Genomic DNA, 114289 nt, shown 5'->3' on the forward strand with positions numbered 1-114289 from the left:
TCACGCTCATCGTGCTGTGCCTGTTCCGGTCGGTGCGCATGACGGTGGTCGTGCTCATCCCCAACCTGCTGCCCATCATCATCGTGGCCGGCGTGATGGGCCTGGCCGGCGTCAACATGAAGGTGAGCACGAGCATCATTTTCACCATCGCCTTCGGCATCGCCGTCGACGACACCATCCACTTCATCAGCAAGCTGCGCCTCACGCTGGGCAAGGAACCGGACATTTTCAAGGCGGTGCGGCGTACCTACCTGCTGGCTGGCAAAGCCGTCGTTACGACCTCCCTGATACTGGTGGGCGGCTTTTCGACGCTGCTCTTCTCCAAGTTCGACGGCACGTTCTACGTCGGCCTGCTCATTGGCCTCACGCTGCTGTTCGGCGTGGTGGCCGAGCTCACGCTGCTGCCGCTGCTGATACTGTATTTCTACAAGCGCCCCAAGCCCGCGCTATTCACCGCAGAGCCCGCAGTAAGGAATGGTGCAACGCCCGGCAGACCGTAGCCCATCAGAAACCGCAGGTTTTCCACAGCCAAGAGGAAAGATTACAGAGGCATTAATTCTTTTTGGGCGACTGCTTGGTCTTATTGCCCGTGCCCGAGTTGCTTTTATTAAGAAGCGGCGACGAACCTGTTTCCGACGCAGTGGGACGGCGTACCTGCTCAGGGCTTGGTCTGGGCGTTTCGGTGTCTGCCCGCAGTTTTTTTATTTCCTCAGCATAGGTATTCGCTCGCCTTTGCAAGGAATCTGCTCTATGATTTAAATACGTATTGTCCTTGCCGCTCATCTCAAGCGAAGCCTTGAAAATTTTTATCATTCTATCCTTTTCCATCACCTGATTTGTCAGGCCACTATTTTTAAGCTTTAGGTTGACGTTTCTCTTTTTGAGCAATGCAATGGTATCCTGCAACGTCCTTTGCAGGTTGGCGTCGCTTCTCCTAATAGCGTCAAACCGTTGATTTGCAGCGCCAATTTTCGCCTCAAACTCCTTGTTCAGTATCGTAACTTTTTGGCTTAACGTGCTGGCCGCTTCCTGCTGTTGCCTGAGCTCGTTCTGGGTATTATCCAGCTTGGTTTCCAGTGCAGAGTTGCTATCCCGAAGGGCAATCACGTTGTATTGGCCTCGTTGGTAAATCACGTAAATGCCAACGGCTATTAACGCAACCAGCGAAAACACCCCGGTCGAAACCAAGGCCCTTTTCCGGACTTTGGCCGCAAAACCAGCCGCCGCCTGCGCAGCATCCCGCTTTTTTTTACTCAGCAGCACATACTTCGCCACTTGGTCGTGGACAATTTCAATCTCTTTTTTATCGTTGTCGCCGTAGTCTTTCAGCAACGCCGACTCCTGAATCAAATTTTCGACCGCCGATTTAGCGATGCCGCTTTTCTCGCTGAATGTAGCAAGCGGCACCAGCAGTCGTTTTCCATCGTCGTTAATTAACTGCGCTTCAATGGCTTCTTTCAGCAGCTGTAAATGCGCCAGGTGCTTTTCATAATACTGTCCGATGGTATCCTCCACGTTGGCCGACGTGATGACTTCCCGGAATACCGCGTTATAATCCGGCCCCACGCTGGTTGCGTCCGGCGAAACGGCTTTTTGCAACACGGCCTGGACCTTATTAAATACCTCGTAGCAAAATAGGCTCAGCAGCGTGGGGTCGATGATGCTACTGCTGGCGTATGGCTTGGCGGCCGGGGCCCCTTCATCGCTGAGGCTTTCGCTGATTAAAGCGCTGGAAACCCCCATCTGCCGCACGATGAGCCCCACATTTTCTACCGACAGCTGAATGCCGGCGGGTTCACCACCGGCAACCTGCTGGTCCCGAAGCGGCCCGCGAATAGCCTCCCGGGCCTGGGCAATCGTGAATTTCTTTAAATGGTATTTTCCGTACAGCAGCGACGGAAGGTCGAATTTTAAATCGTCCAGGTAACCTACGTAATCCTGCCGCAAACTAATCACGGTTCTAAAGTTCAGCGCATTACGCGTCAGCTCATCCGTGGTCATGGCGCTTTTGCCGGTGGCCGCCACTTTGCCCGAGCGCACCTCCACCAGGTCGGATAGTTGCTCCACGAATTCGGTGAGTTCCTGGCGGCTCTGGTGTTTCGGGCCCAGGGTGAACAGCTCCTCAAACTGGTCAAAAAACAGCACCGGCTTCACCAGCCCCCCAAACAAGCACGTGTTGGACGCCGACTCCAGCAGCGTCGCGGTTTCTTCAAAATGCGGGGGCTGCGCCTCCTGCGAGAATTTCTTCAGTTCCGCATTCATTATTTCCCGAACCTGCTGCAACGGCGTTTTTTTGTCGGTAAAATTGATGCGGATGTAAACCGTGAAAAAATATTTTCTATTTAATTCAGGAAACAGCTTTGCGTGAATCAGCGAAGTTTTGCCCGTGCCCGACTCGCCGTAGAGGGTCACCAGCGGCTTCGCCTGCACCATTTCAATTACGTCCTTCACTTCCTGCTCGCGGCCGAAGAACCGGCTTTCGTCTTCTGCCGTGTAGCGAAAAAGGCCTTTGTACGGGTTGGGTGCACCGGCGTTCATTGCGCTAAAAATTTATCGATATCGACAATCAATTGGTCGCTATCGTGCGGGTAAATATTATTGGTCCGAATGAAATCAGGCAGTACGTCGAAGTAGCCGCTGAATTCGTCGACGGCCACTGGCAACACCTTGAACCGCTCAACTTGCCGGCCCATTGCCTCAAACATCCGGTTGGCCGTGAGCCGCTGCTCAACAATCGGCCACTCAATGTTTTTAACGTACGAATCTGCCTGGGGCTTTCCAGCCAGCTCTTTGGAAATCAGGCTCACGAGCAGGTAGGTGCCCACGGAATTGATTTTATTTCTAATCTCGGTTTCGTATTCGCCGATTTCCAAGGAACGTACATCGAACCACGTGTTGATGCCGTGCTGACGAAGGCGGGAATTGAGATTTTCGGCGATTATTTTATTGTCCCGGTCGTAGGAAATAAATACCTGCTTCCCTTCGTGCGAATCCTTGAACTCACTCTCTGCCAAAACTTTGCTCATTAAGTTTTCGATAAAGTCCTGCATTGGGTGTTTGTGCACCACCTCAATGCCGTATTTCCGGATGAAATATTCCTCGTATTGTATTGCCGCCGAAGAATCGTTGATGATGTAAACCAGCTTTTTGCGCAAGTCCTTAAATTTTCGGTTGCACAGCACCCGGATGGCCAAGCGCATAAACCAATCTTCAAAGTGGTTGCCAATAAAGAGCAGCGTTTTTCCCTTGAGGATGCCCAACAGGGAATCCATATCCGAGCTCAGCACCTGCGGCGCCGACGCGGCCAGGCTGAATAAGCTCTCCATTTTGTCGATGTCTATGTAGGACACCTCTTCGTCGGGCTCTCCGTCTTTCGCAATTTTACCAAAAAGATAAATCAGCTTTTTTTTGGGCGATTGTTTGTTAATAATCAGTGGTTCCGTTTTGACGTGGTTCCAGGTATAAACGTCTACGTCGTTGTCCAGCAGCTCTTCGAGCTGGCGGTCGTGCGAAGTGGTCAGATAATACTTAAAATTGTCACCCCTGGCCAGCAGCTGCAGCAATGAATTGTCGAAATAAGGCTGCCCGTCGACTTTACCGGAGCTTATTTCCGAATAAATACCCGGCACTTCGTTGTCCAATCCATCGCGGCTGATGGCTAGCTCGGTCAACGATTTGGCCGCTTTGCCCGGGGTTGCGTCGTTGGTTAAATACGTTAAATCCCTTAAAATTTCGCCGATGATGTATCTCTCAAATGGAATCTTCTTGCCGTCACTACTCACCACCTTAAGCAGGTCGCTGCCAATTACGGGTACCAGTTTCCCGGACCTGTACTGTAGCAGCAGAGAGTCATAGTCGGGCATGTCATCGGTAGTAGACATTGTGGGGCTATTTGTGAGGTTGTCAATCGTAACCGTGCCAATGCAGGCGGCATCACCAACCGCATTGCTGAGCCGCTAAACATAGGTGAGAATCCGGCAATTTGCAAATATTTCAATATCGTTGAATAATCAAGCTTTTGGTTCACCTGAACAGGACGGCGGCAGCGAAGCGCCGCTGTTCGCCGGCTAACTACCCCCGAAATATTCGTTCGCTTTTTCGCCGATGGCCCACCCCTCAGTGGTATGGCGAAACGTCCGCCGGCCCTCTTCGCACCGCAAAGGCGCCAGGCAAGCCCGCATCGGCATCTGGCAAACAGTGAGTAGCGGTGCGCCGTCCGCATCATACACTTGGTTTAGCCCGCTGCCAAACCCCCAATTCTGCTCAGCGCACTTGGCAACAAGAACGTCCGGAGCTGCGCTGAAAGGCTTGGGTCGAAAATCACGGCGTAAAAGAATTTTATATTAACTTTGTATTTCAAAGTTCTTTTTAACCATGCAGTATTTCGTTGCTCCCGATTCCATCGTGCGCCGCATCTGGGGTTCAGCCGATACCGTTCTGTTCATCTTCGCCGGGGCCGCGGCCGAGTTTGCGCTCAACAAAGCCGTCGACTGGCTCTACTTCACTGGCCGCCTGCCGGCCGACCCGCTCGGCCGGCTCTTTTCCACCGTCGACTACGCCCGCCGCATCGTGTTTGCCGATGCTGCCGGCGCCGAGCAGGCCATCGACACCATTGCGGCTATCCATGGCGCGGTGGAAGCCAAGCGCGGCCAGGCCATCCCGGACTGGGCCTACCGCGACGTGCTGTTCATGCTCATCGCCTACTCCGAGCGGGCGTTTGAGGTGCTGGAGCGTCCCCTCGCCGCGCCCGAGCAGGAAGAGCTGATGGACGTGTTTTGCCGCGTGGGGCGGCGCATGGGCATTCCCGGCCTGCCCACCACCTACGCCGAATGGCAAGCCGCCCGCGCGCAGCACCTGGCCCAGAACCTGGCCGCCGGCCCCTACACCTTCGATTTGTATCGCCAGTACCGCAAGCACCTGGGCGGGCCGCGCTACGGCCTGCTGCGGGCTGTGCAAGGGCTGGTGGTGCCGCCCTACGTGGGCCAGCTGCTGGGGCTGCCCGGCGGCGGCTGGGTGCGCCCCGCCCTGGCCCTGTATCGCCATACCAAGCACCTGGCCCTGAGCCAATGGGCCAAAAACGCCATGCTGCCGGCCGAGTACCAGGCCCGCATTCAGGCGCTCGACCGGGCGCCGACGGCCCCGACCATGCACCATTCCCGCGCTTGATGATGCCTCAAAAAACGGTCGAAGTACATTCCCCGACAGCCCCTGGCCGGCTGCTGCGCCTCGATTACCGATATCTGGGAGTTGCGCTGCTTTTGCTGCTGGTTGAGGTGTTTATCGCGCTTTTCGTGCACGACGACTGGGTGCGGCCGCACGGCGGCGACGTGCTGGCCGCAGCGCTTTTATATTGCCTTGTTCGCGGTATTTGGGCCCTGCCCACGGGGGTTGTGGCCGGCATTGCGCTGCTGGTTTCCTACCTCATTGAAGCCCTGCAGTACGTGCACCTGCTGCAGCGCCTGGGCTGGGAGCACTGGCGTGCGGCGCGGGTGCTGCTTGGCAGCCGGTTTGAGTGGGCTGACATGCTGGCCTACACCATTGGCGTGGCCCTGGTGCTGCTGGTGGAGCAGCTCCGGCGCGCGGGAAAGGTTGCGGACCAGCGGGTTCAGGAAAATGGCTGAGCCCGCGAAACGGGTGGCGCCGGTTTTTGGGCAGCTTCTGCCATTTCAGCCCGAACTGTTTGGCTGCTCCGAACGGTTACCAGGCGGAACGGCGCTGGGGCCGCTACCCGGTGCATGATTGCCGCGAAAGGCCTATTTTTACTCAAAAAACCGCTCGCATGAAATTTCCTTTTTCTTCCGGGGTCCTCCGGTTGTTATTCCCGGTGCTGATGGGCACGGCGGGCCTGCTGAATACCTCCTGCAAGAAAGACGAAGAACAAGTCGTCAAGGATTACAGCAAAATCGACGACGACATCATCAAGAAATACCTCGATGACCACCAGATAACCACCGCCCAACGGCAGACGTCGGGGCTGTACTACCTGCCGGTGCTTACGGATACACGCCTCGTGCAGGCCTCGGCCGGGAAAAAGGTATCCGTGCTCTATTCGGGTCACTACATGGACGGAACCGTGTTCGACGCCTCCATCCTGCACGGCAACACCCCCATTACTTTTACCCTGGGCACCGGGCAAGTAATTGCCGGCTGGGACGAAGGCATTGCCCTGATGCACAAGGGCGAAAAGGCTGAATTGTTCATTCCTTCGGCGCTGGCGTATGGGTCCCGGGGTTCGGGGCCGATTCCGCCCAACACCACGCTGCGCTTCGAAGTGGAGCTGGTCGACGTAAAATAAGCCGCTTGGCTAAGGCCTGACCGCCGCCACGCGGGCCAGCAGGGCCGCGTGGTGCGGCGCGCGCTGCAGCACCTCCGCGTTGCCGAGCAGCACCAGCTGCTGGCGGGCCCGCGTGAGGGCCACGTTCAGCTTGCGGTCGACCTGGCCGCTTTCGTCGGGCGAGACCATGAGCTCCAGCTGGTGCTCGTGGTGGCAGCAGAAACTCACGATGATGACCTCGCGCTGGCTGCCCTGGTAGCGCTCCACGGTGTCGACGCTGACCTGGGTGAGGGCGGGCAAGTCCAGTTCCCGCGCCAACTGGGCCAGCCGCGCCCGAATGCGCGCCGCCTGGTTGCGGTAGCTGGCGATGATGCCCAGCGTGGTTTCGGGGTTGAACCTGGCGCCGTAGCCCTGGGCCACGTAGGCGGCGGCCCGCCCGGCCAGGTCGGCTTCCTGGGCCGATTCTTTCATGGACAAATCCTCGGGCAGGCGCCGGGTGGGCACGAATACCACGCGCCGGGCCTGCAGCGCCGCCGCAAACGCATCGGCGGGCGCGGGCCAGTGGGCGCGGTCGAGCGGGGCGGCCTGCCAGGGCAGCGGGCAGCGCAGCTGGTTTTCGTAGAAGTCCTGGTTGACCAGCACGGCCAGCTCCTGATGCATGCGGTACTGGTCGGCCAGGGTGCCGTGGGCGTGCGGCCACTGGGCCTCGGCGCGCCGGAACAGGCGCTCGAAGTAGGAATTGCGCAGGTTGGTGAGGCCCAGCTCGTCGCGCAGCAGTTGGGCTACTTCGGGGGCCACGGCGCTGGCTTCGGGCTCCTGGGCCACCACGGCGGGCAATTGGCGGTGGTCGCCGATGAGGATGAACTTGGGCACTTTGGCCAGCAGCGCCAGCATGGGCGACTCCAGCACCTGGCTGGCCTCGTCCACCACGGCCAGGTCGAACTGCTTGAGCATGAACAGCTCGGGCTTGCCCAGCAGGCTGGCCACCGTGCCCACGTAGAACGGGCAGGTGGTGAGGCGCCCGCGCACCATTTGCCGACTGGTGCAGTCGCGCAGCATGTTGTCGAGCAGATACGGCCGGTACACCGGCGCCGTGCCCAGCCGCGAACCCACCCGAATGAACGGCAGGCCGGCCTGCACCAGCTGCTCGCAGATTTCGTCCACGGCGCGGTTGGTGTAGGCGGCTAGCAGCACCTGCTTGTCTTGTTTGTAGAGGCGCTCGGCCAGCTCGCGCAGCACGGCGCGGGTCTTGCCGGTGCCGGGCGGGCCGCAGAGCACAAACCAGTCGGGCGCGGCCAGGGCGCGGGCCACCACTTCCGGGGCCGTGGTCGCGGGCGGCGCGTCCGGGCTCCACTCCTCGGGCTCGCGCGGACCGATGCGCGCCAGTAGCCGCTTCCGCCGTTCGGGCGCCAGGCTTAAGAAGGAAGACAAGCCTGCCCACTCCCTCCGGAAGGTGTCGTAGGTATCGGGCTCCAGGGCCCAGTGCGAATGGCCTTGCAGGTAGCGAGGGGCCATGCGGCGGTTGCGCACGCTAAGCACCACGCGGCCGTCGGCGCTCAGGTCTTCGGCCAGCACCACTTTCACCACCTGCGCATCAAGCACTGTCAAGCTTTTAGCTGCTGGCTGAGAGCTGTTAGCGTCGCTCGATGAAGAGCTAACAGCTTTTCTTCTCGGGTACAGAATCAGCGTGTCGCCGGCCCGGAAGTTGACTTCGCGGCCTTCGGCGGGACGCTGGAATATGAGGTGCGGGCCGAGACCGTCGCGGGCATCATCGGGGGCGTTGCTGTTGTCTTCCAGCAGCATCAGGTCATCGAGCAGGCTGAAATTCTGGAATTTGCGGGCGGGTGGGAGGCGCCACAGGCCGGCCTGGCCGCCGGCATCGCCGGGCCGGGCCTCGTCGCCGAGCAGCGTGAGGCGCATTTCGCGGGCGGTGAAGCGGGCCAGTTCCAGGCAGTAGGCGCGCTCGGTGCGGTCGGCGGCGGCCCAGGCGTTGGCTACTTTTTCGGCTTTAGCCTTGCCGAAGGGCGGCAGCGCCTCCAGGTTGGGGCGCAGCACGGGGGCCAGCAGGCGCGCCGTCTGGACGGGGCCGGTGGCACGGGCCAGCTGCAGTTCGATGCCCACCAGCTGGTTGCGGGCCGACAGCAGCCGGTCAATCAGTTCCTGGTTTTGGTCGACGCGGCGCACGGCGGGCTGGCCGCTGGCCGCGTTGGAATACAGGATGCTGGTGCGGCCCCGGCCGGCCGTTTCGCCGTCGGCCCCAAACACCGACTCCAGGAGCAAGCGGTAGAGCTGGGCCTGGGCGGCGTGGTTGCTCCAGGGCTCGGCGTGGGGCACTTTGGTCGAACTTTTCAATTCAACTAAATCGTAGCCGGTGGCGCTTTCGTGCAGCAAGTCGAGCCGGCCTTGCAGGCCGTAGGTGGCCGAGAGGAAAGTGGGTTCGAGGAAGCAGTCGGCCAGGCGCAGGGGCTCCTGCTGATAGCCGGTGCGGCTCTGGGCCACGAAGCCTTGCACGCGGGTTTCGCGCAGGGTGCGGTGGTGGCGGCGCAGGTCGTTCAGCAGTTCGGGCACGCCGGTGCGCGTCTGGAACTCCGGCAGCGTGCTGATGGCCAGCGGTGCGGCCCGAAACAGCCGCTGCTTGAAGAATTTTTCCAGGTCAAACTCTCCGCGGAAGCCGGCTGGCGGCAGCATTTCCGGTCCGGGCCCGGCGGCCGTGGCGTTGATTTCCGCCAGGTTTTTCACTTCGGCTTGCTGGGCGGCGTGGCTCACTTCCTCATCCAGCAGCAGGTTCACCAGGTTTCCGACCACGAGGGGGCGGGAGGTGTCGTCGGGCAGAAAGGCGTTCAGCAGGGCCCATTCGGGGATGGTGGCCGTGGCCTGGGCGCACTCGGCGATGGTGGTCACACTCACCAGGTAATCGGGCTCCAACACCACGCGGCGCGGGCTCACCCGCCCGTCGGCCTGCTGCACCGGCCCGATGAGGTGCAGCGTGGGGTGCAGCGCGGCGGCCAGCGGCAACAGATTTTCATACGCCGCCGGCAGCAGCAAGCGGAACGGCGCGGCCGGGCAGCCATCGGCCGGCGTGACCATTTCGACCGTGATTTCACTTTTGGCCTCGTCGACGTGCAGCACGTGCACCCGCCAGGTGGCACTGGGCACTACCGGCTCAGAGGCTACAACTGGCGCCACCGCAAGAGTTGACTCAGCAGCCGATTCCTCCGGTTGCGGCATTTCGGGCAGGGCTGGGCCTTCGTAAAACTCGCCCGTGAGGTGCAGCACCAGCGCCGCCACGGCCGCAAAGCCGGCGGTGGCTTCGGCCGGCGTGCCGGCGTAGCTTTCGTGCAGCACCAGGTTGGCCGCCAGGCGCAGGGCCTGGAGTTGGTTGCGCAGCGCGGTGGGCAGGCCGCGCTGGTAAGCCACCTGCCCGACGGCCTGGCTAAGGTCGACAAACGGCGTTTCGGTGCGCTTGCATTCGTCGCGCAGCACTTTTTCCAGCAGCTTACGCAGTTGGGGCAACTGGTCGGCGGGGGCGGCGGCCGGGGCCGCAGCCAGCGCGGCGAGGCGGGCGTAGTAGTCGATGGGCATTGGGAGGTAGAGATTCAGCGGCCGGACCCATAAAAGTAACGCCCGGGCGGCATCTGCCCTAACTTGCTGCCCGCCGCTACTTCACGGCCCGAAATCCGACCGGTGCCGCCAGCGGGCCTTCTTCGTACATGTTCAGATACAGCGTTACCGGCTTTTTTTGCCCTTTCCACGTCACGGCGTAAATGTCGAGCTGGCCCTCGTTATCCACCCCACCGCTCGTGGTTTTGAACGCGCAGCAGCTGCCTTGCCGCTCGTATTCCAGCGGCTGGCCATTGGGCCCCAGCAGGGCGTTGAGGTAGCGCTGCTGGTTGCGGGCACCCGCTTCGCGGCCGCCGCCCACCCGCACGGGGTTGTTTGCCGTAAAGCCGTAGGTTTCATCCTGGCTGCTGGCCTGAATGAGAAAGGGCAGCACCCCGCTGCCGGCCTGCGCGTGCAGGCCCTCCGACACGGCCCCGCCGTAGGTGGGCGGCGTGCGCAGCCGGCCCGTTTCACAGCTCCACACGCCCACCGCAATGAGCATCCACATCCCCGCTTTTTTCATGACAACGCTTGATTTTAAGTTACCCCGGCCCGTTTCGCGGCCGGCCACACCCCTGCAAATAACTACCCGTCGTGCTTTGTTTGGCTTTTTGGTGTTGGCCGGCACGCTTTTTCGCCCCGTTGCGGCCCAGGCCCAGGACCCCGCCCGCCCACCGCTCGACGCCCGCTTGTCTGCCCTGCTGCGCGAGCGCGCTGTCCTGACCCGCCAATACGCCGAGGCCAACGCCCAGCGCCACAGCCTGTTCGGCAACAAACCATCTAAAAAGGACCTCCAGGAAGTGGTGGACGCCCTGCAGGGCATCGTAGACAAGGACCAGCAAATCGTGGACGTGCTCAACCGCACCGCGCAGCAGGCCCAAACCACGTCGGTGCGCCTGGCGGCCACCACCACCCAGCTCGAAAACACCAGCCGGGGCGACCGCAACGTGACGGCCCAGCGCCTGCTGGAACTGGAAAATGATGCCCAAAACCTGCGCCAGCGCGAAAAGCAACAGCTGCTCAAGCAGCGCGACCTCGAAGCCGAAGTGGCCGAGGCCAAGCAGGGCCATTTCGTGCGCGACGCGCTGATTGCGGTGCTGTCGGTGGCCTGCGTGGGACTGGCAGTGGCGTTGCGGCGGCGCAAGTAGCCGTATGTTGCGGCCATGGAATCTATTTTTCCTTTTCAGCTTGCCCCCGCCCCGCCGCCCATTTCGCCCGAATATGAGGTGGTGATTTTTGCCGACGTGGACGGGCTGGAAGAGTATTACCGCCTGTTTCAGCATTTCGGCTTTGGCGGCACGCCGGCTTCGTGGGCCGAGCATTTGGAAACCATCGTGGAAGAGCACGCCCCGGCGCTGCTCGACGAGCTGGAATTCACCGAAAGTGGTGCGGCCTTCGTGGCCTACGCCAGCAACGCCGCCATTGCCGACCAGTTTCTGGCCTGCGTGCTGCCTTATTTCGGCTCGTTGCCCAAGCTGCAGAAGTACCTAAGCCAGGCCGACCCCGGGGACTTTTTTGCCTGAGCAGATTCCAGGACGGCTGTCATCCTGAGCGCAGCGAAGGACCTTATTACGTCAGGATGCTTGATGCTCTAACGTGAGAAGGTTCTTCGTTGCGCTCAGGATGACAGGCTTTTTCAGCATTCCAAGCCAATAAATTCCCTGCTACATTTGGAGCCTACCCCGCCCCGCATGATTTCTTTCACCGAAGCCCAGGCCCTTGCCCTCATCACCGACCCCGGCACGCTGAAACGGGGGCAGGAGCTGCTGAACCCCACCAAATGGGCCAACCTGGGCCGCACCGACACGGCCGCCTGGGGCGAGTGCGCCGGCAGCGGCGCCAAGCCCTACCTCACCGGCATCGACCTGGCCGAGACGGCCTTTAAGTGTAGCTGCCCCAGCCGGGTATTTCCCTGCAAGCACGGCGCGGGCCTGCTCCTGCTGCTGGCCCGCCAGCCGGCGCTGCTCACAGGCACCACCCCGCCCGCCTGGCTGGAAGAGTGGCTGGAAAAGCGCCAGCAAACCCAGGAGAAGAAGGCCATCCCGGCCCCGGCCAAAAAGCCCCCGAAAGCAGCCAGAGCAACTCCCGAAGCCACAACCGACGACGGCAGCGAAGCGTTGGCAACTGCCCCCGACGCAGCCGCGTCCGAAAATGAGTCCGGCCTGGCCGTCGACCCCAAACGCCTCGCGCGGATGATTTCCGGGGCCGAAGACTTCGCGGCCTGGCTTGAAGACCTGATGCGGGCCGGCCTGGCCACCCTCGACCAGCAACCCGCCAATTTCTGGGAAAGTCAGGCCGCTCGCCTGGTCGACAACCAACTGCCTGGCTTGGCCGCCACGCTGCGCGAGCTGGGCACCCTGCGCCACGCCCACGCCGACTGGCCCGCGCGCCTGCTGGGCCGCCTGGGCGAGCTGTACCTGCTGGTGCGGGCCTTTCACAACCTGCCCAACCTCAGCCCCGAAGCCCGCCCGGAAATCCTCCAGCAAGTGGGCGTCAACCTCAAAAAGGAAGACCTTATAGCCACCACGACGCCCTTGGCCGACGCCTGGCGCGTGCTGGGCCAGTTCCGCTGGGACGAGGACCGCCTCACTGCCCGCCGCACTTGGCTGCGCGGGCGCGACACCGGCCGTACCGCGCTGGTGCTGGAGTTTTCCTTCGGCGGGCAGCCCTTCGGCACGCCCTTCATTCCGCACGGCGCTTATTTGGGCGAACTGGCTTTTTACCCCGGCCTGCTGCCGTTGCGCGCCGCGCCGGTTCAGGTCAAGTTTGATGGCACCGTGCCAGCGGGGGCCGTGCCAGCGGGCCAGTCCATCGGCCAGCTACTGCACGACTACGCCGACGCGCTGGCCCGCCAGCCCTGGCTGCGCGAGTGGCCCGCCACGCTGACGCAGGTGTTACCCACGCCGCTTCCGGACGGCAGCTGGCAGCTGCGCCACGCCACGGAGCCCGGCGCTTTGCCCTTGCGCCTGATTGACGAGGACTTTGGCTGGAAATTGCTGGCCGAAAGCGGCGGCCAGCCCATTACGCTGTTTGGCGAGTGGGACGGGCGAGCGTTTCGGCCGTTGAGCAGTTGGGCAATCTTATTCCCTGACTCCTTCTCCTCAGAAGAGGGCGCACCGGCTCGTGAGGGCGATTCTTCCCTTAAGTCCATCGGGAGCAAGTCCGGTGCCCCCTCCTTTGGCGAGAAGGAGTCAGGGGGTAAGGTCTCGGCCGCGCAGCTCCTGCGCATTGCCCTGCTGGGCACCCGCCAGAGCGGCGAGCCCATTCCCGCCTTCCCCGCGCCCGCCGATTCGCCCGAGCAGCAGCTTCTGCTGGCCGCCGGCACCCTGGCCCTGATGCGCAAGGCCGGCCACCGCCCCACTCCGGCCGCCGCCTCGCCCCTCGCGGCCGCCCCGCCCGAGTTGCTGCCCGTCATTGGCCCCAAAGGCGCCGATTACCTGCACCAGATGCTCGTCAACAACCTGCACCTGGACTTGCTGCCCGACTACCTGGCCCGCCTGGCCGGCCGCGACCGCCTGGTGCCGCCCCAGTTGCTGGTGCCGCTGCTGCACTACGCCGCCCGCTCGGCCGAAACGCGGGCCGTGCTGGCGCCCGTCATCGGCAGCCGCGGCCACTGGCTGGCGGCCCTGAACCCCGATTGGGCCCGGCTGGCCGAGGGCATCGCCGCGCCCGCGCCGGCCGAAGCGGAAACCGCCATTTGGGAAACCGGCACGCTGGCCCAGCGCCGCGCCTGGCTTGCGGAGCGTTTCGCGCAGGCGCCCGCCGAGGCCCGCAGCCTGGTGCTGGCGGCTCTGCCCTCCGAGCCGGCCAAGGGGCAGGAGGCGTTTCTTGAAGTGCTGGCTCGCCACCTCCACCCGGAGGCGGAGCCCGTGCTCGAAGCCCTGCTCAAGGCGCGGGGGCAGGACGTGCGCCGCCGCGCCGCGGAGCTGCTGGTGCAGCTGCCCGACGCGGCGCTCACCGGGCGGCTGTGGGCGCGGGCCGCCCCGCTGCTCACGGCCCGGCGCAAGCTACTGGGACTGGGCAAAGCCGCGCTGGAAGTCACGCTGCCCGAAGCCTGGGACAAATCCTGGCTGCTCGATGGCATTGAAGAGAAAAATGCGCGGTTTCTGTCGCCGTACGGGGCAACCTTTAAAACCGTCGTCGGCCCCGCCACGGCCCGCCTGGCCAACCTGCTGGCCCTGCTGCCGCCCGGCCGCTGGCCCGCTCACCTCGGCCTCACGCCGCCCGAGCTGCTGGCCGCCGCGCTGGCTTCGGAATGGGCCCTGCCGCTGCTTTCGGCTTGGGCCCAAAGCACGCTGCTGCATCGGGATGCCGACTTTGCCGCTGCCTTCCTTGCCCTGTGGATGCAGGAGCGGCCGGCCCTGGAAAAAGCCCACTGCGACCGAGGCATCGACTGGGTTTCGTTGGCCGCGCTGCTTCCCGACGAAACCCGGCAGGAGCTGCTGGTGGCGCCCATCCTGGAGCGCGTGCGCCGCCAGGTGCCCAACTGGACGCAGGACCTCGGCTTTGTGCCCGCGCCCTGGCCCCGCGCCTTCGGCCTCACGGTGGTGCGGGCCATTGCCAGCCAGCTGGCCAACACGGCCACCCTCTACCAGGTCAACGCCCCGCCCTACCACCTGCGCCAGTTGGCCTGGCTGCTGCCGCAAACCGTGGCCGCCAACATTGCCTCCGCCGATGCGGCCGCCGTCATTCAGCAAGCCGAAGCCATCCCCGACCTGCACGAAACCCTTCAATCCCAGCTGCAAGCCTTCACCGACACCCTCCGTTTCCAGGCCGATTTGGCGGCGTCGCTGAACGAGTAGAGACGCAATATCTTGCGTCTCGTCGTTGAACGACAGGAACCGCGCCGAACCACCCCAAACCGAGCCCGCGAAACAACATCAGCAACGACGAGACGCAAGATATTGCGTCTCTACATCCCCCAAACCCCATGACGCCCGCCCTGCTCCGCCCCCACGCCGAAGACCTCTACGCCGAAGAGCTCGCCGCCCTCAAAAGCCTCGATACCGCTCGCCCCAAGCCGCCGGGCTGGCAGCTCTCGCCCTGGGCCGTGGTGACGTATTTGCTGGGCGGCAAGCTCGATAACGGCTTCGAAATCGAGCCCAAGTACATCGGCCAGCGGCGGCTGATGGAAATTGCCGTGGCCACCCTCGCCACCGACCGCGCCCTGCTGCTGCTCGGCGTGCCCGGCACGGCCAAAAGCTGGGTGAGCGAGCACCTCACCGCCGCCATCAGCGGGCACACCAACCTGCTGGTGCAGGGCACCGCCGGCACCGCCGAAGACAGCCTGCGCTACTCCTGGAACTACGCCCGCCTGCTCGCCGAAGGCCCTTCCCTGGGCGCCCTCGTGCCCAGCCCGCTCTACAAAGGCATGGAAACCGGCCAGCTCGTCCGCATCGAAGAACTCACCCGCATCCCCTCCGACGTGCAGGACACGCTGCTCACCATGCTGTCGGAAAAAGTGCTGCCCATCCCCGAGCTGAGCACCGAAATCCAGGCCACCCAGGGCTTTAACGTCATTGCCACGGCCAACGACCGCGACCGCGGCGTGAACGAGCTGAGCAGCGCCCTGCGCCGCCGCTTCAACGCCGTGGTGCTGCCCCTGCCCGCCACGCTGGCCGAGGAAGTGCACATCGTGCAAACCCGCGTGGCCAAGCAGGGCCGGGCCCTGCAGCTGCCCGTGGAGGCCCCCGCGCTGGAGCAAATCAGCCGCCTCGTCACCGTGTTCCGCGAGCTGCGCGCCGGCGTCACCGACAACGGCAAAACCAAGCTCAAGTCGCCCACCGGCACGCTGAGCACCGGCGAAGCCATCTCGGTGATGAACGCCGGCCTGGCCCTGGCCGCCTACTTCGGCGATGGCACCCTGCGCGCCCACGACCTGGCCGCCGGCCTCACCGGCGCCGTCATCAAAGACCCCGCCCCCGACCGCGTGGTCTGGCTGGAATACCTCGAAACCGTGGTGAAGGAGCGCGAGGGCTGGAAGGATTTGTACCGCGCGTGCCGGGAGGTGGTGGAGTAGTGAACAACGCTGAAATTATTGCCCGCCTTAAGGAAATGGGACCATTGCCGGACGACAGAACGGCAGCCATTGACACGTTTCCATTGCAAGAGTTCGACAAGCTTCTTCAGCAGCTTACCGAGCCTTTAGAGCCAAGCCACTCCCTTGCTTTAATTAATTTAGGTCCTCCGCACGATGCTTCTACCTATGAAGTAGAATGGTCACTGGTTCATGCCGCTGAGAATATTTCTGCCGAAGCATTGCGTGATATTATTCCGCTTGCAAATGACACAGAAGTCAAGCGAATTATTAAAATCAGACTAGCCAACTATTTCAAAAGCAACCCTGAAGCATAAGCTAATTATGATGGATACTTCTGCCGCATCCTCTGCCGTAGAAACCCCAAAACCATGCTGGACGGCCGTTGCTAACATCATTCGGGAACGGCATTACGGGCCCGGTGGGGCAGAAATCCGCTTGGGCACCAAGCATTTTGCGCCGGGGGCGAAAGTTTACGTCATTGATTGGTATGGCGGAATGTGTCAACGGATTATAGTGGTGGGGTTGCATCGTAAATCCAGACGCTATATCACCTTGACAATCGACGTCCGGCTGGTGGAGAATTTGCGTCCCAAAGTCTGCTACGACCCAACCGCTATTGCCAAATTTAATGAGCATTATCCATCAAATTCACGAAGCAATTACAACTATACGAACTACCTGACAAAAGAATTTGCTGAAACGGTTTGCCAGTCAATTCCCCTCTGGCAATTAAACTATAAAGCGGCAGCTGAAACGCCAGAGCTCTCAGCTGACGAAATAGAGTTTCGCCGTCCCCGTACTCTGCTGTCACGACTTCAGGTTTTTCTTAGCTTCATTTTCAAGAATTAACACGGGAACTACCCCGTGCCGGCACGAGTCACACAACGCCAAACCTGCTCCGCTGGCGCGCGTCTACGACGCGCTGCCTACAGGATTAGAGCCTCTGGCTCGGGCACCGCGCCACTTGCAAGCTTCGCCCATTAAAACAATCCAAAAACACCCTTGCCGTAGCCCCCGCTTCTGCCCCAAACCGCTCCACTCCTGCCCTGCCCCACTCCAAACCGCTCCCGCCCCCAACTACCATCTCCCCGGCGCCTCCAAACCCGCTTTGCGACCATCCATGGCCATTTTGCGCCGCTCCAATCCCGCTCTGGCCTCCTCCAACGTCGCTTTGCGCTGCGCCAAATCCGGTGCCCGGCGCTCCAATTCGGTTCTGCGATGCTCCAATTTTGTTTTGCGACGGTAGTCAGAACATCCTATTCCCCTGCGCAGTGCCACCAGCTTCGTAGCTGCTGCAGCATTACTATAGCTGTAAGGGAAGCAGCCCGCTCGCGTCACTCCAAACGGCCCGCAGGTCGCGCGGCTGTTTTCTTCCCTCCCCATGCTTGATTTCGACGCCATTATCATTGGCGGCAGCTACGCCGGCCTTTCCGCCGCCATGGCGCTGGGCCGCTCCCGCCGCCGCGTGCTCCTGCTCGACGCCGGCCGGCCCTGCAACCGCCAAACGCCCCACTCCCACAACTTCCTCACCCAGGACGGGGCCACGCCGGCCGCCCTGCGCGCCCAGGCCATCGAGCAAGTTGGCCATTACCCCACCGTCGAGTTGCGGGCTGAGGAGGCCATTGCTGCCACCGCCGTGGCGGACGGTTTCCAAGTCGAAACGGCCGCTGGGTCCTGCTTCACGGCCCCGAAGCTGCTGCTCGCCACGGGCGTCGTCGACCAGATGCCCGCGCTGCCCGGCTTTGCCGAGTGCTGGGGCATCTCGGTGCTGCACTGCCCCTACTGCCACGGCTACGAGGTGCGCGACCAGCGCCTGGGCGTCATCGGCAACGGCGACGTGGGCTTCGAATTTGCCCGCCTGATTCACAATTGGTCGCCCCGGCTCACCCTCTTCACCGATGGCCTCGCCACGCTCAATCCTGACCAGCAGCAGGCGCTGGCCCGCCACGGCATCGCCGTGGTGGAAACGCCACTCGCCGGCATTGCCCATACTCGGGGGCAATTGCAGGCTCTGCAGTTGGCCGGGGGGGCTGCCCATCCGCTCGACGCGGTGTTTGCCCGCGTGCCGTTTGAGCAGGCCGGTACTCTGGCGCGGCAATTGGGCTGCGCCTTCACGGAAATGGGACACGTGCAGGTCGATGATATGCAGCGCACCGGCGTGTCCGGCTTGTTCGCGGCCGGCGACGCCACCACGCCGTTTCGGGCAGTTTCGGCCGCTGTGGCGGCTGGGGGCAAGGCTGGCGCACTCATCAACATGGAGCTAATCGCCGAAAGATTCCGGTAAGGCGCGCTATGGGTTGGGCGGGATTTTATTGATTTGCATCCTTGCCCAACTTCTCCCCGCCACCTAGCCCCCTGACGCGGGTTCCGTATTAGTCGCTGTCAAGGCCATCCACCCCCTTCATCCCACCTTTTACATGCGGGAACTCGGTCCTATCTACCAGCATCAGGCCGCGGGCCTACTCCCAACGGAGCAGCATGAAGCGGCCGGCTTCATCCGCAAGCTCGACAGCTTTGTGCACGCGCCACTCAACCGTGCTGCCGCCAATCGCCTTTTGCCCTTCAGCCAGCAGCCGACGGTGGTGGCGCTGGTGGCCCGCGTGCTGCCGCAGTACCAACCCTGGGCGCGGCCTTACTACGACATCATCGGCTACTGGTACAGCGTGGCGCTGCTGTCGCTGGCCCGCAGCGAAGAGGCGTTGCAGGCCCTCGACCAGCTCACCACCGAGGCGTTGGCGGCAGGCTGGACCGACCTGAATTTGCTGCGCCGCAACTATAGGTTCTTCCCGGAAGCGGCCGAATTGGCGCCGCTGGCTTCGGCAGTCGACCACTACTTTCAGCAGCTACTTCCCCAAACCGATTCGCTCATCTGGGCCCGGCAAATTGGCCTGCAAGTGCCCCCGGCCCCCACCTGGCAGGCTTCGTTCGAGCTCTCGACCGATGGAAAGAAGCGGTTTGCCTTTGAGCTTTCGCCGGCCGAAAAGGCGCAGCGCCTGGAGCTGGCCGTTTCGGTGTACGGCGCGGCCCGGGGCAATGGCCAAAGCTGGGATATCCGTTTCGGGAACGTAGAAAACACGACTGCCGGCAATTTTTTTGGGTCATCCACCACGAGCCTGCGCGTGCAGAACCGCTTGCTGGAGCTACCAGCCGCCCCTTCGCTACTGCATTTTGCCGATACCCTGGCGGCCCTCGAAGCCGCCGTGGGCGCATCCTTCGTGCGCCGGATTTCTTTCAGCTACTTTTCCAACAGCATCAAAAACAGGGGCGCCGTGGCCAGCTGGCTGGCAGCGCTACCACCCGCCAGCTTACCCAGCTAACCCCGCCGCCGCTTCAGGAATTTTCCACTCCAACACTTCCCATCGGTCTTCATGCTCGTGCATCGCCTCACCGACTCAATCCTTGAAATCCCCGATTTCTTGTCGCCCGCCGAATGCGCCGCGCTAATTGCCCGCAGCGAGCAGCTTGGCTACGCCGAGGCGGGCGTGGCGACCAGTGCCGGGTCTGAGCTCATCAAAGGCATTCGCAACAATTTCCGGCTCGAATATGCTGATGCGGCCCTGGCCGATTCGTTCTGGCTCCGCGCCCGGCAGTTTCTGCCCACTGAGCCCGATGGCGCGCCCGCCGTGGGCTTGCACGACCATTTCCGTTTCTACCGCTACGATGTTGGCGAGCGGTTCAACAAGCACAAGGACGGCCGCATTCGCCCCAGTGCCGACATTGCCAGCCGCTGGACGTTTCTGCTGTATCTGAATGATGGTTTTGTGGGTGGCGAAACTGAATTTGAAACCCTGACTGTGGCCCCGCAACGGGGCGCAGCCCTCTGCTTCCGGCACGAGCTGCGCCATAAGGGCTGCGCCGTGACCGAGGGCCGCAAATACGTGCTACGCACCGACGTGCTTTATCGGGGCAGCTAACGGTCAGGGTCCATCTCGCATCAGTCATTTCTCAAAATCACGCCACCGCCTATATAATTCGGCGTTTTCCGGCAGTTCCATCCGCTTGCCACTGCGCCTCGTTCACCTGCCTTCCCGCCCACCTATGCCCACCGACCTCCGCCTGTTCGGCATTCGCCACCACGGCCCCGGCAGCGCCGCCAGCCTCGTGGCCGCCCTCGAAGCTTTCCGGCCCGACATCGTGCTGCTGGAGTGCCCCGCCGATGCCGAAGCTGCCCTGGCCACTGCCACCAACCCCGAGTTGGTGCCGCCCGTGGCGCTGCTGGCGTATAATCCCAAACAGCAGGGCCAGGCGTCGTTTTTGCCGTTTGCCGAGTTCTCGCCGGAGTGGCAGGCGGTGCACTGGTGCGCCCGCAACGCGGCACACGTGCGCTGCATGGATTTGCCGATGGCGCTGCGATTTGGCATGCGGAATGCTGCAGCACAACAATCTCCGACTAACGATACCAACCCCCAAGTGGAGCCGGTTTCGCCCCCACCAGAAACGCCCACCTCTCCGCTTATTTTGGAAGCAGGACCAAGTGCAGTTGCGGAGTGTGAACAGAATAAGCCGGAACCCGACACCGACCCCGTGGCCTACATTGCCCGTCTGGCCGGCTACTCTGACTCTGAACAGTGGTGGGAAACCCACCTCGAACATGCGCCCGGCAACGCCGACACCTTCGCCGTGGTGCTGGACCTGATGACGGCCCTGCGCGAAGAACTGGCCCGCCCCGAAACCGAGGAAACCCTGCTCCGCGAGGCCTTTATGCGCGAAACCTTGCGCGCCACCCTGGCCCAGGGTTATGCCCGCGTGGCGGTGGTGTGCGGGGCCTGGCACGCCCCCGTGCTGCGCGCCGAGCTGCTGAAAAAAGAAGACAAGGCCCGGCTCAAAGGACTGAAAAAAGTACCCACCGAAACCACCTGGATTCCCTGGACCTACGAGCGGCTGTCCTTCAGCTCGGGCTACGGGGCGGGCGTGCTTTCGCCGGCCTGGTACGAGCTGCTGTTTGCCCAGCCCCGCGCGGAAGTCCTGACCCACTGGATGGTGCGCGCCACCCGCCTGCTGCGCGGGCAAGACGTGGAAACCTCCTCGGCCCACGCCATTGAGGGCGTGCGGCTGGCGGCGGCGCTGGCCGCCGTGCGCGGGCTGGCGCTGCCGGGCATCGACGAGCTGCAGGAAGCCGCCGTGGCCATCCTGGGCGGCGGCTACGCCGAGCCGCTGGCCCTGGTGCACAAGGAACTGGTGATTGGCGTGAAGCTGGGCGAAGTGCCGCCCGGCCTGCCCGCCACGCCCTTGCAGCAGGACCTGGCCCAGCAGCAAAAAACCCTGCGCCTCAAGCCCGAAGCCCTGCCCAAAGACCTGGACCTCGACCTGCGCCAGCCCGCCCAGCTCGACCGCAGCCACCTGCTGCACCGCCTGCGCTTGCTGGCCATCAACTGGGGCGAGCCGCAGGAAGCGGCCGGCAAAAGCGGCACCTTCCACGAGCTGTGGACGCTGGAATGGGAGCCCGAAATGGCCCTCTCCGTCATCGAAGCCGGCCGCTGGGGCAACACCGTGCTGGCCGCCGCCGCCGCCCGCGCCACCGCCCGTGCCGCCGAGGCCACCAGCCTCGAAGCCGTGAGCAAGCTGCTGGAAGATGCCCTGCGCGCCGACCTGGGCGCGGCCATTCCGGCGCTGGTGGGCCGGCTCGAAACCATCGGGGTCGACACCCGCGACGTGACCCATTTGCTAGCCGCCCTGCCCCCGCTGACCCAGGTGCTGCGCTACGGCAACGTGCGCCGCACCGACACCGCCCAAGTGGCCCAGGTGGTGCAGCAGCTGGTGCCGCGCCTGTGCATTGGCCTACCCGCTGCCTGCGCCGGGCTTGATTACGAGGCCGCCAAAGCTCTTTTGGAACGCATCGAAGCCACCCACCAGGCCATCCGCCTGCTCCAAAACGACGCGCACGAGGCCGACTGGTACGCTGCCCTGGCCGCCGTGCAGCGCAACGCCGCCAGCAACGGCCTGCTGGCCGGCGCCGCAACCCGCCTGCTCTTCGACGCCCAGCAAGCTGATGCCGACGCCACGGCCACCTTCCTGGGTCTGGCCCTGGCCCCTGCCCAGCCCACCGACTACGCCACCGCCTGGATTGAGGGTTTCCTGCGCGGCAGCGGCCTGCTGCTCATTTACCATCGCCAGCTTTTCGACCTGCTCGACCAGTGGTTGAGCGACCTCAACGAGGACACTTTCCGCGCAATTGTGCCCCTGCTGCGCCGCGCCTTCACCAACTTTTCGCTGCCCGAGCGGCGGAAGATTCTGGAAATTGCCAGTGCCGATGCAGTCGCTCCGGCGTCGGCGGCGGAAGTTGATGTTGACTGGGAGCGCGGGGCGCGGGTGCTGCCGGGGCTGCGGGAGCTGCTGGGGGTGTGAGCTTAGTTAATTTATTTAAGAACAATAGATGGCCGTCATGCCGAGCGCAGCGAAGCATGACGGCCTGTAAACACTCCTCACTTCCATGTCATCCACCACTCCAACCCGCTGGAAACTCGTCCTCGGCTCCGCTGCCGATGCGGAAAACGCCGTGACCATGCCGCCCGACTACGGCCGCATGGACGACGTGCTCACCGCTCTTTACGACAGCGACAAGGACAACCGCAAGGTGGGCATGGGCGCCTCGGCGCCGCGCGTGAGCCGCTGGCTGGGCGACATTCGGGCGTATTTTCCCACCGAAGTGGTGGCCGTGATGCAGCAGGACGCCATGACCCGCCTGGGTCTCAACCAGCTGCTGCTGGAACCCGAAATCCTGCGCACCGTGCAGGCCGATGTGCATTTGGTGGCCACGCTCATGTCCTTGAGCCGGGTGATGCCGCAGAAGGCCAAAGCCACCGCCCGCGAAGTCATCACCAACGTGGTGCGCGAGCTGGAAAAGAAGCTCAGCAACCCGCTGCGCCAGGCCGTGCAGGGCGCCCTGAGCCGGGCCGTGCGCAACCCACGCCCGCGCTACCACGAAATCGATTGGGGCGCCACCATCAAGGCCAACCTGAAACACTACCAGGCGGCGCACAAAACCGTGATTCCGGAGCGGCTGGTGGGTTTCGGGCGGCGCGGGCAGGCCCTGAAGGAAATCGTGCTCTGCGTGGACCAAAGCGGCTCGATGGCCACGTCGGTGGTGTACGCGGGCATATTCGGGGCAGTGCTGGCGTCGCTGAAAGCGGTAAAAACCCACATGGTGGTGTACGACACGGCCGTGGTAGACCTCACCCAAAACCTCCACGACCCGGTGGACATCCTGTTCGGCGTGCAGCTGGGCGGTGGCAACGACACGCCTCGGGCGTTGCGTTACTGCGAGCAGCTCATCACCCGCCCCACAGACACCATTCTCATTCTAATCAGCGACTTGTACGAAGGCGCTGGCGAGGCCGAGATGATAAAGCGCGCCGCCGCCCTCAAAGCCGCCGGCGTGACGGTGGTGGTGCTGCTGGCCCTGAGCGACGACGGCGCCCCCAGCTTCGACCGCGGCGCGGCCGAGAAAATGGGGGCCCTGGGCATCCCCAGTTTCGCCTGCACACCGGCCAAGTTTCCGGAGCTGATGGCCAAAGCCATTCAGGGGCAGAAGCTGGAAGTGTAAGGAATAAAACGACCCGCAGAGGTGGCCACGGGCCCATTGGTTGGCGTTGCCGCCCCGCCCACGGCCCTTCTCAGCCCGGAAATCCTGCTTGTCGGCTCGGCAGCCAAGCATGTCAACTCCGCCACTATTGCTGACGCCCCAGCCCGGATGCTTGACACCCCGGCAGCATGACATGACGTCATGGCAAACATTCTCGCCACCTCAGCAGCATGACATGACGTCGCAGCAGCTGCGCTTGACGCCTCCGCTGCCATCGTCGCGGGCGCGGCCGGCATCGTTGCCACGAAAACCGAAACACTGCCGCGGCTTACATAAATGTGCGCGACCTTCGCCACTCATTTCCCGTTTTCGTTGTTACCCTTTCAACGAACCCAACCCGCTTTCTTTTGTCCGACCTCACCTTCACCCCTTCCGACCCTTACGCCCTCGAAAAGGAGCTGCGCCACGTGCAGGCCCTCATGCAGCTCGAGCAGAAGGAAGACCTGGAGCAGTTCAAGCTCAAAAACGCCAAGGCCAGCATTGCCGAGCGCCAACAGCGCGGCCTCACCTGGTACCCCGTCACCATCACCAAGGAAGACATCGGCTTCGGCGGCAAAATCGTGCTCGAATTGGAGCGGCCAGCCGGGCAGCAGGGCCTGCACCTGTTCCAGGTGGGCAAAAATGCTTCGCTGTTTGGCAACGTCTCCGGCCGCGCGGCCACCGACCGGCCCACCCTCTCAGGAGTCATCACCAGCGTGCGGCGCAACAAGCTGCTGCTGGCCACCACCAAGGAAGACCTGCCCGATTGGGTGCTGGAAGGCGGCAAGCTGGGCATCGACCTCACCTTTGACGAGGTGAGCTACCGCGAGATGGACTACGCGCTGGGCAAGGTGATGGGCGCCTACGGCGACCGCCTGGCCGAGCTGCGCGACGTGCTGCTGGGCGCCAAGGAAGCCCGTTTCCGCGACGAAAAAGTCGAGGACTTGTACTACCCCAGCCCGCTGAACGAGTCGCAGCTGGCCGCCGTGCGCCACGTGATGGCCGCCCAGGACGTGGCCATCATCCACGGCCCGCCCGGCACCGGCAAAACCACCACCCTGGTGCAGGCCATTCTCGAAACCATCCGGCGCGAGCGGCGGGTGCTGGTGTGCGCCCCGAGCAACACGGCTGTGGACTTGCTGACCGAAAAGCTGGCCGAGCGCGGCGTCAACGTCATCCGCATGGGCAACCCCAGCCGCGTGTCGGACCTGCTGCTCGAGCACACGCTCGACGCCCAGGTGTTTGCCCACAAAAGCTACAACGAACTGCGCTCGATGCGCCAGACGGCCGAGCAATACCGCGAAATGGCGGGCAAATACGTGCGCAACTTCGGCTACGAAGAGCAGCAGCAGCGGCGCCAGCTGAAGGAGGACGCGCGCCTGCTGTTTCAGCAGGCCGACGACCTGGAGCGCTACATCACCGAGGATTTGCTGGAGCAGGTGCAGGTGATAACGTGCACGCTGGTGGGCGCCAGCAACCGCAACATCCGGCACCTGACCTACGAAACGGTGTTCATCGACGAAGCCGCCCAGGCCCTGGAGCCGGGCTGCTGGATTCCCATTGCCAAGGCCAAGCGCGTGGTGCTGGCCGGCGACCACCACCAGCTGCCGCCCACGGTGAAGAGCGAAAAAGCCGCCCGCGACGGTCTGCGCGAAACCCTGTTCGAAAAGTGCATCAAGCGCCAGCCGGCCACGGCCCGCATGCTCACGGTGCAGTACCGCATGCACGAGCAGATTATGGAATTCAACTCGGAGCAGTTTTACGACGGCCAGCTGGTGGCCCACGACACCGTGCGCCACGCCGGCCTCGACGCCTACGACCTGAGCTTTGCCCCCGACCTGCCGGTGGAGTTCCTCGACACGGCCGGCTTCGGCTTCCAGGAAATCACCATCCCGGAAAGCCGCTCCACCGCCAACCCCGAAGAAGCCGACCTGCTGCTCAAGCGCCTCGCCCAGCTGCTGGAACCCTACGACCCCGCCGAACACGAAGAAGACCTGCTCACCATCGGCGTAATTGCCCCCTACCGCGCCCAAATCAACTATTTGAAGGACGCCATCGAGGGCAACGACGAGCTGGCCGGTCTCATGGAGCACCGCATGCTGAGCGTGGGCACCGTGGATTCGTTTCAGGGCCAGGAGCGCGACATCATTGCCATCACCCTCACCCGCAGCAACTCGCACGGCGAAATTGGCTTCCTGAGCGACATTCGGCGCATGAACGTGGGCATGACCCGCGCCCGCAAGAAGCTGCTGCTCGTGGGCGACTCGTCCACGCTCAGCGCGCACCCGTTTTTCAAGGCCATGCTGGAGTACATCGAGCGCATCGGCGGCTACCGCTCGGCCTGGGAGCTGCAGGACTGAGGCTTTTACGCCCCACCAGTTCCGAAGTTCCTGCCCGGCGCAACAGTAAAGACGGCAATCTAAACAGCCTGCCGTCTTTCTGTTTATTCACAACGCACTCGATTGTCAGGGGTGCATTTCGCCTGGCATTACGGCAGGTCAATCACCGACATGGTGTGCGGCGCGTCCGACTTCGCGTTCACAAATTTTTTCTCTGGCTTGTCGAAGTCCGAAACGTACAGCCGCTTGCCTTTCAGCAGCACTTCGGCGGGCTGGTCGAGGAGGCCGCCGGCGCCGTCGGTGTCGCCGTTTTGGGCCAGCGTGGTGACGGTGTTGCCGTTGCGTAGGTCTACCACTTCAATGGCGTTTTCGCGCGAGTTGCAGAGGTACATTTTATCCGTGGTGCGGTCGATGATGAGGCCGTCCACGCACGGAATCTGCTTGCCTTCCAGCGTCAGCGTTTCCTGCCGGGCGAGCGTGCCATCGGGCTTTAGCGAGACTTTGTACAGCTTGCCATCGCCGAAGGAGCCGGTGTAAAAGTTACCCTTGCTGTCGTAGTCCAGGCCGTCGGCCCCGTTGTCGACGCCGGTTTCGTTCACCGTCGTGCTGAAGGTGGCCAACACGTGCGGGTCCAGGGTTTTGGGCTGGAGGTGCACCGTGCCCTTGTTCAACTCATCAAGGGTGAAATGCATAATGGCGCTGCCTTTGTCATTATTAGGCAGGTCCCACTGGCTGTCGGTCACGTAAATGGTGTTGCCCTTCCACACCACGGCGTTGGCCAGGGCGAAGTGGTCGACCACGGTGGTGATGGCGCCGGGCTTGCCGTTTTTCATTTCCACCCGCATCAGGCGCGATTTGAAATCCTTGCTGTTTTCGTACTGGTTTTCGGCGTAGTACAGGTTGCCGTCGGGCCCGAAGGCCAGGTCCATGGGCGCGGCTTTTTTGGTGGTCGGTTCCACGGGCAGATTGGTGGCGAAGGGCCGGATTTCATTGCCCACAATCTCCATCAGCGAGGCGGGCTGGCTGTTGTCGGCCAGATTGGGCACCGAGAGAATCAGGTTGCCGTTGGGGGCCAGGGCGAGGCCGTCGGGGGTGTTGTGGGCCTCGTCGAGCGTGAAGAGCAGCTTGGGGCTGCCGCTGGTAGGCACAGGCGGGGCCGAGACAGCAGAGCTGTCCGAGCCGGACGTCACGACGGCTTCTTTGTTCACGGCTTCGCGTTCGGTTTTGGGTTCGTTGGACTGGCAGCCGGCCAGCAGGGCGCCGCTCAGCAGCACCGGAATCAGTTTGCGCATAAACTCAGGAAAGAATAAGGGGAAGGATGTGGGTAAAAGCCAGCCAGAAGCCGCCACCTTCTGCCGGCTTAACGCAGCCAAAAGGACGAGGTTACGGCCGGTGCCGGGCGGCCTCCCGCAAAAAGCGGCGCCGGGGTTGGCTTCACCGCCCGGTTTTGCGTACTTATCTTGCCCGTAAATTTTTCTTACCACCCACTCCCCGGCCGGCTTGCCCGGCCCGTATGCTTATGGCCGCAATCAGCGACAAAAAAGTTGTCACCATCACCTACGACCTCAGCGTGACCGACGAAAACCAGGAAAAAGTATTGGTGGAATCGGCCGAAGCCGACGCGCCGATGGTGTTCCTGTTCGGCCACAGCGGCCTGCCCGAAGAATTCGAGGCCCAGCTCGACGGCAAAAACCCCGGCGACGAGTTTCAGTTCAGCCTCACCCCCGACCAGGCCTACGGCGACTACGACGAGCAGGCGCTGGTCGAAATCCCCAAAGAAGTCTTCCTCATCGACGGCAAGCTGGACGAGGAAATGCTGCAGCCCGGCAACTTCCTGCCCATGGCCGACAACGAAGGTAACCACATGCAAGCCAAGGTGGTAAGCATCGGCGACACGGCGGTGCAAATGGACTTCAACCACCCCCTGGCCGGCATGGTGATGCACTTCCACGGCAAAATTCAGGACGTGCGCGACGCCACCGCCGAGGAGCTGGCCCACGGCCACGTGCACGGCGAAGGCGGCCACCACCACTAGGCCGGAGCTGCGTAGGTACGGCCGTTTCTGCCCAAGAAGCCGCCGGAGTTAGGCAAAAACGGCCGTTTCTGTGCAAAAGGAAGCCGGAAAAGCGCGAAAACGGCCGCACCTGCGCTGGCAGGAGTCGGAGTTGGGCAAAAACGGCCGTTTCTGTGCAAAAGGAAGTCGGAGTTGGGCAGAAACGGCCGTTTCTGCCCAACTCCGACTTCCTTTTGCATTAGGTGGCTGCCGGGCTGGCTTCTGGGTGCCCGTTTCCGTGCCTTGCCTCACGCGCTGTCCAAAAACGTGACCACCATGCTTTGCAATTGCGGAAAAAACTCCTGAAAATCCGCTCCATAAGCCGCGTAGTTCGCTTCCAGCTCCGCTACCGCCGTTTCCATGCCCGAGCCAGCTGTGGCCCGGCGGCTCAGGCCACTCAAGGCGCGCCGGATGCCTTCCGTCTGCGCGTAGCCTAGCAGCCAGTTGTGCTGCGTGAGGTGCGGCAGGAATTGCTGCACCCGCGCCGGCATTTCGGCCTGCCGCGCGGTGAGCAAAGCGAATACGCGCCGGGTAAAATCGGGCAGGCTTTCGGCGGAAAAATCCGCGAAGTTGCGGGCCAGAAAATGGTCCAGAAACATGTCGGAAATCACGCCGGCGTACTTGCCGTAGCCGGCTTCGCGCAGGCGCTGGGTGCTGCGGCGCACCATGGGGTGCTGGTCGGTGTAGGTGTCGATGGCCCGGTGCAGGCGGATGCCGGTTTGCACGCCGGGCGGGTAGGTTTCGAGCTGCTTGCCGGGCACCGAGTCGGCAATGAACTGTCCCACGAGGACATCGGCGTAAGCGGGTGCCGCGGGCGAGCCGGACAGAAAAAGATGGGCCAGAAAATTCACAATAGCTGAAACCGCGGAGCAGGCCGAAAGTCTACGCGGCCGGAAACAAGAACGGGCCCGGGCCGTAAACCCAACCATCCGTTTCTGATTCATCTTTCCCCAAACACCCTATTCCCATGGCCGACCAAGTTGCCGTAAGCCACGACGTAACCAAGCTCGTCGAAAAAATCAAGGACATCAAAATTGCCATGATGACCACCATCGAGCGGGGCACCGAGCTGCACTCGCGGCCCATGTACACCTCCGAGCCGGAAGCCGACGGCACGCTGTGGTTCTTCACCGAGCAGGATTCGCAGAAAGTGGGCGAGCTGCAGCAGGACCGCCACGTGAACCTGGGCTATTCTGACCCCGGCGCCAACACCTACGTGGCCATCAACGGCACCGCGCAAGTGGTGACGGACCGCGCCAAAATCAAAGAACTGTGGAGCGAAGGCCTGCGCGGCTGGTTCCCCAAAGGTTCCGACGACCCCAACATCGCCCTGCTGCGCGTGACCATTGACAAGGGCGAATTCTGGGATTCGCCCAACTCCACCCTGCTGCGTGCCTACACTTACGTGAAAGCCGTCATCACCGGCGAGCGCGACCAGCCCAGCGCCGACCGTCAATCGGTCGTCATTCCGGAGTAACATTCCGGACTAACCGTTTAAAAGGCCGGAAGCAATTCCGGCCTTTTTTTGTTGTTTGCCCTCTGGACCTGCGGTTTTAGCCGCGGCCTTTTTGCCCCTGATGCCGCACACCACCCTCACCGTCTTCACCCTCCGGCCCGGCCAGCGGCGCTGGGGCCTGGCCCAGATGGGCACCTCGCCCGCGCGCCTGGCCCAGGTGCCGGGGCTCACGTTTTTCAAGCTCATGGGCAGCGGCGCCCGCAACGGCTTCGGCTTCTGGCCCAACCTGGACCGCTACGGGCTCATGGCCGTGTGGGCCGATGCCGCCGCCGCCGACACGTTTTTTAACCAGCACCCGCTGTGGGCCAATTATCAGCAGCGCAGCGCCGAGCTGTGGACCGTGGCCCTGGCCCCGCTCAAAGCCCACGGCCTCTGGGACGGCCAGACGCCGTTTGATTACTCTCCCGGCCCGCCCCCTGCTTCCGAGGGCGCGCCCCTGGCCGTGCTCACCCGCGCCAGCATTCGCCTGCGCAAGACGCCGCGCTTCTGGCAATATGTGGAGCCCACCAGCGCGGCCCTGGCCGAGGCCGCGGGCGTGCGGGCCGCCATCGGGCTGGGCGAACTGCCGGTGGTGCGGCAGGCCACGTTCAGCGTCTGGGAATCAGCCCGAGCTATGCAGGAATACGCGTACCGCGACGTCCGGCACCGCGAAGTTATCAAGCTCACGCGCGCCGAAAACTGGTACGGCGAGGAGCTGTTTGCCCGGTTTCGGGTGCTGAGCAGCACCGGCACGCTGGACGGCGCCGACCCGCTGGCCGGGCTGCTGTTTTAATTATGCTGAACGGGGATAGAGACGCAATATTTTGCATCTCGTCGTCCGCACCGTTTGGTGCTTGTCGGATTCCGTTCGCACCGTGCAAGCGCCAGTTATTCAACGACGAGACGCAATATTTTGCGTCTCTACCTCACTCCCAAAGCATTCAATTTGGTGCCGTCAATCACGCAGATTGTAGCGTTGCAGCCAGCCTTTACCATTGGTAGTTAAGCTTGGTTGTGGGTCGGGCTCCACCTTTAGGCCCGGCGCTTGCGGAGCGGTGCCGTTGGGGGTTATAAACCACGTGATGTCTTTAAGTGACGCGTTTGCCGCGTTCGTTACGGCCATTTCATCGCGGCCCTCGCCGGGATAAATACTCACGGCAATGCCCACGGCGGCGCTGGGGTCCACGGCAAATACGTCGTTGCCGGCCAGGCCGTACAGGTTTAGTTGCTTGGTTTCTGCTTGCGCATACACCCGCTCCGAAATCAGGCTGTCGGCTTTCGCCGGCCGGATGGCCAGTTGGCGCACCCGCAGGCGGCCCGGCCCCGCGCCCGACAGCTCAAATCGCTCAGCGCGGTCGGAGCCCACCACCCAGGCCTCGGCGGCCAGCAGCTGGAAATACTGGCGGGCCACCGCCGGCAGCTGCGCCCGCCGGGCCCGCAGCATCGGGCCCAGATGCGCCGCGATGTCGGCCCGCGTTTCGGGCGGGCCGGCTTTCAGGGCGTTGGCAATGGCCGCGTCGCTGAGGCGGCGCTGCAGCGTGTCGGCTTCCTGCCGGAAATCTTCGGCGGTGAGGGAGCTGAGCAACGTGCGGTCCTGGGCGCGGGCGGTGCGGGTGAGGCCCTCCACGCTGCCGGGTTTGATGGTGGCGTGAAAGGTCTGGAACTTGGGCAGGAACCACGACAGGAGGCGCGTAATCAGCCCGTCATCGAACCGGAAAAAGGCCTGGTCCCGGTCGCGCGGAATGGGCCGGAACACCACGCCCCCGCGCTCCACGAAGCTGGCCCAGCGCCACTGGTCTTCGCGCCGGCTCCAGTCGCCGAGCCACATATCGAGCAGGCGGGCGCGCAGGTAGGCGCGGGCATCGGGCCGGTGGCTGGGCCGCTCCCGCAATGACGTGAGCATGCGGCGCGAGTTGAAAATGGCCCGCGAGCCGCCGAAGCTGGCTTGGTGCTCCTGGTTGCCCTCGGCCCGCTCTTCCAGCAGGTACAGGGCATTGGCGTAGCCGGGCTGGAACTTGCCCAGCGCCGGGTCGTTGGCGATGTACACCAGGTGCGGGTTGGCGTGGTACACCCCGGCGGCCTCGGCCAACTCGGCGGCCACGTAGGCGCCGTAGGGGTGCGACACGCTGGTCTGGTCGCGCATGAGGGGGCTGAGCAGGGTACGAATCCAGCCGGCGGGCAGGGCGCGGCTCATGTCCTTGTCCACGGAGCGCAGCACGAACTGGTGGCCCTTGGCCGTGCGCAGGCGCAGGGTGCGGCTCTGGTAGCTGCCGCCGGCGCGCAGGGGCGTGAGGCTGTCCAACTCGGCCTGGGCCAGCCGGATGACGGGCACCGTGACCGGCGTGGCCCACAGCTGGCGGTAGTGCGCCCCCCAGAAAAACCGCCACACCGGCCCGCGCGCGTACTGCGGCCCGGCCGCCAGCCGCACCGATGCCGAATCGGGCGACCACTGGGCAATGGCGCTGCCGGGCGGGGCCGTGTGCGAGCAGCCGCCCAGCCACAGGCCCACCACGGCCGCCACGGTGGCCAGCGTGCCCCAAACCCGTATCGAACCCGCGCGAGACAATGGAAACAGACGTGGCAAGGTGGTCGGGGCCGGAGGCCACTGGGCGGGCCGAAGGCGAAGGATGAGTTGCGTATACTCCAAACCACGGGCCTACGGTTATGGCCCGGCTTGCGCGGAGCCGACTTTTGCGGCGCACCTGCGTTAAAGGTTCATCCTTCCCGTCCTTTTTCACTGGATGCCGCCTTTGTATCTACGCCGCCCCGCCCTCTGCCTGCTGGTCCTCACCGGGCTTTTCGTGAGTGGCTGCGCCCGGCGCAATTTTTACCCGCCCGATGCCCGCGTGGGCCCCGGCAGCACGGCCCCACTGCCCGCGGGCGTCGACTCGGTCCGGGCCGCCGCCGGCCGCCATTACGCGCAGCACTGGCGGCCGTACTACTGGTTTTGGGGGCGGCACTACCGCGATGTGTGGGCGGCCCCGGTCACGGCGCCCGTGCTGCGCCTGGCCACGGCCGTGCCCGGCGGCCTGCGCCCCAGCAAGATGGGCGGCGGCTACCAAAGCATCAGCATGACCCTGGAGGGGCCCCAAAAGCGCGAGTTTGCCCTGCGCGCCCTCGACAAGGAGCCCAGCAAAACCCTGCCCAAAGTGCTGCGCAACACGTTTCTGCTGAACGCGGTGCGCGACGCCACCTCGGCGGCCATCCCCTACGGCGCCTTCACCGTGCCCCCGCTGGCCGCGGCGGCCGGCGTGCCCCACACCCGCCCGCGCCTGGTGTACGTGCGCCCCGACGAAACCAGCCTGGGCGAAGGCTCGGCCCGCTTTCAGGGCAAGCTGGCTTTGCTGGAGGAGAAGTACGACGCCCTGGCCTCGCGCACGCCGGACCTGGCCGGGGCCACCGATTTTGTGGGCGGCGAATCCATGCTCGAAAAGGTGTACACCCACCCTTCCCATAGCATCGACCAGCCCGCTTTTTTGCGTGCTCGCCTGCTGGATGTGTGGCTCGGCGACTGGGACCGGCACGAGGGCCAGTGGGAATGGGCCGAGTACCGCGAGCGCGGCGGCCGCGTGCGCTACGTGCCCATTCCCAAGGACCGCGACCAGGTGTATTTCCGGTTCGATGACGGCCTGATGCCCTGGCTGGCGGCGCGGCGGTTCATCGCCCCGCAGTTTCACACCTTCAAAAAAACCTACGGCTACGTGCCCGGCCTCGTGAAGCAGGCCCGCTTCATCGACGAGCGCGGCCTCTCGGCCATGACGCGCGCCGATTTCCAGCGCACCGCCGCCGACTTGCAGCGCCGCCTGCCCGATACGCTCATCCTGCGCGCCCTGCACCGGCTGCCGCCCGCCGTGTTTGCCCTCGAAGGCCCGCGGCTGGCCGGCTACCTCATGGCCCGCCGCAACGCCCTGCCGGCCGCCGCCGAGGCGTTTTACTCGACCCTGGTGAGCGCCCCCACCCTGGGCGGCACCGCACAGGCCGAGCGGTTTGTGGTGAACCGCTACCCAGATTCCACCACCGTGCGCGTGTTTTCGCCCTCCCTGGCCCGCCACAACGCCGGCGATTCCCTGCGTTTCCGGCGCACCTACTTCGCCAACGAGACACACCTGCTGAGTCTTGATGCTCTGGGCGGCGACGACGTGTTTGAGGTGACCACGCTGGGCACCGCGCGCCCCATGCCCCTGCGCCTCTACGGCGGCCAGGGCCACGACCAGCTTCGGCTGAGCGGCAGCGCCCGCCGCCTGCAGCTCTACGACGAAGCCTCCGACATGACGGCCGCCGGGACCAACCGGCCCAGCCTGCCCCGCAAGAAATACCGCGCCTACGAGCGCCTGAACGACGATTAAGCCATAAGAACAATTGTAGAGACGCAATACTTTGCGTCTCGTCGTTGAACGACCGGAGCCGCGTAGAACCGCGCAGCAATAACAACACCAGCAAACGACGAGACGCAAACCATGGCGTCTCTACCCCACCCAACCAGCCTTTTCCGGGCCTCTCCCGTTGAAGGCTCGACTGTATTGCTGAATTTGCCTTTGATGCCGCCTCGTTTATTCGCCACCCTGCTGGCGCTCGGCGCGCTGAGCGCCCTGCTCGGCGGCTGCGCCCGCAAAAACTTCTTCCAACCCGATGCCCGGCCCGATGCGGTGCGCGCCCAGCCGCTGCCCGCCGCCACCGACAGCGTGCGCGGCGCCACGGCCGGCCGGCAATACGCGCGCCACGGCCGCTTGTACGGCGCGCTGGTGGGCCAGCACCACCGGCGCAGCTGGGCCGCGCCGGTTACGGTGCCGGTGCTGCGCCTGAGCAACGTGTACCCCGAGGGCCTGACTCCGGGCAAAGTGGGCGGTGGCTTCAACAGCACCAGCCTGAACTTAAAGACGGTGGACGGCAAAGGCTACGTGCTACGCACCGTTGATAAAGACCCCATCCGGGCCACGCCGGTGGCACTGCGCAAAACCTTTCTGGTGAACGTGCTGCGCGACAATGTATCGTCAACCAACCCCTACGCCGCCCTCACGGTGCCGCCGCTGGCCGAGGCGGCGGGCGTGCCCCACACCTCCCCGCGCCTGTTCTACGTGCGCCCCGAGGACCCGCTGTTTCAGGGCGACTCGCTGCGGTTGTTTCGCGGGCAGCTGGCGTACTTGGAAGAAAAAACTTCGGTGCCAGTTGCCTCCCAGGGCGAGATACTGAGCAGCACGCAGGCGTTCGGGGAAGTGTTTAAGAAGCCTACGCACCGCCTCGACCAGGCCGCGCTGCTGCGGGCCCGACTGCTCGACGCCTGGCTGGGCGACTGGGACCGGCACGCCGGTCAATGGAACTGGCTGGCCACCGCCGCAAATGGCCAGACCCGCATTGCGCCGCTGCCCAAGGACCGCGACATGGTGTATTACCGCCTCGACGACGGTGCGCTGGGCTGGCTCATCGGCCACCTCTTCCTGCGGCACTGGGCCACCTTCAAAGCTCATTTTGCCAACGAGGAAGCGCTGCTTTCCAACGGCAAATACCTTGATGACCGGGGCCTGAACGAGTTGACGCGCGCCCAGTTCCAGGCCACAGCCCAGGCCCTGCAGCAGCGCCTGCCCGATACCCTCGTGGCCCGGGCCCTGCGCCGCCTCCCACCCGCGGCCTATGCGCTGGAAGGCCCACGCACCACGGCCGCCCTCCAAACCCGGCGCGCCGAGCTGCCCGCCCTGGCCGAGCGCTGGTACCGGCGCTTGGCCCGGCGCCCCGTCATTGGCGGCACCGCCAAAGCCGAACGGTTTGAGATTCACCGCTACGCCGACTCCACGGTAGTGGTGGTGTCTTCGGTGGCGCAGTTGGCAGGCTCGGTCCCGTTCTACCACCGCGCCTTTCTGCCGGCCGAAACGCACCAGATTCAATTGGAAGGCCTCGGCGGAGATGACGTTTTCACGGTGGAAAACCACGGCGTTAATGCCACTGCGCAGCCTAGGGTCCGCATCTACGGCGGCGAGGGCACCGATGAGCTGCGGGCGGGCGGCAGTAATAAAGGGATGCGCTTCAATCAGGGCAGCGTGCCCGCCAAGCACGCTTACGACAAGCTGCCGGAAGAATAGTAGAGACGCAATATATTGCGTCTCTACGCCTGCTCCAGCATTTTCAGCACCAGCCGCTCAATGGGCGACAGCAGGTCGCCGGGCTGGGCTTCGGCGTCGTGCTTGCGCAGGTATTCGATGAGCTCGCCGGTTTTAAACAGCTCCACCACTTGCGGGTGAATGTAGTATTTTGAACATACGGTGGGCGTGTTGCCCAAACCGGTGGCTACCACTTTCACAGCTTTCTTCACCACTTTTTCGGGCGCCAGGTCGGGCTCTTCTTTCAGCACGTTTTCGAGGCATTCCACCATTTTCACGGTGCCGCCCCAGGTGCGGAAGTCCTTGGCCGAAAGGGCCAGGCCGGTGTGGCGGTGCAGGTACTCGTTCACGTCGCCCGATTCGAGGGCGTGGCGCTGGCCGTCGGCGGAGTAGTACTGGAACAGGTGCTGCCCGGGAATCTCCTTGCACTTGCGCACCAGCCGGGCCAGGCGGGCGTCGTGCAGGGTCACGTCGTGCGGCACGCCCTTTTTGCCCACAAACACGAAGTTGACGTCGGCCCCTTCGATGGCGACGTGCTGGTCCTTGAGGGTGGTGAGGCCGTAGCTGGGCTTGGTTTTGCCATTCTTCTTGGCGTATTCCTTGTTGCCGACGCGGATGAACGACTGGTCCATGAGCGTGAGCACGAGGGCCACCACTTTTTCGCGGTCGAGGGCCGGGCGTTTCAGGTCCTTGTTGAACTGTTCGCGCAGGGGGGCCAGTTTTTCGCCGAAGGTGCGCAGGCGTGAAAACTTGGTGAGGCTGCGCATTTCGTCCCAGGCCGGGTGATAGCGGTACTGCTTGCGGCCGAGGCTGTCGTGGCCCGTCACCTGCAAATGCGTGTTGGGCGAGGGCGAAATCCACACGTCGGTCCAGGCCGGCGGAATCACGAAGCCGTTGATGCGGTCCAGGATTTTCGGGTCAGTGATTTTCTCGCCCTTGGCGTCGTGGTACACGAAATTGCCCGCGCGGGTGGGCTTGCGGCTGATGCCCTTGCCCTGGTCGGTGGCGTAGCGCAGGCCGGCCATTTCGGCCTGGCGGGCGGGGTCTTTGTACACGATGTGCGCCTCTTCTTGCGGGAGCAGGGTTTTCTTGCGGGTTTTGGGGCGGGGAGCAGCTGCGGGGGCAGTAGGCATGGGTGGGGTTGAAAAGACTGGTAGCACTGGTACGCAGGCGGCGCGCAGGGAGTTGGTGCCTGCGCGGGGCGGCGGTGGGCCATACGATTCAGAAACGTCATGCTGAGCGAAGTCGAAGCATCCCCACCGCGCAACGCAATCTAGTTGACGGGATTACTGCTGCGGTAAAGATGCTTCGCTTCGCTCTGCATGACGTTCAGCCTGGAATTCTTTTCAACCATCTGTTCACCACGCGCTAGATGCGGTGGCGCTCCACGGCCTCGCGGAAAGCTTTGGCGTAGGTGGCGCTTACCGGGAGGTACCGCTCGCCAATCTGCACCTTGTCTTTGTGCACCACGTCGATGGCATCCAGGGCCACGATGCAGGAGTGATGGATACGCACGAACCGGTCGGCGGGCAGCTGCTGGGTGAGGGCCTTGAGCTGCTGCAGGCTCACAATCTTGCGCTGCCGGGTATGAATGGTCACGTAGTCACGCAGGCCTTCCACGTACAGCACATCGGCCCACCACACCTTCAGCAGCTGGGCGCCGTCCTTCACAAACAGGTAGGCCGGGCCAGCGGGTTGGGCGGGCGGGGCGGGCTGGGCAGGCACGCCGACCGACACCGCCGGCTCCCAGCGGGCATACACTTTATGCACGGCCCGCAAAAACCGGTCGGGGGTGATGGGCTTGAGCAGGTAGTCCACCACATCCAGCTCGTAGCTTTCCAGGGCATACTCGGAGTAGGCCGTGGTGAGCACCACCAGGGGCTTGCGGGGCAGCAGCCGCAGCAGCGCCAGGCCGGTCATCTCCGGCATCTGCACGTCGAGAAACATGACGTCGACCGGCTGTTGGTGCAGCGCCGCCAAGGCCGCCGTGGGGGTGGCGCAGGTTCCCACCAGGCGCAGGTAGGGCACTTGCTGCACGTAATCGGTGAGGAGCTGGCGGGCCAGGGGCTCGTCTTCCACCAGCAGGCAGGAAAGCTGGTTCATAGGGTCAGGCGCAGGTGAATGCGGTACTCATCGGGCAGGTCTTCCACCCGCAGCTCGTGGCGGCCGGGGTAGCTCAGGGCCAGCCGCCGGCGCACGTTGGGCAGGCCCGTGCCGGCCGGGCCGGGGGCCGGGGCCGCCGCGGGCAGCTTGCTGTTGGCCACCGTAAAGCAGCACTCGGCGGTGGTCAGGTCGAAGTGGATGCGCACCCAGGCCCCAGCGCAGGTGGTGCTCACGCCGTGCTTGAAAGCGTTTTCCAGGAAAGCCATAAAGATAAGCGGGGCCACCAGCCGGCCCGTGGGCTCGCCGGCCACGGTGAAGGTAATGGGAACGGGGTTGTTCAGGCGCAGCTTTTCCAGCTCGATGTAGCTGGTCAGGTAGTCAATCTCGCGGCTCAGGGCCACGGCCGGTCGGTTGGCCTCCTCCAGCATGTAGCGCATCATCTGGGCCAGCGTGGCCACCACTTCCGGGGTGTGGGACGAGCGGGTGTAGGCCAGGTAATACAGGTTGTTGAGGGTGTTGAACAGGAAATGCGGGTTGAGCTGGGCCTTCAGGTAGCGCAGCTCCGTGGCCAGGTTATCGTTTTCCAGCGCCCGGGTCCGGGCCTCAAGCGCAAACCAGTGCGTGGCAAAGTAGAGCATGGCGATGAACACCCCCATAAAGAGCACGCCCACCGCCACCGACCACGTATGCGCCGCGGAGTGCACGTAGCGCCAGCTACCGCCCAGGGCCAGCAGGTGGCGGTCGGCCACCACGCGCAGGGCCACCGTGGCCGCGTAGGGCACGGCCAGCAGCGCCAGGTACTCGCCCACGCGGCGGTTGCGGAGCACGCGGGGCAGCAGGTACAGGTAGTTGAAGTAGGCCAGCGCGGCATTGAGGGCCATGGCCGCCAGCAGCCCCACCACCACTTGCCGCCGCGGGAATTCCTGCCCGAACTGGTAGGTGTAGAAGGAAAAGTAGACGCTCCAGAACGAGACGTGGAGCGCCACGACGCGGGAGCGCGAAGAAACTGAAATCATGCGCAAGCAGCCAGCCACGGCCGGCCAGTGAGCAAAAGGCCAGGGTGGGCCGGTAAACATACCGCTCCGAAAGTAGCAGCGGCACTAGGGCCGGCATTTTTTCGACCAGCTACCGCGCTTTTTCGACAGCTGGGGAAAATGGCCGTTGGCGGGCGTTTATCCGCAATCGTCGGTGCCGGGCCCGGGATGGTCGAAATAATCCCGGCGCGAGTCGAATGACGCCCCCGGGCGCGGCTGTCCTGCCAGTGCTTTGCGCCATTCACTCACTTACCCTGCTTTTAGTCATGCTCCTTCACCTCTCCGGCGGGCGGCTGCTTCTTGCGGCGCTGGCTACTGCCCTGCTGGCCCGGCCCGCGGCCGCCCAGACCGCCGACACCATTCGCCTGACCGACCACCGCCTCCAAACGGCCCGGCTCCGGACCGGCACCCGCCAGTACCTGGTGTATTACCAGAGCCCGGCCAAGCCCAAAAGTCTGGGCTTCTGGCTGTGGCGGCGCGAGGTGCAGGCCACCACGCACCAGGGCGAGGCCGCCTTCCGCATTACCCAGCACTGGTACGGCTCCGATACCACCAGCTACCGCGAAGTTTCTTCGCTCCTGCGCGCCGCCGATTTTGCCCCGCTCTACCACGCCGAAACGGTGAAGGGCCAGCGCAAGGCCTACAACTGGAGCGCCACCAGCATCGCGGGGGCCGACAGCGTGGCCGGCAACCAGGCCACGGCTTTTAAGCTGGCTTTCCGGCAGCCCTGCTTCAACTGGAACCTCGACATCGAAACCTTCGAGCTGCTGCCGCTGGCGGCGGGCAAGCGCTTCGTCATCCCCTTCTACGATGCCGGCCAGGGGCTGCCCACCTACGTGGCCTACACCGTGACCGGCCGCGAAGTGCTGGCGGTGCCCGGCGGCCGGCCGGTGGCCTGCTGGAAGCTCGTCACCGAAGGCCACACTCCTACCAACGTGCCCTACACGCAAACCTTCTGGCTCAGCCAGAAAAACCACGAGTTCCTGAAGGAAGAAGACCAAATGCCGGGCTTCTACCGCTACAAAATCAAAACCAGCGCCGTGCCCGGCGAATTTGCAAGGGCCAAAGCGCACGCCGGGAAATAAGGAGATTCAAGGGGGCTATTGAAAGAGGCTATTCACGGCCTCCCGTCATGCAGAGCGGAGCGAAGCATCTTTACCGTGATAGTAATCATTCACTCTCGCAGTAAAGATGCTTCGCTGCGCGCTGCATGAAGGTCTTTTTGTTGTGTTCTGGAATTGACTTTCTTGTATCCCAGCCAGCGTTACTGAATGCTTACCCGCTGGGTCCGGGTTTCGTCGCCGCTGAAGCGCAGCAGGTATACGCCCGGCTTCAGCCGTTCGGTCGGAATGGTCAGCATGGCTTGCTTGCCTACTTCCACCTGCGAAAGCTTCCGGCCCACCAGGTCCAGCACGTCGATGCTGTTTACGTGGGAAAGGTTGGCGCCCAGATTGACGGTAATTTTCTCTTTGGCCGGATTGGGGTACACCTCGATGCCGCTGTTGGCCAACGGGCCGGCCGTGGCCGAAATCGCGCTGCAGTTGGAAGCCGTGGCGCCTTTGCCCTGGATGGACTTCGTGGCCACGGCCACTACCATTTTGTCCAGCTGCGTGCCGCCGCCGGTGTTGTAGGCGATGGTGAACGTGTGCGGACCCACCGTGAGAGGCGCTTCGGTCAGTTTCAGCCAGCGCCAGCCGCTGGCGCCCACTTCCTTGATGCTCACGTCGTCGATGTAATACGTGTTGGCCACCTGGCCCATGTCGAACAGCACGGTGGTGGACGCCACGCCCGCCGTGATGGTCCAGCTCACCTGCTGCCAGGCGGTGCCGATGGTCTGGTCGGCCTGGTACTGCGGGCTGCTGGGCCCGGTCGACATCCGGATGGAGCCGCCGCCCGCCGCCGCCCGCACCCAGTAGGAAATGACGTACTGACTGCCGATGGTGGTCGGGAAGGCGGTGCTGCTTACCTGCACCCGCCACTGGTTGCCGGGCTGAGCCGTGGGGTTGATAACCTTCATCGAGCCCGTGCCGCTGTGCGCTTCCGACGCCACGGTGTTGGCCGAAATGGTGGCGCCGGTGGCATTTAGCGTGCTCCAGCCCGTCAGGCCGTTTTCAAAGCCGGGGTTGGTGGCCAGCTGGCTGCCCACGGCCCGGAACGCGCCGTTGTCAAGCTTTATCCAGTAGCCGTACTCCTCCCCGGCCGGCACGTTGAGGCGGGCCAGAAAATTGTAGGTCGCGGCGCTGTCGGCCACGAAGGGCATCACCAGGGCGTCAGCGGCGTTGGTGGGCGCGGCGGTGGGGCTGCTCAGGCCGGGCTGCACCTTCACGTAGGCGCCGTTTGCGGCCGAGGTATCGGCCACGGTTTGCCAGTTCGAGCCCACGCCGCTGCATTCGGCTTCCAGCCAGTAGCGCTTGCCCAGCGGCTCGGCGGGCAGCACGGGCGTGCTGGTGCCCCACCAGCGGGTCCAGCGCTGGTAGTCCAGCCCCGGGTACGGGTGCACGGCAATGTTGGTGTTGACGGCCGTGTTGCCGACCAGGAACTTATCCACGAAGGCTTCCATGGCGGGCTGCTGGGTGGCGGGCACGGCGCAGTGGTTGTGCCCGCCGTCGATGTAGAAGCCGAACCGGTCGCCGATGCCGAAGGTGTTCCAGACCACGCTCGCGGCGCGGGCCGACACGTAGGCCGCCGGGTTGGCCAGCCACTCAAAATCGGTGTTGCCGGTCACCAGCAGGGCGCGGGGCGCAATCATGGCCATCAGTTCGTGGTGGTCTTCGGGCAGCTTGCTCACGTTGCTGCCCTGAAACTGCTGCATGTCGTCCTTAAACCAGCGGTAGTCCGTGGCGCCCAGCTTTTCCACCGCGCCCAGGGTTTCCGACACGCGCCAGGCCGGGGCCCCGCCCCCGCCCGATTCCTGCGCAATGGTCAGGGCGATGCGCTCATCAAAGGCCCCGGAAAACAGCGCCATCTTGCCCGCGTAGGAGCAGCCCGTCACGCCGATGCGCTGCAGGTTGATGGGCAGGCTGGCCTGCACCAGCTCCAGCCCGTCGATAATCCGGCTCACGCCCCAGGCCCAGGCGCTGTACTGGCCCGAGTTGGCCAGCGTCTGGCCGGGGTAGAGCCGGTAGAAGGGGTCCGTCAGTTGGGGATTGTTGTAGGTCGTTACCTGGTTGTGGTTGAAGGTGATGGTGGCAATGTTGCGGCTGCTAAACACCGCGGCCGGCACGCTGCCCGAGGGGCTGTTCATGCCGATGACGGCCGGAAACGGCCCCGCGCCCGTGGGCAGGGTCACTTGCGAGGTCAGCGTCAGGGTTTGCCCGTTCACCGTCACGTTCACCGTGAGTACGCCGGCCGCGTAGCTGGCCGTGATGTTCTGCGGCCGGGGCGGCTTGGTGCCGATTTCGTAGTTCTCAATCTCGGCCTTGATTTCGTTGCGCCGGCACTCCCAGTCGCTGAAACTGGTGGAGCGCCCCGTGCCGCTCGACCACATGAACGGGTCCGTGAGCGGCTCGACGCTGGGCAGTTGGCTGAAGCTGGGCAGCACCGGCGCCGCGCAGCTGCCGCCCGTGTTTTCGGCGGAGTACACCAGCGGCACCTGGGCCATCGCGCCGAAGCTGAGGCAACCCAGCAGCAGGCCAATAAAGGTAGGTTTTGTTTTCATCTTTTTAATGAGTGGTTTAAAAGGAATGGTTGGACAGAACGGGTAAAAAGTGACGGGTTTGGGGTAGGCAGGGGGCGCCGGTTCGGCGCGTGGGCTCATAGGCAGAAGATGGTTTAGGAGTGAAGGAAAAGCGCCAGGGCCCCAGCCGCCAGCACCGGAAATCCGATGAATGCGGCTCCGCAAACGTTCCCAGCGAAAATGCAATTGAGTAAAATCTCATGCCGCCCGCTGTTCACGGCTTGACCAGGCCCTGGCAAGCCCAAAAAGGCCTTTCTTTCGGAAGGTAGACGGCCCCGCAAACGCTGTCAATCCTTTTTTCTTAAAACTTCCGCTGCCACCTACCGCACACGTTTCCGCAATCGTGTGTATATTTTTTAATGACAAAATGTTGTTGTAATCAGCGCGCAGCTATTTTTCATGGCCTGCTTTTACTTTGCTGGCCGGCATTTTTGCTGGGTTATGGCTCTTCACCCGGATAGTGCAACTTTGCGCGATGCTTATGGGCTCAGGAAGCTGCCGTTCAAGCGGGCGCCGAATCGATGTTCCCTCTGCTTGGGACTTCGCACTTCAAGCCAACCGGGGCCGGGAGTGAGGCGCCCTGTCAGAACCAAGCGCACCCCTACGCCGCCCCGGCCGTAGGTTTGCCCCATGAAGTTGCCCAATGCCCTGTCCAACGTTTCGGAGTGGACCGACCATTTATTCACCCGTTTTTCGGCGCGGCGCGGCTGGCTGCGTCCCCTGCAAATCGACGCCTACCGCAGCTACGGCACCGCCGCCAAGTTCTACATCAAAGGCCGCCTGCTGGCCGACCCCGGCCTGACCGCCGCCACCGCCGCCGACTCCCGCTGGCGCAACTTTCGCAGCATGGTGCGCCGCTTCAACAGCCGCGAAGTAGCCGCGGCCGACCTCGTGGCCGAGCTGCCCGACGGCAGCCAGCACCTCGTCACGACCGACGACGAGGGCTACTTCACCCTCGTCATCGAGCCGCAGGCCCTGCCCGCCCCCGTCGATTTCCTCTGGTACCCCGTGCCGGTGCGCGTGGCCCGGCTGCCCGCGTTTCTCAAGCTGCCCGCCGAGGCCATTGCCACCCAGGCCCACGTGCTGGTGCCGCCCGCCAGCGCCGAGTTTGGCGTCATCTCCGACCTCGACGACACGGTGTTTGAAACCAGCGCCACTAACATCGTCAAGATGCTGGGCCGCGTGCTCTTCAGCAATGCACAGTCGAAACAGCCCTTCGCGGGCGTGGCCGAGTTCTACCGCCGGCTCCAGCAGGGCCGCACCGGCCGCCCCGACAACCCTTTCTTCTACGTGAGCAGCAGCCCCTGGAACCTCTACGATATGCTGGACGAGTTCCTGAAGCTGCACGAGATTCCCACTGGCCCGCTCCTGCTGCGCGACCTCAGCATTGCCCGCCCCAAGGCCCCCGTGCCGACCGGCGTCACGGGCTCGGCCGCCATCCACTTCGCCCACAAGCTGCACGAAATCGACGATATCCTCACTACCTACCCCGCGCTGCCCTTCGTGCTCTGCGGCGACAGCGGCCAGGAAGACGCCCGCATCTACCGCGAAGTAGTGCGCCGCCACCCCGGCCGCATCAAAGCCATTTACATCCGCGACGTGCAGGTGCCCGAGCGCGCCCTGCTCGTCGGTCCCATCATCGAGGAACTGGGCCGCGAAGGCGTCCCCATGCTGCTGGCGACCGACTATGCCACGGCTGCCGCGCACGCGGCGGGGCTGGGGCTGGTAGAATAGAATTAGGCTACCTTGTGGCCCGATTTCTATTCACTTTTGATTATGTCGCGCCAAGCTGTCCAACGCTACCAAAACGAAATTGCTCAGCTCATTCAATACGGCGGTAGCACCAAGGAAACGGCCATCCGCGGCGCGTTTCAGAGTCTTCTTAATGAATATTGCCGCCAGAAGGACTTTCTGCTGGTGCCGGAGCTGGACTACCTCACGCCGAAAGGCAAGCGCGTGGCCCCCGATGGCACCGTGAAAGATGCTCTCCGCCTGAGTTGGGGCTACTGGGAAGCCAAGGATACGGACGACGACCTCAACGAGGAAATCCAAAAGAAATTCGCCAAAGGCTACCCCCAGGACAACATTCTCTTTGAAGACTCGCGCACGCTGGTGCTTATTCAAGCGGGCAGTGAGACCGGGCGCGTACTACTCGACGACGACGCGGCCACTGACCTCCTGCTCACCCAATTTTTGAACTACGAGCGGCCCGAAGTCCGCACTTTTCGGAGGGCCATTGAGCAATTTCGGCAGGACCTGCCCGGCGTAGTTGAGAGCCTGCGCAAGGTGATTGAGGCTGCCGAGAAGACCAATGTCACTTTCAAAACCAAGCTCGCCAGCTTTGTGGCGCTGGGCCAAGACAGTATCAACCCCGACTTTGGGGCGAGCGAGGCCCGCGAGATGATGATTCAGCACATCCTCACCGAGGACATCTTCAACCGGGTGTTTGATGAGACGCAGTTTCACCGCGAAAACAACATCGCCCACGAGTTGGAGCAGGTGATTAATACCTTCTTCACCGGCCCCACCCGCCGCGATACCCTGGAGCGCATCCGCCCCTTTTTCGACGTGATTAATGCCCAAGCTTCGGGCATTGCCAGCCACAAGGAGAAGCAGAAGTTTTTGAAGGTGGTGTACGAGAACTTTTACAAGGCATACAACCCCAAGGGTGCCGACCGCCTGGGCATCGTGTACACGCCCAACGAGGTGGTGCGCTTCATGATTGAGAGCACCGAATACCTCACCGAAAAGCATTTCGACAAGCTGCTCGGCGACAAGGGCGTCGAAATTCTGGACCCGGCCACTGGCACCGGCACCTTCATCACGGAGCTGCTGGAGTACCTGCCCAAGAAGACCCTGGCCCACAAGTACGCGCACGAGTTGTACGCCAACGAGGTGGCCATTCTGCCCTACTACATCGCCAACCTCAACATCGAATACACCTACAAGCAGAAGATGGGCGAGTACGCCGAGTTTCACAATATCTGCTTCGTGGACACCCTCGACAACGTGGGCTTTCAGAAAACCCGGCGCGGGCAACTGGGTCTCAGCTTCGGCCTAGGCCTCGAAAACGCCCAGCGCATTAAGCGCCAGAACGAGCGCGAAATATCCGTCATCATCGGCAACCCGCCCTACAACGCCAACCAGCAAAACGAGAACGACAACAACAAGAACCGCACCTACCGCGAGGTCGACAAGCGCATCAAGGACACGTACATAGCCCGCAGCACGGCCCAAAAAACCAAGCTCTATGACATGTACGCCCGCTTTTTCCGCTGGGCCTCCGACCGGCTGGCCGACAAGGGCGTGCTCACCTTCATTACCAACAGCAGCTTCATTCACTCGCGCACCTTCGATGGCTTCCGCAAGTCGGTGGCCGAGGAGTTCAGCGACATCTACCTCGTGGACCTGGGCGGCGACGTGCGCGCCAACCCCAAGCTCTCGGGCACCAAGCACAATGTGTTCGGCATTCAGACGGGCGTGGCGATGGCCTTTTTCATCAAGCAGCCCAAGCGCAAAAACCAACCCGCCAAAATTCACTACGCCGGACGGCCCGATATGGAAACGGCCGCCGACAAGCTCACCTTCCTCCACGAAACCAAGTTCAAAAACGTCGATTTCGACCGCATCAAGCCCGACGCCAAAGGCAACTGGCTCGGGCAAACGGATAACGACTGGGAGAGCTTGGTACCGTTGATTGACAAGGAAACGAAGGGCGCGAAAAGCATCGCGGGAGAACGGGCGCTATTCCGGCGCTATTCAACGGGCATGAGTACTAACCGTGATGAGTGGGTTGTTGGTATAACACCAGAATCAGTAGCCGCCAAGATGCAACGGTTTATTGAAGGGTATTCCAAGCAGCTTAAAGGTGAATTTGATGGTACAATTAAGTGGTCACGCAATTTGAAAGTCAGATTTGCGAAAGGTGAAAAGGAAGATTTTTCAGAAGGAAGAATTTTGCCACTGAACTACCGACCTTTTGTCAAACGGTTTGTGTACCGGTCCCAAATTTTCGTTGATGAATCTGGTCTCTTCGGTAAAAGCTACGCGAATAATCAGCCTATTATTTGCCTTGGTGCCGGTAATGCTACTAAACCGTTTCAGGTATTAGCTACAAGTTCTTTTACTGACTTACATTTTACGGGCGATTCTCAACTTGTCCCCTTATTCCTGAATAACGCCAACGGCGACAAGCAGCCCAACATCACTGCCTGGGGCCTGTCCCAATTCCGCACGCACTACGGCAACGCCAGCATCAGCGGGGAGCAGATATTCCACTACGCCTACGCCGTGCTACACGACCCGCACTACCGCGCCGCCTACGCCCAGAACCTGAAGCGCGACTTCCCGCGCTTGCCCTTCTACCCGGAGTTTGATGCCTGGGCCACGGCCGGCAAGCAGCTACTGATGCTGCATCTGAATTACGAGAAAACGCAACTTTTATCCGGTTTAAAGACGTACACCCCCCCGCACCCCCCCGCACCCCCCCGCACCCCCCCGCACCCCCCCGGGGAGCGCGCGGCGAAAACCCGCCTCAAAGCCGACCATTTCTCCGGTGCAATCCTCTACAACGACACGCCGTTACTCACTGGCATTCCGGCTGATGCATGGCGCTACCGCCTCGGCAACCGTTCGGCCCTGGAGTGGGTGCTCGACCAGTACAAGGAGCGCACCCCCAAAGACCCCACCATTCGCGCCCACTTCGACACCTACCGCTTCGCCGACTACGCCGCGCATGTGGCCGACTTGCTGGCCCGCGTCTGTACCGTTAGCGTCGAAACGATGGAAATCGTGGATGCACTGGCTGCACAGTCGCCCCTGCGGCCCGGAATGTGAAATCTAGCCCTCCGGCCCGTTATTTGTCCGCTCCAGCCCTAGTTCCATGAAAATCGAATCCATTCGCCTGAAGAATTTTAAGGTCTTTCGCAAGTTTGAACTGACTAATATTCCGCCGATGCTGGTAGTGGTGGGAGCCAATGGCACGGGCAAATCTACTCTGTTCGATGTGTTTGGTTTTTTGCACGATTGCCTGCAAAACAATGTGCGCCAAGCGCTGGATAAGCGGGGGCGCTTTCGCGAAGTTGTGAGCCGCGACAGCGCAACGGGGGTAACCATTCTGATTGAAATTCAATACCGGATGCCCATTGCCCAAGTCGAGCGCTTGGTTACCTACTCCCTCGAAATCGGGGAGCGCAAAGGGCAGCCCTATGTCAAGCGCGAGATTCTGCGCTATAAGCGCGGGCGCTACGGCAGCCCCTACCACTTTCTCGACTTTCGCAACGGGGAGGGCTACGCCATTACCAACGAAGAAGACTTCGACAAAAAGGATGAAGAGTTGGGCCGGGAGTCCCAAAAGCTGAATACCCCCGATATGCTGGCCCTGAAAGGACTGGGCCAGTTCGAGCGCTTCAAAGCCGCTAATGCGTTTCGCCAACTCATCGAATCCTGGCACGTTTCCGACTTTCACATCAACGCCGCGCGTGGGCGCAAAGAAGCCAGCGGCACTTACGAACACCTATCGGCTGAGGGCGATAACCTACCCCTGGTGGCCCAATACCTTTTTGAGCACCACCCGAAAATTTTTGGCCAGGTGCTGGAAGCCATGACCCGCCGGGTACCTGGCGTAAGTTCCGTCGAACCCAAGCTCACGGAGGATGGCTACCTGACGCTGCGCTTCCGGGATGGGTCGTTCAAAACCCCATTTCTTGACCGCTTCGTGTCCGATGGCACCATCAAAATGTTCGCCTACCTGGTACTCCTCTACGACCCCCGGCCCCACCCGTTGCTCTGCGTTGAAGAACCCGAAAATCAACTTTACCCCCAGCTGATGACCGAGTTGGCCGAGGAGTTTCGGCTATATGCCCAGCGGGGCGGGCAAGTGCTGGTGTCTACTCATTCGCCCGACTTCCTCAATGCCGTGCGCTTGGAGGAAGTCTGCTGGCTGGTAAAAACTGCTGGGGGCACCGAAATCAGACGTGCCCAGGACAATTCGCAGGTGGCGGCTTATATGCAGGAAGGTGACCAGATGGGCTACCTCTGGAAACAACGGTTTTTCACCGGTGCCGACCCCCGATGAACAAGCGCGAACTCGTATTTTTGTTAGAGGAACAATCGGCAGCGGCCCTTCTCGAAGCACTGCTGCCTCGCTTCCTCGATGCTTCCATCACCTGCACATTCATTCCATTCGAGGGTAAGCAGGATTTGGATAAGCGCTTGGAAAAGCGGCTGCGCTACTACCTCAATCCAGAAGCCCGCTTTTTGGTCTTGCGCGACCAAGACAGCTTTCCCGACTGCCGCGACCTCAAAGCGCGGCTCTGGGATAAGTGTGTGACCGCCGGTCGGGCGGCCACGACGCGGGTTCGTATCGCTTGCACCGAACTGGAGACCTTTTACTTGGCCGACTTACCCGCCGTTGAGCGGGCACTCGCCTGTCGCATCGTAGCCACGCTGCCTCCCAAAGCCCGGTCAAAATTTCAGGCACCCGACCAACTCGGTTCGCCCAGCCGCGAGTTGCACGCGCTCACGAAAGGATTGTATCAAAAAGTAGATGGTTCGCGGCGCATTGCCACGGAGCTCGACCTTGCCAACACCCGTTCCCCTAGCTTCAGTAATCTGCTACGCGGCATTCAGCAGTTGGAAGCTGAATTATTGGCGTTGCCCACCTAAGAATTCCAGAAACACTCCTCTCCAAAAATGGGGCTTTTTGGTGCCGCACGCTGGCCCTTGCCTACCATTTGCGCCCGTTCGATACCTACCGCTTCGCCGACCACGCAGAACAAATTATGGACTTGTTGGCCCGTGTGAGCACCGTTTGCGTTGAAACCATGAAAATCGTAAATGCGTTGCTGCCCATTCCCCGCTTCGCTTGTTACAGTAGCTAACTCAGACCGCCACTGTGAAAGCAGCAGGCTTCACCAAAAAATACTGGCAAGGCTGGTTCATTGGCTTCCTCATGGGCAGCATCACCGTCTTAGCCATAAATCCCACGCAGGCTCAGGAAACATACCGGCTGGTTAAGGCCGCCTTTGGCGGGCTGTTTTTGCATAAACGCGCTTCTATGAAACCCTACGATAAAACGCCCCTGCATAAGCTCATTGGTAGTGCCGACACTGAATTAATGAAGCTCAAAAAGGAAACGAATACTTACCGCAACGTCGAAACCAGCAAGCTCACAACATGGTGCAGCGGGCTGGAAAAGTGGGTTAAGAATTATCCGCTTGCCAAAGGTGCCAGCTATCAAAAGTCCATTCAGGGAATTTTGGCTAAGCTGACGCCTAAGCAGGCCCATTATTCTTCGTCTTTGTCAGCGGCTGATTACCTAAAAACGGTGCAGCAGTTCCGTACTCTGGCACAGAAAATTGATAAGGAAAACCGTACTGTTTTTATCGTACACGGCCGCGACCATGTAACCCGCAACGAAGTGCAACAGGCCTTGCATTCGCTCAGCATCCCTAGCATTGTGTAAGATAAGGAAGGTGACGCCGGGCAAACCATCACGGAGAAGTTTGAAAAAGCGGCGGCTCAGTGTGAATACGCCGTGGTTATTTGTTCGCCCGACGACGAAGGCCGCCTAAAGCCTAAAACCCGCAAAGCCACTACCGAAGGGCTGCGACCCCGTGCCCGCCAGAACGTAGTGTCTGAATTAGGTTACTTTATCGCGCTTCTAACCCGTAAAAACGTATTCCAGCTTTACACCGCAGATGTGGAAACACCCAGCGATATGCATGGGGTGATTTTTCAGCACGGTAACAGCAACTGGAAAGCTAAACTGGTGCGCGAGCTCCGCACCGCCGGGTTTGTGATAGACCAGCAAGCTGCTGACCGATTGTAGTTCTGGGGTTTTGCTCTCGCTTTTCAACCCGCTTCAACATCCGAGAGCAAAACCGTTCATGCAATTGCTCTCGTTTTTTGACGTTGTTCAAAAAACGAGAGCAACATGCCGTCGCCCGAAGCTACCCTCCTACTCCCGCGCCTGCGCGCTCATTTCAACCTGAGCCAAGAAGAACTTGGCTACTGCCTGGGCCTAAGCCGCACGATGGTTTCCCAGGTAGAGCGCGGCATCCGCCCCCTACCGCTCCCGGCTGCCCTGCCGCAAGCGGCGCTGACGCTGGCCCTGCACCGCATCCCGGCCGAGACTGAACCGGAAGCCCTGGACCGGGCCGCCTTGCACAAGCACCAGCGCGCCTGCCAGCACCGGGCCGAGCAGCTTACTTATGCGCTGAGCCTGCTGCCGGCGCGGGCGGCCTGGGCCCGTCGGCGGCTGGCGGCCCTGCCCGTGCTTACGGCTGCGCTGGCCCCGGCGGGCACGGCCGCGCCGGCGTGGCTGGCAGACTTCACAGCCGGGGCCCGCGCCGAGCTGGCCCGCAGCGGGAGCACGGCCCAGGCGAGGCTGCGCGGGCGCATCGCCGGGCTGCTGGCCGAAGCGGCGGCTGCCGCCCAGGAGCTGGCCGCTGAAACGCGGTAGAAACGCCTACGCGCGGGTCGGGGCCGGTACCGTTTGACGGCATTGTTATGGTATGGTCGTTTGATGCGGAAACGCAGGCACGCGTTTCTACATCGTCTTAAATTGATTTACAAATGTTTTTTTGCCGTAGCGCACAATAAAGGCCAGCGTATCAAGGTTTAGGGGGCAGCGGGACGCGGGAGCGAACCGGCAGCTTATTTTCTTTTCTCACCTTTTTTCTGCTTTTTTTATTATGGCTTTTTCCGTAAATCTTCTGACCACGGCAGTGCAGTGCGATGCCCTGCTCGCCACCAAGCAGCGCGAGCGCACCGGCCTGGTGAACCGCCTCAACAACCTGCAGTTCCAGCTCGACAACTGGGACGACGCCACCAGCGCCGAAACCGAGCTGGCGGCCACCCAAACGTTGATTACGAGCCTGACGCCCATCGTGGCCGCCCTGCCCGACGGCGACGACAAGCGCCGCAACCAAAACCAGCTCAACCGCTACCAGACCCGCGCCAACAACCTCACCAGCAAAGTCGAAAACTACGGCGTCATCGCCCTGCTCGAAAAAGAGCTGGACCGCGACACCCTCACCGGCGACATTGCCACCCTCGATGCCTTCGTGGCCGCCGTGCAGGCCCGCCGCGCGGCGCTGTAGCCGGCTGATTGAATGAAAAAAGCCCGCTCCGGTTTGGAGCGGGCTTTTTTTGTTGAACGATTGTAGAGACGCGACCCCTCGCGTCTCAGCGTGCGCGCAGAATGGCGACGGTTCAACGCCGGTTGTTCAACGCCGAGACGCGACCCCTCGCGGCTCTACAATCGTTCAACTTAGCGGTACAAGCCTTCGCCGTTGTCCCAATCCTTTTCCCAACGGCTGGGGTTGGTGAGAATGTAGTCACGGATGCGGCGCAACTCGTCGTCGGAACGAATAATGCGGTCGTGGAACCGGGGCTGCGAGGCAAACGCTAGCCCATGAACGCGGGCAAAGGTTGTGACGCCCGACTTGAACCCGCGCAGCACCGATGCAAGATTATTCCGTTGCGGCCCGAAATGGTTGTCGTAGGACGCTGGCGGCCCTGATGGCTCATCTTTATCAAATAGCAGAATGCCGTGTATGTGGTCGGGCATGAGCACGAAGGCATCCGGCGTCACGAATGGTGCGAACTCGGGAATGCTCGCCCAGCCTGTGAGTGCCCGCTGCCCCAGTTTGGTGGGCTGTACAAAAGCGGCGTCCCAGCCAGTGCGAGGTACTTCCACCGTGCCGAAAGAGGGTTGTCGGTCACGCACGCAAATCGTCACGAAATAAGCTCCGCTTTGGGCGTAGTCGTAGCCCGGCAGCCGCGTAGAAGCCACCCGGTATTTTTCACGAAAAAGCGCCGGCTTCTCCATCAAGAACGACTGTAGAGACGCGACCCTTCGCGTCTCGGCGTTGAATGATTAATTGAACTGCTACCGGCGCGAACGCTGAGACGCGAAGGGTCGCGTCTCTACAGTCGTTCTTACTGGCTATTGGTATGGTCGGCCACCACCACCCATTGCCCATCCACCTGCCGCAGCACCAGCAGGAAATACCCACCCAGGTCGCCCGCCGCGGGCCGGGCCAGGTGCCAGCGGCCCACCACCTGCGCGGCCGTGGGCGCCAGCAGCGTCACCCGCAGCCCGCTGAAATCGAGCTGGCCCATGGCTGCCGCGTCGGGGTAGCTTTTTCGGTAGTTGTCCAGCGTGGGCTGCCAGCCGTAGGTGGGGCCCTTGCGGCCGATGAACACCAGCGAGTCCGACTTCCAGTAGCCGGCCATGAAGCCCGGGATGTCGCCCCGGTTCCAGGCCGCCGTTTGGGTGGTGAGCAGTTGCACGATGGCCCGGCGGGCAGCGGCCGGGTCGGCGGGGGTGGCCGGCTGATGGGCAGTAATACAGCCCGAAAGCCCCCCTCCGGCAGTCATGCCGCCGGCGGTCATGCAGAGCGCAGCGAAGCATCTTGCCCGCTTCGTCCTCATCGTTGATTCACTACTGCGGGTAAGCTGCTTCGCTGCGCGCTGCATGACGTTCTTCTTTTTCTAACTACCAGCAAGACCCCACGCCCGCCACCTATTTCAATATCTCCGCCACGAAGCTGGTGCCGCCCAGCCGGCGCATGTTGCGCAGCACCCGCTGCTGCTTGGCCCGCGCCACCGGCCCGGGGTTGGAGGCCCGGAAGCGCAGCGGGTTGGGCAGCACGCCCGCCAGCAGCGCCGCCTCGGCCGGGCTCACCTTGCTCGCCGGCTTGCCAAAATAGCGCTGGCTGGCTGCCTCCACGCCGAAGGTGCAGTCGCCCATCTCGGCCACACTCAGGTACATCTCCATGATGCGCCGCTTGTTCCACAAAAACTCAATCAGCACCGTGAAATAAGCCTCCGCTGCCTTGCGCACGTAGCTGCGGCCCTGCCACAAAAACACGTTTTTGGCCACCTGCTGCGATATCGTGCTGCCTCCTACCACGGGCTTGCCCTCGGCGCGGTTCCAGTTGCGCTTGGCGGCTTTGGTGAGGGCGTCGAAGTCGAAGCCGTGGTGGATGAGGAAGCGTTGGTCCTCGGCCGCTACCAGGGCCAGCGGCACGGCCGGCGCCACCTCGTCGAGGGTCCGGAACTGGTAGTTGATGTGGCGCGGGTCGGGCTGAATGCCGTAGTAGCCCAGCCCCACCGGCGCGTGGGCCCGGCGCTCCAGCATCAGCCAGGTAGCCGGCGGCGATACCCAGCGGTACATCAGCACCCAAGCCACCGAGGCCAGGAACAGCGCCGCCCCCACCTGCAGCAGCAGCCGGGCGGCCTTTTTGAGAAGCAAGGAAACGCGGGGAATGAGCGGGGTGGCGGCCATTGGGGCAAAAGTAGCGCGGTGCGCGGGGTTTCGTGGGTTGTCGGCACGTCAGCCGAGCGTTAGAACGTTAACAAAAGAACGTCATGCCGAGCGCAGCGAAGCATCTTTACCGCAGTAGTAATCAGGTTTAGTATTGTAGGAAAGATGCTTCGCTGCGCTCGGCATGACGGGCCGGCACATTACATAACGAGCCGGCCACATTGCATGACGGGCACCCCACTGCCTGACGTTCTTTCGGCTGCCTACTACTGAAAACTGCCCAATAGCCCCCGCCCGAACGAAGCCTCAAGCGCAGCCCAACCGCAATTTCGGTACCTTGCGCGCCCATGGCAACTTCCCTGCGCAACCAGTTCCGAGTAGCCCGCACGTCCGCCGAATTGACGCACTTCCGGCAGCAGGCCTGGCGCCTGTATGAGCCGGTGCCCTCGGAAACCATCGAAGCCTTCGGGCAGGCGTGGCCCCTCCGGCCCGGCCTCACCTTCACCCCCTTCGCCAACGCGGTGCGCTGCACGGCCCACTGCGCCTTCTGCTCCGAAGAGCTGCAGCGCTACGACGGCCACCAGCTCACCGCCAAGCGCCTCATCGACGACTACCCCGCCTACTTTGCCCGCCTGCGCGAAGTGCTGCGCCCCTTCCGGGGCTGGCCGCTGGGCCTGAGCCTCTCCGGCCTCGAAGCCACCGCCGAGCCGCAGTGGCTGCGCGAGCTGCTGGCCTGCCTCACCCAGCTGGAACACGAGGGCATGGTGTTCGACGAAAAAGTGCTCTACACCAACGGCAGTGGCTTCGTGGCCAGCCCCGACCTGGGCCTGGCCCTGCAGGACTTCGGCCTGAGTCGCCTCGAACTCTCCCGCTGCCACGACGACGAAGCCGTGAACCAGCACATCATGCGCTTCAACCGCAACCAGCCCATGCGCCACAACGCCGTGTACGCGGCCACCGTGCGCTGGCTGCACCAGCATCTGGCCGTAAAAAACTCCTGCATCCTCACCCAGGTGGGCATTACCACCCTGCCCGACGTGGAGCGCTACCTCGCCTGGGCCGCCGGGCTGGGCGTGCGCCAGGTGGTGTTTCGGGAGCTGAGCCGGCTCGAAGGCAGCTACCTGCCCAACGTTTTTACCGAATGGATTGAGCAGCAGCGCGTGCCCATCGAGCCGCTGCTGGCCGCTGCGGTGCCCACCCTGGAAGCCCCGCGCGCCGGCTGGCAGTACGCGGGCAGCACCTTCGGCTACTATTACTACAACGAGCACTACCGCTGGCAGGGCATTGAGGTCATCTTTGAAACTTCCAGCTACCCCGCCCTGCAAGCCGCCACCGCCACCGGCGTGCTGCAAAAGCTGATTCTGCACTCCGACGGCACGCTCTCCGGCGACTGGGACCCCGACAGCCGCGTGCTGAGCCGCGTGGCCGCCCCCGCGCCGGCGCTGCCATGACCGCCGCCCACGAGCGCCTCTACCTGCGCACCCTGCACCGGCTGGTAGCTGCCGGCATCCCCTTTGGCATCCTGGGCACCTTCGCCCTGCGCCGGCACTGCCCCGCCCTGCCCCGCCGCCTGGTGGCCGACTGCGACCTGTTCCTGCCGCCCGACCCGGCCACCCTCACCGCGCTGGCCCGCCAGCTGCAAGCCGGCGGCTGGCGTGTCACCCTCTGGGAGCAGCCCGTCACGCTACCCTTCCAGGCCGCCGACCTCACGAGCAAGTACTATCTCCGGGCCCGCCAGGCCGGCGCCGTGCTAGATTGCAGCTACGAGAACGACTACCTGAGCTGGCCGGAATTCTGGGCGGCCTGCCAGTGGCACCACGGCTTGCCGCTGCTGGCACCCGAGGCCATCCTGCACCAAAAAGCGCTGGTGGCCCGGCCCGCCGACCGCGCCGTGCTGCGCTGGTGGCAGCAGGCAGTTAGCAGCTGATGAGACGCTACCACCAACCAGAGCTTGCCTTATGACTTACCGGGCATTTATTTACTCCGCCCTTCAATTTTCAAACAGCCTCCTCTCGCACTAAATCCCGCCTGACCAAAAGTGTCGAAGGCCTTAAACAGATTCACATGACAAGAGAAGAGATTCTTCTTAACAGCATCTGGACCGAAGCGAAGCTATTGGTCTACTCCGGGTTCTTTCAGAAAGAAGTACAAATGGACCTGCTCGCGTCCGATTACAATCTGAAAAACACGTCCAAAATCATTTCCGAGAAATTCACCCAATCGGTAAACGATTTCCTGAACTTACCCGAGCAGAGCAAGCCCTTGATGCAAACCTTGCTGTACAAGCACTGCCTGGAATGCTGCGAAAGCATCTCCTACGGTTTCAAGGTGCGGGCCGGGGAAACGGAAGCCGACGCCAACTTGCGGAAGTTTGGGGTGAAGGATGCAGCGTCTGCTTTCAAAAAAGCTACCCTGGACCACGTGGCGGTTCAGGAAGACGAATACCTGGAAAACCGGTTTGTCAGAATCGTTTTCTTCCCGGCGTGGGAAACCGAGCACGGCTGCGAATTAATTCTTAAAAACGGCGAGCTGCTGGACTACTTCGGCGAAAGCGGCACCTACCTGGCGCAATTTGAGCTTTGAGGAATAACGGCTACTCCAGCCGCCCATTACGCTGGCTGCTCAGAACGCATCCCGCTACCCGCTGAAACAAAGGATTTCCCGGGTTCAAATCTTTAACACCCCCGCTAGCGCGTAGCGGGCAGCTCCAACTCAGCGTAGGTGAGCGGCAGCCCGGCGCCTTCAGCTACATCGCCACTCGGGGCCGCGTGCGCCAGGGCCAATACCACGTGGCGGGCGTCGCGCCAGCGGGCATAGCGCGGTCCCCAATCCCCTAGGGCGCGGTTCCATACCAGCTGCGGAATAGGCCCGTCTACCCGGTATAGGCTCATTTCGGTGGGGGTGCCGCCGCTGGCCACGTCTTCGCACACGCTAAGCAGATAGCGGCCGTCGGGCGACAGCGCGGGAGCCCCCAGCAGGTCGGTGCGCCGACCGGTGCGCTGGTCCAGTAGCAGCACGGCCGGGCCTTCGTCGGTGGTCACGTCGACCACCCACTGGTGGGCGGCGGGCAAGCTGCCCCAGTACGCATACCCGATGTCGTTGCCCTCCGGCCCATCGGGCGACGAGGGCACCGGGCGCAGCGTGACGGCCGGCCCCTGCGCCGGCCGGAAGACGAGGGTTTCGCCCCGGCGCTGCACCCGCCCGTCGGCGGGCAGCGGCGCATCGAGGTTGGCCGGCGCCTTCTGGCCGCTGGCCACGGCGGCTTCTTCCCGCTCCGCCGGGCGCTGGGGCAGCGGGTCCGCGGCGCGCAGCTGGTCGAAAGCCGCTTTGGTGCTCGGCCGCAGCCGCAGCACGCCGGCGGGGTGCCCCAGCGAGTCGGCCACGTGCAAGGTGTCGGCCGGCGGGCGGGCGCTTGGTTCGGCCGCATTGCTGGGCGCAGCAGTAGCGGGCTTGGTGGTAGCGGCGGGCTGGTCGGGCTGGCAGGCGACCAGCAACAAGGCGAAGGCGGCGTAGTACTTCATGCGCGAAGAGAATGGTTGATAAAGCGGCCGCTACTCCAGACGCTTGCGCTGGAAGTCGTGAATGTCGTGGCCGTCGTCGGTGAGCAGCACGATGCCGTGCACGTAGTCGGGGCCGCCGCGGTAGTGCAGCGCGAACCCATCGGTGGTGCGCACGGCCTGCTCAAATTCGTAGGCGCCCGCGGGCTTTGACCACAGGATGCGACCGTCGCGCACGTCGAGGCGCTGCACGCTCCGGGGGCCGTCGCGCCGCGGCGTTAGCGCGGTCAGAACAAGGAGGGTATTGGCGTCCTGGTACAGCACGCGGCCATCGAAAAAGCGCCGGTCCGTCGCCACGGCCGCCGTGTCGCGGGCCTGATTGGGCTGGCCGGGCGGCTGCGAATGAGGCGGCTCCGCGCGGCGGCCTGCAGGTCGCCGCTCAGGGCTTGCTCGAAGTAGAAAAACTGGCGGGGCCGCTGCTGGTCGGCGGCGTGGTATAAGGCCGCGCCCTCGGTGAACGTTTGGCCGGTGGCGGGCAGGTAATACAGGGTCTGGCCTTCGTTGGTGAGGGCGCACAGGGCCTCGTGGCTGGTGTCGAAGCTATACTGTGCGATTCCGCTGCTGGCCGCGGACTGGTCGGCCAGCAGCGTCTGGGTTACGTCCGCGAGCTGATTGGCACGGGTGTCGACCTGGTACAGCCTCCGGTGGCCCAGCACAAACACCCGCCCGCCGGGAAAGGTGTGCCAACTGAAAAGGTGTTCTTCGGGGCTATTGCCCAGGGCTGGAAGTTTCTGCTCGCGGCGTACGTTGCCGGTGCGCGGGTCAAAAAACACGGCCGCCCAGGTGGTGGAGTCGCCGTGGGCTTCCGTGGTGCGCAGCGTCACGTACACGGGCTGCTGCCGGGCATCGGCATACACGTAGTTGGTGGGGTAAAACGTGAGGCCCGCCACCGGGGCAGCCGGCGCATTGGGCTGTTGAGGTTGGTCGAGCCCGATAATCAGGAACACCAGCCAAAACACGGCCCCCGCGCCCACCAGCGCGCACAGCCCAATGGCCACCCGCTGCCCCCACGACAGCGGCGGACGGCCGGCCGGCGGCGCGGGCGGGCCGGGAAAGTGGTGCCGCACGTGCACGGTCACGTCGTCCGAATCGAGGTAATATTCCGTCTGGCAGTTGGCGCAGCGAAACAGGCCGGGGGCAAGCAGCGTGTTTTGCGTGCCGCCGCACTGCGGGCACCGGATGGGGCGAATGGTTTTGGCCATGCTGCGGTAGTACGAAAAACGCCGGGCCGGGCGGTGAGTTAATTCAGAAGCCGATTAGTGGTAAGCGGGCAAACCCAACGGAACTCCTCACCGCTTCGCCACTCCGGTGCCCGCGCCGGGCAGCGGCAGCCCCTCGCGCAGCAGCGGGCGCAGCTCGGCCAGAGGAATGTACACCGGTATTTCGCCCAGCGCGTAGGCGGCAATTTCGTAAGGCCCGTACATGAACAGGACGCCGCCGGGCGTGAGGCACACGTTGGTGGTCAGCCGAATTTCGTTGTCCATCAGCTGGCTATCCAGCCGCTCGTTGTCGCCGATGCCCAGCGTGCGCCGCACGCCCTTTTCCAGCAAGGGCAGCAAGCGGGTGCGGGCCTCCGGCCGGAAAATATCATTGAACGCGAGTACCCGGCCGGTCCGCAAATCGAAGCTGCGCACCGTGCTGCCGAAGCTGCCGTGGGCGCCCCCCGAGTAGCTGTAATCCAGGATGCGCAGGCTCAGCAAATCGCCCTGCTCGCAAATCACCGACGCGCTGCTCTGGCTTTGGTAGCGCAGGCTGGGGCTGTAGTCTTCGGTGGAGTCCGCGGCCGTCGCCGTCGAGTCGGGCGCCATATCCTTGGCCAGTTCGGCGGCATCTTCCTGGTAATATTTGCTGAAGTCGGCGCGCTGCTGCTGCCAGAGGCGGGCCAGGTCGGGCACGGGCCGGTTGGGCAGGCTATCGCCGCGCAGCAGGCGGCGGAGGTTGGCCGCCACGGCCTGCCCCACGCGTGAGTTGCCCACCGGCTCCAGCCCTTGCAGGCCCACGTGGCCATACGGCGAAGGGGTTTTGGTGGGAAAGGCCGCCACGGAATCGGCAAACGAGCGCACCGCCAGGGCCAGGACCGGGCGCACGGGCCGCAGCTGCACCGCCTGCCCGCCCGCGGTGCCCACCAGGCGGCCGTCGGGCTGGCGGCGCAGGCGCCAGCGAATTTCCCGCTCGTTGCCGTCGGCATCGCGCACGGCACGGTCGTAATACGCCAGCACCAGGCTATCGGGCTGCGGGCGCACCTCCGAAACCTGCTGCAGCTCGTGCGGCTCGCCGTCGGCCCCGAGGTAGTAGCCGCTGATGCCCCCCACGGCCGCATCGCCGGGCACCGCCGGGCTGATGGTGAGGTGCAAGGTCACAGAATCGGCCGCGCCGGTCAGCTGGCCCCGGTACTGCACGTAGCCCGGCTGGCGATAATCGGCTGGCACGGGCGCGGGGGCCGTGGTGCTTTGGGCTTTGTCGGTTTTTTTCGAGGGGCAGGCACTGAGCGCCAGCAGCAGCGGCGCGGCCCAGAGCAGTATAGAACGATTCATGGCCGTATATAACGGAAAATGCCGGCGCAGGGCTTAGCAGCGCGGCCACTCCACTGATATGATTTTGTTAATCAAAACAAAATAAGCCCAGCCAACGGCCCATTTCATTGTTGCCGCGGGCACACGTCGCTTTCACTGTCCAGCCTTGCCGCTGGCCTTCGGCTGCTGCCGCAGGGAAGCAAAAATGGCCAGCAGCTGGCGCAGCTCGGCCGCCGATTTGGCTTCGCCAAAGGCGTTGATTAAGGGGTTCCACCCCTGGCCGCTATGGCTGTCAAACACGGCGCTGACGGTGTAGCCGGTGGCGCAGCGCTGCACCCGCCAGGTGGCGGGGCGGCCCAGCAACGTGGTAGGCACGCGGCGCAGTTGGCAGCCGGGGCCCGTTTCGCTGGCTTCCTGCGGGTGGCCGCCGAAGTACAGGCCGCCCGTGAAACTGGTGCGCACGGTGGTATCGGCCGGGGCGAAGTAATAAACCAGAAAGTCGGCCGCGTCGGTGCTGCGCAGCTTGTAGGTGCCGGGCAACGTCACAAAATAGCCGCTGTCGCCCAAGGCCTGCTCCACCAGCCGCGGCGCTGCTACGGCAACCTGCGGCGGTTTTTCAGCCAGTGGCGGAGCGGTGGCGGGCTGGTCGGGGCCGTGGCAGGCCGCTACCGTTCCAAGAGCCACCGCAACGGCCAGCCGATGAAGATTTCTGAATAATAAGTGCGGCATGCGAAAGTAATTTAAGCGGGTGCGTCTTTGGCTTGTCCAGCTATACGGCTGCGACTTATTAACCGGTACCAGACCAGCCCAAACCCGACCTGTAAGCAAAATGATGACGACTTCAGCCACAACTATGATTGCCAGGCCGACGAGTCCAACAACGACGCCACTGCCAACTGCCACGCTTGCCGGCAACAGCCCTATCCAAGGTAAGTCATGCCACTGCCCGCAAGCCCTTGGGCCGGCTCAATTCAGCGTTTGTGCGAGCGAAGCCGTAGTTTCGCCAACCCTCACCCCGTTTCGCGGTTGTGTACAGCTGCCCGGCGTCCGGCCCCGTCCCAATGGAAAAGGGCAGGTCGCAGTCAATCTTTGTTTTGATGGATATCCGGTCAGCTTTTCTCCCCTTCAAACGCACCAAACCTGCATGGCCCGCCTGCTACCGCTGTTCCCCCTGAATTTGGTCGTTTTTCCGGGCGAGAAACTCAACCTGCACATCTTCGAGCCCCGCTACCGCCAGCTCGTGCGCGAGTGCATTGAGCAAAACACCACCTTCGGCATCCCGCCCTACCTCGACAATTCCCTCAGCGAGCTGGGCACCGAAATGCGCCTCGTGAGCGTGGAGCAAACCTATTCCAGCGGCGAGCTCGACATCCGGACCCGGGCCGTGGGCGTGTTTCGCATCAACAAATTCTACCGCCAGGCGCCGGGCAAGCTCTACGCCGGCGGCCTGATTGAAGACGTGGTGCAGGACAACGAAGCCGACCCGCTGCTGCGCGACATCATCACGAAGCAAGTGCGGCAGCTCTACGAAGCCCTGGGCCTGCGCAAGCTGCTGCTGGAACTAGCCCCCAACTACTGCATTTTCGACGTGGCCCACCACATCGGCTTCAGCACCGAGCAGGAATACCAACTCCTGGCCACCACCAGCGAGCAGGAACGCCAGGAGCTGGTGCGCGACCACCTCGACACCATCCTGCCCGTCGTGCTCGAAACCGAGCGCCTAAAGGAGCGAGTACGGCTGAACGGCCACTTCAAAAACCTCACGCCGCCAAACTTCTGAACCGCAGATTTTCGCAGATTTAACGGATAGGAACGGATTCTGACGGCTCCCATAAGCAATGCTCGGCTGTTACTCTTATCTGAACGCAATGGGCGCAGTTGATTAGCTGCGCCCATTGCGTTGGATAGCCAAAGTAGGCCTGCCGAACTGCGGGCGAATAGCGGCAGTGCGCCCGTCTAAATCCGTTCTTGTCCGTTAAATCTGCGAAAATCTGCGGTTCAGACTACTTCTTCAACCCGGCGGGCACGCCCTGCGGGAATTCCGCCGCGATTTCCTTTTCCAGCTCGCCGATGCGGTTGCCGGGGTTGGGGTGGGTGCTCAGGAACTCCGGCGTGGAACTGCGGCCGCCCTGCTGCTCCAGCATCTGCATCACCTGAATCATGGCGCGGGGGTCGTAGCCGGCCTGGGGGGTGAAATCGACGGCCAGCCGGTCGGCCTCTAGCTCGTCGTTGCGCCCAAACCGCAGGCCGATGACCTTGGCAATGGCCGCCGCCACGGCCGCCTTGGCCACCGAGCTGCCCGGGCTGTTGGGGTCGTAGGAAGCAATGGTGGCCGCTCCGGCCAGGCCCTGCGTCAGGTTCGACTTGGCTACCTGAGCCGCCGAGTGCCGGCCCACCACGTGCCCAATCTCGTGGGCCAGCACGCCGGCCAGCTGGGCTTCCGTGGTCAGGTTTTTCAGCAGGCCCTGGGTGATGAACACCTGCCCGCCGGGCAGCGCAAACGCGTTGATGGTCTGGTCGTCGGCCAGCAGGTGAAACTGGAATTTGTAGGGCGTCTGGCCGGCTTTGGTGCTGGCAATGATGCGCTGGCCCACCTGCTGCACAATGGCCGTGCCGCGGGCGTCGGGGCTTTCGCCGCCGTACTGGGCCGCCATTTCGGGGGCGGCCTGCAGGCCGAGGGCGATTTCCTGGTCGGCGCTCATGTTCACGTGCTGCGTTTCGCCGGTCACCTCGTTTTTAGAAGTGTGGAAATAATAGCTGAAAAGGGACACCGCCGCCACGATGATGCCAATGATGAAGCGGAGATTGAGGCGCATGGACGAAGAAAGAAAAAGTGAATTTGGTGAGCCCGGCCACCCGCGGCCGGCAGCGGGAATTGCCCCGCTGCGCTTTTAACGCACCCTTTCCGTTCTGGTTATTCTCCGGGCCCGGCGGCGGGCCTTAGCTGGCCTTGCGCTGGCTGGCAAAGGCCTCCACGGCCGTGTCCACGTTCAGCCACCGCGACCGGTAGCCGGCAGTGGCCGGGCCGTGCAGGTAAATCACGCTGCCACCTTTGATGGCTTTCACGATGGCCGCCGTTTCGGCCACCGGCAGGGCCGGGCAGCCCTGGCTGCGCCCCAGGCGCCCGTGGGCCTTCACAAAGTCTTCGCACACGTACTCGGCGCCGTGCACCACCACGGCCCGGCTTTCGGCGTGGGTATTGAAGCCGGGGTCCAGGCCCACTATCTTGAGCGACAGGCCGTGCTTGCCGGTGTAGGTGGTGGGCGCCGTGCGGTAGAATCCCAGGCTGCTCATCTCCGAACCGTTCTTGTCGGAAAACGCCACCGGCACGTCGGCGCCGCTGGCTTTGCCGTGGGCCACCAGCGTGTGAAACAGCACCTTGGCCTTTTCCAGGTCGATGACCCACAGGCGCTTTTGCTGGCTGGGCCGGCTGAAGTCAATCAGCGTGAGCACCGGCGGGCTGCTGGCTTGCTTGCCGGCCGGCCGCAGGTTGTAGTAGCCCACCAGCCCCTCCCGAAACACGGCCAGCGGCAGGCCCGTCTCACCCAGTCCCATCTTGGCGTAGAGCTGCGCCGCTTCCTGCTCAAAGGCCGTCTGGAAATACGCCCGGCGGGCGGGCGCGGGCAGTTGGTCCAGGGCAGCCGCGGGCACCGTTTGCGCGCCGCTGCTGCCGGCCCGCAGCAGCGCGCCCATCACCATTGCTCCCGTAAAAACGCGAAACCGCTTCACCATATAACTTCCTGATTGGTCTGTGCTAACGATAATGCTCTGGCTGCCTACTACACCTGCTTGCCAAATTTAGTGCTTAGTTTCGTCACTTATCCGGCTCACCCGCGCCGGTTTCATCAGCCTTTTTCGTAATGCCTGCTTTTTTGTTGCTGCCCCCGCTTCGGCGCGTTGCGCGGTTGCTGGCGGTTCCGGCCGCGGTGCTGGCCGGCGGCTGCGGCCACGCCCTGCCCCGGCTGCCGGGCTTCGACGCCGCAGCGTGGCGCGCCGACCCCTACGCCTGCCAAGACCAGCGCCGCGCCGCCGTGCCCGCCCTGGTGCGCAGCAAAGAGCAGCTCTACGAAGCACGGGCCGACGACGTGACCGCCCTGCTGGGCCCGCCCGATGAGGAAGAGCTGCGCGCCGGCACCGAAAAGGTGTACTATTACTACTTGGAGCCCGGCCGCCAGTGCACCCCCCGCCACCCCCGCTCCGGCGCGGCCTGCCTCAGCCTCCGTTTCGGCCCGCTCGGCACCGTGACGGAGGTACTGAGCGACCCGCTGTCTCCCGGCAAGGACTTATAAGAAGCATTGCTAAGCGCATAAAAAAGGCCCGCCGGCAATTGCCGGCGGGCCTTTTTGTGTCGGATGGGCGCGAAATCAACCCAGGCCGTTGCCGGTGGTGGCCGGAGCGGTGGAGGGTTGTCCGTTGGTTTGCTGCAGCTGGCTGAGCTGCGAAGGCGTCAGGATGCGGCTGCACTCCTGCTCGTACTGGGCTTCGAGCTCGGCGGCTTTGGCGGCGCGCGCGGCTTCGTCGGTTTTATACTCGCGGTTGATGCTATTCAGGCCGGCGAGCTTGGTGCGGTTCAGGGGCAGCAGGCGCAGTACCTGGCCTTCGTTGAGATGCAAACGGTTGGCCATTTCGCGGGTGACGTTCTCCGCGTCCTTGGCCAGGGCTTTGCCATAAGTGGGGTGCTCGCTCAGCCGGTCCGACATCTGGGCGTGCGCCGAGAACGAAGAAACCACGAGGAGCAGGGCAAACAGGAAGTGAGCAAATTTAGACATAACAGACATTCTTTTGACCTGAAAAAGGGTAGGCTTTTCCGACAACGCCTGCAAGATAATGTTTAGTTTCTGTTTTATCTTTTATTTATTATAAGACAAATTTTTCTGTATTGGAATATTACAAAAAAACAGGCCCCAAGTGAGGCCTGTTCAATGTGTTTTACCAAATAATCCAACCTTTAATCGAGGCTGGCTATGGGCTGATGGTCAGGGCTTTTGAAGTATTGCATGGCCACCAGCGACACGATGACCCCGGTCATGGTGCCCAGCAGGATAATGCCCAATCCGCCAATCAGCACGCCCAGGTCGGCCCCGAACAAATCCCGCGCCTGGATGCGCTCCACGGCGTCTTTGATGATGCCGCCCATCAGCCAGAAAAAGGCGCCCAGCAGCACCGAAGCCACCAGCGCGGTGATGATGCCCGTGCTGAAGCCCTGCATGTAAGAAAGCCGGTCGCGCTTGGCGGCCTTCAGGCGCTTGATGGCCAGCACCACGCCCACGGCCAGGATGACCAGGTCCAGGGCGCCCGCCTCAATCTTGTCGAGAAAGCCCGCCAGCGCGGCAATGCCGGTGTACACCACCAGCGCCACGGCGGTGAAAATGCCCATGCGCAAGCCGTTGTTTTCGGAGGTTAAATTCGTATCAGCCATGGTAAGAAGGTCGGTAAAAGGTGGAAATGCGCCGGCCGCGCCAGCGGTCTGGCTTTTTATACTGCCTGCGCGGGCCAGAAGTTATGCCCGCGCCGCTTTTGCGGGCGGCAGGCGGCATTTTGCGCGCGCCACCGGGCACTAATTGGGCTGCTGCTTAGTTGTTTTCAGCGGGCCGGGCCCGTAGTTTTCCGCTGTGGATTTGGGCTCGGGTCCTGTTGCGTAATTTTGCGGCCTGCCGTGCGCTGCTGCGCGGCTTTTGTGAGCTACTATTTTCTGACTGAATGATTTCCACCACCAACGTGAGCCTGCGCTACGGTAAGCGCATTTTGTTTGAAGACGCTACCGCCAAATTCCTGCCGGGCAACTGCTATGGCCTGATTGGGGCCAACGGCGCGGGCAAATCCACTTTTCTGAAAATTCTCTCCGGGGAGCTGGAGCCCAACACCGGTTCGGTGGAAATGCCGGCCGGCCAGCGCCTGGCCGTGCTGAAGCAAAACCAGTTTGCCTACGACGACCAGGTTGTGCTGCAAACCGTGATTCAGGGCCACCAGCGCCTGTTTGCGGTGATGCAGGAAAAGGACGCCCTCTACGCCAAGGCCGATTTTTCGGACGCCGACGGCGAGCGCGCCGCCGTGCTGGAAGGCGAGTTTGCCGACCTCGAAGGCTGGAACGCCGAGTACGAAGCGGCCGAGTTGCTTTCGGGCCTCGGCATCACCGAAGACAAGCACCACTCGCTGATGGCCGACCTCGGCGCCAGCGAAAAAGTGCGCGTGCTGCTGGCCCAAGCTTTGTTTGGCAACCCCGACGTGCTGCTGCTTGACGAACCGACCAACAACCTGGACGCCGAGAGCGTGCTGTGGCTGGAAAACTTCCTCGACGGCTTCCAGAACACGGTGATTGTGGTGAGCCACGACCGCCACTTCCTCGACGCCGTGTGCAACTACATGGCCGATTTGGACTTCGGCAAAATCACGATGTACCCCGGCAACTACACCTTCTGGTACGAAAGCAGCCAGCTGGCCCTGCGCCAGCGCCAGGACGCCAACAAGAAAACCGAAGACCGCCGCAAGGAACTTGAAGAGTTTGTGCGCCGCTTCTCGGCCAACGCCTCGAAGAGCAAGCAGGCCACCAGCCGCCAGAAGCTGCTGCAAAAGCTGACGCTGGAAGACATCAAGCCCAGTTCGCGCCGCTACCCCTACATCGCCTTCAAGAGCGAGCGGGAGCCCGGCAACCAGCTGCTGAGCGTGGAAAACCTGAGCGCCAAAGTGGACGGCCAGACTATTTTCAAAAACGTGAGCTTCACGCTGGACAAGAAGGACAAGGTGGCCATTGTGGGCCGCGACGACCGCGCCGCTTCCCTCCTGTTCGACATCCTGTTTGGCGAAGTGAAATCGCCAACCGGCGAGTACAAATGGGGCACCACCATCACGCCGAGCTACTTCCCGAAGGAAAACAACAACTACTTCCAGTCGGGCGAGCTGAACCTCGTGGACTGGCTGCGGCAGTATTCCGTGGAGAAAGACGAGAGCTTCGTGCGTGGCTGGCTGGGCCGGATGCTGTTTTCGGGCGAGGAATCGCAGAAGAAATCCAACGTGCTGAGTGGAGGCGAAAAAGTGCGCTGCATGCTCTCGAAGATGATGCTGGAGGGCGGCAACGTGCTGGTACTGGACGACCCCACGAACCACCTGGACCTGGAAAGCATTACGGCCCTGAACAACGCCCTGCGCGACTACCCGGGCTCGCTCCTGTTTGCCTCGCACGACTTGCAGTTCATCGACACCGTGGCCAACCGCATCATCGAGTTGACCCCGGACGGCATCATCGACCGGCGCATGAACTACGAAGAATACCTGGCCGACGAAACCCTGAAAGCGCAGCGCCAGAAGATGTACCAACTGGCGTAGCGCCTCGTTTACGGAGGAATAAAGAATGAGGAATGACCCATTCCCAGACCGCAATTCCTCGTTCTTTATTCCCCATTCCTCATTCATTTCCGCATGAAACGCCATTTGCTTCCCTTGCTGCTGCTGGCCGGTGTGGCCGGCCTGCTGCCCGCCCACCGCGCCCAGGCGCAGGACAAGCCCGTGCTGAACTCGGCGCCTCCCGGCCCGCCGCCGGCGCAGCCCCGCCCCACCGTCGAGCCCACGCCGGTGCCCGTGCAGCCGGAAGCCGCGCCGGTGCCCGAGCCGGCCACCACGATGCCCGCCCCGCAGCCCACGCCCGATGCCCCCTCGGGCCTGGATTTCCCCAACCGCAAAGCCACCAAGGCCGGCGGTGCCGAAGACCAGCCGCCGTCCAAGAAGTTTATCTACACCAATTTCGGGCTGGGCTTTTCGTCCTACAACCAGCTGTCGCAATTCAACGTCAGCGCGGCGCCGGCGTTGGGCTTCCGGCTCACCAGCAAGTTTGCCGCCGGCCCGGGCATTTCTTACGCCTACAGCAGCTACTCGGTGCCCGACGGCTACGCCATCACGGCGGCGGGGGCTTCGAGCATTTCCACCAGCAGCATCGGCGTGAAGGTCTTCGCGCAGTACATCGTGTACCGGGAGTTCTTCCTGCACGCCGAATACGAGGTAACCAACGCCCAGCTGCTGAGCGATGACGGCTTCGGCTACCTCTCAAAAGTGAACAAAACCGTGAGCACGCCGCTGGCCGGCATCGGCTACCGCTCGCCCATCGGCGAAAAAGCAGCTTTCGACATCGTGGGCCTGTATAATTTCGACAACACCATTTACTCGCTCTACCCGGGCCTGGTGGTGCGCTTCAGCCTGCTTTTCAACATTGGCAGGTAAAATCACGCTAATTGTCAGCAAACACAAAAAAGCCGGACTGTTTCCAGTCCGGCTTTTTTGTGTTTTTAAAGTTAACCCGGAGCCGAAGCTCTAGACCGCGCTTCGGCCGCTGATGACGCGCAGCAACACGGCAATGATGGCGATGACCAATAGGGTGTGGATGATGCCGCCGGTGTAATAGCCACCAAAGTAGCTAACGGCCCAGATGATGATGAGGATGACGGCGATGATATACAGGAGGTTGCCCATGGCTAGTGTGAAGTGAAGGGTGAGAAAAAACGAACTATGCGGCTTTGTACGGAGGGGTTTGCAAAAGGATATAATAATCGAAAAAATAGTTACGTGCATGCAAACAAAACCGGCAGTTGCTACCGGGCGCGTAGCTTTGCAACCTCCGCGCCTGGCGCCGGTTACCCCATCCCACCCACTCTTTTTTCGCTTTTTATGAACGTCGCCGTTATTGGCTCCGGCACCATGGGCAATGGCATTGCCCACGTGTTCGCGCAGCACGGGTTTGCTGTTTCGCTCATCGACATCGCCCAGCCGGCCCTGGACCGGGCCCTGGGCACCATCACCAAAAACCTGGACCGGCAGGTGGCCAAAGCCACCCTGAGCGAAGACGACAAGGCCGCCACGCTGGGCCGCCTGCGCACCTTCACCTCGCTGGCCGAAGGCGTGGCCGCCGCCGACCTGGTGGTGGAAGCCGCCACCGAAAACGTGGACCTCAAGCTGCAAATCTTCCGCGACCTGGACCAGCACGCGCCCGCCGCGGCCATCCTGGCCTCGAACACCTCGTCGATTTCCATCACCAAAATTGCGGCCGTCACCCAGCGCCCGCAGCAGGTGATTGGCATGCACTTCATGAACCCCGTGCCGGTGATGAAGCTGGTGGAAGTCATTCGCGGCTACGCCACTTCCGACGAAGTGACGCAACACGTGATGGACCTCGCGCGCCAGCTGGGCAAAACGCCGACGGAGGTGAACGACTACCCCGGCTTCGTGGCCAACCGCATCCTGATGCCGATGATAAACGAGGCCATCATCACGCTGTTTGAGGGCGTGGCGGGCGTGGCGGAAATCGACACGGTGATGAAGCTGGGCATGGCCCACCCCATGGGCCCGCTGCAGCTGGCCGATTTTATCGGGCTGGACGTGTGCCTGGCCATCCTGCGGGTGCTGCACGAGGGCCTGGGCAACCCCAAATACGCCCCCTGCCCCCTGCTGGTGAACATGGTAATGGCCGGCCGCCTGGGCGCCAAGTCGGGTGAGGGCTTCTACCAATACACGGCCGGCTCGAAGGAGCTGGTGGTGGCCGCGCGGTTCCGGAAGTAGTTTTCGGCGGAGCGTCGCCTGTCATTGCGAGCGCAGCGAAGCAATCCGTCCTGTTCTCAGCGACCAATCTAATGATGTGAAAAGCCCCGGCACTGCGCAGTGCCGGGGCTTTCTGGTAGAAAGATGTGTCTGGTTCTGACAGGACGGATTGCTTCGCTGCGCTCGCAATGACAGCCGATGCCACTGGCTAGCTATGTAAGGAAATAACTTCCGCCGCGTCTACCGCGTTGTTACCAACCCAACAACGAATCAACCCTACCCATGGAACATGCAACATTTGGCGCCGGCTGCTTCTGGTGCGTCGAGGCCGTTTTTCAGAACCTGAAGGGGGTGGAGAAAGTGGTGTCCGGCTACACCGGCGGCCGCATCGCCAACCCGACGTATAAGGAAGTGTGCAGCGGCCTCACGGGCCACAACGAGGTCATCGACGTCACCTTCGACCCGGCCGTCATCAGCTTCAAGGAGCTGCTCGAAATCTTCTGGAAAACCCACGACCCCACCACCCTCAACCGCCAGGGCAACGACGTGGGCACGCAGTACCGTTCGGGCATCTACTACCACAGCGAGGAGCAGAAGCAGCTGGCCGAGGAGTACAAGAAGAAGCTCAACGACGGCAAGGCTTTCCCCAACCCCGTGGTGACGGAGATTCTGCCCGCCCCGGCTTTCTACCCCGCCGAGGACTACCACCAGAACTACTTCAACCTGCACGGCCACGAGCCCTACTGCCAGTTTGTGGCCCGCCCCAAGGTGGACAAAGTGAAGGCGCTGTTTGGCGAGAAGCTGAAGGCGGGGGTGTAAAAAACAAGGAGCCGGACCTCGCGGCCCGGCCCCTTGCCAACCCATTAGCCGAGCCAGTGACGGGCCGCGGCAGCAATTGCCACCCTGACCGTTTCCAGCATCAGCCACCACCAGAAACCTTTTTCAAGCGCAGGCAGTATGGGTTTACGAAGCACGGCTTTTCGCCGTATCTTCGCCGCACGATTTTTTCTCATTGGACCGAGAATTAGGTGCGTTTCCACCTTCTTCTTCGAAGCCCTCGGTGTTCCTAGCACCGGGGGCTTCACCTTTTCAGGGGCAGCCGTGTGGTGAGGTGGAAAAACCGTGCGGTACGGCAAAAGTAGTTCGATAAAAAAGCCCGCTGCTTGGCGGGCTTTTTTATCGGTTATAGTGGATTGCAGCCTTAAACGCTCACCCCAAAGTCCCGCAGCGCGTCGTTCAACGACGTTTTCAAGTCCGTGCTGGGCTTGCGTTGGCCAATAATCAACGCACACGGCACCTGGTACTCGCCGGCCGGAAACTGCTTGGCAATGGACCCCGGAATGACCACCGAGCGCGGCGGCACGTAGCCTTTGTACTCCTTGGGCTCGGGGCCGGTTACGTCGATGATTTTGGTGCTGCCGGTGATGGTAACGCCCGCGCCAATCACGGCCTCGGTGCCAATGCGGCAGCCTTCGACCAAAATGCTGCGCGAGCCGATGAAGGCGCCGTCTTCAATGATGACGGGGGAAGCCTGCACGGGTTCCAGCACGCCGCCGATGCCCACGCCGCCGCTCAGGTGCACGCCTTTGCCAATCTGGGCGCAGGAGCCCACGGTGGCCCAGGTGTCGACCATCGTGCCCTCGCCCACGTAGGCGCCGATGTTGGTGTAGCTGGGCATGAGGATGACGCCGGGGGCCAGGTAGGCGCCGTAGCGGGCCACGGCGGGCGGCACCACGCGCACCTGCTGGCCGGCGTAGTCGGTTTTGAGGGCCATTTTGTCGTGGTACTCGAAGGGGCCCACTTCCTGGGTGCTCATCTGGCGGATGGGGAAGTACAGGATGACGGCCTTTTTCACCCAGTCGTTCACCTGCCATTCGTTGGTGCGGTCCTGCGGGGGCTCGGCCACGCGCAGGCGGCCCTTGTCGAGGGCTTCGATGACGGATTCGATGGCCGCTTTGGTGTCGGGGGTTTGGAGCAGCGCGCGGTCGGCCCAGGCGGCTTCGATTAGGGTTTGCAGGTCAGCCATGAAAATGGGATATGGGAGCAGCAGGGGTCTGCTGCTGGGTTTAGACCGGCAAAACTACCATCTTTGGGGTGTGTTTGGCTCCGGTTCGTCGCAGGTACGGGTATTGCTGGCTTCGGTGCTCAAGCCCGTGGACGATACCCGCATGCGGGGCAAGTTTGCCGAAACGCTACTGGAACGGCCCACCCTGGAGCTCCACGTGGCCGGCCGCGACACCGGCGACGACCTGCATCACACCCTGGTCGACGCCTTTCCGCAAGTTCACCACCACCGCATTTTCTGGGGCTCGCGCCTGAGCCCTAACCGGCTACGGGCGCAGGCCCGCTACTGGCGCCTGCTGCGGGCGCTGCAACCGCAGCTGGTCGTCGTGCACGCGCCGGAGCTGCTGCCGCTCACGCTGCTCTGGAATCGCCTGGGCCCCGGCCGGAAATTCCTCTACGACATCCGCGAAAACTACGCCCTGAACGTTTCGACCCAGCGCGTGTACCAGGGCCTCACGCGCCGGCTGCTGGCCGCCGGGTTGCGCTGGGTGGAAGGCCACGCCGCTCGCCGGGCCGCCGGGGTGGTGTTAGCCGAAGCCAGCTACGCCGACGAACTGCCCTTCCTGCAAGCATTGCCGGCCGGCCGGGTCGTGCTGCTGGAAAACAAGTACCAGCCCGTGCCCGGCGAAGCCCTACCCGCGCAGCCCACGCCCCTGCCGCCGCCCGGGGAGCCGCTGCGGCTGCTGTTTTCGGGCACCATTTCCGCGCTCAACGGCGTGTGGGAGGCCATTGCGCTGGCCGAGGCGCTGCGCGGGGCCTGGCCCAGCGGGGCGCGGCTCACCATCATTGGCTTCTGCCAGCAGCCCGGGCTGCTGCGGCAGCTTCAGGAAAAGGTAGCCGCCAATGCTGCCTGGCTCACGTTCATCGGCGGGGCGCTGCCCGTGCCGCACGCCGAAATCGTGGCCGAAATGGGCCGCAGCCACCTGGGCTTGCTGCCCTACCGGCCCCACCCGAGCACGGAACGTTGCCGGCCCACCAAGCTGTTTGAATACCTGGCGCACGGCCTGCCCATGCTGGCTTCGCCGAACCCCTTGTGGCAGGAATTGCTACAAAAACACGGCGCGGGACTGTCCGTCGATTTCGCCCAGCCCATCGACGGGCCCGCGCTGGTGGCGCAGCTGCGGAGCGCCAGTTTTTACCCCCACGGCATCCCTGCTGATGCGCTGTGGGCCGGGGAAGGCAAAAAATTGTGGCTTTTGCTGGATTCTCTCGTTTAAACCGCCACCTTTGCGCCCATTTTGCGTCAACTGAGCGGCTGCTTCATTGCAGAGCCGCTTTCGTTTCTTTCACGCTTCTATTCGCACCTCCCACCCCCTCACTTCAACCGTTTATGGCAACGCTACGTCATTCTTACATCGCCGGAGTCGGCCACTACGTTCCGAGCCGCGTCGTAAAAAACGCCGAGCTGGAGCCGATGATGAACACCTCCGACGCCTGGATTCAGGAGCGCACCGGCATTCAGGAGCGGCGCTGGTTCGAGGAAGGCACCGACACTACCGCCAACATGGGCGCCAACGCCGCCCGCAAGGCCCTGGAAATGGCCGGCGTGGAAGCCAACGACGTGCAGATGATAGTATTTGCCACGCTCTCGCCCGACTACTTCTTTCCCGGCTCCGGCGTGCTCCTGCAGCGCGAGCTCGGCATCACTAACAACTGCCCGGCCCTTGACGTGCGCAACCAATGCTCGGGCTTCGTGTACGCCCTCTCGGTGGCCGACCAGTTCATCCGCACCGGCATGTACGACACGGTGCTGGTGGTGGGCTCCGAAATCCATTCCTCGGGCCTCGACAAGTCGCCGGAAGGCCGCGGCGTGGCCGTTATTTTCGGCGATGGCGCGGGCGCCGTGGTGCTCCGGCCCAGCACCGAAGAAGGCCAGGGCATCCTCAGCACGCACCTGCACTCGCAGGGCGAATTTGCCGAGGAGCTCATCGTGAAAGAGCCCAGCTCAAACCGCGACAACCGGGCTGACTATGTGGTGGCCAACAAGCAGGACCTCTACCCCTTCATGAACGGCCAAAACGTGTTCAAGCACGCCGTGGTGCGCTTTCCGCAGGTCATCAAGGAAGCCCTGGACCAGAACGGCTACCAGCCTTCCGACGTCAACATGCTCATTCCGCACCAGGCCAACCTGCGCATCACCCAGTACGTGCAACAGAAAATGGGCCTGAGCGACGACAAAGTGTACAGCAACATCCAGCGCTACGGCAACACCACCGCCGCCTCCGTGCCCATCGCCCTGAGCGAAGCTGTGCAGGAAGGCCGCATCAAGCGCGGCGACCTGGTGTGCCTCGCCGCCTTCGGCAGCGGCTTCACCTGGGCCTCGGCCCTGATTAAATGGTAGGATATGCTTCGCAATTAAGAATTATGAATGGAGAATTATGAATTAATCGGCAGTCGGCTACTTAGGTGGCGCGGCTTCATTGACTCAATTTTTTAATTCACAATTCTTAATTCATTATTAAACCAGATGCCCAGCCACACCGAGGAAAATTACCTCAAGGCCATTTTCAAGCTGGCCGAGGCCGAACCCGACGCCGCGGGCGTGAGCACCAACCGCATTGCCGCGGCGCTGGACACCCGCGCCGCCTCGGTGACCGACATGCTGCGCCGCCTGGCCGATAAGGGCCTGCTCAACTACGAGAAGTACCGCGGCGTGCAGCTCACGCCCGAAGGCCAGCGCCTGGCCCTGCTCACCATCCGCAAGCACCGGCTGTGGGAGGTGTTTCTGGTGCAGCAGCTGGGCTTTAACTGGGACGAGGTGCACGAAGTGGCCGAGGAGTTGGAGCACGTGCAGTCGCCGCTGCTCATGCGCCGGCTCGACGCCTTCCTGGGCCACCCGGCCCTCGACCCGCACGGCGACCCCATTCCGGCCGAGGACGGGGCCATGCGCCGCCCTGCCCACCGCCTGCTGGCCGACCTCTGCGCGAGCGAACGCGGCACGCTGGCCGCCGTCAAAAACACTTCCGCGCCCTTCTTGCAATACCTGGACAAGGTGGGCCTGCAGCTCGGCGCACTGGTTGAAGTACTGGACAAGGTGGCATTTGATAATTCTTTCGAAATCAGAATAAACCGTGAGCGCACGGCACTCATTTCGGCCGAAGTCAGCCGTAATTTGTTTGTAACGGCGTAACCGAAACCTGTCGTGGCCCAAGCTCTTTTTTCCGATACCATCGTGGCCTTGTCCACGCCGCCGGGCGCGGGCGCGCTGGCGGTTGTGCGCCTGTCGGGGCCCGCTGCCGTGGCCATTACCGCCGCCGTTTTTTCCAAGAAAAGCCTGCCCGAAGCAGCTGGCCACACGCTGCACTACGGCACCCTGCGCGACTCCGCCAGCGGCGACGTCATCGACGAAGTGGTGGTGGCCCTCTACCGCGCGCCGCGCTCGTTCACCCGCGAAGACGTGGTCGAAATCAGCTGCCACGGCTCCGACTACGTGGTGCGGCAGGTGCTGGCCCTGCTCCTGCGCCACGGCGCCCGCCTGGCCGAAGCCGGCGAGTTCACCAAGCGCGCCTTCCTCAACGGGGCCCTCGACCTGGCCCAGGCCGAAGCCGTGGCCGACCTCATCGCCGCCGACTCGGCCCTGAGCCACCGCGTGGCCCTGAATCAGCTCCGCGGCGGCTTTTCGCAGGAGTTGCGGGAGTTGCGCGGCCGGCTCATCAAGTTTGCCGCATTGCTGGAGCTGGAGCTGGATTTTGGCGAAGAAGACGTGGAGTTTGCCGACCGCACCGGCCTGGCCCGGCTGCTGGCCGAAGTGCGCGGCGTGGTAGCCGGTCTGCTGCGCTCGTTTGAGCTCGGCAACGTCATCAAAAACGGCATTACCGCCGTCATTGCCGGGCGGCCGAATGCCGGCAAGTCGACGCTGCTCAACGCTTTGCTGCGCGAAGAAAGAGCCATTGTCTCGGCCATTCCGGGCACCACCCGCGACTTTATTGAGGACGAAGTCAGCCTCGACGGCCTGCGGTTTCGCTTTGTGGACACGGCCGGCCTGCGCGACAATCCGGCCGATGAAGTGGAGGCCATCGGCGTGCGCCGCACCCGGCAGCGCGTGCGCCAGGCCGCGCTGCTCCTGTACCTCTTCGACTTAACCCAGATGACGCCCGGCGAGGTGCAGGCTGAAATAAAAGAGCTCACCGAAGGGCTTGATTTGCCGGTAATGGCCGTGGGCAACAAGACCGACCTGGCTACGCCCGAAACCCCAAAAGCCTTTGCCGCTGAGCTTCGGACAGGCGAGTCGGGTGCGGAAACGCCGCTGGTGTTTGTGGCGGCTGGTCAGAACCAGGGCCTGGAAGCGCTGCAAGCCGCTTTGGTGGCCCAGGTGCGCGGCTCGGCGCTGGAAAACACGGCTTCGGCCACCATTGTGACCAACGTGCGCCACGCCCGGGCGCTGGAAACAGCCGCCGCGCACCTGGCCGCCGTGCAAGCCGGCCTCGACACCGGCCGCGGCACCGAACTGCTGGCCGCCGACTTGCGCCACGCCTTGGCGGCGCTGGGCGAGATTACCGGCGAAATCTCCTCCGAAGATTTGCTCACCAGCATCTTCACCCAGTTTTGCATCGGCAAGTGAGCGGGCTTTAACGCCGATTTAACCTGCGGCGTCGCGAAATCTTCGCAATCGTTGCCATTGGCCCCAAAAGCTTTTTTTATGCCCATTTCGGAAACAGCAGGCCGGTTTCTTTTGTAGTGAAAGCGTAGGGCTAAGCCCCAAAATTTCCCGGCTTACGGCGTATGCCTTAGTTTCGCACCGTATTATTTCCCCATCCCTCCCGCCCATGGCAGAATCTGCTGAACTCATTCTCGACGGCAAGTCCATCACCTTGCCCGTCATTGAAGGCACCGAACACGAAAAGGCGTTTGACATCGGCAAGCTCCGCGACCAGACCGGCTACGTCACCCTCGACTCGGGCTACAAGAACACCGGCGCCACCAAAAGCGCCATCACCTTCCTCGACGGCGAAGAAGGCATCTTGCGCTACCGCGGCTACCCCATCGAGCAACTGGCCGAGAAATCGAGCTTCCTCGAAGTGGCTTACCTGCTGATTTACGGCGCCCTGCCCACCGAAGCCGAACTCAGCCACTTCAGCGGCCAAATCACCAAGCACACGCTGGTGCACGAGGACATGCGCAAGATTTTTGACGGTTTCCCCTCGGCCACGCACCCAATGGCCATTCTGTCGTCGCTCATCTGCGCCCTCACCGGCTTTTACCCGCAGAGCGTGTCGCCGGACCTGAGCCCCGAGGAGATGGAGCTCAACATCATTCGCCTGCTGGCGAAGATGCCCACCATCGCGGCCTGGACCTACAAAAACAACATGGGCCACCCGCTGAACTACCCGCGCAACGACATGGATTACTGCGCGAACTTCCTCTACATGATGTTCAGCTTCCCCACCGAGAAGTATGATATCAATCCGGTAGTGGTGAGCGCCTTGAACAAACTCCTCATCCTGCACGCCGACCACGAGCAGAACTGCTCCACCAGCACCGTGCGCCTCGTGGGTTCGGCCAACGCCAGCCTCTACGGCTCGGTTTCGGCCGGCATCAACGCCCTGTGGGGCCCCCTGCACGGCGGTGCCAACCAGGAAGTTATCGAAATGCTGGAAGCCATTGCGGCCGACGGCGGCGACACCAGCAAGTTCATCGCCAAAGCCAAGGACAAGAACGACTCGTTCCGCCTCATGGGCTTCGGCCACCGCGTGTACAAGAATTTTGACCCGCGCGCCAAAATCATCAAAAAGGCTGCCGATGAGGTGTTGCAGGCCCTCGGCATGCAAGACAGCCCGCTGCTGAAAATCGCACAGGAGTTGGAGCAGGCTGCCCTCACCGACCAGTACTTTATCGAGCGCAAGCTGTATCCCAACGTGGACTTCTACTCGGGCATTATCTACAAAGCCCTGGGCATCCCGACCGAGATGTTCACGGTGATGTTTGCCTTGGGCCGCCTCCCCGGCTGGATTGCCCAGTGGAAAGAAATGCGCGAGAACAAAGAACCCATCGGCCGCCCCCGCCAGATTTACACCGGCGAGCTGGAGCGCGACTATGTGGAAATGAACGCCCGCTAGGCGTTCGCCACCCGTTTGGCAAACAAAAAGCCCGCTCCAACGAGCGGGCTTTTTCGTGTTTGGGCACGGCCGGCCTCCCCTACTTGAGGCGGTGCGCGGTGAAGTTGCTGCGGAGCGACTGGTAGGCCACCAGTTGCTGCGGCTGCAGCAAGCTGGCCAGTTCAAACTCGTAGCGCTGCTGGGCTTCGGCCAGACGGGTGTCACGCTCTTCGGCGCTGGCCCCGTTGAGCAGGATTTCCAGGTCGCGACGCTCCGTGAGCATGTTCAGGTGCAGCTGCTTCACCGCGAGGTACTGCGCCTCGTTGAAATGGATGTGCTGGGCCAGGGCCCGCGTGAGCGTGGTGGCCCGGTTCATCATCGCCTGCGAGTACGAGCCATCGCCGGGGCCGCCGGCAGACGCCGGGCCGGCATACATGCCTGCCGAGAGGCAGGTAGCCAGGAACAGATTTTTCATGGGGTGAACGTATGGTGAAATGAAGTGAATGGCCGCCGTTTCTTTCGATGACCTGACCAAACGTAAGCAGAATAATTTCTTGCACCGAAAAACATTTTTTTGGCACTTTTTTAATTGCGCAATTTTTTCAAATTATCACAAGTACCTCATTTATAAAATTTTAAAAATTATTGAAAAACTTAGCAATGAGGCAAAAAAAAAGCTCGCCAACGGGCGAGCCATATTTTTTTGAGCACGAATGCAATTATATTTTCACTTCTTTAAAGCCTTACTTTAAGTAAAAGACCAGCTTTTGGGGGCGGCGCCCCTTGGGCAGCGCTAGGGCGCCGTGCCAGCCATCACTAAAGAATGTGCAGTTCGATGCGACGGTTGAGCTGCCGGTGGGCGTCGGTGTCGTTGGGCGCGAGCGGGTGGCCCTCGCCGTATCCCTTTGAGCGCAGGCGGGTGAGGGGAATGCCGTGCCCGGAAAGGTAATCGACCACGGACTGCGACCGGCGCTGCGACAGTTGAATGTTGGATTCGGGCGTGCCCACGTTGTCGGTGTAGCCCGACACTTCAATCTGCACGTCGCGGTACTGCCGCAGAAACTCGATGAGCCGGTTCAGTTCGGTGCGCGACTGGGGCTTGAGTTCGTACTTGTTGGTGTCGAAAAACAGGTTGTTCAGCACCACCGTGCGCCCGGCCCGCACGGGTTCCAGGTAAATGTCCAGCGTCAGCGGGTTGAAGGAATGCTGGTTGGAGTAGTCGAAACTGAGGCTTTTGAGCAGGTATTTGTCGGCCGCGGCGTACATGGCGTAGTGGTGGCCTTCGTTGAGCACCACGGTGTAGTCGCCGTATTCCGGGTCAGAAGTTACGAACTGCGTCAGCACGTCGGTGTCGAGGTCGTAGAGCTTGACCTCGGCCTTGAGCGGCTTTTTGGTATTGGCGTCGAATACCCGGCCCTGGGTGTAGGTGCTGGTTTCGCTCGCTTTCACCGGCGGCGGCACCGCAAAGCTGAACAGCTCCACGGGCCGCTCCCGGGCCAGGCGGTAGCCGCCGGCGGGCTCCTCAGAGGCGCGGCTGCGCGAGCAAAAGCCCTTCTGGTTGTCGGAGGTGATGAACAGCGATGCCTCGTTTTCAAAAGTATTGAGCGGATAGCCCAGGTTGCGCGGCTCGCTCCAGATACCGGCCGGGGTTTTCTCGCACCGAAACACGTCGAGCCCGCCCATGCCCACCAGCCCGTCGGTGACGTAATACAGCGTGGTGCCGCTGGCGTGAATGAACGGCGCCATGTCTTTGCCGGGGGTGTTCACGGGCGTGCCCAGGTTTTGGGCCATGCTCCAGCTGCCGTCGGGCTGCAAGGTGCTCATGTAGATGTCTTCCTGGCCCTGGCCGCCGCGCCGCGTCGAGGTGAAGTACAAGGTGCGCCCGTCGGCCGAGAGCGAGGGCTGCGAATCCCACTCCGTGGAATTGACGTTGATGCCCAGGTTCACGGGCGGGCTCCAGTTGTTGCCGGTACGGCGCGAGATATATAAGTCGCAGTTTCCGATGGCTTTGGGCCGGTCGCAGGAAGCGAACACGAGGGTTTTGCCGTCGCCCGAAATCGAGCCGGCGCCTTCGTTGTAGCTGGAGTTGATGGTGGGCGAAATGGGAATGGGCGCGCCCAGCGTGCCGTCTTTGCTCTGCCGGCTCACGTAGAGGTCTTCGCCGCTGCTGGCGGCCGGCCGGCCCGTGAACAGCAGAAACCGGTTGTCGGCCGTGAGCGCCGGAAAGTACTGAAACTTAAAAGCGTTCATGGGCGCCGGCAGGGCCACGGGCGCTTCGCCCACCGGGTGCTTCATGGCTTCCAGCGCAAACTCGCAGGTGAGGAGCTGGCGCTGCGATTTGGCCAGGTTTTTCTGGGTTTTGGGCGCCACTTTCAGCAGCTGCTTGTAGGCGTCGAGGCCGGTTTGGTACTCGCCGTAGCTCAGGGCCAGGTCGCCAACCAACTGGTATTCGGAGGCGTGAGACGCGTCGGCGGGCAGTTTGGCCAAGCCGTCGCGGTAGGCGGCGTAGGCCCGGCGGTTGTCGCCCATGGCTTTCAGCAGCGACCCTTTCAGCAAAAACGCTTCCCCAAAAGAGGGAAACTTCTCGTTGAGCTGGTTCAGCGTTTCAATGGCCTTCGCAAAGTCCCGTTCTTTGGTCTGCTGCTGCGCTTTTTCCAGCAGGGCCCGGGCTTTGGTGTTCGTGGGGGTTTGCACCTTGGGGGGCAGCTGGGCCCAGGCCGCGCCGGCCGAACCTAGCCACAGCAGACACATCATTCCGAGGCGCAACGCCCCCAACACTGATTTGCGACGCATAGGGTACGCTATGGAATGTCAAGATACTTATGGGTTTGCAGCGACACCTGCCACTGCGGGTGCTGCTTCACATACTCCACCAACTCCGGAGTCATGCGGGCGGCGCGGCTCCATTCGGGCTGTAAGTATAAGCGTGCCGCCGCCGGAACCTGCGCGGCGTGCTCTTCGGCCCAGGCAAAATCGTGGGCGTTGAACACCACCACCTTCAATTCGTGGGCCGCCGCCACCACTTCCGGCAGCGGGGCCTTGAATTTTTTGGGCGACAAACAAACCCAGTCCCAGGTGCCGGACAGCGGGTGCGCGCCCGAGGTTTCAATCCAGGTGCGGCAGCCGGCGGCCCGCAAAGCCGCCGTGAGCGGCCCCAGGTCGTGCATCAGCGGCTCGCCGCCCGTGATGACCACGTTGCGGCCGGGGTGCTCCAGCACCGCCGCCACCAGCTGCGCTACTGACTGGCGCGGATGCGCGTCGGCGTCCCACGATTCTTTTACGTCGCACCAATGGCAGCCCACGTCGCAGCCACCCAGCCGGATAAAATAAGCCGCGCGGCCGGTGTTGTAGCCCTCGCCCTGAATGGTATAAAACTGCTCCATAACGGGCAGCAGCACGCCCGGTGTCGACTCCGCTTGTTCCCCAAAGGGTGCAATTATTTCGGAAGAAAGTAAATTCACTGGTATCATTCTGATAATGGCGTCAGGATGCCAAGCAGCCTTAACGCTGGCAATGGGACGCACTGTTCCAAGGCCGGACTTTAAAAGTACAGCTTTGGGGTACTATAACCAAATATTCCAAAAAATCAGTCGGCCGATTTTGGGTAGATTTCTCCTTTGGCCGCCCGCAAAGTGTTGAGCAAAAGCATGGCAATGGTCATGGGGCCCACGCCGCCGGGCACGGGCGTGATGGCCGACGCCAAGGGTGCTACCTCGGCAAAGTTCACGTCGCCCTTCAGCGTGTAGCCGCTTTTTTTGCTGGCATCGGCCACGCGGGTGGTGCCCACGTCGATGACCACCGCGCCGGGCCGCACCATATCGGCCGTCACAAACTCCGGCCGGCCAATGGCCGCGACCACGATATCGGCGGTGCGGCAAATCTCGGCCAGGTTCTGGGTGCGCGAATGGCATAAAGTAACCGTGCAGTTTGCCGTATCCAAGTTCTTGGCCAGCAATATACTAACCGGCGTACCCACGATGTTGGAACGCCCGATGACCACGGCGTGCTTGCCGCTGGTTTTGATGCCCTGCCGGGCCAGTAATTCTACGATGCCGGAGGGCGTGGCGGGCAGCAGCGCGGGCAGCCCGGCCACCATGCGGCCGATGTTCATGGGGTGAAAGCCGTCGACGTCCTTCTCGGGCCGGATGGCTTCGATGACCTTCTCGGGGTTGATGTGGGCCGGCAGCGGCAACTGCACGATGAAGCCGTCAATTTCGGGGTCGTTGTTCAGCTCATCGACTTTGGCCAGCAATTCGGCTTCGCTGATGTCGTCCTCGTAGCGCAGCAGCGTGGAGGCAAAGCCCACCCGCTCGCAGGCCAGCACTTTGTTGCGCACGTAGGTTTCGGAGCCGCCGTCGTGGCCCACGAGAATAGCGGCGAGGTGCGGCACCTTTTGGCCGGCCGCTTTCAGCCCGGCTACTTCCGTTGCGATTTCGGCTTTGATGTCCTCCGCAGTTTGTTTGCCGTCGATGAGGCTTATAGAGGAAGTTGCACTACTCTGCATGTTCATTACGTAAAAATTAAAAATGGCAAGATTTAATGGCTGGTAAAACCAAATATTTACTCAACCGTAATTCCGGGTGTACCCTTCACCTCTTTAACACCTGATTGCCCTATGAATTACTTTCTGGACGTTCTCAAAAACAAGTACGCGTTGTTCAACGGCCGCGCCCGGCGGGCCGAGTACTGGTATTTCACGTTGTTCAACGTCATTATTTCTTTCGCGCTCGGCTTCCTGGCCGGCATGGTTAAAATGCCCTGGCTTGCAACCATCTACTCGCTGGCCGTGCTGATTCCGGGCATTGCCGTGGCTATTCGTCGGATGCACGATGTGGGCAAGAGTGGCTGGTTTATTCTCATTCCTATTTACAACCTCATTCTCGCCGTGACGGAAGGCACCCGGGGCCCGAACGAGTACGGCGAAGACCCCAAAGGCGCGCTGCAGAGCGGCCCGGTTGAGCAGTATTAATGCTGACTCAACCAGCAACAAAAAAGGCGGCCCCGAAAATGGCCGCCTTTTTTGTTGCTTAGTCAATTTTAAGAACCGCCAAAAATGCCTCCTGCGGGATTTCGACGGAGCCCACCGAGCGCATCCGCTTCTTGCCTTCCTTCTGCTTTTCGAGCAGCTTGCGCTTGCGGCTGATGTCGCCGCCGTAGCACTTGGCAATTACGTTTTTGCGCAGGGCTTTCACCGTTTCGCGGGCAATGATTTTCTGGCCGATGCTGGCCTGGATGGCGATGTCGAACATTTGGCGGGGCAGCAGCTCGCGCAGCTTCTCGCAGAGGCGCTTGCCCCACTCGTAGCTCTTGGAACGGTGCACGATGGCCGACAGCGCGTCCACCTTCTCGCTGTTCAGCATCACGTCGAGCTTCACCATGTCGGACTCGCGGAAGCCAATTAGCTCATAATCCAGCGACGCGTAGCCGCGGCTGATAGATTTGAGCTTGTCAAAGAAGTCGAACACAATTTCCGACAGCGGCAGCTCAAAGCTCATCTCCACGCGCTCGGACGTCAGGTAGCTCTGGCCTTTGATGATGCCGCGCTTGTCCATGCACAGCGTGATGATAGGGCCCACGTATTCCGAAGCCGTGATAATCTGGGCCTTGATGTAGGGCTCCTCGATGTGCTTAATCAGGTTCGGCTCCGGCATTTCGGAGGGCGCGTTGATGACCAGCTCCTGGTCTTTGGTGCCGGTGGCGTGGAACTGCACGCTGGGCACCGTGGTGATGACCGTCATGTTAAACTCGCGCTCCAGGCGCTCCTGCACGATTTCCATGTGCAGCATGCCCAGGAAGCCGCAGCGGAAGCCGAAGCCCAGGGCCACCGACGTTTCGGGCTCCCACACCAGCGAGGCGTCGTTGAGCTGCAGCTTTTCCATGCTGGAGCGCAGCTCTTCGTACTCGGTGGTGTCGACGGGGTAGATGCCGGCGAAAACCATCGGCTTCACGTCGGCGAAGCCCTGGATGGCTTCCGGCGTGGGCCGGTGCACGTGCGTGATGGTGTCGCCCACCTTCACCTCGCGGGCTTCCTTGATGCCCGAGATGAGGTAGCCCACATTGCCGGCCTCCATTACCTGGCGCGGCTCCTGGTTCAGGCCCAGGATGCCGATTTCGTCGGCGCCGTATTCCTTACCAGTGGCCATGAAGCGGAGCTTATCGCCCTTCTTCATCACCCCGTTCTTGATGCGGAACAGGACTTCGATGCCGCGGTAGGAATTGAAAACCGAGTCGAAAATCAGGGCCTGCAGCGGGGCCTCGGGGTCGCCGGAAGGCGCGGGCACCCGCTCGCAGATGGCGTTCAGGATGGCTTCGATGCCGATGCCGGCCTTGCCCGAGGCGTGGATGATGTCTTCCGGCTTGCAGCCAATCAGGTCCACGATTTCGTCGGTCACTTCCTCCGGCATGGCGTGCGGAAGGTCGATTTTGTTGAGCACCGGGATGATTTCCAGGTCGGCCCCGATGGCGAGGTAGAGGTTGGAAATCGTCTGGGCTTCGATGCCTTGGGAAGCATCCACGATGAGCAGGGCGCCTTCGCAGGCGGCGATGCTGCGGCTCACTTCGTAGCTAAAGTCGACGTGGCCGGGCGTGTCAATCAGGTTCAGCGTGTAGGTTTCCCCTTTGTAGGGGTACTGCATCTGAATGGCGTGGCTCTTGATGGTGATGCCCCGCTCGCGCTCCAGGTCCATGTTGTCGAGCAGTTGGGCCTGCATGTCGCGCTTGGCCACGGTGCTGGTAAACTCCAGCAGGCGGTCGGCCAAGGTGCTTTTGCCGTGGTCGATGTGGGCAATGATGCAAAAATTGCGGATATTCTTCACAGAGGGCGGTTTTTCGGAGCACGAAGGTACGAAACCCGGGCCGCAAAAGCCAGTTTGCGAGCCGAAAGGGCTTAGCGGCCGCCGTGGCATAAGTCGGGCCAGCGGCGTAGTTTTGTTGATTAGCCGTTAATCTACACTTATCGCTACCCACTTATGCATCCGGAAACTGCTACGCTTACGCCCCCTTCTGCCGATTCGCCGACCCGCAAATTTGCCATTGCCGCCCTCAACGGCACCGCGATTTACGTGCTGGCGTACTACGGCGTGTGGGCCGCCTACCAACTGGCGAAGGTGGCGCTGTCGCACAAGCTGGGGCTGCACGGGACCTGGGACCCCAGCCGCGTGACGTACACCCTGGCCGACCGCGAATGGTGGCAGTTGGCCGTGCTCGGCGTGTACGGCATCGGGCCGCTGGTGTGCTTTTTCATCGGCCTGGCCACTTTTCTGTGGTACTGGAAGTACGAGCGCGCTCAGCGCGGCCTGTTCAAACTGCTGCTGCTGTGGGTGGCGTTTCATTCGTGCAATGCCATTTTCGGGTCGCTGTTGGCCGACTCGCTGCGGCAGGAAGGCTCCTGGTACGTTTCGGAATGGCTGCTGCGCATGGGCAACGCGGCCGACGTGGCAGTGGCCCTCATCGCCGGCCTCATCCAGCTGGGGCTGGGCCATTTGGGGTCCGTGGCCTTTCTGCAGGCCCACGATTCGCACACCGTGATGAAGTTCCCAAACCGCAAGCGGATGGTGTTTTACACCCTGATGTGGCCCTACGTGGCGGGGGGTGCCTTCATTGCGCTCAGCAAGGTGCCGTATTTTTCCATGCACGAAGCGCTGCACCTGCTGATGGTGGGCCTGCTCATATTCCCGCTCATCCTGGGCTGCAGCAGCGACCCGTTTGAGTCGACGGTGGAGCGGGCCCAGCCCTCCTACGTGGCCTGGGGCCTGGTGATTCTGGCCGTGCTGGCGGCCGTGGGCTGGCGGCTTGCCCTGAGCCCGCCGGTATCGTTTGGCTAAGTCCACAGCGGACGGCGGTGCGCAACAATAGGAGCCCGGCGGGGGTTAAGAGCCGGACACGCTGTCATTTCACCTTCCAAAACCCTTTTCAACCCCATGGGCATCACCCTCGAACAAGCACAAACCGCCATCCAAGCTGCGCACAAAAAAGCGCTGGAAATGGGCGTCAAGATGAACATTGCCATAGTAGACGCCGGCGCCAACCTCACCGCCTTCGCCCGCATGGACGACGCCTGGCTGGGCTCGCTGGACATTTCCATTAAGAAAGCCAAAACGGCGCGTTTCTTCGATATGCCCACCGGCGAAATCGGCAAGCTGGCCCAGCCCGGCGGCCCGCTCTACAACATTGAGCACTCCAACGGCGGCCTCATCAGCTTCCCCGGCGGCATTCCGATTATGGACTCGGGCAACCGCGTAATTGGCGCCATCGGCGTATCGGGCAGCACCGTAGAGGACGACCACGCCGTGGCTCAGGCCGGTGTTGATGCCATTCAGGGGCAATAAGTTTTCGGCTTGATTTTGAAGCGCCCCGGCCGAAACGCCGGGGCATTTTTCGTACCTTAGTAACCCATCCATTTTCCGATTTGCTATGAACCCGCTCTTTGCCGACGAACCCCTGGTGCTGGACGACCCCTATATGAGCCGCATGAGCGAGGCCGAGTTTTTCGACTTCTGCCAGCAGCACCGCAAATGGCGCATCGAGCGCAACGCCCAGCAAGAAATCCTGATTATGGCGCCCACCTTCTCGCTTACCGGCAAGCGCAATGCCCGGCTCATCGGCCAACTCTATACTTGGTGGAACCAGCATCCCGAAGCCGGCGAAATATTCGATTCCAACGCTGGCTTCACGCTTCCCAATGGCGCGGTGCGCTCGCCGGATGCCTCGTGGGTGCCGGCCGCGCGGTGGAATGCGCTGAGCCCGGAGCAGCGGGAGAAATTTGCAGCTATTTGCCCGCCGTTTGTGGTGGAGCTGCGGTCGAAAACTGACTCGCTGAAAGTGCTGCTGGCTAAGATGGAAGAATACCGCGAGAATGGCACTCAACTAGGCTGGCTCCTCTCCTGCGACGACGAAACGGCCTATATTTTCCGGGCTGAAGAACCAGGCTATGAGACACTGGAAGGGTTTGAGCGGGAGTTGTCGGGCGAGGACGTGCTGGCGGGGTTTGCGCTGGATTTGCGGAAGCTGCGGTAGATTATTTTTTAATTTCTCATGATTCCACAGCATCAACAAGAGTTTTTAGACACGTTGGACTTCGCGCCCCCAGAAGCGTATCGTTCCTACCTATTTTCCGCCGAAAGCAATTACGAGTTCGGTGGGGCTTATTTGATTGAGGCGGACGAATTGCTGCAATTCAACACCGATTACCAAGCTGCCGAAAACTACCCCGGCTATTTCCTAATCGGGTCTGATGGCGGCGGTGAAGCTTTTGCTATTGAGAAAGCCACTGGCAATTTTGTTCAAACGCCTTTCATCGGCCACGATGAGGAGACCTCGAATGTAGTTGGTCGAACGTGGTCTGAGTTTCTCGAATTCCTGCAAGCCGAATACGCTTGAATCATCCTGAACGAAGCCCCGGCCGACCCCGCCGGGGCTTTTTCGTACCTTCGCCTGCGTTTTCCACCCTCACGGATGCAGACCAAAAGTCCGCGCTACTCCCTACTATATGCACCCCGCTCCCACCGCGCCCTATAAGCCTCAGAACCACGTTCGCATCGTCACGGCCGCCGCTTTGTTTGATGGCCACGATGCGGCCATTAACATCATGCGCCGTATTATTCAGAGCAGCGGCGCGGAGGTGATTCACCTCGGACACAACCGCTCGGTGCAGGAAATTGTGGACTGCGCCATTCAGGAAGATGCCCAGGCCATTGCCATTACCAGCTACCAGGGCGGGCACAACGAGTACTTCAAGTACATGCACGACCTGCTGAAGGAGCGCGGCGCGGGCCACATCAAAATCTTTGGCGGCGGCGGCGGCGTGATTCTGCCCACCGAAATTGAGGAGTTGATGGGCTACGGCATCACCCGCATCTACTCGCCGGACGATGGCCGTGCGATGGGCTTGCAGGGCATGATTAACGACTTGTTGGAGAGTGCGGACTTCCCGACCGGGCAGAACCTGAACGGCGAGGCCGGCCACATTCAGGACAAGGACGCCCGCAGCATTGGGCGACTGATTTCGGCGGCGGAGAACTTCCCCGAGGAGTTTGAGCGGGTGAAGGGGCAGCTGGTGGCCGGTTTCCAGCAGAGCGAGGCCGACCAGAACCAGACGCTGGCTTCGAAGTCCTCCGCTCCTATTCTGGGCATCACGGGCACGGGCGGCGCGGGCAAGTCGTCGCTGGTAGATGAGCTAGTGCGGCGGTTTTTGATGGACTTCCCGGAGAAGACCATTGCCATTATTTCCGTGGACCCCAGCAAGCGCAAGACGGGCGGCGCGCTGCTCGGCGACCGGATTCGGATGAACTCCATCAACTCGCCGCGGGTGTACATGCGCAGCCTGGCAACGCGGCAGAGCAACCTCGCGCTGTCGCGCTACGTGCAGGATGCCGTGGACGTGGTGCGTGCCGCCAACTACGACCTGATTATTCTCGAAACTTCGGGCATCGGCCAGTCCGACACCGAAATCATCGAGCACTCCGACGCCAGCCTGTACGTGATGACGCCGGAGTACGGCGCGGCCACGCAGCTGGAGAAAATTGACATGCTCGATTTCGCTGACGTGATTGCGCTGAACAAGTTTGATAAGCGCGGGGCGCTGGATGCGCTGCGCGACGTGCGCAAGCAGTACCAGCGCAACCACGGCCTCTGGGATACGCCCACGGACCAGATGCCAGTGTTCGGCACCATTGCCTCGCAGTTCAACGACCCGGGCATGAACCGCCTGTACCGGGCGGTGCTGAAGATGCTGGAAACCAAGACTGGCGCCACCTTCGCCTCGAAGCTGGAAACGACGGTGGAGGATTCGGAGAAGATTTACATCATCCCGCCGCACCGCACGCGCTACCTCTCCGAGATTGCCGAGACTAACCGCGCCTACGACCAGCGCGTGCGCGAGCAGGCCAACATTGCCGAAGTAGCCGGCGCATTTGCCAAGCTGGAAGAGCATTACCGCGACGAGAAAAAGAGCAGCGACAGCATGGTGGAGGAGTTCACCAAGAACAAGCAGACGCAGCTGCGCCGGCTCGATGCCGACAGCCAGGCCATTCTGGAAAACTGGGAAGCGACGCTGCAGAATTATCGCAACCCGGAGTACGTGTACGCGGTGCGGGGCAAGGAAATCCGGGTGAAGACGCACACCAAGTCGCTGTCGGGCAATGAGATTCCGAAGGTGGCGGTGCCGCGCTACTCGGGCTGGGGCGACCGCCTGCGCTGGGCCATGCAGGAGAATTTCCCCGGCGAGTTTCCCTACACGGCGGGCGTGTTCCCGTTCAAGCGCGAGGGCGAGGACCCCACGCGCATGTTTGCCGGCGAGGGCGGGCCGGAGCGCACCAACCGCCGCTTCCACTACGTGAGCATGGGCCTGCCGGCCAAGCGCCTGAGTACGGCCTTCGACTCGGTGACGCTTTATGGCGAGGACCCCGACCACCGGCCCGATATTTATGGCAAAATCGGCAACGCGGGCGTGAGCATCTGCTGCCTCGACGACGCCAAGAAGCTGTATTCGGGCTTCAACCTGGCCAACCCCAGCACGTCGGTGTCGATGACCATCAACGGGCCGGCGGCTACGCTGGCGGCCTTTTTCATGAACGCGGCCATCGACCAGCAGTGCGAGCTGTACATTAAGGAGCAGGGGCTGGAAGCGGAGGTGGAAGCCAAAATCGACCAGATTTACAAAGCCAAAAACGTGGCCCGCCCCCGCTACCAGGGCGAGCTGCCGGCCGGCAACGACGGCCTGGGCCTGCTGCTGCTCGGCGTGACCGGCGAGGACGTGCTGCCGGCCGACGTGTACGCCGCCATCAAGGCCAAGACCCTGACGCAGGTGCGCGGTACCGTGCAGGCCGACATCCTGAAGGAAGACCAGGCCCAGAACACCTGCATTTTCAGCACCGAGTTTGCCCTGCGCCTGATGGGCGACGTGCAGGAATACTTCATCCGGCACGCGGTGCGCAACTTCTACTCGGTGTCGATTTCGGGCTACCACATTGCCGAGGCGGGGGCCAACCCGATTACGCAGCTGGCCCTGACGCTGAGCAACGGCTTCACGTTTGTGGAATACTACGTGAGCCGGGGCATGAGCGTGAACGACTTCGCGCCGAACCTGAGCTTCTTCTTCTCCAACGGCATCGACCCGGAGTACGCCGTGATTGGGCGGGTGGCGCGCCGCATCTGGGCCAAGGCTATGAAGCTGAAGTACGGCGCCGACGCCCGCAGCCAGATGCTGAAGTACCACATCCAGACCTCGGGCCGCAGCCTGCACGCGCAGGAAATCGACTTCAACGACATCCGCACCACGTTGCAGGCGCTGTATGCCATCTACGACAACTGCAACAGCTTGCACACCAACGCCTACGACGAGGCCATCACCACGCCCACCGAGGAATCGGTGCGCCGGGCCATGGCCATTCAGCTCATCATCAACCGCGAGCTGGGCCTGGCCAAAAACGAGAACCCGCTGCAAGGCTCCTTCATCATCGAGGAGCTGACCGACCTGGTGGAAGAGGCGGTGCTGCTCGAATTCGACCGCATCACGGAGCGCGGCGGCGTGCTCGGGGCCATGGAAACCATGTACCAGCGCGGCAAAATCCAGGAGGAAAGCATGCACTACGAGATGCTGAAGCACACCGGCGAGTACCCCATCATCGGGGTGAATACCTTCCTCTCGTCGAAGGGTTCGCCCACGGTGGTGCCGGCCGAAGTCATCCGCGCCACGGAGGAGGAAAAGCAGTACCAAATCGAGATGCTCCACATCCTGCACGCCCGCAACGCCGACCAGGCCCCGGCGCGTCTCAAGCAGCTCCAGCAAGTAGCAGTGGCCAACGGCAACCTCTTCGCCGAGCTCATGGAAACGGTGAAATTCTGCTCCCTCGGCCAGATTACCAACGCGCTGTTTGAGGTCGGTGGGCAGTACCGGCGGAATATGTAATTGGGCCTGAACCATTGAAAAAGGGTGCTACCTTGCTAAGGCAGCACCCTTTTTTGTATCAGGAAACTCATGAAACCTATTCTCCTTGCATTAGTCGCGCTTATTGCATCTTCCTGTGGCTTATTGAGCAATAGCAATACAGAGGATAATTTTATTATTAGAAAGTATTCTGTTAGCTTAAACAAACCTATCCAAGAAACTCTATTCCACCGAGGAAAATATTACTGCCTAACGAACTATGGAAGACTTATTTGCCTGACGAGCAAATTTCAAATTGATACTACCATAACAACTCTAATTGATAAAGAGGCATTTGATTTTGTATATGAGAATGCAGACTCCTTAATAGGCGGTCGATACAATGGTGAAAACCATTACTTAGGCAACGATTATGCCTGGAGGAAGCACCCAAATAACATTAGATTACCAGCGCTTTATGAGGATAACGCTTTCACCGCTTATCAGTGCTGCGCTGGAGAATTTGGAGGAGGTTTGTTCTTTCATGAAAAGAAAACCGGCCATATCTATAGTATCCCTGCAACTTGCGCTGTCGCTATCAATAAGATAAGCAGTAATTATTATGTGACTACTTCTTTAGCGCATGGAAGTGGGTTCAGCAAAGTATTGCTTATTCCTAACCCAACTATGCTGTACAATATGGATAATCCAGAAGTTGATACTTTGAAAAACTACTGCAATTGGGCTGACATAGTGAAAAGTAAAAATCGCGAAAAATACTATGACCGGGCGTTTGCTAGAAAAGTATTTGAAAAAGGCTCAACCACATTACTTGATTCGATGGGAACAATGGCTGTGGCTTCGTTCATTCGCAATAACAAGTTGTACCACTTAACAACTGATTTTAATCATACAACACTGGCAGAAATAAGAAACCATGCCTTTGTAACTCTCGATACAATTAGCAACAATGCGGTATGGTCTTATCAACCTTCTCTCAAGAACTATCCTAGAATGATGATTTATTCGTACTCCAATGATAAATCATCAGGTTTTATAACAATTAGCGAAGACACTATTACTTACGTTAAATTTAGATAGGCTAAAACAGATTTCAATTGTCCACTTTCTTTCCTTTCCTACATAAGTAAAACAGGGTGCTTTGCGTAAAGGCTCCCGCACACGCGAGCACACCCGGCGGGGTTCCAAGGATACTCAAGCTTGCAGTAGAAAGTGAAAGGTTAGTGAGACAGGCTCTGAAAGCTTCTGCAACAGCTTCTCCCGCCTCTTCAGCCACTCAAGAGGCGGCGGGGGGGTGGGCGCAACTCTCAGACACTCCCAGCTTCCCCAGCGGCTCTGAGAGGCGCCCAGGGCACGGGGGCGGGCGCAGGGGGTGGGGGTACCCGAGGCTTCGGCAGCGGCGGGGCGTGGGTTACTAGGCTGCTTCACTGGCTTGCCCTTGGTGTACCACCCGCGCATGGCGGGGCAGCGGCGCGGTGGCCACGGCCAATTCATAGGGCCGGTTGAAAGCTTCCTGCGACACCTGGAAGTAGCTGGCGAGGCGGCGGATAACTTCTTTCGACAAGCCCCGGCGGCGGTTCAGAATGTCCGACACGGCGCCTTTGCTGAGGCCCAGCGCAGCTACCAGGTCCTTGGCCAGCATCTGGCGGCCGGCCATGAGGAAGCGCAACAGGTCGATGGGGTCGGCGGCGGGCAGGGTGGCGTGGGCGTGGTCCCAGGTTTCGATGAGCAGCGTGAGCAGGTCGATTTCCTCCTGGGTGACAGTTGTCTGGGAGGCGGTGACCAAAGCTTGCAGTTGGGTGCAATAGGCCTGGTACTGGGCTTCGGTTTTGATGACGGTGTATTTCAGCGTTTCCATAAACGGGGTTAGTAGAGAGTGACGGTGTACTGCTGGTTTTTCGCGCAGAGCTTGTCGTATTCGGCGTGGGTGCCGAGCCAGCACACGAACAAGTGCACCTGACGCTCGCCAAACGCATAGCGGGCGATGAGGCGGTAGTTATTGCCGCCGATATCGAACACCACGCGGTTGGTGCCATTGCCCAGCAGGTCGGCCGCGCCAAAGGTTTGCTGGATGTCGGCGGGCGTGTTCCAGTCGGCGTATTTCACGGCCGTGAGCCAGAGCGCGAAGGCGGCGCGGCTGCGGGCGTGCTGGGCCGCGAAGTCTCCACGGTTTGCCGTTTGATGAGGTGGACTTTCATAAGGGTACACCAAAGCTACGCCACAAGTTCGCACTCTGCGAACAAAGTTACTAGTTGGCTTCCTTGCTCCGGGCATACTAACGAAACTCCCAGACACGCCCAGTTTCCTCAGCGGCATTAAGCGGCGCCAAGGGTATGGGGGCGGGCGCAGGGGGCGGGCGGGTGGAGCTTCTATGATAGATTCCCTCGCCTCTCCTGCCACGACAAGCGGCGGCGCGGGCGCGGGGGGCGGGCGTGGAGGCTATCAGCAGTATCTTTAGGCACTATGGCTTACCCCGATTTCACCGTTTTTGACTTGCGTCAGCAGTTTGGCGTTCACTTCCGTGCCGAACAACTATTTGGGGATGTCGAGACGGTTGAGCCTAGCGCTTGGTTGCGGCAGTCAATCAAAATCGGCCTGGAAGTGGGGTTCAACAGTGAGAAGTCGCGCTCGGAGCGGCTGGTGACGCCGGTGCTGCTGGAACTGTGCGAGCGGAATCACCGCGAGTTCTCCATCTATTCGGGCATGAACCTTGACATCGACCCCGCGCAGGGCTTGCGCGGGGAGTGCGATTTCATCTGTTCATTCAGCCGAATCCAGGATTTCATTACGGCCCCGGTTTTTTGTATTGCCGAAGCCAAGAAGCAGGATTTGGAGCAGGGCATTATTCAGTGCGCGGCGCAGCTCATTGCCGCCCGCCGGCTCAATGAACTTGAAGGGCACTCGCCCCGCGCCTTATTTGGCTGCTCTACTACCGGCACCGAATGGCGCTTCCTACGTTACGAAGGCAACGAATTCATCTTGGATGAAGGCCGTTACTTGGTGAACGACTTGCCCGCGTTGCTAGGCGTGTTGCAGCGCATTGTGGATTTGTCGAGGGCAGGATTCACCGTGGCTTAAAGCCAGTGGCTTCGCGCCATCGCTACAACAGCTTCTGCCGCCTCTCCTGCCACTCCAAGAAGCGGCGGGGCGCGGAGTGGGCGGGGAGGAGTCTTTCTATCGTATCACTACTAGCTCCTATCGTATCGTACCGTATCTGGCGCGGCGAGCGACGCGTACTTTTGCGACATGGAAACGCAGGTACACACGGTGACGGTCACGCTGGATTGGGGGCTGCTGGCGGCAGTGAGCAAGCTCGATAGGTTTGACGCGTCGTGGTCGGCCATTGAGCGGCGCGAAGGCCAGAGCCTGAAACAGCTCAAGGCCATTGCCACGGTGCGAAGCGTGGGTGCCTCGACGCGCATTGAGGGCTCGCGCATGAGTGACGCAGAGGTGGACGTGCTGCTGCGCAACACCGACATTACCAAGCTCGAAGACCGGGACTCGCAGGAGGTGGTAGGGTATTTTCAGGTGCTGGATTTGATTGCGGATTCCTACCCCGACATCGACCTCACCGAAAACAGCTTGAAAGGGCTGCACAGCCAGTTGCTGCGCTTCAGCCGCAAAGACGAGTGGCACCGGGGCAATTACAAGCAGCATCCCAACTCGGTGGAAGCCCACCTGCCCGACGGCACGAAGCGGCTGGTGTTTGCCACCACCGCGCCGGGTATCGCCACCGAGGACGCCATGCGGGCATTGCTGGCCTGGTACGCGCAGGACACGGCCACGCACCCACTGGTGAAATGCGCCTTGTTCTGCTACGAGTTTTTGAGCATCCACCCGTTTCAGGATGGCAACGGGCGGCTCAGTCGATTACTGGCTACCCTGCTCCTGCTCAAGCAGGGCTACGTCTGGATTCAGTATGTGAGTCTGGAACACGAGATAGAAAGCCGCAAGACCGAGTACTACCGCGAGTTGCAGCGGTGCCAGTCGCAGCGGCCGGGCGAGAATATATCATCGTGGCTGACGTTCTTTTTTAGTGCTTTGGGCAATGTGCAACAGCAGCTATTACAGAAGCTCACGGCCGAAGGCGCGAACAGCCAACTGCAGCCCCGCGAGAAAGCAGTTTTGCTATTCGTGGAAAACAATCCCGGCTGCCGGTCTGGGGTCATCGCCGAGCGGCTGGCCATTCCCGCACCTACGGTGAAAAAGATACTGGCTATTCTGGTTGAACGCGGCCTGATTGCCCGGCACGGCAGCGGTCCAGGACTTAACTATACGCTGAGTTAGGGGCTCCCGATAGCCTACAAGCACCACCTGAAAATAGCGACGCTATGTCAGGAGCTTCCACAACAGCTTCTCCCAGCACCTCGGCCACTCCAGAGGCGGCGGGGGCGGGCGTGGTCTTGCATTGTGCAGAACTTATACTTTTGAAGCCTGGTAAGGCAAAACCGTATGGAGGCTCAAGAAATACCAATTCGATTCGCTGATTTACGCCGGGTTGCGACGTCGGTGCCATCCTACATCAAGGAATTCCTGGGTGTGACAGAACCCGTCACACTGCGCTTAGCTATTGAAGACGATTTCGGCGTGTGTGGCTTGGACACGGAATCTTTGTTGCTGCAGTTTGGCGAGCAGTACCAGGTCGATTTGACGCGCTTTGATTTCACCGGCTGCATCAGCGACGAATCAACGGAGTACTCTTGCGTGCTGGTGCTTTTTCTTCTGCCGGCATTCTTGGCCCTGTTTCTTCTTGCCTGGACAGCAAACATCATTGCAGCCATTTGCTATGCTCCGTTTGGTATAGAAAAGGCACGGCTGATGCTGCGAGCAGGCATTGGGAATCCTGCAATTATTGCGCGTACGCTATTATTTCCAAACGTACGCCCACGACCTCAGGAGAAAATTCTGACGGTAAGTGATTTCGTAGCCTCCGCGGCAACCGGCTACTTTGTGAAGCGGGAAAACGTGCGTTTCATTTTAGCGAAATAGAAAGGTTCGCTTCGCTCGCCTCTCTCAGCCACGCCAAGAGGCAGCGGGGGTGCGGGGGCGGGCGTGGAGGCATATCAGCAGTAGCTTTAGGAACTCAATTAAAAATAACTAGTTTGCGGCCATCTAATTACAACCGCACCGCATGAAGCAGCAACTAACCGGAATTGGAATAAAGCGCGCCTGCTGGGGACTGGCTTTCGTGCCTTTACTGGTGGGCTGCGATGCCCTGATGGGCAAGGAAGTGGCCCGATTGCCAATTAACGAAGTCAGCACGGCCGGACACGAAGTGGTGAGAGAAGCGACCGTACAATTGCAAAAGGACGATAAAATTGCGCTTTGGTCCGACATGGACCTGGCCTATGAAGGCGATTCCCCCATCCGGTTTCAGGTGCAGGTAACCAAAGACGGCAGCCCGTTCAAGCAGCTGCAGATTGACCCGACCGAAAAAAACGTGACCATTGGCGAAGTAAAAACGGATGTCAACGGGAGCGTAAACTGGCGCTTTAGCGGAAAGAATGCCGAATTAGTCATTCCGGCCGCAGGGAGCTACACGTTTAAAGCCATTCTGGTGGCAGCCGACAATCCGACGCTGCACGTGAACAAAGCGGAGCTTGTACTAAAAAAGTAAGGACTAACCGTTGGCCGGCACTGACTAAGGCCGGGGCTACAAGCGCGGCTCTGCAGCTTCTTCAGTAACTCTAGAAGAAACAGGGATTCCCTTTGAGCTTGCTTCTGATAGATAGACGCGGCAATTCACAACCGCATCACCGCTTTTGACACCAAGTAGAGCGATTATCTCCATGGAACGCCAGGAAGTGCCTGTTCGCTTTGCTGATTTACGCCGGTTGGCCGCCGCCGTCCCTGGTTATGTCGGGGATTTGCTGGGCGCGACAGAACCCGTAACGCTTCGCTCAGCCCTTGAAGACGACTTTGGCCTCATTGGCTTGGACACAGAAGCCTTGCTGCTGCAATTTGGCGAACAATACCAAGTCGACCTGACGCGGTTTGATTTTACCGATTGCATCAGCGCTGAAACGCTTCCGGCTTCGTGCCTGCTGGTGCCCGTGCTGCTCCCGCTCTACCTCGCGCTGTTTCTGCTGGGCTGGGCCGCACACATCGTCGCGGCTCTTTGCCAGGCTCCGTTCAATTCGGCAAGAGCCCGAGTGATGCTGCGAGCGGCGGCTGGCCGCTCCGCAACCATTGCGGACACGCTGCTATTTCCCAACGTGCGCCCGCGGCCCCGGGAGAAAATCCTGACCATTGGCGACTTGGTAGCCTCGGCGGCCACCGGCTACTTTGTGAAGCGGGAACGGGTGCGGTTTGTACTGGTGAAATAGAAAGCTTACGCTCCTCTCGTTAGCCCCGGATGGTAAGTGTTGCAATTCTGCTCGGTCTGCTGCTTTTTTACTTCGTGCCGGGGGTGCTGGCCCTTTGCTGTCTGGTTCGATTTTTCGGCACGAGAAACCCGGCCAAAAGACGCAAAGCCGCCGTTGGCTTCGTTGCGCTGGTTGCGCTGCCGGCGTACTTTGTTTTCAATAGATACCGCGTCGACCAGGAGTGGGAGCAGCAGGAGTTGGGCACGTACCAGCTCACGAATTACCCCAACTGCCGGCCCTGCGAATTGGAGCTGCGGGAGAACAACGTTTTCGTGGTGCGGCAGCAGGATGCCGTCCGGGAAACCGGCCGCTGGCACTTCGAGAGCGGCCAGGACTACTGGATTACGTATTTAAATGAGTACGACCAGCTGGGCAGTGGGAAGTATAGCTACACCAACTACCACCTGAAGCACCCACCACGCTAGCCAGCGCCGGGCGGGCTTCCGGTTTCAGGCCGGGGCTACCTTTGGCGCTCACCCACACGCGCCGGGCAACGGGCCGCGTGGTTTATTGCCGTAGTCCCCGCGCCGCCATGTTTGGTTCTTCCCGTTTTACGCTGCCGGCGGTGCCGGCCGTGCTGCTTTCCATCGTCAGCGTGCAAGGCGGGGCGGCCATTGCCAAAGGCTTGTTTCCGGTGCTGGGGGCGGCGGGCACGGCCAGCGTGCGCATTGGGCTGTCGGCGCTGGTGCTGCTGGCGGTGGTGCGGCCCCGGCTGGGGCTGCTGCGTGCCGCCCAATGGCGGGCCGTGGTGCCGTACGGGCTGGCCCTGGGCGCCATGAACTTTTTGTTTTACGGTGCCCTGGCCCGCATTCCGCTGGGCCTGGCCGTGACGCTGGAGTTTGTGGGGCCGCTGGGCCTGGCCCTGGCCGGCTCGCGCCGCTGGGTGGATGGGGTGTGGGTGGTGCTGGCCGCGGCCGGCATTGCGCTCATTGCGCCCTGGCGCAGCACGGGCGTCGACGTGCTAGGCCTGGGCTTGGCGCTGGCGGCGGGTGCGTGCTGGGCCGTCTACATTGTGCTGGGCCGGCGCACGGCGGCCCTGCTGCCGGGCGCGCCGGCCGTGGCGGTGGGCATGCTGTTTGCGGCCCTGCCGGTGCTGCCGTTTGGGGTGGCGGGCGGCGGCTTGCTGGCCCTCACGCCGCACCTGCTGCTGCTGGGCGCGGGGCTGGCCGTGTTTTCCAGCGTGCTGCCCTTCACCCTGGAAATGCAGGCCCTCCGCACCCTGCCCACGCGCACGTTCAGCATTTTGATGAGCCTGGAGCCGGTGGCGGCGGCCGTTTCGGGCTGGCTGCTGCTGGGCGAGCGGCTGACGCCGGGGCAGTGGCTGGCGGTGCTTTTCATTGTGGTGGCCAGCGCGGGCGCCACGCTTACCACGCCGGCAGCGGCACCGGCCGTTGGGGGCGAGTGAGGAAACCGGGCGTTACCGGACTTCCGCCGAGTACAGGGCCACGGTGCCGGCTTTGCCCCGCAGCGGGTACTCGCCCAGGGCCTGGAACCGGAATTCGGCCGGGTGCGGCAGGGCCTCATAGAGCGCGGCCGACAGCAGCAGGCGGCTGCGCAGGGCATTGCACTGGGCCTCGATGCGGGCGGTGGTGTTGAGCACGTCGCCGTGGAACACCAGCTCGGTTTTGATGGCGCCCACCTGGGTGGCGGTCACCAGCCCGCCGTGCAGGCCGGCCTTGAAGGCGGGCACCGTGCCGTAGGTGCGCAGGTAGTAGTCGCGGCGGCGGTCGATGGCCTGCTGCATGGCGAAGAAGCAGCGCACGCAGTTGGCATTTTTCAGGCCGGTTTTCCACTCCCAGGTCACCACCACTTCGTCGCCCACGTACTGGTAAATCTCGCCCCGGTGGGCCACGATGGGCGCGCCCATGTCGAAGAAAAAGTCCCGAATGAGCTGGCTGTAGCGCTCATTGCCCAGCTCCTCGGCCAGGGCGGTGGAGCCCTTCACGTCGACGAATAAAAAGATGCGCTGCTCCAGCACCGGGTGGTAGTAGCGCCCCAGCAGCAGGCGCAGCAGCGCGGGCCGGCCAATCTTGTTGCTGAGGTGGTAGAGCAGCGAGGTGAACAAGCTCAGGATGCCGTAGCCGGTGAGCAGACGCACCAGGGCCTTGCCCTGGGGCCGCACGGCCAGGCCACGCCAGGCCTGAAAGTCTTCGGCTTCGGAAGCAGTTGGCAGCGGGCCGGCAGCCAGCAGGTGGTTGAAGACGTGGCTGACGAGGTAGAGCAGCACCCAAAAACCGGCCAGGTACAGCAGCAGGCTGAACACGATGCGCGTGCCCACCCGCACCCGCGCAAACAGGCGCGGGTACACGTACACTTCCAGCATGGCCACCAGCACGCCCACCGGCCCTCCTACCTGCAGGGCCAGGCGCACGTCGAGCCCCGAGAGGGTGCCGCGCACCAGCAGCACCAGCAGCAGCGTGCCCACCGTGAAGAACAAGGTCAGGGCCAGCACCGAATGCCAGTAAAACCGTTGCAGGGGCCGCGCCCAGGGCGAAGAGGAATAACCCATAGGCTGCGAATTACGCACAAACGGCCGGGCCACTGCGCACGCCATGCCCCGGGCAGCCAGCAAGCGGAGCGGTGGCTGTTTCAAACATCGGGGCCGGTAAACCGTCTTCTGCTTATCCAATCCCTTTTTCTTCGTTTATGAGCACCATCACCATTGCCGCGCACTCCGCCCAGCCCATCACCGTCAACCGCCTAGGCTACGGCACCATGCGCCTCACCGGCCCCGACGTGTGGGGCGAGCCCGCCGACCGACCGCAGGCGCTGGAAATCCTGAAAACCGCCGTGGCCAACGGCGTCAATTTCCTCGACACGGCCGACTACTACGGCGACGACGTGACCAACCGGCTGATTGCCGAAGCCCTGCACCCCTACCCGGCCGACCTGGTTATCTGCACGAAAGTGGGCGCCACCCGCCGGCCCGACAAAAGCTGGGTGCCCTTCAACACGCCCGCCAACCTGCGCACCAGCATCGAGAATAACCTGCGCACCCTGCGGCAGGAACAGGTGCAACTGGTGCACTTGCGCCTGATGGGCGGCCACGGCGGCGTGCCGCTGGAGGAGCAATTGGGAGCCATGTTCGACCTGCAGCGCGAAGGCAAAATCCTGCACGTGGGCCTGAGCAACGTGGGCCCCGAGGAACTGACCACCGGCCTGAAAATGGGCGCCATTGCCACCGTCGAAAACATGTACGGCTACGCGCAGCGCACCACCCTCGCCCTGCCCCACGGCCTCAACCACGGCGGCGAAGAAGTGCTGGGCCTGTGCGAGCAGCACGGCATTCCGCTCATCCCGTTTTTCTCGCTGCTGAACTCGCTGCCCAAAGCCGACAACAAAATTGCTGAAATCGCCCGGAAGCACGGGGCCACCGAAGCCCAGATTAACCTGGCCTGGCTGCTGCACAAGTCGCCCTGGCTGCTGCCCATTCCGGGCACGTCGTCGCTGGCGCACCTGCGCGAAAACCTGCGGGCCGCAGAAATCCAGCTTAGCGCCGAAGACATGGCCTACCTGGGGTAGGCGGCCTTGTTCGCGGGCTAAGAGGCCGTCATGCCGAGGACAGCGAAGCATGACGTTTTGCCGTTTACAGTTTCCAGCACAGGCCCTTATTTTCGCTTCATGAAACGCAGCATTTGGTACGGCATCGGCGCCCTGCTGCTGGCGGGGCCGGGGCAAGCCCAATCCCTGACGGGCGTATGGCAGGGCGTAGAATCTGACACCGGCGAGCCGGGCAAGTACTGGCCCGTGGTGCTCCGGCTCCAGAAAAGCCAGGGCGCCGAGTTGCTGGGCGTGCTCTACCAGGAAGTGGGCGGCCAGCCGGGCACTTCGGTCACCTTTCAGATGCGGGGCCGCGTCGCCGCCCCCGGCCTGCGCCTGGAGCACGGCCCGAAGCTGAACGAAACCGGCCGCACGTTCGGCAGCTACTGGTGCGATGGCGCCATCACCTTCGTCTACGACCCGGCCACGGAGCGGCTAACCGGCCACGCCGTTTACCGGCCGGTGGGCAACTGCAGCGTGGGCGCGTTCACGCTCTACCGCGTGAAGCTGAAGTCGGCCGCCACGGTGCCGGCCGGCGTCGAGAGCACCCTGCGCGTGTCGGGCCACAAGGTGCTCTGGTACACCGATGCGGAGCTGCAGCACCCCGTGAACACCGGCAACACCTACCGCACCACGCTCACCAAAACCACCACGTTCTACATCACGCAGGACTACTACCCCACCCGGGAAAGCGCGGCCGTGCCCATCACCATCGCCGTGACGGGCAAGCCCCCGAGAACGCCGGCCCCCGCCCCGCCGGCAGCGCCTCCGCCCGCGCCGCCGGATACCGCCCGGCGGGCCCCGGCGCCTATTCTATCGGTCAAGCCGGTGGTGCTGCCCACGGTGCTGTTCCGGGTGGGCAAGCCGGAGCTGCTGCCCGAATCAGGCCCGGCCCTCGACCAACTGGCCGCCGAAATGAAAGCCCGCCCCGCCATCAACGTGCGCGTGTCGGGGCACGCCGACCGCGTGGGCGAGCCCGATAAAAACCAGGTGCTGTCCGAGCAGCGGGCCGAGGCCGTAAAAGCCTACCTGGTGAAAGCCGGCATCGCGGCCGAACGCGTGAGCACCGTCGGCTACGGCGACACGCGCCCGCTCTACCCCTCGCCCGACGCCCGCAACCGCCGCGTGGAAGTGGAGGAGGTAAAATAACCGGGGCGCCACAGCGGTTCGTCCCGCGGTTTCTGAAGCCGCCGGTGCTAAACTTGCAAGAAAATGGCCGGAAGCATGGGTGCTTTCGGCCATTTCTGTCTTCTGATGAAACCTATCGATACGATTGCGCTGGCCCTGGGACTCCTGGCCGCAACTACGCCGACGCTGCGCGCCCAAACCAACAGCCCGGCCTGGAACAACAAGCAATGTGCCGTGGTGCTGACCTACGACGACGCCATCGACGTGGACCTGGATAACGTGGTGCCCGCACTGGATTCTCTGAAATTCCGCGGCACCTTTTATATAATTGGCTCCTCTCCCGTCGTGACCAAGCGCCTGAGCGAGTGGCGCGCCGCCGCCCGACGCGGGCACGAGCTCGGCAACCACGCCCTGTTTCACCCCTGCGACGGCAGCCTGCCCGGCCGCGGCTTCGTCACGCCCGACCACGACCTGAGCAAGTACACCGTGGGCCGCGCCGTGGACGAAATCCGGGCCAACAACACCCTGCTCGCCGCCATCGACGGCAAAACCGCCCGCACCTTCGCCTACCCCTGCGGCGATTTGCAGATTGGCGGCGTGAAATTCTACGACCAGCTCAAAAACGACTTTGTGGCTGCCCGCGGCGTGGCGCCCGCCCTCAAGCCCGCCGCGCAAGTTGACCTGAGCAACGTGGATGCCTATTCCATCAACGGGCAGTCGGGCCAGTACCTGATTGATTTGGTGAAGCAGGCGCAGGCCTCGCACACGCTGCTGGTGTTCCTGTTTCACGGCGTGGGCGGCGGGCACTCGCTGAACGTGGCGCTGCCCGCGCACCGCCAGCTGCTGCGCTACCTCAAGGCCCACGAAAAGGACATCTGGGTGGCTCCGCTGGTGGAAGTGGCCGAAAAAATCAAAGCGGAGCAAGCCGGCGGGGCAGCCAAAAAGTAGCCTCGGCGGCGGCCCGGCGCGTGGCGCTTCCGGCGCATGAAACGGCGGCCGTAAGTTTGCGGAATTATCTGACCGGCCTTTCTTCTCCGCGCTGCGCCATGCAGGACATTTACAACGACCGCACCTACCTGGCCAACAACCCCACCTGGCACGAGGAGGACGCCCCGTTCAAAGCCGAGCGCATCCGGCGGCTGCTGGGGCGCCACCCCGTGCCGCAGGCCACCGTGTGCGAAGTGGGCTGCGGCAGCGGCGAGGTGCTGGTGCAGTTGGCCGCGCAGCTGCCCGGCAGCACCTTCACCGGCTTCGACATTTCGGAAGATGCCCTGGCCATTGCGCAGCGCAAGCAAACCGACCGCATCCGATTTGCTCTGCGCGACCTCACGGCCCAGTCCGTGGCCGAGCCCTACGATTTGCTGCTGGTCATCGACGTCATCGAGCACCTGCCCAATTACTTCCAGTTCCTGGAGGGCATTGCCGGCGCCGGCCGCCACACCGTGTTCCACATTCCGCTGGACCTGAGTTTGTGGTCGCTGCTGCGCGAACAAATACTCATCGAATCGAAGGCGCGCGTGGGCCACATCCACAATTTTACCGAGGATTTCATTCTCAGCGTGCTGGCCGATTACGGCTTTCGGGTGCTGGGCACCCTGTACACCGAGCCGCGCTACAAGCGCTGGACCACGAAGGTGAAAATTACGCACCTGCTGCGGCGGGCGCTCTACGCCCTCAGCCCGCGGCTGTGCAGCAAGCTGCTGGGCGGCTACTCGCTGCTGGTGCTGGCCGAAAACCCCGTCCGCTGAGTTGTCGCCGCGTTTTTTATGGAGCACCGTCATTTCCTCATCCACAAGCCCTACGGCTACCTCAGCCAGTTTGCGGGCGAGGCCAAGAAGAAAAAGCTGGGTGAATTCCACGATTTTCCCGAGGGCATCATGGCCATTGGCCGGCTCGACGAGGACAGCGAAGGCCTGCTTCTGCTCACCACCGACGGCCACGTGAGCGAGCAGGTGCGCAGCAAAAAAGTGGAGAAAGAATACTACGCCCAAGTCGACGGCCTGATTACCGACGCCGCCATCCAGCAATTGCAAACCGGCGTCGAAATCGGCATTCACGGCGTGAAGTACATCACCAGCCCCTGCGCCGCCCGCCGCCTGGAGCCCGCCCCCGCTTTCGCCCCGCGCACCCGCAAAATCCGCGACGACCGGCACGGCCCCACCTCCTGGGTGTCCATCACCGTCACGGAAGGCAAGTACCGCCAAATCCGCAAGATGACGGCCGCCGTGGGTTTTCCCACGCTGCGGCTGGTGCGCGTGCGGGTGGGCGAAATCCGGCTGGGGGATTTGGCGCCGGGCGCGGTGCGGGAAGTGGCGGGTTTCGGGCTGTAGCGTCTGCGAGTCCGGGCAGGCTCGACCTCGCGAAACGCGGACTCGCAGAGTCCACGCTACAGGCTACTTCGCCGCCACGGGCTTCAAGCCAGCTTTTTGCTCATCCAACGGCTTCACGTTGTCGTAGTAATACCGCTCAATCAGCTTCTGGTACGGGTCGACGCCGGCTTTGGCGGGCTTTTCATTCACCACGAAATGCAGCGTGGTTTCCGGCTTGGTGAGCTTCACCTTTTTCAGAAACAGCGGCTTGCCGCGCACGTCCCAGGCTTCGCCCGCCGATTTGTCGGGCCCGAACACGCCGAGGTCGATGTAGTCGGCCATGGCGATGGATTTCTCGTTGCCCAGGCTGTCGGCGCGCAGCTTTTCGGCCTTGATGGTGAGGTTGACGTCGAATTTGCCATCGGGGCGCGGGGTGTAGGTGGCGGTTTTCAGCTCGTTTTTGTAGAGCGTGATGGTCTCGAACATGTCGTGCAGCAGGTACTGCAGCGAGTCGGGCGTGGCCCGGTGCAGGTAGGCCATCAGGTCGGCCGAGTTCGGGTACGGGCGGGTCTGGTAGCGGTTTTTATCGAGGAAGGCCCGCAGCGCGCCGTTCAGCTTGTCCTCGCCGATGTAGTCCTGCAGGGCATAAAACACCATCCCGCCCTTGTAGTAGTGGATGTAGGGCTGCGACTCGCAGAGCATCAGCGGCTGCTCCTTTTTGCGCTCCTGGCGGCGGCCGCGCAGGTAGTTGTCCAGCTCGCGGCGCATGAACTGCTGCATCTTCGCGGGCGTGAACTCGTGCTTGGCCGTCATGATGGCCGAATACTCGGCCAGCGACTCCACGAGCATGCTGCTGCCCTGCACGTTGGCGCCCACCACCTGGTGCCCCCACCACTGGTGGGCCAGCTCGTGGCTGGTGATGAAAAAGGCCAAATCGGGCTTCGTAGGGTCGCGCAGGTCGTCGATAAAGCCCGCACTTTCCGAGAAGGGCACCGTGTTGGGGAAGCTCTGGGCGAAGGCCTTGTAGCGCGGAAACTCCAGCACCCGAATCTGGCGGTACTGGTAGGGCCCGAAGGCGGCCGTGTAATACGGCAGGGCCTTGCGCAGGGCCTCGGCCATGCGTTTCACGTTGTAGGCGTGCTTGGGGTCGTGGTAGATTTCGATGGCCACGGGCGGGCCGCCGGCCGGGTTTTGCCACTGTTCGCGGTGCACCTGGTAGCGGGCCGAGAGCACCGAAATCATGGGCATCATGGGCTGGTCCATGCGGTAGCGGAAGTAGCGGCGGCCGTTTTGCCGCCACTCTTTCTGCAGGTAGCCGGGCGTGATGGCAATCTGGTCGGGGTCGGTGCTGACGGTGGCCTGGTAGCGCACATAGTCGCCGTCGGGCCCAAAATCGGCTTCGTTGCGGCCGCGCGGGTCGTCGAGCTTGCGGGCGCGCTCTTTGGGCTGCAAGCCGTTGCGCTTGCGCACGTCGTCTTCCTCCATCTCATTGCCCCGCTGGTAGCCCACGTGTAGGCCGGGGTCGTTGAGGAAGGTGCCGTTGGCCGTCAGCCGGTCTTCGGGCGAGATGTTGGCCCAGTCGAATACGCCGTTGCCTTTCAGGCGCGAGGTGAAGCCCTGGGCGCGGTACGAAACATCGAAACGCAGGTCGAGCGAGTCGCCGGGCGCCAGGGGCTGCGCCAAGCGGTAGAGGCGCACGCCGGCCTCGGGGTCGTCGTGCAGCACCGTGGCCGCCCGGCTCAGCGTGAGCTGGTTCCGGATGCTGCGGTTGGCGTCGTAGCTGATAAACAGCGTGTCCAGGGTCCGGCTGGCCTTGTTGCGCAGCGTGTAAGCGCCCCGCATGCGGTAGCCGCGCGGGCTGGCCGTGGGGTACAGGTCGGCGTTCAGCGAAACGGCCACAATCTTGGGCTGTAGCAGATTTTCGTAGCGCTTGTAATTCTTTTCCGCATTAGCCTGCCGGGCTTCGAGGCCCTTCGGCGTCACGTATTCGTTGAGAATGTTGGCGTTGTAAAACACCCAGCCGCCGGCCACGAACAGCAGCACCAGCCCCACCGCCAGGGCCGGGCGCATGCCGGGCGTGCGCAGCCGCTGCCCAAACAGCCGGCCGCGGGCGCGCAGGTCGGTGTCGGTGCCGCGCACCCACAGCAGGCCCGCCAGCAGCACCAGCACCAGCGCGCCGGCCAGGTAGTAGGCGTTGATGGCCAGCAGCGGCGCCACCATATGCCCGTAGCCGTTCATGTCGGAGTACGTGTAGGGCACGGCGGCGCCAAACTTGAGCAGGCCGTGGTGCAGGCCCAGCGCATCGGCCAGCAGAAACACCACGCCGTAGTACACCATCATCAGGGCGTGGCCCACGTACTTGTTGTTGGCCACCGTTTGCACGGTCATGGCCAGGGTGCAGAGCACAGTCAGGTTGGCCACTTGCAAAGCAAAATCCTTGAGGTACAGCAGGGGCTCGACCAACGCCGGGGCCCGGTAAAGCTGGATGGCGATGCCCACGCCGTCCATCACCAGCGTGAGCAGCACCTGCACGGCCAGCAGCGCCAGTAGCTTACTCAAAAACGGCACCCAGGTCGAAAATGGCAGCGCGTCGAACACCAGCTGCAGCTTGGTGTCGCGCTCCCGCCACACCAGCTCGCCAGCGTAAATGGTGACGATGAGCAGCGAAAACAGCGTGTAGTTGTCGTTCAGCAGCTTCAGAATCAGGTAAGTCACCGGCATCTGAATGCCGCGCGGGTCCTGATAGGTGTAATAGGCGTTGAAGAGCACGAACACGATGCCCAGGAAAGCCAGCACCCGAAACGGCCAGGCCCGTACCACGTTCAGAAACTGTACTTTGGTGAGCTGCCGCAGTTGCCACCACCCCAGCCCGCGGCCGAACTCCTGCGGCGAGCGGCGCAGCCCGGCCGAAGCCACGGCGGCCGGCGCGGCTTCGGAGGCCACCTTTTTCACCCTGGTTTTGGCCTGGCCCAGCCGGAAAAAGGCGCAGCCGGCAAACAGAATCAGCAGCCCGATGCTGCCCCACATCAGCCGGTTCTGCAGCACTTCGCCGCCGAAATAATTCAGCACTTTGGTGTTGCGCTCCGCAATGGTCCAATAGTTGGCGTCAATGTTCTTGGCCGCCAATCCAAACGGGTCGAGCTGAGCAAACAGGTGGTCGCTGCTGACGCGGCTCGAAAAGGACGTCGATACCTGGTAGAGCACAAACAGCGCAACGCCGCCCAGGTACACCACCAGCGGCGAGCGAAACAACAGGTAGGCCGCGAAAAAGATGCAGCCCGCAAACAGCGCATTCACCCAGGCCCCGAATACCAGCGGCGCCAGCAGCGCCAGCGGCATCACCGGGCCCAGCTTGGTGGCCTCCACCCACGGCATGAGCATGCCCAGCAGCGCCCCCACCGAAATGCCGCTCATGATGAACCAGATGGCCAGCAGCGACCCCAGAAACCGCCCGCTCAGGTAGGCCGGCTTGGTGAGGGAAGTGGTGTACACCAGGCCCGTCATGCCGTCCTTGTCGTCGCGGTAAATGGGCGTGCCCAGGATGGCCGCCGTCACAAACATGCCCAGAATGGAAGCAATGAAGTGCAGTTGCGCCAACGCATCGGGCGCGTTGACGTGCACCTTGGCGCTGGCAAAGCCAAAGTCTTCCACCGTTTGCGACAAAAACCCGAACAGCGCAAACACGCCGAAATACAAGTAAGTGCTGGGCTGCGTGAACCGGTAGCGCAGCTCAAAGCCGAAGATGTGTGCGAACATAAGACGCCGTGTTAAATGCCTTTAAAAGAACGTCATGTCGAGTTGGTCGAGACATCTCGCGTGCAGCCGTAATCCAATCAAAGGATTTTACTTTCAGCACGCGAGATGTCTCGACCAGCTCGACATGACCGTGTTGAATCAAACCGCACTTGCCTTCTCCCGCCGCGCCAGCCGGTGGAAATACACGTCTTCCAGCGTGGCCTCGGCCGGCTGGAACTGCCCGTTGATGGGCTGCTCGCTGAACACCCGCACGATGGGCTGCCCCGCCACCAGCTTTGAGGAAATCACCTCGTATTCGGACTTGAGCTGCGCCAGCGCCGCCTTCTCGGTCTTGGTGCGGTACACCTTGCCCCGGATTTCGCCAATCACGTCGTTGGGCGAGCCAGTGGACACCACTTCGCCCCCGGCGATGATGGCCATGTTGGGGCACAGCTCGGTCACGTCTTCCACGATGTGCGTGCTGAGAATCACCACCACGTTCTCGCCTATCTCGCTCAGCAAATCCAGGAAGCGGTTGCGCTCGGTGGGGTCGAGGCCGGCCGTGGGTTCGTCCACGATGATGAGCTGCGGCGAGCCCAGCAAGGCCACCGCAATGCCGAAGCGCTGCCGCATGCCGCCTGAGTAGCCGCCCACGGCCTTTTTGCGGGCCGCCCACAGGTTGGTTTGCTGCAACAGGCTTTCTACCGCCAGCTTGCGCTCCCTGGCATCGCGAATGCCCTTGAGTCCGGCGAAATAATCGAGCAATACTTCGGCCGAAATGCTCGGGTACAGGCCAAATTCCTGGGGCAGGTAGCCCAGCACCTTGCGCACGGCTTCTTTCTGCGTCAGGACGTCAATATTGCCCAGGGTAATGCTGCCGGCGTCGGGCTCCTGCAGCGTGGCAATGGTGCGCATGAGGCTGGACTTGCCGGCGCCGTTGGGTCCGAGCAGGCCGAACATGCCGTTCGGGATGGTCAGCGTGACGTTGTGCAGGGCGCGCACGCCGTTGCCGTAAGTCTTGGATAGATTCTGAATGCGAAGCTCCATGCGTAATAAGCCGTTAAGGTGACTTAGCAAAAGTCTGTGATTGCCTGCCCGCATATATTTGAAAACGTCGCTTTTCCATTCTCTTTCGTCCCATCCCATCGAATTTTATGCTGCATGCATAACATTTTACTTTTTCCGTGCGTATCTTTGCGTCAGAATTGCCACCAGGCTGTTCCGCCCATTATTATGAAAAAGACCACTGCCCTCTCCTTCTCTTCCCTGCTGCTGTTGGGCGGCGTAAGCTACCTGGCTGCCAAACTGGCCGACCTGGACCTGACGTTCTTCTTCGACGGCGACGACGACCAGCACCACTACTGCTAACCGGAATTTGCCGCGAGGCAGCCTCCTGCGCCCCCTATTTCAAGAAAAGCCCGGCCCGAACGCCGGGCTTCTTTGTTGCGCATCCGGCCATTGCGACCGACGGCACCGGTTCGGCCCGGCTTTTGGAACTTTGGCCCGGCAACGGCGTAACCCGTGCAGCTATTCTTTCACCGGCAGTGCCTGCCTTGGCCAGGAAAACTCACTGCATCATTCCCCCTTTACCTGTCCATGAATCTCGATTCCCACCAAGCTCAGGTGAGCTACATCATTGGCCGCGACTTGGCCCGCAACTTTGCCCAGCAAGGCCTCGACCTGGACATTGACACGCTGGCCGGCGCCCTCAAAGAAGGCCTCCAGGGCCTCCCCAGCCGCCTCACCCAGGAGCAAATGCAGGCCGCCATGCAACAATTGCAAGAGCAAATGGGCGGCGCTGAAGACGAAGATGACACCCAAGACCCCAATACTATGAACAACAACAAAGCCGAAGGCGAAGCCTTCCTCGCCGAAAACGCCCAGAAGCCCGGCGTGCACACCCTGCCCAGCGGCCTGCAGTACGAAGTGCTGACCGAAGGCAGCGGCAAAAAGCCCACCCTGCGCTCGTCGGTGACCACGCACTACCACGGCACCCTGATTAACGGCAAGGTGTTCGACAGCAGCTACCAGCGCGGCCAGCCCGCCACCTTCCCCGTCAACGGTGTGATTGCCGGCTGGACCGAGGCCCTGCAGCTCATGGGCGAAGGCTCGAAGTACCGCCTCTACATCCCGTCGGACCTGGCTTACGGCAAGCGCGGCGCCGGCCGCGACATTCCCGGCGACACGGCCCTGATTTTCGACGTGGAACTCCTGAAAGTGAACAACTGAGGGACCGTCGGGGCGAAACCAACTATCGGTTTCGCCCCGACGACTACGGCCGTGCCCGTGTGGCACCGGCCCAGCACCACCCAACCGGCTGTTTCTGAGCCCATGAACGACCTCGAAGCCCAGCCCCCCGCTGACCAGCCCCCCGTGGCCCCGGAACCCGTTTCCGGGGCCGCTTTGCTAACGGCGCCGTCCGAACCGGCAGCCCATACCCCCGTCTATGCCCCACAACCGGCAGAGGTGCAGTTGCGGCCGTTGCCTTCGCTCCCGCCCCTCGTCAGCGAGGATGGCCGCGTCACCCTCACCGACACCACGCTGAGCGTGCGCGGCCAGGGGTTTCTGCTCCTGGAGCTGGAGCGCGCCGAGGTGGCGCCCGTGAAGTGGATACTGTGGTATTTGCTGGGCGCCTTGGGGCTGGCGGCCGTCATGATTGCCTTTTTGCAAAACTGGCTGCGCACCGGCCCGGCCATGTTCGGCATGGCCCTCACGGCGCTGCTGCTGGCCTACGGGCACCGCGGCACCAACCGCCTGCGCCTGCACCGGCTGGGCCGCGAAGCCGTCAATTTTGCCCTGCCCGGCGAAACACCGCCCTGGCAGCGCTTCACGGCCGAGGTAAACCGGCGCATCTTCCGCCTGCACGACCACGCCGCCCGCGAGGCCGCCGCCGTGCTGGCCGCCGCCGATGAAGCCATGCGGCAGGCGGCCCTGGCTGCGCAGGAGGCCGCCCATGCCGCGGAGCACGGAAATAATAATTCCTTGAGCCCCAACCCGTAGGCTCTCCGTGCAGCACTGCCGCAAGCGTACTCCGGCGGCTTGCCTGTTACCTTCGCGCGCCGTAATTCAGTTGGAGGCCACCGGCCGCGGCTATTCGTTATCAGTATCATGGATTCCAAACATTCGCACACCGCCATTTCCGGGGCGGGGCTCCTCATTGCGCTAGGCATTATTTACGGGGACATCGGCACCTCGCCGCTCTACGTGATGTCGTCCATCCTAAAAGGCGCCGTCGTGCCCGACCGCATTGACGAGCATCTGGTGCTGGGGGCCATTTCCTGCGTTATTTGGACGCTCACCCTCCAAACCACCGTCAAATACGTGCTGCTCACGCTGAACGCGGACAACAACGGCGAGGGCGGCATTTTCTCGCTGTATGCGCTGGTGCGGCGGCGCGGGGCCTGGCTCTCGGCCGTGGCCATCATCGGCGGCTCGGCCCTGCTGGCCGACGGCGTGATTACGCCGCCCATCTCGGTGTCGTCGGCGGTGGAAGGGCTCAAGAACGTCTTTCCGCAGCTTACACAAACCATTGTCGTTTACATTGTTATCGGCATCATTGCGGGCCTGTTTTTGCTCCAGAGCTTTGGCACGCAGATAGTGGGCAAGGCGTTTGGGCCCATCATGCTGCTGTGGTTCACCATGCTGGGCGTGCTGGGCGTGCTCTGGATAGTGCAGAACCCCGGCATCGTCAAGGCCTTTAACCCCTACTACGCCTACGATTTGCTGGTGCGCTACCCGAGCGGTTTCTGGCTGCTGGGGTCGGTGTTTCTGTGCACCACGGGGGCCGAGGCGCTGTATTCGGACCTGGGCCACTGCGGCAAGGGCAACATTCGCATCAGCTGGACTTTTGTAAAAACCACGCTGCTGCTCAACTACCTGGGCCAGGGCGCCTGGCTGCTGCAGCACCTCGGCGAGAAGCTGGACGGCCGCAACCCGTTCTATGCCCTCATGCCGCAGTGGTTTCTGCTCATTGGCATTAGCATCGCCACCATCGCGGCCATCATTGCCTCGCAGGCCCTCATCACGGGCTCGTTTACGCTGGTAGCCGAGGCCATCCGGCTGAATATGTGGCCCAAAGTGAAGCTCAACTACCCCACCGACGTAAAGGGCCAGCTCTTTGTGCCCAGCATGAACCGGCTGCTGCTGCTGGGCTGCATCGGGGTGGTGCTTTACTTCCAGGAATCGACCAATATGGAAGCGGCCTACGGCCTGGCCATCACGCTCACCATGCTGATGACCACCGTGTTGCTCTGCATGTGGCTGCGCATGAAGAAAGTGGCCCTGCCGCTGATTGTGCTGTTTGCGGTGGTGTACGGGCTCATCGAAGGCTCCTTCCTGGTGGCCAACATGATTAAGTTTCCGCACGGCGGCTGGGTGTCGCTGGCCATCGGGGGCACGCTCATGGGCGTGATGTACGTGTGGCTCAAGGCCTTCTACATCAAGCGCCGCCTCACGGAGTTTGTGCGGCTGGAGCCCTACGTGGACGCCCTCAAGCAGCTCAGCGACGACGACTCCATCCCCAAGTATTCCACGCATTTGGTGTTCCTGACCTCGGCCGAGCGCAGCTCCGAAATCGAGCAGAAAATCATCTACTCCATCTTCCAGAAGCGCCCCAAGCGGGCCGACATCTACTGGTTTATTCACGTGGATACCACCGATGAGCCCTACACCATGGAGTATAAGGTGACAGAAGTAGCCAAAGACGACGTTTTCCGCATTAATTTCCGGCTGGGCTTCCGGGTGCAGCAGCGCATCAACCTCTACTTCCGCAAGGTGATTGAGGACCTGGTGCGCAACAAGGAAGTGGACATCACCTCGCGCTACGAGTCTCTGAGCAAGCAGCACGTCACCGGCGACTTCCGCTTCGTGGTGCTGGAGAAGTTCCTGAGCATCGAAAACGACTTCCCGACGCTGGAGAAGCTCGTGATGCAGGCCTACTTCTACATCCGCCAGTTCATCGCCTCCGAAGACCAGTACTTTGGGCTGGATACGTCGTCGGTGAAAGTGGAGAAAGTGCCGCTGGTGATTGCGCCGGTGCGGGAGGTGGCGCTGAAGCGGATTAAGTAGCGGCTGAGCCGCGGGTGCATGACTCGATGGTGGCTTCTTTTTTGCGAAAGCGGCTGAACGCGTGAGACTCCAAACGAAAAGGGCCGTCCAACCGGACGGCCCTTTTCGTTTGGAGTCTCACGCGTTCAGCGTAGCAGCTGGTATAAATTCTACTATTTATTATTGTGAATCAGCTATAATTTTCATGAGCAACAACGACTTCATCAGTAGCTTGGTCAAGAAATTGGCTGCCACACTGCTACACGTATCCACCTTGCTCCTGCTCATAGCAGCGCCCTTCTGTATTTACGAGCTATTTCTGCAAACCACATTTCTAAGTGACTTAATCCCACATGTCAATACCACGCTTACCGAAGTTTTAGCAGATATAGGCGGCTTTTACGGCGGTGTACTCGGCCCCATTGTCACCGCCATTGGGCTTTACTTTATCTACTACACTTACCGCACCCAACTCAAGGAAACCGAGAGGGCCCAAATCAACAAGCTCTACGCGGACGTGCTAGAAGACATCAATAGCATTCAGTACCGCAAACGGGAAATAACGTTGGCTCAGAACGACAACGGGGTTTTGTTTGAAGGAGTCGACGCGCTGTTCAATTACGACGGCATCGACGGCTATATCAAAGACTCCGTGCTCAATCACGTTAATTTGATTGTGCTCTCGCTCAAGCAATTAATGGACAGAATTGAGAAAAGCCGGTTGCTCGACAAAAGAGCCAAAACCGAGCTCATGAACAAAGCGTGCCTGCTGTGTTATGCCAAAATTGCCTGGCCGGTGTTTCAGGGCATTTACCAACCGCACGGAGAGTACCTGTTACTCCATCCTGATTTCGGGCACCTGGATACTATGTTCTATACCTATGAAACCCTCACCAAACGGACGGTAAAACATTTGCTAAAAGAAAAGTTTATTCGCTTCAGCCAGTTAAATAATCCGGCCGCCTCGAAATCAACTGGGTTCAAACCCAGGTGGGCCGTGCTGCCCTTTCTGGCAGAAAGCCTCCCCGAAATTGTGAATCGAAAGACCATTCCGTTGGACGAGTGGCAGGAAAAAATGGACAGGTGGGTCCAAAACAGTTTGACACTGCATAACCTGTTCGACATCCAACTGCCCACCAATTCGCTGGAAGCCACCAATGCCGCTTACCTGGTCAGTTGGCGTGGCTTGGCCAAGTTCACCACGCATTCGGTAGTGAACGCGCTGCCCCTGCCCATTGGGTTTAAAGTTGCCATTGTCAGAAAATGCGGCAGCCTTTGGAAAATATAGTGCGTGGCTCCTAACCCGCTACAGCGCTACTTCCTTTTATAAAAAACACTCCTGGAAACGTCCAGGAGTGTTTTTTTGGTTTGACTTTTGGTTTGACTTGATATTCGTTACTTGCCCAGCCAGCGGGCCAGCACCTGCTGCTGCGCTGCCGTGGGGCTGGCCACGGGCTGAATCTGGTACTTCACGTCCGGGCTGGCCTGCATCTTGAGTTTCAGGTCGCGCGGGAGGCCGTCGCGGCGCACTTGCAGGGCCACCTCGTTGCCCACCGAGCCGCTCACCAGCGACTTCACGCTTTCTTCGCTGGGCGCCGCGCCGTTGATGAGCAGGACTTCGTCGTTCACGTTCAGGCCGGCGTTCCAGGCGGCGCCGTCGCGTAGCACCTGCGCCACGAGCAGCTTGCCGGTGCGGTTCGAAAAGTTGGCGCCCAGCGTGCCGTTGGTAGTCAGCGGCGCTTTGGTCAGCGTCAGGCCCGCGTAGCCCAGGGCCGTGGCGTAATCAATGGGTTTGGTACCGTACACGCTGTTTTTGAAGAACTCATCGAAGCGCCGGCCGGCCACCGTGGCCACGGCGTCCTGGTATTCCTGGTCGGTGAAGCCACGGCCGGCTTTCTTGTAATAGGTGTCGTAGAGCAGCCGGAACACGTCGTCGAGGTGCTTCTGGCCTTTGGTGGCTTCGGCGATGTTCAGGTCGAGCCAGGTGCCGATGAGGTCGCCTTTGGAGTAGTAGCTGATTTGGGTGTTGACGGCGTTTTCGTTGGGC

Annotated in this window: 105 protein-coding genes (2 of these 105 running past the window's edge); 68 read left to right on the forward strand and 37 right to left on the reverse strand. The window is 62.1% G+C overall.

Going from position 1 to position 114289, the window contains the following annotated elements:
- Positions 1–500, forward strand: the end of a protein-coding gene (locus I2H31_RS04755; RefSeq protein ID WP_196291863.1) for an efflux RND transporter permease subunit. Its footprint begins 1822 nt before the window's first position; 500 of the gene's 2322 nt are visible here — the last part of the coding sequence; its start codon lies beyond the left edge, outside the window; its stop codon occupies positions 498–500.
- A 52-nt stretch (positions 501–552) separates the two neighbouring features.
- Here I2H31_RS04755 and I2H31_RS04760 read toward each other — a convergent pair whose 3' ends face one another.
- Positions 553–2538 carry an nSTAND1 domain-containing NTPase gene (locus I2H31_RS04760; RefSeq protein WP_196291864.1) on the reverse strand — a complete coding sequence of 662 codons (1986 nt, stop codon included), beginning with the start codon at positions 2536–2538 and terminating at the stop codon, positions 553–555.
- A complete protein-coding gene (locus tag I2H31_RS04765; RefSeq protein WP_196291865.1) occupies positions 2535–3881 on the reverse strand; it encodes a toll/interleukin-1 receptor domain-containing protein in 1347 nt (448 codons plus the stop codon). Before I2H31_RS04765 ends, I2H31_RS04760 begins: the two co-directional genes overlap by 4 nt.
- Before the next feature lie 493 nt (positions 3882–4374).
- Between I2H31_RS04765 and I2H31_RS04770 the strand changes: the two genes are divergently transcribed.
- The 3 genes from I2H31_RS04770 (at position 4375) to I2H31_RS04780 (ending at position 6295) form a co-directional block, all read left to right on the forward strand.
- Positions 4375–5166 (forward strand): oxygenase MpaB family protein, encoded by a 792-nt coding sequence (locus I2H31_RS04770; protein ID WP_196291866.1) that lies wholly within the window; start codon positions 4375–4377, stop codon positions 5164–5166.
- Positions 5166–5621, forward strand: a complete 456-nt coding sequence (locus tag I2H31_RS04775) for a ribosomal maturation YjgA family protein (protein WP_230687479.1) — start codon at positions 5166–5168, stop codon at positions 5619–5621. Before I2H31_RS04770 ends, I2H31_RS04775 begins: the two co-directional genes overlap by 1 nt.
- A gap of 158 nt (positions 5622–5779) precedes the next feature.
- On the forward strand, positions 5780–6295 hold the full coding sequence (locus I2H31_RS04780; RefSeq protein WP_196291867.1) for an FKBP-type peptidyl-prolyl cis-trans isomerase: 516 nt from the start codon (positions 5780–5782) through the stop codon (positions 6293–6295).
- Between the two features lie 9 nt (positions 6296–6304).
- Here the strand turns inward: I2H31_RS04780 and I2H31_RS04785 are convergent, their stop codons facing one another.
- Together I2H31_RS04785 and I2H31_RS04790 are read right to left on the reverse strand one after the other, a co-directional pair.
- Positions 6305–9856, reverse strand: a complete 3552-nt coding sequence (locus I2H31_RS04785; RefSeq protein ID WP_196291868.1) for an AAA domain-containing protein — start codon at positions 9854–9856, stop codon at positions 6305–6307.
- Between the two features lie 76 nt (positions 9857–9932).
- Entirely contained in the window at positions 9933–10397 is a 465-nt protein-coding gene (locus tag I2H31_RS04790; protein ID WP_196291869.1) for a hypothetical protein, read from the reverse strand.
- A gap of 76 nt (positions 10398–10473) precedes the next feature.
- Here I2H31_RS04790 and I2H31_RS04795 point away from each other — a divergent pair, with 76 nt between their 5' ends.
- From I2H31_RS04795 to I2H31_RS04850, 12 genes are all read left to right on the forward strand, one after another.
- Complete coding sequence (locus I2H31_RS04795) at positions 10474–11022, forward strand: hypothetical protein (RefSeq protein WP_196291870.1); 549 nt, start codon at positions 10474–10476, stop codon at positions 11020–11022.
- A 15-nt stretch (positions 11023–11037) separates the two neighbouring features.
- Positions 11038–11397, forward strand: coding sequence for a hypothetical protein (locus I2H31_RS04800; protein ID WP_196291871.1), 360 nt, complete (start codon positions 11038–11040; stop codon positions 11395–11397).
- Between the two features lie 168 nt (positions 11398–11565).
- Complete coding sequence (locus I2H31_RS04805; protein WP_196291872.1) at positions 11566–14676, forward strand: DUF5691 domain-containing protein; 3111 nt, start codon at positions 11566–11568, stop codon at positions 14674–14676.
- 128 nt (positions 14677–14804) lie between these two features.
- Positions 14805–15893: an ATP-binding protein gene (locus I2H31_RS04810; protein WP_196291873.1), complete on the forward strand. Its 1089-nt coding sequence runs from the start codon at positions 14805–14807 to the stop codon at positions 15891–15893.
- A complete protein-coding gene (locus I2H31_RS04815; protein WP_196291874.1) occupies positions 15893–16228 on the forward strand; it encodes a hypothetical protein in 336 nt (111 codons plus the stop codon). Before I2H31_RS04810 ends, I2H31_RS04815 begins: the two co-directional genes overlap by 1 nt.
- Positions 16229–16235: 7 nt before the next feature.
- Entirely contained in the window at positions 16236–16763 is a 528-nt protein-coding gene (locus I2H31_RS04820) for a hypothetical protein (protein WP_196291875.1), read from the forward strand.
- 532 nt (positions 16764–17295) lie between these two features.
- A complete protein-coding gene (locus I2H31_RS04825; protein WP_196291876.1) occupies positions 17296–18198 on the forward strand; it encodes an NAD(P)/FAD-dependent oxidoreductase in 903 nt (300 codons plus the stop codon).
- A 133-nt stretch (positions 18199–18331) separates the two neighbouring features.
- The gene (locus I2H31_RS04830) at positions 18332–19231 is read left to right on the forward strand and encodes a hypothetical protein (RefSeq protein ID WP_196291877.1); all 900 of its coding nucleotides are present in this window, start codon (positions 18332–18334) and stop codon (positions 19229–19231) included.
- A gap of 51 nt (positions 19232–19282) precedes the next feature.
- Entirely contained in the window at positions 19283–19828 is a 546-nt protein-coding gene (locus I2H31_RS04835) for a prolyl hydroxylase family protein (protein WP_196291878.1), read from the forward strand.
- A gap of 124 nt (positions 19829–19952) precedes the next feature.
- Positions 19953–22259: a DUF5682 family protein gene (locus I2H31_RS04840; protein ID WP_196291879.1), complete on the forward strand. Its 2307-nt coding sequence runs from the start codon at positions 19953–19955 to the stop codon at positions 22257–22259.
- 85 nt (positions 22260–22344) lie between these two features.
- Positions 22345–23457 carry a VWA domain-containing protein gene (locus I2H31_RS04845; RefSeq protein ID WP_196291880.1) on the forward strand — a complete coding sequence of 371 codons (1113 nt, stop codon included), beginning with the start codon at positions 22345–22347 and terminating at the stop codon, positions 23455–23457.
- 386 nt (positions 23458–23843) lie between these two features.
- Positions 23844–25835, forward strand: coding sequence for an AAA domain-containing protein (locus tag I2H31_RS04850; protein WP_230687481.1), 1992 nt, complete (start codon positions 23844–23846; stop codon positions 25833–25835).
- A 128-nt stretch (positions 25836–25963) separates the two neighbouring features.
- Here I2H31_RS04850 and I2H31_RS04855 read toward each other — a convergent pair whose 3' ends face one another.
- The gene (locus I2H31_RS04855; RefSeq protein WP_196291881.1) at positions 25964–27106 is read right to left on the reverse strand and encodes an SMP-30/gluconolactonase/LRE family protein; all 1143 of its coding nucleotides are present in this window, start codon (positions 27104–27106) and stop codon (positions 25964–25966) included.
- 227 nt (positions 27107–27333) lie between these two features.
- On the opposite strand from I2H31_RS04855, the gene I2H31_RS04860 reads away from it, so the two are divergent.
- Complete coding sequence (locus I2H31_RS04860) at positions 27334–27849, forward strand: FKBP-type peptidyl-prolyl cis-trans isomerase (protein WP_196291882.1); 516 nt, start codon at positions 27334–27336, stop codon at positions 27847–27849.
- A gap of 266 nt (positions 27850–28115) precedes the next feature.
- Here I2H31_RS04860 and I2H31_RS04865 read toward each other — a convergent pair whose 3' ends face one another.
- Positions 28116–28718 (reverse strand): acyl carrier protein phosphodiesterase, encoded by a 603-nt coding sequence (locus I2H31_RS04865; protein ID WP_196291883.1) that lies wholly within the window; start codon positions 28716–28718, stop codon positions 28116–28118.
- A gap of 116 nt (positions 28719–28834) precedes the next feature.
- Between I2H31_RS04865 and I2H31_RS04870 the strand changes: the two genes are divergently transcribed.
- Both I2H31_RS04870 and I2H31_RS04875 read left to right on the forward strand, forming a co-directional pair.
- Entirely contained in the window at positions 28835–29344 is a 510-nt protein-coding gene (locus I2H31_RS04870) for a pyridoxamine 5'-phosphate oxidase family protein (RefSeq protein ID WP_196291884.1), read from the forward strand.
- 100 nt (positions 29345–29444) lie between these two features.
- The gene (locus tag I2H31_RS04875; RefSeq protein ID WP_230687482.1) at positions 29445–30155 is read left to right on the forward strand and encodes a spheroidene monooxygenase; all 711 of its coding nucleotides are present in this window, start codon (positions 29445–29447) and stop codon (positions 30153–30155) included.
- Between the two features lie 162 nt (positions 30156–30317).
- Here the strand turns inward: I2H31_RS04875 and I2H31_RS04880 are convergent, their stop codons facing one another.
- A complete protein-coding gene (locus I2H31_RS04880; protein WP_196291885.1) occupies positions 30318–31928 on the reverse strand; it encodes a hypothetical protein in 1611 nt (536 codons plus the stop codon).
- A 175-nt stretch (positions 31929–32103) separates the two neighbouring features.
- Here I2H31_RS04880 and I2H31_RS04885 point away from each other — a divergent pair, with 175 nt between their 5' ends.
- Together I2H31_RS04885 and I2H31_RS04890 are read left to right on the forward strand one after the other, a co-directional pair.
- A complete protein-coding gene (locus I2H31_RS04885) occupies positions 32104–33708 on the forward strand; it encodes a hypothetical protein (protein WP_196291886.1) in 1605 nt (534 codons plus the stop codon).
- A gap of 192 nt (positions 33709–33900) precedes the next feature.
- Entirely contained in the window at positions 33901–35436 is a 1536-nt protein-coding gene (locus I2H31_RS04890; RefSeq protein WP_196291887.1) for a hypothetical protein, read from the forward strand.
- Between the two features lie 23 nt (positions 35437–35459).
- Here I2H31_RS04890 and I2H31_RS04895 read toward each other — a convergent pair whose 3' ends face one another.
- The 3 genes from I2H31_RS04895 to I2H31_RS04905 form a co-directional block, all read right to left on the reverse strand.
- Positions 35460–36587 (reverse strand): DNA topoisomerase IB, encoded by a 1128-nt coding sequence (locus tag I2H31_RS04895; protein ID WP_196291888.1) that lies wholly within the window; start codon positions 36585–36587, stop codon positions 35460–35462.
- A 235-nt stretch (positions 36588–36822) separates the two neighbouring features.
- Complete coding sequence (locus I2H31_RS04900; RefSeq protein WP_196291889.1) at positions 36823–37557, reverse strand: LytR/AlgR family response regulator transcription factor; 735 nt, start codon at positions 37555–37557, stop codon at positions 36823–36825.
- Positions 37554–38573, reverse strand: a complete 1020-nt coding sequence (locus I2H31_RS04905; RefSeq protein WP_196291890.1) for a sensor histidine kinase — start codon at positions 38571–38573, stop codon at positions 37554–37556. The genes I2H31_RS04900 and I2H31_RS04905 overlap by 4 nt, the downstream gene beginning before the upstream one ends.
- A gap of 284 nt (positions 38574–38857) precedes the next feature.
- On the opposite strand from I2H31_RS04905, the gene I2H31_RS04910 reads away from it, so the two are divergent.
- Positions 38858–39676 (forward strand): DUF3108 domain-containing protein, encoded by an 819-nt coding sequence (locus I2H31_RS04910; RefSeq protein ID WP_196291891.1) that lies wholly within the window; start codon positions 38858–38860, stop codon positions 39674–39676.
- A gap of 179 nt (positions 39677–39855) precedes the next feature.
- On the opposite strand, the gene I2H31_RS04915 is transcribed toward I2H31_RS04910, so the two are convergent.
- The gene (locus tag I2H31_RS04915) at positions 39856–42249 is read right to left on the reverse strand and encodes a glucuronyl esterase domain-containing protein (protein ID WP_196291892.1); all 2394 of its coding nucleotides are present in this window, start codon (positions 42247–42249) and stop codon (positions 39856–39858) included.
- 648 nt (positions 42250–42897) lie between these two features.
- Here I2H31_RS04915 and I2H31_RS04920 point away from each other — a divergent pair.
- From I2H31_RS04920 to I2H31_RS04955, 8 genes are all read left to right on the forward strand, one after another.
- Positions 42898–44001 (forward strand): App1 family protein, encoded by a 1104-nt coding sequence (locus I2H31_RS04920; RefSeq protein ID WP_196291893.1) that lies wholly within the window; start codon positions 42898–42900, stop codon positions 43999–44001.
- Positions 44002–44043: 42 nt separating this feature from the next.
- Complete coding sequence (locus tag I2H31_RS04925) at positions 44044–47103, forward strand: type ISP restriction/modification enzyme (protein ID WP_196291894.1); 3060 nt, start codon at positions 44044–44046, stop codon at positions 47101–47103.
- A gap of 46 nt (positions 47104–47149) precedes the next feature.
- On the forward strand, positions 47150–48343 hold the full coding sequence (locus I2H31_RS04930; RefSeq protein ID WP_196291895.1) for an AAA family ATPase: 1194 nt from the start codon (positions 47150–47152) through the stop codon (positions 48341–48343).
- Positions 48340–48933: a DUF4276 family protein gene (locus I2H31_RS04935; RefSeq protein WP_196291896.1), complete on the forward strand. Its 594-nt coding sequence runs from the start codon at positions 48340–48342 to the stop codon at positions 48931–48933. The genes I2H31_RS04930 and I2H31_RS04935 overlap by 4 nt, the downstream gene beginning before the upstream one ends.
- A 229-nt stretch (positions 48934–49162) precedes the next feature.
- Positions 49163–49732: a hypothetical protein gene (locus I2H31_RS04940; RefSeq protein WP_196291897.1), complete on the forward strand. Its 570-nt coding sequence runs from the start codon at positions 49163–49165 to the stop codon at positions 49730–49732.
- Positions 49733–49759: 27 nt separating this feature from the next.
- A complete protein-coding gene (locus tag I2H31_RS25780) occupies positions 49760–50098 on the forward strand; it encodes a TIR domain-containing protein (RefSeq protein ID WP_196292489.1) in 339 nt (112 codons plus the stop codon).
- 105 nt (positions 50099–50203) lie between these two features.
- Positions 50204–50731 (forward strand): helix-turn-helix domain-containing protein, encoded by a 528-nt coding sequence (locus tag I2H31_RS04950; RefSeq protein WP_196291898.1) that lies wholly within the window; start codon positions 50204–50206, stop codon positions 50729–50731.
- Positions 50732–50963: 232 nt separating this feature from the next.
- Positions 50964–51371, forward strand: a complete 408-nt coding sequence (locus tag I2H31_RS04955; protein WP_196291899.1) for a hypothetical protein — start codon at positions 50964–50966, stop codon at positions 51369–51371.
- 170 nt (positions 51372–51541) lie between these two features.
- On the opposite strand, the gene I2H31_RS04960 is transcribed toward I2H31_RS04955, so the two are convergent.
- From I2H31_RS04960 to mtgA, 3 genes are all read right to left on the reverse strand, one after another.
- Positions 51542–52102: a transposase gene (locus I2H31_RS04960; RefSeq protein WP_196291900.1), complete on the reverse strand. Its 561-nt coding sequence runs from the start codon at positions 52100–52102 to the stop codon at positions 51542–51544.
- 110 nt (positions 52103–52212) lie between these two features.
- Positions 52213–52668: a YybH family protein gene (locus I2H31_RS04965; RefSeq protein ID WP_196291901.1), complete on the reverse strand. Its 456-nt coding sequence runs from the start codon at positions 52666–52668 to the stop codon at positions 52213–52215.
- 130 nt (positions 52669–52798) lie between these two features.
- The gene (gene mtgA / locus I2H31_RS04970; protein ID WP_196291902.1) at positions 52799–53563 is read right to left on the reverse strand and encodes a monofunctional biosynthetic peptidoglycan transglycosylase; all 765 of its coding nucleotides are present in this window, start codon (positions 53561–53563) and stop codon (positions 52799–52801) included.
- 326 nt (positions 53564–53889) lie between these two features.
- Here mtgA and I2H31_RS04975 point away from each other — a divergent pair, with 326 nt between their 5' ends.
- The 3 genes from I2H31_RS04975 to I2H31_RS04985 all read left to right on the forward strand — a co-directional run bounded on the left by I2H31_RS04975 (position 53890) and on the right by I2H31_RS04985 (position 56125).
- On the forward strand, positions 53890–54993 hold the full coding sequence (locus tag I2H31_RS04975; RefSeq protein ID WP_196291903.1) for a radical SAM family protein: 1104 nt from the start codon (positions 53890–53892) through the stop codon (positions 54991–54993).
- The gene (locus I2H31_RS04980) at positions 54990–55469 is read left to right on the forward strand and encodes a hypothetical protein (protein WP_196291904.1); all 480 of its coding nucleotides are present in this window, start codon (positions 54990–54992) and stop codon (positions 55467–55469) included. Before I2H31_RS04975 ends, I2H31_RS04980 begins: the two co-directional genes overlap by 4 nt.
- Positions 55470–55606: 137 nt before the next feature.
- Entirely contained in the window at positions 55607–56125 is a 519-nt protein-coding gene (locus I2H31_RS04985) for a DUF6985 domain-containing protein (protein ID WP_196291905.1), read from the forward strand.
- Positions 56126–56229: 104 nt separating this feature from the next.
- Here I2H31_RS04985 and I2H31_RS04990 read toward each other — a convergent pair whose 3' ends face one another.
- The 5 genes from I2H31_RS04990 to I2H31_RS05010 all read right to left on the reverse strand — a co-directional run bounded on the left by I2H31_RS04990 (position 56230) and on the right by I2H31_RS05010 (position 60341).
- Complete coding sequence (locus tag I2H31_RS04990) at positions 56230–57063, reverse strand: hypothetical protein (protein WP_196291906.1); 834 nt, start codon at positions 57061–57063, stop codon at positions 56230–56232.
- Between the two features lie 30 nt (positions 57064–57093).
- The gene (locus I2H31_RS04995) at positions 57094–57363 is read right to left on the reverse strand and encodes a hypothetical protein (RefSeq protein ID WP_196291907.1); all 270 of its coding nucleotides are present in this window, start codon (positions 57361–57363) and stop codon (positions 57094–57096) included.
- Positions 57327–58301 (reverse strand): hypothetical protein, encoded by a 975-nt coding sequence (locus I2H31_RS05000; RefSeq protein WP_196291908.1) that lies wholly within the window; start codon positions 58299–58301, stop codon positions 57327–57329. Before I2H31_RS05000 ends, I2H31_RS04995 begins: the two co-directional genes overlap by 37 nt.
- A gap of 87 nt (positions 58302–58388) precedes the next feature.
- A complete protein-coding gene (locus I2H31_RS05005) occupies positions 58389–59633 on the reverse strand; it encodes a DUF3298 and DUF4163 domain-containing protein (RefSeq protein ID WP_196291909.1) in 1245 nt (414 codons plus the stop codon).
- Between the two features lie 132 nt (positions 59634–59765).
- Entirely contained in the window at positions 59766–60341 is a 576-nt protein-coding gene (locus tag I2H31_RS05010) for a hypothetical protein (protein ID WP_196291910.1), read from the reverse strand.
- Positions 60342–60756: 415 nt separating this feature from the next.
- Here I2H31_RS05010 and I2H31_RS05015 point away from each other — a divergent pair, with 415 nt between their 5' ends.
- A complete protein-coding gene (locus tag I2H31_RS05015) occupies positions 60757–61392 on the forward strand; it encodes an LON peptidase substrate-binding domain-containing protein (protein ID WP_196291911.1) in 636 nt (211 codons plus the stop codon).
- Between the two features lie 223 nt (positions 61393–61615).
- Here I2H31_RS05015 and I2H31_RS05020 read toward each other — a convergent pair whose 3' ends face one another.
- Together I2H31_RS05020 and I2H31_RS05025 are read right to left on the reverse strand one after the other, a co-directional pair.
- Complete coding sequence (locus I2H31_RS05020) at positions 61616–62428, reverse strand: M48 family metalloprotease (RefSeq protein WP_196291912.1); 813 nt, start codon at positions 62426–62428, stop codon at positions 61616–61618.
- A gap of 124 nt (positions 62429–62552) precedes the next feature.
- Positions 62553–63344 (reverse strand): murein L,D-transpeptidase catalytic domain family protein, encoded by a 792-nt coding sequence (locus tag I2H31_RS05025; protein WP_196291913.1) that lies wholly within the window; start codon positions 63342–63344, stop codon positions 62553–62555.
- A 128-nt stretch (positions 63345–63472) separates the two neighbouring features.
- Between I2H31_RS05025 and I2H31_RS05030 the strand changes: the two genes are divergently transcribed.
- On the forward strand, positions 63473–63901 hold the full coding sequence (locus tag I2H31_RS05030) for a hypothetical protein (protein ID WP_196291914.1): 429 nt from the start codon (positions 63473–63475) through the stop codon (positions 63899–63901).
- A 75-nt stretch (positions 63902–63976) separates the two neighbouring features.
- Here I2H31_RS05030 and I2H31_RS05035 read toward each other — a convergent pair whose 3' ends face one another.
- Both I2H31_RS05035 and I2H31_RS05040 read right to left on the reverse strand, forming a co-directional pair.
- Positions 63977–64381 carry a hypothetical protein gene (locus I2H31_RS05035; protein WP_196291915.1) on the reverse strand — a complete coding sequence of 135 codons (405 nt, stop codon included), beginning with the start codon at positions 64379–64381 and terminating at the stop codon, positions 63977–63979.
- A gap of 179 nt (positions 64382–64560) precedes the next feature.
- On the reverse strand, positions 64561–65031 hold the full coding sequence (locus I2H31_RS05040) for a DUF4199 domain-containing protein (protein ID WP_196291916.1): 471 nt from the start codon (positions 65029–65031) through the stop codon (positions 64561–64563).
- A 281-nt stretch (positions 65032–65312) separates the two neighbouring features.
- Here I2H31_RS05040 and I2H31_RS05045 point away from each other — a divergent pair, with 281 nt between their 5' ends.
- Both I2H31_RS05045 and I2H31_RS05050 read left to right on the forward strand, forming a co-directional pair.
- Complete coding sequence (locus I2H31_RS05045) at positions 65313–66935, forward strand: ABC-F family ATP-binding cassette domain-containing protein (RefSeq protein ID WP_196291917.1); 1623 nt, start codon at positions 65313–65315, stop codon at positions 66933–66935.
- A gap of 93 nt (positions 66936–67028) precedes the next feature.
- Positions 67029–67823, forward strand: a complete 795-nt coding sequence (locus I2H31_RS05050; RefSeq protein WP_196291918.1) for a hypothetical protein — start codon at positions 67029–67031, stop codon at positions 67821–67823.
- Between the two features lie 90 nt (positions 67824–67913).
- Here I2H31_RS05050 and I2H31_RS05055 read toward each other — a convergent pair whose 3' ends face one another.
- Positions 67914–68072 carry a lmo0937 family membrane protein gene (locus tag I2H31_RS05055; protein ID WP_196284921.1) on the reverse strand — a complete coding sequence of 53 codons (159 nt, stop codon included), beginning with the start codon at positions 68070–68072 and terminating at the stop codon, positions 67914–67916.
- Positions 68073–68267: 195 nt separating this feature from the next.
- Here I2H31_RS05055 and I2H31_RS05060 point away from each other — a divergent pair, with 195 nt between their 5' ends.
- Complete coding sequence (locus tag I2H31_RS05060) at positions 68268–69155, forward strand: 3-hydroxybutyryl-CoA dehydrogenase (protein WP_196291919.1); 888 nt, start codon at positions 68268–68270, stop codon at positions 69153–69155.
- A gap of 261 nt (positions 69156–69416) precedes the next feature.
- A complete protein-coding gene (gene msrA, locus I2H31_RS05065; protein ID WP_196291920.1) occupies positions 69417–69953 on the forward strand; it encodes a peptide-methionine (S)-S-oxide reductase MsrA in 537 nt (178 codons plus the stop codon).
- Positions 69954–69997: 44 nt separating this feature from the next.
- On the opposite strand, the gene I2H31_RS05070 is transcribed toward msrA, so the two are convergent.
- On the reverse strand, positions 69998–70147 hold the full coding sequence (locus I2H31_RS05070; RefSeq protein WP_196291921.1) for a hypothetical protein: 150 nt from the start codon (positions 70145–70147) through the stop codon (positions 69998–70000).
- A gap of 188 nt (positions 70148–70335) precedes the next feature.
- Entirely contained in the window at positions 70336–71160 is an 825-nt protein-coding gene (locus I2H31_RS05075) for a 2,3,4,5-tetrahydropyridine-2,6-dicarboxylate N-succinyltransferase (protein WP_196291922.1), read from the reverse strand.
- 70 nt (positions 71161–71230) lie between these two features.
- On the opposite strand from I2H31_RS05075, the gene I2H31_RS05080 reads away from it, so the two are divergent.
- The 5 genes from I2H31_RS05080 to I2H31_RS05100 all read left to right on the forward strand — a co-directional run bounded on the left by I2H31_RS05080 (position 71231) and on the right by I2H31_RS05100 (position 77254).
- The gene (locus tag I2H31_RS05080) at positions 71231–72415 is read left to right on the forward strand and encodes a glycosyltransferase (RefSeq protein ID WP_196291923.1); all 1185 of its coding nucleotides are present in this window, start codon (positions 71231–71233) and stop codon (positions 72413–72415) included.
- Between the two features lie 113 nt (positions 72416–72528).
- Positions 72529–73539 carry a 3-oxoacyl-ACP synthase III family protein gene (locus I2H31_RS05085; RefSeq protein ID WP_196291924.1) on the forward strand — a complete coding sequence of 337 codons (1011 nt, stop codon included), beginning with the start codon at positions 72529–72531 and terminating at the stop codon, positions 73537–73539.
- Between the two features lie 126 nt (positions 73540–73665).
- Positions 73666–74328, forward strand: coding sequence for a metal-dependent transcriptional regulator (locus tag I2H31_RS05090; RefSeq protein WP_196291925.1), 663 nt, complete (start codon positions 73666–73668; stop codon positions 74326–74328).
- A gap of 12 nt (positions 74329–74340) precedes the next feature.
- Positions 74341–75759: a tRNA uridine-5-carboxymethylaminomethyl(34) synthesis GTPase MnmE gene (gene mnmE / locus I2H31_RS05095; RefSeq protein ID WP_196291926.1), complete on the forward strand. Its 1419-nt coding sequence runs from the start codon at positions 74341–74343 to the stop codon at positions 75757–75759.
- Positions 75760–75964: 205 nt separating this feature from the next.
- Positions 75965–77254 (forward strand): citrate synthase, encoded by a 1290-nt coding sequence (locus tag I2H31_RS05100; protein ID WP_196291927.1) that lies wholly within the window; start codon positions 75965–75967, stop codon positions 77252–77254.
- 79 nt (positions 77255–77333) lie between these two features.
- On the opposite strand, the gene I2H31_RS05105 is transcribed toward I2H31_RS05100, so the two are convergent.
- From I2H31_RS05105 to I2H31_RS05120, 4 genes are all read right to left on the reverse strand, one after another.
- Positions 77334–77708 carry a hypothetical protein gene (locus I2H31_RS05105; RefSeq protein WP_196291928.1) on the reverse strand — a complete coding sequence of 125 codons (375 nt, stop codon included), beginning with the start codon at positions 77706–77708 and terminating at the stop codon, positions 77334–77336.
- 341 nt (positions 77709–78049) lie between these two features.
- On the reverse strand, positions 78050–80026 hold the full coding sequence (locus I2H31_RS05110) for an OmpA family protein (RefSeq protein WP_230687483.1): 1977 nt from the start codon (positions 80024–80026) through the stop codon (positions 78050–78052).
- A gap of 8 nt (positions 80027–80034) precedes the next feature.
- The gene (locus I2H31_RS05115; RefSeq protein WP_196291929.1) at positions 80035–80616 is read right to left on the reverse strand and encodes a 7-carboxy-7-deazaguanine synthase QueE; all 582 of its coding nucleotides are present in this window, start codon (positions 80614–80616) and stop codon (positions 80035–80037) included.
- Between the two features lie 203 nt (positions 80617–80819).
- Positions 80820–81713 carry a bifunctional 5,10-methylenetetrahydrofolate dehydrogenase/5,10-methenyltetrahydrofolate cyclohydrolase gene (locus I2H31_RS05120; protein WP_196292491.1) on the reverse strand — a complete coding sequence of 298 codons (894 nt, stop codon included), beginning with the start codon at positions 81711–81713 and terminating at the stop codon, positions 80820–80822.
- A gap of 135 nt (positions 81714–81848) precedes the next feature.
- Between I2H31_RS05120 and I2H31_RS05125 the strand changes: the two genes are divergently transcribed.
- Positions 81849–82202 carry a DUF805 domain-containing protein gene (locus I2H31_RS05125; RefSeq protein WP_196291930.1) on the forward strand — a complete coding sequence of 118 codons (354 nt, stop codon included), beginning with the start codon at positions 81849–81851 and terminating at the stop codon, positions 82200–82202.
- A 58-nt stretch (positions 82203–82260) separates the two neighbouring features.
- On the opposite strand, the gene lepA is transcribed toward I2H31_RS05125, so the two are convergent.
- Positions 82261–84048, reverse strand: coding sequence for a translation elongation factor 4 (gene lepA, locus I2H31_RS05130; protein WP_196291931.1), 1788 nt, complete (start codon positions 84046–84048; stop codon positions 82261–82263).
- 153 nt (positions 84049–84201) lie between these two features.
- Here lepA and I2H31_RS05135 point away from each other — a divergent pair, with 153 nt between their 5' ends.
- From I2H31_RS05135 to I2H31_RS05160, 6 genes are all read left to right on the forward strand, one after another.
- A complete protein-coding gene (locus tag I2H31_RS05135) occupies positions 84202–85056 on the forward strand; it encodes a hypothetical protein (RefSeq protein WP_196291932.1) in 855 nt (284 codons plus the stop codon).
- A gap of 96 nt (positions 85057–85152) precedes the next feature.
- Entirely contained in the window at positions 85153–85560 is a 408-nt protein-coding gene (locus I2H31_RS05140) for a GlcG/HbpS family heme-binding protein (protein ID WP_196291933.1), read from the forward strand.
- An 85-nt stretch (positions 85561–85645) separates the two neighbouring features.
- The gene (locus tag I2H31_RS05145; RefSeq protein WP_230687485.1) at positions 85646–86248 is read left to right on the forward strand and encodes a Uma2 family endonuclease; all 603 of its coding nucleotides are present in this window, start codon (positions 85646–85648) and stop codon (positions 86246–86248) included.
- 18 nt (positions 86249–86266) lie between these two features.
- Positions 86267–86611: an SMI1/KNR4 family protein gene (locus I2H31_RS05150; protein ID WP_196291934.1), complete on the forward strand. Its 345-nt coding sequence runs from the start codon at positions 86267–86269 to the stop codon at positions 86609–86611.
- A 109-nt stretch (positions 86612–86720) separates the two neighbouring features.
- A complete protein-coding gene (locus I2H31_RS05155; RefSeq protein WP_196291935.1) occupies positions 86721–90140 on the forward strand; it encodes a methylmalonyl-CoA mutase family protein in 3420 nt (1139 codons plus the stop codon).
- A gap of 69 nt (positions 90141–90209) precedes the next feature.
- The gene (locus I2H31_RS05160; protein WP_196291936.1) at positions 90210–91199 is read left to right on the forward strand and encodes a hypothetical protein; all 990 of its coding nucleotides are present in this window, start codon (positions 90210–90212) and stop codon (positions 91197–91199) included.
- Between the two features lie 334 nt (positions 91200–91533).
- Here the strand turns inward: I2H31_RS05160 and I2H31_RS05165 are convergent, their stop codons facing one another.
- Both I2H31_RS05165 and I2H31_RS25610 read right to left on the reverse strand, forming a co-directional pair.
- The gene (locus I2H31_RS05165) at positions 91534–91977 is read right to left on the reverse strand and encodes a helix-turn-helix domain-containing protein (protein WP_196291937.1); all 444 of its coding nucleotides are present in this window, start codon (positions 91975–91977) and stop codon (positions 91534–91536) included.
- A gap of 8 nt (positions 91978–91985) precedes the next feature.
- The gene (locus I2H31_RS25610; protein ID WP_317192181.1) at positions 91986–92225 is read right to left on the reverse strand and encodes a type II toxin-antitoxin system HigB family toxin; all 240 of its coding nucleotides are present in this window, start codon (positions 92223–92225) and stop codon (positions 91986–91988) included.
- 357 nt (positions 92226–92582) lie between these two features.
- Here I2H31_RS25610 and I2H31_RS05175 point away from each other — a divergent pair, with 357 nt between their 5' ends.
- From I2H31_RS05175 to I2H31_RS05205, 7 genes are all read left to right on the forward strand, one after another.
- The gene (locus I2H31_RS05175; RefSeq protein WP_196291938.1) at positions 92583–93197 is read left to right on the forward strand and encodes a hypothetical protein; all 615 of its coding nucleotides are present in this window, start codon (positions 92583–92585) and stop codon (positions 93195–93197) included.
- Positions 93198–93365: 168 nt separating this feature from the next.
- Positions 93366–94406 (forward strand): Fic family protein, encoded by a 1041-nt coding sequence (locus I2H31_RS05180; RefSeq protein WP_196291939.1) that lies wholly within the window; start codon positions 93366–93368, stop codon positions 94404–94406.
- A gap of 165 nt (positions 94407–94571) precedes the next feature.
- Complete coding sequence (locus I2H31_RS05185; RefSeq protein ID WP_196291940.1) at positions 94572–95108, forward strand: DUF1493 family protein; 537 nt, start codon at positions 94572–94574, stop codon at positions 95106–95108.
- Between the two features lie 142 nt (positions 95109–95250).
- Positions 95251–95736, forward strand: a complete 486-nt coding sequence (locus tag I2H31_RS05190; RefSeq protein WP_196291941.1) for a hypothetical protein — start codon at positions 95251–95253, stop codon at positions 95734–95736.
- Positions 95737–95908: 172 nt separating this feature from the next.
- On the forward strand, positions 95909–96445 hold the full coding sequence (locus tag I2H31_RS05195; RefSeq protein WP_196291942.1) for a DUF1493 family protein: 537 nt from the start codon (positions 95909–95911) through the stop codon (positions 96443–96445).
- Positions 96446–96474: 29 nt separating this feature from the next.
- On the forward strand, positions 96475–96909 hold the full coding sequence (locus I2H31_RS05200) for a hypothetical protein (RefSeq protein ID WP_196291943.1): 435 nt from the start codon (positions 96475–96477) through the stop codon (positions 96907–96909).
- A gap of 107 nt (positions 96910–97016) precedes the next feature.
- The gene (locus I2H31_RS05205) at positions 97017–97889 is read left to right on the forward strand and encodes an EamA family transporter (RefSeq protein ID WP_196291944.1); all 873 of its coding nucleotides are present in this window, start codon (positions 97017–97019) and stop codon (positions 97887–97889) included.
- 12 nt (positions 97890–97901) lie between these two features.
- Here the strand turns inward: I2H31_RS05205 and I2H31_RS05210 are convergent, their stop codons facing one another.
- Entirely contained in the window at positions 97902–98993 is a 1092-nt protein-coding gene (locus I2H31_RS05210) for an adenylate/guanylate cyclase domain-containing protein (protein WP_196291945.1), read from the reverse strand.
- A gap of 137 nt (positions 98994–99130) precedes the next feature.
- Here I2H31_RS05210 and I2H31_RS05215 point away from each other — a divergent pair, with 137 nt between their 5' ends.
- The 5 genes from I2H31_RS05215 to I2H31_RS05235 all read left to right on the forward strand — a co-directional run bounded on the left by I2H31_RS05215 (position 99131) and on the right by I2H31_RS05235 (position 103482).
- Entirely contained in the window at positions 99131–100006 is an 876-nt protein-coding gene (locus tag I2H31_RS05215) for an aldo/keto reductase (protein WP_196291946.1), read from the forward strand.
- Positions 100007–100105: 99 nt separating this feature from the next.
- Positions 100106–101173, forward strand: a complete 1068-nt coding sequence (locus I2H31_RS05220) for an OmpA family protein (protein ID WP_196291947.1) — start codon at positions 100106–100108, stop codon at positions 101171–101173.
- 105 nt (positions 101174–101278) lie between these two features.
- Positions 101279–102100 carry a polysaccharide deacetylase family protein gene (locus tag I2H31_RS05225; protein ID WP_196291948.1) on the forward strand — a complete coding sequence of 274 codons (822 nt, stop codon included), beginning with the start codon at positions 101279–101281 and terminating at the stop codon, positions 102098–102100.
- 98 nt (positions 102101–102198) lie between these two features.
- Positions 102199–102900: a class I SAM-dependent methyltransferase gene (locus tag I2H31_RS05230; RefSeq protein WP_196291949.1), complete on the forward strand. Its 702-nt coding sequence runs from the start codon at positions 102199–102201 to the stop codon at positions 102898–102900.
- A gap of 18 nt (positions 102901–102918) precedes the next feature.
- Entirely contained in the window at positions 102919–103482 is a 564-nt protein-coding gene (locus I2H31_RS05235; protein WP_196291950.1) for a pseudouridine synthase, read from the forward strand.
- Positions 103483–103545: 63 nt separating this feature from the next.
- Here the strand turns inward: I2H31_RS05235 and I2H31_RS05240 are convergent, their stop codons facing one another.
- Positions 103546–107217, reverse strand: coding sequence for an ABC transporter permease/M1 family aminopeptidase (locus tag I2H31_RS05240; protein ID WP_196291951.1), 3672 nt, complete (start codon positions 107215–107217; stop codon positions 103546–103548).
- 138 nt (positions 107218–107355) lie between these two features.
- Complete coding sequence (locus tag I2H31_RS05245; RefSeq protein WP_196291952.1) at positions 107356–108243, reverse strand: ABC transporter ATP-binding protein; 888 nt, start codon at positions 108241–108243, stop codon at positions 107356–107358.
- Between the two features lie 186 nt (positions 108244–108429).
- Here I2H31_RS05245 and I2H31_RS25450 point away from each other — a divergent pair, with 186 nt between their 5' ends.
- From I2H31_RS25450 to I2H31_RS05265, 5 genes are all read left to right on the forward strand, one after another.
- The gene (locus tag I2H31_RS25450; protein WP_262489791.1) at positions 108430–108564 is read left to right on the forward strand and encodes a hypothetical protein; all 135 of its coding nucleotides are present in this window, start codon (positions 108430–108432) and stop codon (positions 108562–108564) included.
- 228 nt (positions 108565–108792) lie between these two features.
- Positions 108793–109425: an FKBP-type peptidyl-prolyl cis-trans isomerase gene (locus tag I2H31_RS05250; RefSeq protein ID WP_196291953.1), complete on the forward strand. Its 633-nt coding sequence runs from the start codon at positions 108793–108795 to the stop codon at positions 109423–109425.
- Between the two features lie 102 nt (positions 109426–109527).
- On the forward strand, positions 109528–110196 hold the full coding sequence (locus I2H31_RS05255) for a hypothetical protein (RefSeq protein ID WP_196291954.1): 669 nt from the start codon (positions 109528–109530) through the stop codon (positions 110194–110196).
- A gap of 108 nt (positions 110197–110304) precedes the next feature.
- Positions 110305–112263, forward strand: coding sequence for a KUP/HAK/KT family potassium transporter (locus I2H31_RS05260; protein WP_196291955.1), 1959 nt, complete (start codon positions 110305–110307; stop codon positions 112261–112263).
- 184 nt (positions 112264–112447) lie between these two features.
- Complete coding sequence (locus I2H31_RS05265) at positions 112448–113530, forward strand: hypothetical protein (protein WP_196291956.1); 1083 nt, start codon at positions 112448–112450, stop codon at positions 113528–113530.
- Between the two features lie 107 nt (positions 113531–113637).
- On the opposite strand, the gene I2H31_RS05270 is transcribed toward I2H31_RS05265, so the two are convergent.
- Positions 113638–114289 carry the final stretch of a M61 family metallopeptidase gene (locus tag I2H31_RS05270; RefSeq protein ID WP_230687487.1) on the reverse strand. It continues 1169 nt past the right edge of the window, so 652 of the gene's 1821 nt are visible here — the last part of the coding sequence; the start codon falls outside the window, past its right edge; the stop codon is at positions 113638–113640.

It is taken from the genome of Hymenobacter ruricola (assembly GCF_015694525.1).
In the GTDB taxonomy this organism is placed as follows: domain Bacteria; phylum Bacteroidota; class Bacteroidia; order Cytophagales; family Hymenobacteraceae; genus Hymenobacter; species Hymenobacter ruricola.

Excerpts from the sequence above, each read along its gene's own strand:
- I2H31_RS04760 (WP_196291864.1), bottom strand. The coding sequence starts at position 2,538 with ATGAACGCCGGTGCACCCAACCCGTACAAAGGCCTTTTTCGCTACACG.
- I2H31_RS04765 (WP_196291865.1), bottom strand. The coding sequence starts at position 3,881 with ATGTCTACTACCGATGACATGCCCGACTATGACTCTCTGCTGCTACAG.
- I2H31_RS04770 (WP_196291866.1), top strand. The coding sequence starts at position 4,375 with ATGCAGTATTTCGTTGCTCCCGATTCCATCGTGCGCCGCATCTGGGGT.
- I2H31_RS04775 (WP_230687479.1), top strand. The coding sequence starts at position 5,166 with ATGATGCCTCAAAAAACGGTCGAAGTACATTCCCCGACAGCCCCTGGC.
- I2H31_RS04780 (WP_196291867.1), top strand. The coding sequence starts at position 5,780 with ATGAAATTTCCTTTTTCTTCCGGGGTCCTCCGGTTGTTATTCCCGGTG.
- I2H31_RS04785 (WP_196291868.1), bottom strand. The coding sequence starts at position 9,856 with ATGCCCATCGACTACTACGCCCGCCTCGCCGCGCTGGCTGCGGCCCCG.
- I2H31_RS04790 (WP_196291869.1), bottom strand. The coding sequence starts at position 10,397 with ATGAAAAAAGCGGGGATGTGGATGCTCATTGCGGTGGGCGTGTGGAGC.
- I2H31_RS04800 (WP_196291871.1), top strand. The coding sequence starts at position 11,038 with ATGGAATCTATTTTTCCTTTTCAGCTTGCCCCCGCCCCGCCGCCCATT.
- I2H31_RS04805 (WP_196291872.1), top strand. The coding sequence starts at position 11,566 with ATGATTTCTTTCACCGAAGCCCAGGCCCTTGCCCTCATCACCGACCCC.
- I2H31_RS04810 (WP_196291873.1), top strand. The coding sequence starts at position 14,805 with ATGACGCCCGCCCTGCTCCGCCCCCACGCCGAAGACCTCTACGCCGAA.
- I2H31_RS04820 (WP_196291875.1), top strand. The coding sequence starts at position 16,236 with ATGATGGATACTTCTGCCGCATCCTCTGCCGTAGAAACCCCAAAACCA.
- I2H31_RS04825 (WP_196291876.1), top strand. The coding sequence starts at position 17,296 with ATGCTTGATTTCGACGCCATTATCATTGGCGGCAGCTACGCCGGCCTT.
- I2H31_RS04830 (WP_196291877.1), top strand. The coding sequence starts at position 18,332 with ATGCGGGAACTCGGTCCTATCTACCAGCATCAGGCCGCGGGCCTACTC.
- I2H31_RS04835 (WP_196291878.1), top strand. The coding sequence starts at position 19,283 with ATGCTCGTGCATCGCCTCACCGACTCAATCCTTGAAATCCCCGATTTC.
- I2H31_RS04840 (WP_196291879.1), top strand. The coding sequence starts at position 19,953 with ATGCCCACCGACCTCCGCCTGTTCGGCATTCGCCACCACGGCCCCGGC.
- I2H31_RS04845 (WP_196291880.1), top strand. The coding sequence starts at position 22,345 with ATGTCATCCACCACTCCAACCCGCTGGAAACTCGTCCTCGGCTCCGCT.
- I2H31_RS04855 (WP_196291881.1), bottom strand. The coding sequence starts at position 27,106 with ATGCGCAAACTGATTCCGGTGCTGCTGAGCGGCGCCCTGCTGGCCGGC.
- I2H31_RS04860 (WP_196291882.1), top strand. The coding sequence starts at position 27,334 with ATGGCCGCAATCAGCGACAAAAAAGTTGTCACCATCACCTACGACCTC.
- I2H31_RS04870 (WP_196291884.1), top strand. The coding sequence starts at position 28,835 with ATGGCCGACCAAGTTGCCGTAAGCCACGACGTAACCAAGCTCGTCGAA.
- I2H31_RS04875 (WP_230687482.1), top strand. The coding sequence starts at position 29,445 with ATGCCGCACACCACCCTCACCGTCTTCACCCTCCGGCCCGGCCAGCGG.
- I2H31_RS04885 (WP_196291886.1), top strand. The coding sequence starts at position 32,104 with ATGCCGCCTTTGTATCTACGCCGCCCCGCCCTCTGCCTGCTGGTCCTC.
- I2H31_RS04890 (WP_196291887.1), top strand. The coding sequence starts at position 33,901 with ATGCCGCCTCGTTTATTCGCCACCCTGCTGGCGCTCGGCGCGCTGAGC.
- I2H31_RS04895 (WP_196291888.1), bottom strand. The coding sequence starts at position 36,587 with ATGCCTACTGCCCCCGCAGCTGCTCCCCGCCCCAAAACCCGCAAGAAA.
- I2H31_RS04900 (WP_196291889.1), bottom strand. The coding sequence starts at position 37,557 with ATGAACCAGCTTTCCTGCCTGCTGGTGGAAGACGAGCCCCTGGCCCGC.
- I2H31_RS04905 (WP_196291890.1), bottom strand. The coding sequence starts at position 38,573 with ATGATTTCAGTTTCTTCGCGCTCCCGCGTCGTGGCGCTCCACGTCTCG.
- I2H31_RS04910 (WP_196291891.1), top strand. The coding sequence starts at position 38,858 with ATGCTCCTTCACCTCTCCGGCGGGCGGCTGCTTCTTGCGGCGCTGGCT.
- I2H31_RS04915 (WP_196291892.1), bottom strand. The coding sequence starts at position 42,249 with ATGAAAACAAAACCTACCTTTATTGGCCTGCTGCTGGGTTGCCTCAGC.
- I2H31_RS04920 (WP_196291893.1), top strand. The coding sequence starts at position 42,898 with ATGAAGTTGCCCAATGCCCTGTCCAACGTTTCGGAGTGGACCGACCAT.
- I2H31_RS04925 (WP_196291894.1), top strand. The coding sequence starts at position 44,044 with ATGTCGCGCCAAGCTGTCCAACGCTACCAAAACGAAATTGCTCAGCTC.
- I2H31_RS04930 (WP_196291895.1), top strand. The coding sequence starts at position 47,150 with ATGAAAATCGAATCCATTCGCCTGAAGAATTTTAAGGTCTTTCGCAAG.
- I2H31_RS04935 (WP_196291896.1), top strand. The coding sequence starts at position 48,340 with ATGAACAAGCGCGAACTCGTATTTTTGTTAGAGGAACAATCGGCAGCG.
- I2H31_RS04950 (WP_196291898.1), top strand. The coding sequence starts at position 50,204 with ATGCCGTCGCCCGAAGCTACCCTCCTACTCCCGCGCCTGCGCGCTCAT.
- I2H31_RS04955 (WP_196291899.1), top strand. The coding sequence starts at position 50,964 with ATGGCTTTTTCCGTAAATCTTCTGACCACGGCAGTGCAGTGCGATGCC.
- I2H31_RS04960 (WP_196291900.1), bottom strand. The coding sequence starts at position 52,102 with ATGGAGAAGCCGGCGCTTTTTCGTGAAAAATACCGGGTGGCTTCTACG.
- I2H31_RS04965 (WP_196291901.1), bottom strand. The coding sequence starts at position 52,668 with ATGACCGCCGGCGGCATGACTGCCGGAGGGGGGCTTTCGGGCTGTATT.
- mtgA (WP_196291902.1), bottom strand. The coding sequence starts at position 53,563 with ATGGCCGCCACCCCGCTCATTCCCCGCGTTTCCTTGCTTCTCAAAAAG.
- I2H31_RS04975 (WP_196291903.1), top strand. The coding sequence starts at position 53,890 with ATGGCAACTTCCCTGCGCAACCAGTTCCGAGTAGCCCGCACGTCCGCC.
- I2H31_RS04980 (WP_196291904.1), top strand. The coding sequence starts at position 54,990 with ATGACCGCCGCCCACGAGCGCCTCTACCTGCGCACCCTGCACCGGCTG.
- I2H31_RS04985 (WP_196291905.1), top strand. The coding sequence starts at position 55,607 with ATGACAAGAGAAGAGATTCTTCTTAACAGCATCTGGACCGAAGCGAAG.
- I2H31_RS04990 (WP_196291906.1), bottom strand. The coding sequence starts at position 57,063 with ATGAAGTACTACGCCGCCTTCGCCTTGTTGCTGGTCGCCTGCCAGCCC.
- I2H31_RS05000 (WP_196291908.1), bottom strand. The coding sequence starts at position 58,301 with ATGGCCAAAACCATTCGCCCCATCCGGTGCCCGCAGTGCGGCGGCACG.
- I2H31_RS05005 (WP_196291909.1), bottom strand. The coding sequence starts at position 59,633 with ATGAATCGTTCTATACTGCTCTGGGCCGCGCCGCTGCTGCTGGCGCTC.
- I2H31_RS05010 (WP_196291910.1), bottom strand. The coding sequence starts at position 60,341 with ATGCCGCACTTATTATTCAGAAATCTTCATCGGCTGGCCGTTGCGGTG.
- I2H31_RS05015 (WP_196291911.1), top strand. The coding sequence starts at position 60,757 with ATGGCCCGCCTGCTACCGCTGTTCCCCCTGAATTTGGTCGTTTTTCCG.
- I2H31_RS05020 (WP_196291912.1), bottom strand. The coding sequence starts at position 62,428 with ATGCGCCTCAATCTCCGCTTCATCATTGGCATCATCGTGGCGGCGGTG.
- I2H31_RS05025 (WP_196291913.1), bottom strand. The coding sequence starts at position 63,344 with ATGGTGAAGCGGTTTCGCGTTTTTACGGGAGCAATGGTGATGGGCGCG.
- I2H31_RS05030 (WP_196291914.1), top strand. The coding sequence starts at position 63,473 with ATGCCTGCTTTTTTGTTGCTGCCCCCGCTTCGGCGCGTTGCGCGGTTG.
- I2H31_RS05035 (WP_196291915.1), bottom strand. The coding sequence starts at position 64,381 with ATGTCTAAATTTGCTCACTTCCTGTTTGCCCTGCTCCTCGTGGTTTCT.
- I2H31_RS05040 (WP_196291916.1), bottom strand. The coding sequence starts at position 65,031 with ATGGCTGATACGAATTTAACCTCCGAAAACAACGGCTTGCGCATGGGC.
- I2H31_RS05045 (WP_196291917.1), top strand. The coding sequence starts at position 65,313 with ATGATTTCCACCACCAACGTGAGCCTGCGCTACGGTAAGCGCATTTTG.
- I2H31_RS05050 (WP_196291918.1), top strand. The coding sequence starts at position 67,029 with ATGAAACGCCATTTGCTTCCCTTGCTGCTGCTGGCCGGTGTGGCCGGC.
- I2H31_RS05055 (WP_196284921.1), bottom strand. The coding sequence starts at position 68,072 with ATGGGCAACCTCCTGTATATCATCGCCGTCATCCTCATCATCATCTGG.
- I2H31_RS05060 (WP_196291919.1), top strand. The coding sequence starts at position 68,268 with ATGAACGTCGCCGTTATTGGCTCCGGCACCATGGGCAATGGCATTGCC.
- msrA (WP_196291920.1), top strand. The coding sequence starts at position 69,417 with ATGGAACATGCAACATTTGGCGCCGGCTGCTTCTGGTGCGTCGAGGCC.
- I2H31_RS05070 (WP_196291921.1), bottom strand. The coding sequence starts at position 70,147 with ATGAGAAAAAATCGTGCGGCGAAGATACGGCGAAAAGCCGTGCTTCGT.
- I2H31_RS05075 (WP_196291922.1), bottom strand. The coding sequence starts at position 71,160 with ATGGCTGACCTGCAAACCCTAATCGAAGCCGCCTGGGCCGACCGCGCG.
- I2H31_RS05085 (WP_196291924.1), top strand. The coding sequence starts at position 72,529 with ATGGCAACGCTACGTCATTCTTACATCGCCGGAGTCGGCCACTACGTT.
- I2H31_RS05090 (WP_196291925.1), top strand. The coding sequence starts at position 73,666 with ATGCCCAGCCACACCGAGGAAAATTACCTCAAGGCCATTTTCAAGCTG.
- I2H31_RS05100 (WP_196291927.1), top strand. The coding sequence starts at position 75,965 with ATGGCAGAATCTGCTGAACTCATTCTCGACGGCAAGTCCATCACCTTG.
- I2H31_RS05105 (WP_196291928.1), bottom strand. The coding sequence starts at position 77,708 with ATGAAAAATCTGTTCCTGGCTACCTGCCTCTCGGCAGGCATGTATGCC.
- I2H31_RS05110 (WP_230687483.1), bottom strand. The coding sequence starts at position 80,026 with ATGCGTCGCAAATCAGTGTTGGGGGCGTTGCGCCTCGGAATGATGTGT.
- I2H31_RS05115 (WP_196291929.1), bottom strand. The coding sequence starts at position 80,616 with ATGGAGCAGTTTTATACCATTCAGGGCGAGGGCTACAACACCGGCCGC.
- I2H31_RS05125 (WP_196291930.1), top strand. The coding sequence starts at position 81,849 with ATGAATTACTTTCTGGACGTTCTCAAAAACAAGTACGCGTTGTTCAAC.
- I2H31_RS05135 (WP_196291932.1), top strand. The coding sequence starts at position 84,202 with ATGCATCCGGAAACTGCTACGCTTACGCCCCCTTCTGCCGATTCGCCG.
- I2H31_RS05140 (WP_196291933.1), top strand. The coding sequence starts at position 85,153 with ATGGGCATCACCCTCGAACAAGCACAAACCGCCATCCAAGCTGCGCAC.
- I2H31_RS05145 (WP_230687485.1), top strand. The coding sequence starts at position 85,646 with ATGAACCCGCTCTTTGCCGACGAACCCCTGGTGCTGGACGACCCCTAT.
- I2H31_RS05150 (WP_196291934.1), top strand. The coding sequence starts at position 86,267 with ATGATTCCACAGCATCAACAAGAGTTTTTAGACACGTTGGACTTCGCG.
- I2H31_RS05155 (WP_196291935.1), top strand. The coding sequence starts at position 86,721 with ATGCACCCCGCTCCCACCGCGCCCTATAAGCCTCAGAACCACGTTCGC.
- I2H31_RS05160 (WP_196291936.1), top strand. The coding sequence starts at position 90,210 with ATGAAACCTATTCTCCTTGCATTAGTCGCGCTTATTGCATCTTCCTGT.
- I2H31_RS05165 (WP_196291937.1), bottom strand. The coding sequence starts at position 91,977 with ATGGAAACGCTGAAATACACCGTCATCAAAACCGAAGCCCAGTACCAG.
- I2H31_RS05175 (WP_196291938.1), top strand. The coding sequence starts at position 92,583 with ATGGCTTACCCCGATTTCACCGTTTTTGACTTGCGTCAGCAGTTTGGC.
- I2H31_RS05180 (WP_196291939.1), top strand. The coding sequence starts at position 93,366 with ATGGAAACGCAGGTACACACGGTGACGGTCACGCTGGATTGGGGGCTG.
- I2H31_RS05185 (WP_196291940.1), top strand. The coding sequence starts at position 94,572 with ATGGAGGCTCAAGAAATACCAATTCGATTCGCTGATTTACGCCGGGTT.
- I2H31_RS05190 (WP_196291941.1), top strand. The coding sequence starts at position 95,251 with ATGAAGCAGCAACTAACCGGAATTGGAATAAAGCGCGCCTGCTGGGGA.
- I2H31_RS05195 (WP_196291942.1), top strand. The coding sequence starts at position 95,909 with ATGGAACGCCAGGAAGTGCCTGTTCGCTTTGCTGATTTACGCCGGTTG.
- I2H31_RS05200 (WP_196291943.1), top strand. The coding sequence starts at position 96,475 with ATGGTAAGTGTTGCAATTCTGCTCGGTCTGCTGCTTTTTTACTTCGTG.
- I2H31_RS05205 (WP_196291944.1), top strand. The coding sequence starts at position 97,017 with ATGTTTGGTTCTTCCCGTTTTACGCTGCCGGCGGTGCCGGCCGTGCTG.
- I2H31_RS05210 (WP_196291945.1), bottom strand. The coding sequence starts at position 98,993 with ATGGGTTATTCCTCTTCGCCCTGGGCGCGGCCCCTGCAACGGTTTTAC.
- I2H31_RS05215 (WP_196291946.1), top strand. The coding sequence starts at position 99,131 with ATGAGCACCATCACCATTGCCGCGCACTCCGCCCAGCCCATCACCGTC.
- I2H31_RS05220 (WP_196291947.1), top strand. The coding sequence starts at position 100,106 with ATGAAACGCAGCATTTGGTACGGCATCGGCGCCCTGCTGCTGGCGGGG.
- I2H31_RS05225 (WP_196291948.1), top strand. The coding sequence starts at position 101,279 with ATGAAACCTATCGATACGATTGCGCTGGCCCTGGGACTCCTGGCCGCA.
- I2H31_RS05230 (WP_196291949.1), top strand. The coding sequence starts at position 102,199 with ATGCAGGACATTTACAACGACCGCACCTACCTGGCCAACAACCCCACC.
- I2H31_RS05235 (WP_196291950.1), top strand. The coding sequence starts at position 102,919 with ATGGAGCACCGTCATTTCCTCATCCACAAGCCCTACGGCTACCTCAGC.
- I2H31_RS05240 (WP_196291951.1), bottom strand. The coding sequence starts at position 107,217 with ATGTTCGCACACATCTTCGGCTTTGAGCTGCGCTACCGGTTCACGCAG.
- I2H31_RS05245 (WP_196291952.1), bottom strand. The coding sequence starts at position 108,243 with ATGGAGCTTCGCATTCAGAATCTATCCAAGACTTACGGCAACGGCGTG.
- I2H31_RS25450 (WP_262489791.1), top strand. The coding sequence starts at position 108,430 with ATGAAAAAGACCACTGCCCTCTCCTTCTCTTCCCTGCTGCTGTTGGGC.
- I2H31_RS05250 (WP_196291953.1), top strand. The coding sequence starts at position 108,793 with ATGAATCTCGATTCCCACCAAGCTCAGGTGAGCTACATCATTGGCCGC.
- I2H31_RS05255 (WP_196291954.1), top strand. The coding sequence starts at position 109,528 with ATGAACGACCTCGAAGCCCAGCCCCCCGCTGACCAGCCCCCCGTGGCC.
- I2H31_RS05260 (WP_196291955.1), top strand. The coding sequence starts at position 110,305 with ATGGATTCCAAACATTCGCACACCGCCATTTCCGGGGCGGGGCTCCTC.
- I2H31_RS05265 (WP_196291956.1), top strand. The coding sequence starts at position 112,448 with ATGAGCAACAACGACTTCATCAGTAGCTTGGTCAAGAAATTGGCTGCC.